The organism is Caldimonas hydrothermalis (assembly GCF_056746695.1).
The window spans coordinates 115,344-226,078 of record NZ_JBWQXA010000005.1; the positions used below are offsets into that span (position 1 = coordinate 115,344).

Annotated in this window: 109 protein-coding genes and 5 tRNA genes (2 of these 114 cut by a window edge); 72 read left to right on the forward strand and 42 right to left on the reverse strand. The window is 67.4% G+C overall.

Annotated features, from left to right (window positions below; translation table 11 throughout):
- The 8 genes in view from AC1ECW_RS08485 to rng are tightly spaced (at most 24 nt apart) and all read left to right on the forward strand, a layout consistent with a single transcriptional unit that may run on beyond the window.
- On the forward strand, positions 1-564 hold the 3' portion of the coding sequence (locus tag AC1ECW_RS08485; protein ID WP_409705111.1) for a YebC/PmpR family DNA-binding transcriptional regulator. 162 nt of this gene lie to the left of the window's left edge; the window shows 564 of its 726 coding nt (coding positions 163-726); its start codon lies off the left edge, out of view; it ends in the stop codon at positions 562-564.
- Between the two features lie 24 nt (positions 565-588).
- Complete coding sequence (purD, locus tag AC1ECW_RS08490; RefSeq protein ID WP_481201623.1) at positions 589-1,872, forward strand: phosphoribosylamine--glycine ligase; 1,284 nt, start codon at positions 589-591, stop codon at positions 1,870-1,872.
- Between the two features lie 5 nt (positions 1,873-1,877).
- A complete protein-coding gene (gene hemF / locus AC1ECW_RS08495; RefSeq protein ID WP_409705117.1) occupies positions 1,878-2,786 on the forward strand; it encodes an oxygen-dependent coproporphyrinogen oxidase in 909 nt (302 codons plus the stop codon).
- 5 nt (positions 2,787-2,791) lie between these two features.
- A complete protein-coding gene (nadD, locus tag AC1ECW_RS08500) occupies positions 2,792-3,391 on the forward strand; it encodes a nicotinate-nucleotide adenylyltransferase (RefSeq protein ID WP_481201624.1) in 600 nt (199 codons plus the stop codon).
- Between the two features lie 23 nt (positions 3,392-3,414).
- Positions 3,415-4,140, forward strand: a complete 726-nt coding sequence (gene rsfS / locus AC1ECW_RS08505) for a ribosome silencing factor (RefSeq protein ID WP_481201625.1) — start codon at positions 3,415-3,417, stop codon at positions 4,138-4,140.
- Positions 4,137-4,604 carry a 23S rRNA (pseudouridine(1915)-N(3))-methyltransferase RlmH gene (gene rlmH / locus AC1ECW_RS08510; RefSeq protein ID WP_409705126.1) on the forward strand — a complete coding sequence of 156 codons (468 nt, stop codon included), beginning with the start codon at positions 4,137-4,139 and terminating at the stop codon, positions 4,602-4,604. Before rsfS ends, rlmH begins: the two co-directional genes overlap by 4 nt.
- 14 nt (positions 4,605-4,618) lie before the next feature.
- Entirely contained in the window at positions 4,619-5,224 is a 606-nt protein-coding gene (locus tag AC1ECW_RS08515; RefSeq protein ID WP_409705129.1) for a Maf family protein, read from the forward strand.
- A 21-nt stretch (positions 5,225-5,245) separates the two neighbouring features.
- A complete protein-coding gene (gene rng / locus AC1ECW_RS08520; protein WP_409705132.1) occupies positions 5,246-6,712 on the forward strand; it encodes a ribonuclease G in 1,467 nt (488 codons plus the stop codon).
- Between the two features lie 6 nt (positions 6,713-6,718).
- On the opposite strand, the gene AC1ECW_RS08525 is transcribed toward rng, so the two are convergent.
- Positions 6,719-7,306: a peroxidase-related enzyme gene (locus tag AC1ECW_RS08525; protein WP_409705135.1), complete on the reverse strand. Its 588-nt coding sequence runs from the start codon at positions 7,304-7,306 to the stop codon at positions 6,719-6,721.
- A 262-nt stretch (positions 7,307-7,568) separates the two neighbouring features.
- Here AC1ECW_RS08525 and tolB point away from each other — a divergent pair, with 262 nt between their 5' ends.
- From tolB to AC1ECW_RS08560, 7 genes are all read left to right on the forward strand, one after another.
- Positions 7,569-8,843, forward strand: coding sequence for a Tol-Pal system beta propeller repeat protein TolB (gene tolB / locus AC1ECW_RS08530; RefSeq protein ID WP_409705137.1), 1,275 nt, complete (start codon positions 7,569-7,571; stop codon positions 8,841-8,843).
- Positions 8,844-8,955: 112 nt separating this feature from the next.
- Positions 8,956-9,492: a peptidoglycan-associated lipoprotein Pal gene (gene pal, locus AC1ECW_RS08535; protein ID WP_409705140.1), complete on the forward strand. Its 537-nt coding sequence runs from the start codon at positions 8,956-8,958 to the stop codon at positions 9,490-9,492.
- Between the two features lie 8 nt (positions 9,493-9,500).
- Positions 9,501-10,310, forward strand: coding sequence for a tol-pal system protein YbgF (gene ybgF / locus AC1ECW_RS08540; RefSeq protein ID WP_409705143.1), 810 nt, complete (start codon positions 9,501-9,503; stop codon positions 10,308-10,310).
- Positions 10,311-10,416: 106 nt separating this feature from the next.
- On the forward strand, positions 10,417-11,532 hold the full coding sequence (locus AC1ECW_RS08545) for a YeeE/YedE family protein (RefSeq protein WP_409705146.1): 1,116 nt from the start codon (positions 10,417-10,419) through the stop codon (positions 11,530-11,532).
- Between the two features lie 3 nt (positions 11,533-11,535).
- Positions 11,536-12,333 (forward strand): tRNA threonylcarbamoyladenosine dehydratase, encoded by a 798-nt coding sequence (locus tag AC1ECW_RS08550; RefSeq protein ID WP_409705149.1) that lies wholly within the window; start codon positions 11,536-11,538, stop codon positions 12,331-12,333.
- A gap of 38 nt (positions 12,334-12,371) precedes the next feature.
- A tRNA-Lys gene (locus tag AC1ECW_RS08555) sits at positions 12,372-12,447 on the forward strand.
- Between the two features lie 40 nt (positions 12,448-12,487).
- Positions 12,488-12,563, forward strand: a tRNA-Lys gene (locus AC1ECW_RS08560).
- 90 nt (positions 12,564-12,653) lie between these two features.
- On the opposite strand, the gene AC1ECW_RS08565 is transcribed toward AC1ECW_RS08560, so the two are convergent.
- The 7 genes from AC1ECW_RS08565 to AC1ECW_RS08595 all read right to left on the reverse strand — a co-directional run bounded on the left by AC1ECW_RS08565 (position 12,654) and on the right by AC1ECW_RS08595 (position 19,173).
- Positions 12,654-13,538, reverse strand: coding sequence for a sugar phosphate isomerase/epimerase family protein (locus tag AC1ECW_RS08565; protein WP_409705152.1), 885 nt, complete (start codon positions 13,536-13,538; stop codon positions 12,654-12,656).
- A gap of 8 nt (positions 13,539-13,546) precedes the next feature.
- Positions 13,547-14,449, reverse strand: coding sequence for a VOC family protein (locus tag AC1ECW_RS08570; protein ID WP_409705155.1), 903 nt, complete (start codon positions 14,447-14,449; stop codon positions 13,547-13,549).
- Between the two features lie 12 nt (positions 14,450-14,461).
- Complete coding sequence (locus AC1ECW_RS08575) at positions 14,462-15,355, reverse strand: shikimate dehydrogenase (protein ID WP_481201680.1); 894 nt, start codon at positions 15,353-15,355, stop codon at positions 14,462-14,464.
- A 34-nt stretch (positions 15,356-15,389) separates the two neighbouring features.
- Positions 15,390-16,403: a TRAP transporter substrate-binding protein gene (locus AC1ECW_RS08580; protein WP_409710727.1), complete on the reverse strand. Its 1,014-nt coding sequence runs from the start codon at positions 16,401-16,403 to the stop codon at positions 15,390-15,392.
- A 40-nt stretch (positions 16,404-16,443) separates the two neighbouring features.
- Positions 16,444-17,724 (reverse strand): TRAP transporter large permease subunit, encoded by a 1,281-nt coding sequence (locus tag AC1ECW_RS08585; RefSeq protein WP_481201626.1) that lies wholly within the window; start codon positions 17,722-17,724, stop codon positions 16,444-16,446.
- A gap of 12 nt (positions 17,725-17,736) precedes the next feature.
- Positions 17,737-18,309 (reverse strand): TRAP transporter small permease, encoded by a 573-nt coding sequence (locus tag AC1ECW_RS08590; RefSeq protein ID WP_409709396.1) that lies wholly within the window; start codon positions 18,307-18,309, stop codon positions 17,737-17,739.
- A gap of 180 nt (positions 18,310-18,489) precedes the next feature.
- Positions 18,490-19,173 carry a TetR/AcrR family transcriptional regulator gene (locus tag AC1ECW_RS08595; protein WP_409709399.1) on the reverse strand — a complete coding sequence of 228 codons (684 nt, stop codon included), beginning with the start codon at positions 19,171-19,173 and terminating at the stop codon, positions 18,490-18,492.
- Positions 19,174-19,326: 153 nt separating this feature from the next.
- Between AC1ECW_RS08595 and AC1ECW_RS08600 the strand changes: the two genes are divergently transcribed.
- Both AC1ECW_RS08600 and AC1ECW_RS08605 read left to right on the forward strand, forming a co-directional pair.
- A complete protein-coding gene (locus AC1ECW_RS08600) occupies positions 19,327-19,902 on the forward strand; it encodes a hypothetical protein (RefSeq protein ID WP_409709402.1) in 576 nt (191 codons plus the stop codon).
- Complete coding sequence (locus tag AC1ECW_RS08605) at positions 19,881-20,246, forward strand: ArsC family reductase (RefSeq protein WP_409709406.1); 366 nt, start codon at positions 19,881-19,883, stop codon at positions 20,244-20,246. Before AC1ECW_RS08600 ends, AC1ECW_RS08605 begins: the two co-directional genes overlap by 22 nt.
- Positions 20,247-20,303: 57 nt before the next feature.
- Here AC1ECW_RS08605 and acnA read toward each other — a convergent pair whose 3' ends face one another.
- From acnA to AC1ECW_RS08630, 5 genes are all read right to left on the reverse strand, one after another.
- On the reverse strand, positions 20,304-23,036 hold the full coding sequence (gene acnA / locus AC1ECW_RS08610) for an aconitate hydratase AcnA (RefSeq protein ID WP_481201627.1): 2,733 nt from the start codon (positions 23,034-23,036) through the stop codon (positions 20,304-20,306).
- Positions 23,037-23,218: 182 nt separating this feature from the next.
- The gene (gene acnB / locus AC1ECW_RS08615; protein WP_409708757.1) at positions 23,219-25,822 is read right to left on the reverse strand and encodes a bifunctional aconitate hydratase 2/2-methylisocitrate dehydratase; all 2,604 of its coding nucleotides are present in this window, start codon (positions 25,820-25,822) and stop codon (positions 23,219-23,221) included.
- Between the two features lie 213 nt (positions 25,823-26,035).
- Positions 26,036-26,518 (reverse strand): hypothetical protein, encoded by a 483-nt coding sequence (locus AC1ECW_RS08620; protein ID WP_409708754.1) that lies wholly within the window; start codon positions 26,516-26,518, stop codon positions 26,036-26,038.
- A 114-nt stretch (positions 26,519-26,632) separates the two neighbouring features.
- Positions 26,633-27,697 (reverse strand): HpcH/HpaI aldolase/citrate lyase family protein, encoded by a 1,065-nt coding sequence (locus AC1ECW_RS08625; RefSeq protein ID WP_481201628.1) that lies wholly within the window; start codon positions 27,695-27,697, stop codon positions 26,633-26,635.
- 105 nt (positions 27,698-27,802) lie between these two features.
- A complete protein-coding gene (locus AC1ECW_RS08630; RefSeq protein WP_409708748.1) occupies positions 27,803-28,789 on the reverse strand; it encodes a malate dehydrogenase in 987 nt (328 codons plus the stop codon).
- Between the two features lie 149 nt (positions 28,790-28,938).
- Between AC1ECW_RS08630 and AC1ECW_RS08635 the strand changes: the two genes are divergently transcribed.
- The 27 genes from AC1ECW_RS08635 to AC1ECW_RS08765 all read left to right on the forward strand — a co-directional run bounded on the left by AC1ECW_RS08635 (position 28,939) and on the right by AC1ECW_RS08765 (position 54,098).
- Complete coding sequence (locus tag AC1ECW_RS08635; RefSeq protein WP_481201629.1) at positions 28,939-29,709, forward strand: GntR family transcriptional regulator; 771 nt, start codon at positions 28,939-28,941, stop codon at positions 29,707-29,709.
- 87 nt (positions 29,710-29,796) lie between these two features.
- Positions 29,797-30,225, forward strand: coding sequence for a succinate dehydrogenase, cytochrome b556 subunit (gene sdhC, locus AC1ECW_RS08640; RefSeq protein ID WP_409707181.1), 429 nt, complete (start codon positions 29,797-29,799; stop codon positions 30,223-30,225).
- A gap of 38 nt (positions 30,226-30,263) precedes the next feature.
- Positions 30,264-30,626: a succinate dehydrogenase, hydrophobic membrane anchor protein gene (sdhD, locus tag AC1ECW_RS08645; protein ID WP_409707184.1), complete on the forward strand. Its 363-nt coding sequence runs from the start codon at positions 30,264-30,266 to the stop codon at positions 30,624-30,626.
- On the forward strand, positions 30,627-32,426 hold the full coding sequence (sdhA, locus tag AC1ECW_RS08650; RefSeq protein ID WP_481201630.1) for a succinate dehydrogenase flavoprotein subunit: 1,800 nt from the start codon (positions 30,627-30,629) through the stop codon (positions 32,424-32,426).
- A gap of 22 nt (positions 32,427-32,448) precedes the next feature.
- Entirely contained in the window at positions 32,449-33,153 is a 705-nt protein-coding gene (locus AC1ECW_RS08655) for a succinate dehydrogenase iron-sulfur subunit (RefSeq protein WP_409707189.1), read from the forward strand.
- 37 nt (positions 33,154-33,190) lie between these two features.
- A complete protein-coding gene (locus AC1ECW_RS08660; RefSeq protein WP_409663385.1) occupies positions 33,191-33,460 on the forward strand; it encodes an FAD assembly factor SdhE in 270 nt (89 codons plus the stop codon).
- A 29-nt stretch (positions 33,461-33,489) separates the two neighbouring features.
- Positions 33,490-34,803, forward strand: a complete 1,314-nt coding sequence (locus AC1ECW_RS08665; RefSeq protein WP_481201631.1) for a citrate synthase — start codon at positions 33,490-33,492, stop codon at positions 34,801-34,803.
- Between the two features lie 120 nt (positions 34,804-34,923).
- Positions 34,924-36,333, forward strand: a complete 1,410-nt coding sequence (gene leuC / locus AC1ECW_RS08670; protein WP_409707195.1) for a 3-isopropylmalate dehydratase large subunit — start codon at positions 34,924-34,926, stop codon at positions 36,331-36,333.
- A 14-nt stretch (positions 36,334-36,347) separates the two neighbouring features.
- Positions 36,348-36,479, forward strand: a complete 132-nt coding sequence (locus tag AC1ECW_RS08675; protein WP_409707197.1) for an entericidin A/B family lipoprotein — start codon at positions 36,348-36,350, stop codon at positions 36,477-36,479.
- A gap of 4 nt (positions 36,480-36,483) precedes the next feature.
- The gene (leuD, locus tag AC1ECW_RS08680) at positions 36,484-37,134 is read left to right on the forward strand and encodes a 3-isopropylmalate dehydratase small subunit (RefSeq protein ID WP_409707200.1); all 651 of its coding nucleotides are present in this window, start codon (positions 36,484-36,486) and stop codon (positions 37,132-37,134) included.
- A 35-nt stretch (positions 37,135-37,169) separates the two neighbouring features.
- A complete protein-coding gene (gene leuB, locus AC1ECW_RS08685) occupies positions 37,170-38,249 on the forward strand; it encodes a 3-isopropylmalate dehydrogenase (RefSeq protein ID WP_409707203.1) in 1,080 nt (359 codons plus the stop codon).
- 89 nt (positions 38,250-38,338) lie between these two features.
- Positions 38,339-39,472, forward strand: a complete 1,134-nt coding sequence (asd, locus tag AC1ECW_RS08690) for an aspartate-semialdehyde dehydrogenase (protein WP_409707206.1) — start codon at positions 38,339-38,341, stop codon at positions 39,470-39,472.
- A gap of 207 nt (positions 39,473-39,679) precedes the next feature.
- Positions 39,680-42,280 carry a motility hub landmark protein FimV gene (locus AC1ECW_RS08695; RefSeq protein ID WP_481201632.1) on the forward strand — a complete coding sequence of 867 codons (2,601 nt, stop codon included), beginning with the start codon at positions 39,680-39,682 and terminating at the stop codon, positions 42,278-42,280.
- A gap of 94 nt (positions 42,281-42,374) precedes the next feature.
- A complete protein-coding gene (gene truA / locus AC1ECW_RS08700) occupies positions 42,375-43,184 on the forward strand; it encodes a tRNA pseudouridine(38-40) synthase TruA (protein ID WP_481201633.1) in 810 nt (269 codons plus the stop codon).
- Positions 43,181-43,837: a phosphoribosylanthranilate isomerase gene (locus AC1ECW_RS08705; protein ID WP_409708165.1), complete on the forward strand. Its 657-nt coding sequence runs from the start codon at positions 43,181-43,183 to the stop codon at positions 43,835-43,837. Before truA ends, AC1ECW_RS08705 begins: the two co-directional genes overlap by 4 nt.
- An 18-nt stretch (positions 43,838-43,855) precedes the next feature.
- The gene (trpB, locus tag AC1ECW_RS08710) at positions 43,856-45,124 is read left to right on the forward strand and encodes a tryptophan synthase subunit beta (protein ID WP_481201634.1); all 1,269 of its coding nucleotides are present in this window, start codon (positions 43,856-43,858) and stop codon (positions 45,122-45,124) included.
- On the forward strand, positions 45,121-45,948 hold the full coding sequence (gene trpA, locus AC1ECW_RS08715) for a tryptophan synthase subunit alpha (RefSeq protein WP_481201635.1): 828 nt from the start codon (positions 45,121-45,123) through the stop codon (positions 45,946-45,948). Before trpB ends, trpA begins: the two co-directional genes overlap by 4 nt.
- Entirely contained in the window at positions 45,945-46,817 is an 873-nt protein-coding gene (gene accD / locus AC1ECW_RS08720) for an acetyl-CoA carboxylase, carboxyltransferase subunit beta (RefSeq protein WP_409708173.1), read from the forward strand. The genes trpA and accD overlap by 4 nt, the downstream gene beginning before the upstream one ends.
- A gap of 109 nt (positions 46,818-46,926) precedes the next feature.
- A complete protein-coding gene (folC, locus tag AC1ECW_RS08725; RefSeq protein ID WP_481201636.1) occupies positions 46,927-48,228 on the forward strand; it encodes a bifunctional tetrahydrofolate synthase/dihydrofolate synthase in 1,302 nt (433 codons plus the stop codon).
- Positions 48,229-48,287: 59 nt separating this feature from the next.
- Positions 48,288-49,022 carry an SPOR domain-containing protein gene (locus AC1ECW_RS08730; protein WP_481201637.1) on the forward strand — a complete coding sequence of 245 codons (735 nt, stop codon included), beginning with the start codon at positions 48,288-48,290 and terminating at the stop codon, positions 49,020-49,022.
- 3 nt (positions 49,023-49,025) lie between these two features.
- Positions 49,026-49,526: a CvpA family protein gene (locus AC1ECW_RS08735; protein WP_409705211.1), complete on the forward strand. Its 501-nt coding sequence runs from the start codon at positions 49,026-49,028 to the stop codon at positions 49,524-49,526.
- A 19-nt stretch (positions 49,527-49,545) separates the two neighbouring features.
- A complete protein-coding gene (gene purF / locus AC1ECW_RS08740) occupies positions 49,546-51,063 on the forward strand; it encodes an amidophosphoribosyltransferase (protein ID WP_481201638.1) in 1,518 nt (505 codons plus the stop codon).
- A gap of 10 nt (positions 51,064-51,073) precedes the next feature.
- A complete protein-coding gene (locus AC1ECW_RS08745) occupies positions 51,074-52,318 on the forward strand; it encodes an O-succinylhomoserine sulfhydrylase (RefSeq protein ID WP_481201639.1) in 1,245 nt (414 codons plus the stop codon).
- Positions 52,315-53,703 carry a glutamate--tRNA ligase gene (gene gltX, locus AC1ECW_RS08750; protein ID WP_481201640.1) on the forward strand — a complete coding sequence of 463 codons (1,389 nt, stop codon included), beginning with the start codon at positions 52,315-52,317 and terminating at the stop codon, positions 53,701-53,703. The genes AC1ECW_RS08745 and gltX overlap by 4 nt, the downstream gene beginning before the upstream one ends.
- A gap of 80 nt (positions 53,704-53,783) precedes the next feature.
- Positions 53,784-53,859, forward strand: a tRNA-Ala gene (locus AC1ECW_RS08755).
- A 38-nt stretch (positions 53,860-53,897) separates the two neighbouring features.
- Positions 53,898-53,973: transfer RNA gene (locus AC1ECW_RS08760), tRNA-Glu, on the forward strand.
- A gap of 48 nt (positions 53,974-54,021) precedes the next feature.
- Positions 54,022-54,098: transfer RNA gene (locus AC1ECW_RS08765), tRNA-Asp, on the forward strand.
- Between the two features lie 78 nt (positions 54,099-54,176).
- Here AC1ECW_RS08765 and AC1ECW_RS08770 read toward each other — a convergent pair.
- The 5 genes from AC1ECW_RS08770 to AC1ECW_RS08790 form a co-directional block, all read right to left on the reverse strand.
- Positions 54,177-54,350: a hypothetical protein gene (locus tag AC1ECW_RS08770; protein ID WP_481201641.1), complete on the reverse strand. Its 174-nt coding sequence runs from the start codon at positions 54,348-54,350 to the stop codon at positions 54,177-54,179.
- Complete coding sequence (locus AC1ECW_RS08775) at positions 54,347-54,781, reverse strand: carboxymuconolactone decarboxylase family protein (RefSeq protein ID WP_481201642.1); 435 nt, start codon at positions 54,779-54,781, stop codon at positions 54,347-54,349. Before AC1ECW_RS08775 ends, AC1ECW_RS08770 begins: the two co-directional genes overlap by 4 nt.
- Before the next feature lie 20 nt (positions 54,782-54,801).
- Complete coding sequence (locus AC1ECW_RS08780) at positions 54,802-55,098, reverse strand: hypothetical protein (protein ID WP_481201643.1); 297 nt, start codon at positions 55,096-55,098, stop codon at positions 54,802-54,804.
- Between the two features lie 61 nt (positions 55,099-55,159).
- Positions 55,160-55,657 (reverse strand): methylated-DNA--[protein]-cysteine S-methyltransferase, encoded by a 498-nt coding sequence (locus AC1ECW_RS08785; protein WP_481201644.1) that lies wholly within the window; start codon positions 55,655-55,657, stop codon positions 55,160-55,162.
- Positions 55,654-57,216 (reverse strand): DNA-3-methyladenine glycosylase 2 family protein, encoded by a 1,563-nt coding sequence (locus AC1ECW_RS08790; protein ID WP_481201645.1) that lies wholly within the window; start codon positions 57,214-57,216, stop codon positions 55,654-55,656. Before AC1ECW_RS08790 ends, AC1ECW_RS08785 begins: the two co-directional genes overlap by 4 nt.
- 117 nt (positions 57,217-57,333) lie before the next feature.
- On the opposite strand from AC1ECW_RS08790, the gene AC1ECW_RS08795 reads away from it, so the two are divergent.
- The gene (locus tag AC1ECW_RS08795; RefSeq protein WP_481201646.1) at positions 57,334-58,725 is read left to right on the forward strand and encodes a phosphomannomutase/phosphoglucomutase; all 1,392 of its coding nucleotides are present in this window, start codon (positions 57,334-57,336) and stop codon (positions 58,723-58,725) included.
- Between the two features lie 56 nt (positions 58,726-58,781).
- A complete protein-coding gene (locus AC1ECW_RS08800; protein ID WP_481201681.1) occupies positions 58,782-60,065 on the forward strand; it encodes a 3-deoxy-D-manno-octulosonic acid transferase in 1,284 nt (427 codons plus the stop codon).
- Here AC1ECW_RS08800 and AC1ECW_RS08805 read toward each other — a convergent pair.
- From AC1ECW_RS08805 to AC1ECW_RS08825, 5 genes are read right to left on the reverse strand one after another with little or no spacing between them, the layout of a single operon-like run.
- Positions 60,043-61,401 carry a TolC family outer membrane protein gene (locus tag AC1ECW_RS08805; RefSeq protein WP_481201647.1) on the reverse strand — a complete coding sequence of 453 codons (1,359 nt, stop codon included), beginning with the start codon at positions 61,399-61,401 and terminating at the stop codon, positions 60,043-60,045. The genes AC1ECW_RS08800 and AC1ECW_RS08805 overlap by 23 nt on opposite strands.
- Positions 61,402-61,426: 25 nt before the next feature.
- Positions 61,427-62,092 carry a protein-L-isoaspartate O-methyltransferase family protein gene (locus AC1ECW_RS08810; protein WP_409703859.1) on the reverse strand — a complete coding sequence of 222 codons (666 nt, stop codon included), beginning with the start codon at positions 62,090-62,092 and terminating at the stop codon, positions 61,427-61,429.
- A 42-nt stretch (positions 62,093-62,134) separates the two neighbouring features.
- On the reverse strand, positions 62,135-65,326 hold the full coding sequence (locus AC1ECW_RS08815) for an efflux RND transporter permease subunit (protein ID WP_481201648.1): 3,192 nt from the start codon (positions 65,324-65,326) through the stop codon (positions 62,135-62,137).
- A 13-nt stretch (positions 65,327-65,339) separates the two neighbouring features.
- Positions 65,340-66,491 carry an efflux RND transporter periplasmic adaptor subunit gene (locus AC1ECW_RS08820; protein ID WP_409703863.1) on the reverse strand — a complete coding sequence of 384 codons (1,152 nt, stop codon included), beginning with the start codon at positions 66,489-66,491 and terminating at the stop codon, positions 65,340-65,342.
- A gap of 14 nt (positions 66,492-66,505) precedes the next feature.
- The gene (locus AC1ECW_RS08825; protein WP_409703865.1) at positions 66,506-67,174 is read right to left on the reverse strand and encodes a TetR/AcrR family transcriptional regulator; all 669 of its coding nucleotides are present in this window, start codon (positions 67,172-67,174) and stop codon (positions 66,506-66,508) included.
- Positions 67,175-67,321: 147 nt separating this feature from the next.
- Between AC1ECW_RS08825 and AC1ECW_RS08830 the strand changes: the two genes are divergently transcribed.
- The gene (locus AC1ECW_RS08830; protein WP_481201649.1) at positions 67,322-68,155 is read left to right on the forward strand and encodes an undecaprenyl-diphosphate phosphatase; all 834 of its coding nucleotides are present in this window, start codon (positions 67,322-67,324) and stop codon (positions 68,153-68,155) included.
- Between the two features lie 23 nt (positions 68,156-68,178).
- Here AC1ECW_RS08830 and trmB read toward each other — a convergent pair whose 3' ends face one another.
- The 3 genes from trmB to AC1ECW_RS08845 all read right to left on the reverse strand — a co-directional run bounded on the left by trmB (position 68,179) and on the right by AC1ECW_RS08845 (position 70,660).
- The gene (gene trmB, locus AC1ECW_RS08835) at positions 68,179-68,901 is read right to left on the reverse strand and encodes a tRNA (guanosine(46)-N7)-methyltransferase TrmB (protein ID WP_409703869.1); all 723 of its coding nucleotides are present in this window, start codon (positions 68,899-68,901) and stop codon (positions 68,179-68,181) included.
- Positions 68,902-68,932: 31 nt separating this feature from the next.
- Entirely contained in the window at positions 68,933-69,601 is a 669-nt protein-coding gene (locus AC1ECW_RS08840; RefSeq protein WP_409703871.1) for a response regulator, read from the reverse strand.
- 78 nt (positions 69,602-69,679) lie between these two features.
- Positions 69,680-70,660, reverse strand: a complete 981-nt coding sequence (locus tag AC1ECW_RS08845; RefSeq protein WP_409703873.1) for an NADPH:quinone oxidoreductase family protein — start codon at positions 70,658-70,660, stop codon at positions 69,680-69,682.
- Between the two features lie 95 nt (positions 70,661-70,755).
- Here AC1ECW_RS08845 and surE point away from each other — a divergent pair, with 95 nt between their 5' ends.
- The 5 genes from surE to rlmD are packed head-to-tail and all read left to right on the forward strand — an operon-like array spanning position 70,756 to position 75,673.
- Positions 70,756-71,508 (forward strand): 5'/3'-nucleotidase SurE, encoded by a 753-nt coding sequence (gene surE / locus AC1ECW_RS08850; RefSeq protein WP_409703875.1) that lies wholly within the window; start codon positions 70,756-70,758, stop codon positions 71,506-71,508.
- A complete protein-coding gene (locus AC1ECW_RS08855) occupies positions 71,505-72,305 on the forward strand; it encodes a protein-L-isoaspartate(D-aspartate) O-methyltransferase (protein ID WP_409703877.1) in 801 nt (266 codons plus the stop codon). The genes surE and AC1ECW_RS08855 overlap by 4 nt, the downstream gene beginning before the upstream one ends.
- Before the next feature lie 18 nt (positions 72,306-72,323).
- On the forward strand, positions 72,324-73,238 hold the full coding sequence (locus AC1ECW_RS08860; protein WP_481201650.1) for a peptidoglycan DD-metalloendopeptidase family protein: 915 nt from the start codon (positions 72,324-72,326) through the stop codon (positions 73,236-73,238).
- 29 nt (positions 73,239-73,267) lie between these two features.
- Positions 73,268-74,278, forward strand: coding sequence for an RNA polymerase sigma factor RpoS (rpoS, locus tag AC1ECW_RS08865; protein ID WP_481201651.1), 1,011 nt, complete (start codon positions 73,268-73,270; stop codon positions 74,276-74,278).
- A gap of 39 nt (positions 74,279-74,317) precedes the next feature.
- The gene (gene rlmD / locus AC1ECW_RS08870; RefSeq protein ID WP_481201652.1) at positions 74,318-75,673 is read left to right on the forward strand and encodes a 23S rRNA (uracil(1939)-C(5))-methyltransferase RlmD; all 1,356 of its coding nucleotides are present in this window, start codon (positions 74,318-74,320) and stop codon (positions 75,671-75,673) included.
- Positions 75,674-75,776: 103 nt separating this feature from the next.
- On the opposite strand, the gene AC1ECW_RS08875 is transcribed toward rlmD, so the two are convergent.
- Positions 75,777-76,469 (reverse strand): Bax inhibitor-1/YccA family protein, encoded by a 693-nt coding sequence (locus tag AC1ECW_RS08875; RefSeq protein WP_481201653.1) that lies wholly within the window; start codon positions 76,467-76,469, stop codon positions 75,777-75,779.
- A gap of 167 nt (positions 76,470-76,636) precedes the next feature.
- Here AC1ECW_RS08875 and AC1ECW_RS08880 point away from each other — a divergent pair, with 167 nt between their 5' ends.
- On the forward strand, positions 76,637-77,044 hold the full coding sequence (locus AC1ECW_RS08880; protein WP_409703887.1) for a GlcG/HbpS family heme-binding protein: 408 nt from the start codon (positions 76,637-76,639) through the stop codon (positions 77,042-77,044).
- Between the two features lie 91 nt (positions 77,045-77,135).
- Here AC1ECW_RS08880 and hemP read toward each other — a convergent pair whose 3' ends face one another.
- Positions 77,136-77,294 (reverse strand): hemin uptake protein HemP, encoded by a 159-nt coding sequence (gene hemP, locus AC1ECW_RS08885; RefSeq protein WP_409703889.1) that lies wholly within the window; start codon positions 77,292-77,294, stop codon positions 77,136-77,138.
- Between the two features lie 199 nt (positions 77,295-77,493).
- A complete protein-coding gene (locus AC1ECW_RS08890) occupies positions 77,494-77,712 on the reverse strand; it encodes a (2Fe-2S)-binding protein (RefSeq protein ID WP_409703891.1) in 219 nt (72 codons plus the stop codon).
- Between the two features lie 306 nt (positions 77,713-78,018).
- Between AC1ECW_RS08890 and AC1ECW_RS08895 the strand changes: the two genes are divergently transcribed.
- Positions 78,019-78,747, forward strand: a complete 729-nt coding sequence (locus tag AC1ECW_RS08895) for a protein-S-isoprenylcysteine O-methyltransferase (RefSeq protein ID WP_481201654.1) — start codon at positions 78,019-78,021, stop codon at positions 78,745-78,747.
- 1 nt (position 78,748) lies between these two features.
- Here AC1ECW_RS08895 and bfr read toward each other — a convergent pair whose 3' ends face one another.
- Complete coding sequence (gene bfr, locus AC1ECW_RS08900; RefSeq protein ID WP_409703895.1) at positions 78,749-79,225, reverse strand: bacterioferritin; 477 nt, start codon at positions 79,223-79,225, stop codon at positions 78,749-78,751.
- 222 nt (positions 79,226-79,447) lie between these two features.
- On the opposite strand from bfr, the gene AC1ECW_RS08905 reads away from it, so the two are divergent.
- From AC1ECW_RS08905 to AC1ECW_RS08925, 5 genes are all read left to right on the forward strand, one after another.
- Positions 79,448-79,792: a hypothetical protein gene (locus AC1ECW_RS08905; protein WP_481201655.1), complete on the forward strand. Its 345-nt coding sequence runs from the start codon at positions 79,448-79,450 to the stop codon at positions 79,790-79,792.
- Between the two features lie 161 nt (positions 79,793-79,953).
- Positions 79,954-81,111 carry a glutamine-hydrolyzing carbamoyl-phosphate synthase small subunit gene (gene carA, locus AC1ECW_RS08910; RefSeq protein ID WP_481201656.1) on the forward strand — a complete coding sequence of 386 codons (1,158 nt, stop codon included), beginning with the start codon at positions 79,954-79,956 and terminating at the stop codon, positions 81,109-81,111.
- A complete protein-coding gene (carB, locus tag AC1ECW_RS08915; RefSeq protein ID WP_409703901.1) occupies positions 81,104-84,358 on the forward strand; it encodes a carbamoyl-phosphate synthase large subunit in 3,255 nt (1,084 codons plus the stop codon). The genes carA and carB overlap by 8 nt, the downstream gene beginning before the upstream one ends.
- 141 nt (positions 84,359-84,499) lie before the next feature.
- Positions 84,500-84,976, forward strand: a complete 477-nt coding sequence (greA, locus tag AC1ECW_RS08920; RefSeq protein WP_409703903.1) for a transcription elongation factor GreA — start codon at positions 84,500-84,502, stop codon at positions 84,974-84,976.
- A gap of 14 nt (positions 84,977-84,990) precedes the next feature.
- Positions 84,991-85,425 (forward strand): DUF4149 domain-containing protein, encoded by a 435-nt coding sequence (locus AC1ECW_RS08925; protein ID WP_409703905.1) that lies wholly within the window; start codon positions 84,991-84,993, stop codon positions 85,423-85,425.
- Between the two features lie 24 nt (positions 85,426-85,449).
- Here AC1ECW_RS08925 and AC1ECW_RS08930 read toward each other — a convergent pair whose 3' ends face one another.
- Entirely contained in the window at positions 85,450-85,926 is a 477-nt protein-coding gene (locus AC1ECW_RS08930) for a YhbY family RNA-binding protein (RefSeq protein WP_481201657.1), read from the reverse strand.
- A 20-nt stretch (positions 85,927-85,946) separates the two neighbouring features.
- On the opposite strand from AC1ECW_RS08930, the gene AC1ECW_RS08935 reads away from it, so the two are divergent.
- The 4 genes from AC1ECW_RS08935 (at position 85,947) to glmM (ending at position 91,074) form a co-directional block, all read left to right on the forward strand.
- Positions 85,947-86,630 carry an RlmE family RNA methyltransferase gene (locus AC1ECW_RS08935; protein WP_409659848.1) on the forward strand — a complete coding sequence of 228 codons (684 nt, stop codon included), beginning with the start codon at positions 85,947-85,949 and terminating at the stop codon, positions 86,628-86,630.
- Between the two features lie 187 nt (positions 86,631-86,817).
- The gene (ftsH, locus tag AC1ECW_RS08940) at positions 86,818-88,728 is read left to right on the forward strand and encodes an ATP-dependent zinc metalloprotease FtsH (protein WP_481201658.1); all 1,911 of its coding nucleotides are present in this window, start codon (positions 86,818-86,820) and stop codon (positions 88,726-88,728) included.
- 69 nt (positions 88,729-88,797) lie between these two features.
- Positions 88,798-89,655: a dihydropteroate synthase gene (folP, locus tag AC1ECW_RS08945; protein WP_481201659.1), complete on the forward strand. Its 858-nt coding sequence runs from the start codon at positions 88,798-88,800 to the stop codon at positions 89,653-89,655.
- Between the two features lie 69 nt (positions 89,656-89,724).
- A complete protein-coding gene (gene glmM, locus AC1ECW_RS08950; RefSeq protein ID WP_481201660.1) occupies positions 89,725-91,074 on the forward strand; it encodes a phosphoglucosamine mutase in 1,350 nt (449 codons plus the stop codon).
- A 16-nt stretch (positions 91,075-91,090) separates the two neighbouring features.
- Here glmM and AC1ECW_RS08955 read toward each other — a convergent pair whose 3' ends face one another.
- The 8 genes from AC1ECW_RS08955 to AC1ECW_RS08990 all read right to left on the reverse strand — a co-directional run bounded on the left by AC1ECW_RS08955 (position 91,091) and on the right by AC1ECW_RS08990 (position 99,792).
- Positions 91,091-91,924: an OmpA family protein gene (locus tag AC1ECW_RS08955; RefSeq protein WP_409708251.1), complete on the reverse strand. Its 834-nt coding sequence runs from the start codon at positions 91,922-91,924 to the stop codon at positions 91,091-91,093.
- Between the two features lie 10 nt (positions 91,925-91,934).
- Positions 91,935-92,924, reverse strand: a complete 990-nt coding sequence (tagF, locus tag AC1ECW_RS08960) for a type VI secretion system-associated protein TagF (RefSeq protein ID WP_481201661.1) — start codon at positions 92,922-92,924, stop codon at positions 91,935-91,937.
- Positions 92,921-96,673: a type VI secretion system membrane subunit TssM gene (tssM, locus tag AC1ECW_RS08965; RefSeq protein WP_481201662.1), complete on the reverse strand. Its 3,753-nt coding sequence runs from the start codon at positions 96,671-96,673 to the stop codon at positions 92,921-92,923. The genes tagF and tssM overlap by 4 nt, the downstream gene beginning before the upstream one ends.
- A gap of 17 nt (positions 96,674-96,690) precedes the next feature.
- Positions 96,691-97,998, reverse strand: coding sequence for a hypothetical protein (locus tag AC1ECW_RS08970; RefSeq protein WP_481201663.1), 1,308 nt, complete (start codon positions 97,996-97,998; stop codon positions 96,691-96,693).
- Between the two features lie 22 nt (positions 97,999-98,020).
- Positions 98,021-98,191, reverse strand: coding sequence for a PAAR domain-containing protein (locus AC1ECW_RS08975; protein WP_481201682.1), 171 nt, complete (start codon positions 98,189-98,191; stop codon positions 98,021-98,023).
- Complete coding sequence (locus AC1ECW_RS08980; protein WP_481201683.1) at positions 98,136-98,351, reverse strand: hypothetical protein; 216 nt, start codon at positions 98,349-98,351, stop codon at positions 98,136-98,138. Before AC1ECW_RS08980 ends, AC1ECW_RS08975 begins: the two co-directional genes overlap by 56 nt.
- Before the next feature lie 227 nt (positions 98,352-98,578).
- Complete coding sequence (locus tag AC1ECW_RS08985) at positions 98,579-98,878, reverse strand: PAAR domain-containing protein (protein WP_481201664.1); 300 nt, start codon at positions 98,876-98,878, stop codon at positions 98,579-98,581.
- Between the two features lie 68 nt (positions 98,879-98,946).
- Positions 98,947-99,792 (reverse strand): M15 family metallopeptidase, encoded by an 846-nt coding sequence (locus tag AC1ECW_RS08990; protein WP_409707560.1) that lies wholly within the window; start codon positions 99,790-99,792, stop codon positions 98,947-98,949.
- Positions 99,793-99,908: 116 nt separating this feature from the next.
- Between AC1ECW_RS08990 and AC1ECW_RS08995 the strand changes: the two genes are divergently transcribed.
- On the forward strand, positions 99,909-100,742 hold the full coding sequence (locus AC1ECW_RS08995; RefSeq protein ID WP_481201665.1) for a hypothetical protein: 834 nt from the start codon (positions 99,909-99,911) through the stop codon (positions 100,740-100,742).
- Between the two features lie 4 nt (positions 100,743-100,746).
- Here the strand turns inward: AC1ECW_RS08995 and icmH are convergent, their stop codons facing one another.
- The 3 genes from icmH to tssJ are packed head-to-tail and all read right to left on the reverse strand — an operon-like array spanning position 100,747 to position 103,539.
- Positions 100,747-101,529 (reverse strand): type IVB secretion system protein IcmH/DotU, encoded by a 783-nt coding sequence (gene icmH / locus AC1ECW_RS09000; RefSeq protein WP_481201666.1) that lies wholly within the window; start codon positions 101,527-101,529, stop codon positions 100,747-100,749.
- Positions 101,526-102,878, reverse strand: a complete 1,353-nt coding sequence (tssK, locus tag AC1ECW_RS09005) for a type VI secretion system baseplate subunit TssK (protein ID WP_409707551.1) — start codon at positions 102,876-102,878, stop codon at positions 101,526-101,528. Before tssK ends, icmH begins: the two co-directional genes overlap by 4 nt.
- A 25-nt stretch (positions 102,879-102,903) precedes the next feature.
- Positions 102,904-103,539: a type VI secretion system lipoprotein TssJ gene (gene tssJ, locus AC1ECW_RS09010; protein WP_481201667.1), complete on the reverse strand. Its 636-nt coding sequence runs from the start codon at positions 103,537-103,539 to the stop codon at positions 102,904-102,906.
- 276 nt (positions 103,540-103,815) lie between these two features.
- Between tssJ and AC1ECW_RS09015 the strand changes: the two genes are divergently transcribed.
- From AC1ECW_RS09015 to tssH, 8 genes are all read left to right on the forward strand, one after another.
- Positions 103,816-104,460 carry a tetratricopeptide repeat protein gene (locus AC1ECW_RS09015; RefSeq protein WP_481201668.1) on the forward strand — a complete coding sequence of 215 codons (645 nt, stop codon included), beginning with the start codon at positions 103,816-103,818 and terminating at the stop codon, positions 104,458-104,460.
- A 30-nt stretch (positions 104,461-104,490) separates the two neighbouring features.
- Positions 104,491-105,006, forward strand: coding sequence for a type VI secretion system contractile sheath small subunit (gene tssB, locus AC1ECW_RS09020; protein ID WP_409708152.1), 516 nt, complete (start codon positions 104,491-104,493; stop codon positions 105,004-105,006).
- A gap of 4 nt (positions 105,007-105,010) precedes the next feature.
- Positions 105,011-106,495, forward strand: coding sequence for a type VI secretion system contractile sheath large subunit (gene tssC / locus AC1ECW_RS09025; protein WP_481201669.1), 1,485 nt, complete (start codon positions 105,011-105,013; stop codon positions 106,493-106,495).
- A gap of 39 nt (positions 106,496-106,534) precedes the next feature.
- Positions 106,535-107,074 carry an Hcp family type VI secretion system effector gene (locus AC1ECW_RS09030; protein ID WP_409708147.1) on the forward strand — a complete coding sequence of 180 codons (540 nt, stop codon included), beginning with the start codon at positions 106,535-106,537 and terminating at the stop codon, positions 107,072-107,074.
- An 83-nt stretch (positions 107,075-107,157) separates the two neighbouring features.
- Positions 107,158-107,649 (forward strand): type VI secretion system baseplate subunit TssE, encoded by a 492-nt coding sequence (gene tssE, locus AC1ECW_RS09035; protein ID WP_409708144.1) that lies wholly within the window; start codon positions 107,158-107,160, stop codon positions 107,647-107,649.
- Positions 107,650-107,651: 2 nt separating this feature from the next.
- Positions 107,652-109,526, forward strand: coding sequence for a type VI secretion system baseplate subunit TssF (gene tssF / locus AC1ECW_RS09040; protein WP_409708141.1), 1,875 nt, complete (start codon positions 107,652-107,654; stop codon positions 109,524-109,526).
- Positions 109,490-110,560 carry a type VI secretion system baseplate subunit TssG gene (gene tssG / locus AC1ECW_RS09045; RefSeq protein ID WP_481201670.1) on the forward strand — a complete coding sequence of 357 codons (1,071 nt, stop codon included), beginning with the start codon at positions 109,490-109,492 and terminating at the stop codon, positions 110,558-110,560. Before tssF ends, tssG begins: the two co-directional genes overlap by 37 nt.
- A gap of 25 nt (positions 110,561-110,585) precedes the next feature.
- A protein-coding gene (tssH, locus tag AC1ECW_RS09050) for a type VI secretion system ATPase TssH (RefSeq protein ID WP_481201671.1) crosses the window boundary here: on the forward strand, positions 110,586-110,735 show its start. Its footprint extends 2,568 nt past the window's final position; only the first 150 of its 2,718 coding nucleotides appear in the window; it begins with the start codon at positions 110,586-110,588; its stop codon lies off the right edge, out of view.

The following is a 110,735-nucleotide window of genomic DNA, read 5'->3' on the forward strand; positions in this document are numbered from 1 at the left end:
AAGGCCAAGGCGGCGAACATGCCTGCCGACACGATCAAGCGCAACATCGACAAGGCCACCGGCAACCTCGAGGGCGTGCAATACGAGGAGATCCGCTACGAGGGCTATGGCATCGGCGGTGCGGCGGTCATCGTCGATTGCATGACCGACAACCGCGTGCGCACGGTGGCCGAGGTACGGCACGCCTTCAGCAAGCATGGCGGCAACCTGGGCACCGAAGGGTCGGTGGCCTTCCAGTTCAAGCATTGCGGCCAGTTCGTGTTCGCCCCCGGCACCAGCGAGGACAAGGTGATGGAAGTGGCCCTGGAAGCCGGCGCCGAGGACGTGCTCACCGATGACGACGGCAGCATCGAGGTGCTGTGCGCACCGGCCGACTTCGAGGCCGTCCAGCAGGCTCTGCAGGCCGCCGGGCTGCAGGCTGAGGTCGCCGAGGTCACGATGCGGGCCGAGAACACCGTCGCCCTGCAAGGCGAAGACGCCGCGCGCATGCGCAAGCTGCTGGACGTGCTCGAGGATCTCGACGACGTCCAGGAGGTTTACCACAACGCCGAGATCAACGACTGATCCCGGACCACACGGACAACCCGAATGAAAGTTCTCGTCATCGGCGCCGGCGGCCGCGAGCATGCCCTGGCCTGGAAGCTGGCCCAGTCGGCGCGCGTGCAGACCGTCTATGTGGCCCCGGGCAATGGCGGCACGGCGCTGGACAAGCGCTTGCGCAACGTGCCGGTCACCGACATCGCCGCGCTGGCCGACTTTGCCCAGTCCGAGAAGATCGCCCTGACGGTGGTCGGCCCCGAGGCCCCCTTGGCGGCCGGGGTGGTCGATGCCTTCCGCGCGCGCGGCCTGCGCATCTTCGGCCCCACGCAGGCGGCCGCCCAGCTCGAAAGCTCCAAGGCCTTCGCCAAGGATTTCATGAAGCGCCACGGCATCCCCACGGCGGCGTACGAGACCTTCAGCGACCCGGCGGCAGCCCATGCCTATGTGGACCGCCTGGGCGCGCCCATCGTGATCAAGGCCGATGGGCTGGCTGCCGGCAAGGGGGTGGTCGTGGCCATGACCCTGGCCGAGGCCCATGAGGCGGTGGATTGGATGCTGCTCGACAACAGGCTCGGCGTGCAGCACAACGCCGGCGGAGCCCGTGTCGTGATCGAGGAGTTCCTGCAAGGCGAGGAAGCCAGCTTCATCGTGCTGTGCGACGGCAGGAACGTGCTGCCCCTGGCCACCAGCCAGGACCACAAGCGCCTGCTCGATGCCGATGCCGGCCCCAACACCGGCGGTATGGGCGCGTACTCGCCCGCCCCGGTGGTCACGCCCAATGTGCATGCCCGCGTGATGCAAGAGATCATCGGGCCCACCATCGCCGGCATGGCCAGGGACGGCATCCCCTTCACCGGGTTTTTGTACGCGGGCCTGATGATCGATGCCGAGGGGCGCGCCAGGACGCTGGAGTTCAACTGCCGCATGGGCGACCCGGAGACCCAGCCCATCATGATGCGCCTGCGCAGCGACCTGCTGGAGGTGCTGCTGGCGGCCACCGACGGCACGCTCGACAAGGTCGAACTCGATTGGGACCGGCGTGTCGCCCTGGGCGTGGTGATGGCTGCCCACGGCTATCCGCTGAACCCGCGCAAAGGCGATGCCGTCGAGGGGCTGCCGCCCGAGGCTCCCGACGCCATGGTCTTCCATGCTGGCACCACGGTGGATGCCGACGGCCGGGTGCGGACCTCCGGTGGCCGGGTGCTGTGCGTCACGGCGCTGGGCGATTCCGTCAAGGCGGCCCAGCAGCGGGCCTATGAGGCCTTGCGGGGCATCCGCTTCGACGGGATGCAATATCGCAGCGACATCGGCTTTCGGGCCATCAGGCGGTGAGCGGGATGGACATCGCGGCCGTACGCCGATACCTGCTGGCATTGCAGGACCGCATCGTCACGGCTCTGGAGGCGGCCGACGGCCAGGCCTTCGTGCGCGACGCCTGGACGCGCCCTCCCGGCGAGCGTCTGCAGGGTGATGGCCTGACACGCCTGGTGGAGGAGGGCGGTCTCTTCGAGCGTGGAGGCTGCAACTTCTCACACGTGCGCGGCCCGCACTTGCCCCCTTCGGCGACGCAGCACCGCCCCGAGCTCACCGGTGCTGCGTTCGAGGCCCTGGGCGTGTCCCTGGTGCTGCACCCGCACAACCCCTATGTGCCGACCGTGCACATGAACGTGCGCATGCTCGCGGCCCTGCCCGAAGGAGCCGAGCCCGTCACCTGGTTCGGTGGTGGCATGGATCTGACGCCCTACTACGGCTTCGAGGAGGACGCGGTGCATTTCCACCGCACCTGCCGCGAGGCCCTGGCCCCCTTCGGCGACGACAAGTACCCGCGCTTCAAGCGCTGGTGCGACGACTACTTCTTTCTGAAACACCGCAACGAGCCGCGCGGCATCGGCGGCATCTTCTACGACGACTTCAACGAAGGCGGTTTCGACGCCGGCTTTGCGATCACGCGGGCCGTGGGCGACGCCTTTCTGGGCGCCTACCTGCCCATCGTCGAGCGACGCCGGGGCCTGCCCTACGGCCAGCGGGAGCGTGACTTCCAGGCCTACCGCCGCGGGCGCTATGTCGAGTTCAACCTGGTCTGGGACCGGGGCACCCACTTCGGCCTGCAGTCGGGCGGGCGCACCGAGTCCATCTTGATGTCGATGCCGCCGCTGGCGCAATGGCGCTATCGCTGGGCACCCGAACCGGGCACGCCCGAGGCGCGCCTGTACAGCGATTTCCTCGTGCCGCGCGACTGGGCCTGAACACCATGGACGCCCGGCGCGTGGGGCTCTTCGGCGGCAGTTTCGATCCCGTGCACAATGGGCACGTGGCGCTGGCCCGCCTGGCGCTCGCCCACCTGGCGCTGGACCGGGTGGTGTGGATCCCCGTGGGCCATCCCTGGCAAAAGGCCCGCCGGCTCGCACCGGCCGATCACCGCTTGGCCATGGTGCGCGCGGCAGTGGCCGACGAACCGCGCTTCTTGGTGGACGACTGCGAGATCCGCCGTCCGGGTCCGAGCTACACCCTGGAGACCGTGCACGAGCTGCGCGCGCGCTGGCCCGGGGTGCAAGAGTGGTTCCTCCTGCTGGGGGAGGACCAGTACGCCGGCCTGCCCACCTGGCATGGCTGGCAGGACCTGGTGCAGTGCGTCACGCTGGCCGTGGCGGCACGTGATGCCCGCGTGCCGGTGCCCACCGGGGCGCTGCGAGCGGTGCCCCACCGCCTCGAGGTCCTGCCCCTGCCGGCCTGGCCCGTCTCCTCGACCCTGGTGCGGCAACGCCTGGCGGCAGGCCAGGATGTGGACGCCCTGGTCCCCCCCGCGGTGGCACGCTATATTGCTTGCCATCGCCTCTATCTCACCGACTGACACGCCGAACCGCCACCTCCTCAATGGACATCCGCAAACTGCAACGCGCCATCGTCGATGGCCTGGAAGACGTCAAGGCCCAGGACATCGTGGTCTTCAACACCGAACATCTCTCGCCGCTCTTCGAGCGGGTGATCGTGGCCTCGGGCACCTCCAACCGCCAGACCAAGGCCCTGGCCGCCAGTGTGCGCGAGGAGGTCAAGAAGCAGGGTTTCCCCGTGATGCGCACCGAGGGTGAAGACAATGGCGAGTGGATCATCGTCGACTGCGGGGCGGCCGTGGCCCACATCATGCAGCCGGCCATCCGCCAGTACTACAACCTCGAGGAGATCTGGGGTGACAAGCCCGTGAGGCTCAAGCTTGGCGGGACCAAGGCCCTGCCCAAGGCCAGCGAACCCGAGGGGCCGGCGCCGGCCGGGAAGGCGGCTGCCGCGAAGAAGGCCCCCGCAGCGAAGAAGGCGCCCGCTGCGAAGAAGGCGCCCGCTGCGAAGAAGGCGCCCGCTGCGAAGAAAGTGCCCGCCAAGAAGGTCGCCGAGAAGACGGCGGCCAAGACCGTGGCGAAGGCCCCGGCGGCCAAGAAGGCGGCCGGCAGGACGACACGCACCAGCGGCACCGTCTCACGCAGCACGCCGGCCCGCTCCAGCCCGGGCCAGCCGGCCGCCCCCCGGACGGCGGCCAAGAAGGTCGTCACGAAGACCGCGGCCGCCAAGGCGCCCGCGAAGAAGGTGGCCCCGCGCAGGAAGGCATGAAGCTCGTCGTCGTCGCGGTCGGCCAGCGCATGCCGGGCTGGGCCGAGACGGCGTATGAGGACTACGCCCGGCGCTTCCCGCCCGAGCTGCGTCTGGAGCTCAAGGCCGTCAAGACCGAACCCCGCGGCTCCAGGACGGTCCAGACCCTGCTGGCCGCCGAGCGATCGCGCATCGAGGCGGCCTGCCCCAGGGGCGCGCGCACCGTGGCGCTCGACGAGCGCGGCGACCGGCTCACCACCCAGCAACTGTGCGCACGCCTGAAGGCCTGGATGCACGACGGCCGCGATGTGGCCCTGCTGATCGGCGGGCCCGACGGGCTGGACCCGGCCCTGCGCGACGCCGCCGACGAGCGCATCCGGCTGTCCGATCTGACCTTGCCGCATGCCATGGTGCGCGTGCTGCTGGCCGAACAGCTCTACCGCGCCTGGTCGCTGATGGTGGGTCACCCGTACCATCGGGAATGAGCATCGATCCCCGCATGAAAGCCGACTTCATCTACCTGGCTTCTCAGAGCCCCCGCCGCCGCCAGTTGCTCGACCAGATCGGCGTGCCCCACGAACTCCTGCTGCCCGACGCGGACGAGGACGCCGAGGCCCTCGAAGCCGTGCGTGCGGGGGAGTCTGCGCTCGACTACGTGCAGCGTGTCACCCGTGCCAAGCTCGAGGCCGCACTCGCGCGCCTGGCGCGCCGCGCCTTGCCTGCCGCGCCGGTGCTGTGCGCCGACACCACGGTGGCCCTGGGGCGGCGCATCCTGGGCAAGCCGGCCGACGCCGCGCAGGCGCGTGAGATGCTGATGGCCCTGTCCGGACACGAGCACCGGGTGCTGACGGCCGTGGCCGTGGGGCTGGGACACCGGCGCGAACTGCTGCTCAATGTCTCGCGTGTGCGCTTCATGCCCCTGGCGCCCGATCAGATCGACCACTACGTGGCCAGCGGCGAACCCGTGGGCAAGGCCGGGGCCTACGCCATCCAGAGCCGCGCAGCCTTGTGGATCGACCGCATCGTCGGCAGCTACTCCAGTATCATGGGGCTGCCCCTGCACGAGACCGGCCTGCTGCTGCAGCGCTTCGGCGTGCGTTTCTGACGTGAACGGCTCGAGCGCTGCATGCAAGACATCCTGATCAACTGGTCCCCTCAGGAAACCCGTGTGGCCATCGTCGAGAACGGGGCTGTGCAGGAGCTGCACATCGAACGCACGCTCGAGCGCGGCCTGGTGGGCAACATCTACACCGGCAAGGTCGCCCGCGTGCTGCCGGGCATGCAGTCGGCCTTCATCGACATCGGTCTGGAGCGCGCCGCCTTCTTGCACGTGGGCGACCTGGTCCATCGCAACGGCAACGGCGACGGTCAAGCTTCCACACCGATCGAGAAGCTGGTTTACGAAGGCCAGAGCCTCACGGTGCAGGTGATCAAGGACCCGATCGGCACCAAGGGCGCACGCCTGTCGGCGCAGATCAGCATCGCTGGCCGGCTGCTGGTGTACCTGCCCCACGACGACCACATCGGCATCTCGCAGAAGATCGGCTCGCCGGAGCTGCGCGAGCAGTTGCGCGCGCGCATGGCCCGGCTGGTTGGTCAACCCCAGGACGGCGGCGGTGGGGGATTCATCCTGCGCACCAACGCGGAAGACGCCACCGACGAGGAGCTGGCGGCCGACATCGCCTATCTGCGCAAGACCTGGAGCGGCGTGCGCGAGCGCTCGTTCAAGAGCCCGCCCGGGACCTTGCTCTACGAGGACCTCAACCTCGCGCAGCGGGTGTTGCGCGATCTCGCCGGCGAGGACACCCAGTCCATCCGCATCGATTCGCGCATGCAGTTCGAGGCCTTGCAGGCCTTCGGCCGCGAGTTCACGCCCGGGGCGGTGCACAAGCTCGAGCACTATCCGGGCGAACGGCCCATCTTCGACCTCTACAACATCGACCAGGAGATCGAGCGCGCACTGGCGCGGCGCGTGGATCTCAAGTCCGGTGGCTACCTCATCATCGACCAGACCGAGGCTTTGACGACCATCGATGTCAACACCGGCGGCTATGTCGGCGCGCGCAATTTCGACGACACCATCTTCAAGACCAACCTCGAGGCGGCCCAGGCCATTGCGCGGCAACTGCGCCTGCGCAATCTGGGCGGCATCATCATCATCGACTTCATCGACATGGTGCGCGAGGAGCACCAGGAGGCGGTGCTCGCCGAACTGCGGCGCCAGCTCGCGCGAGACCGTGTCAAGATGACGGTGAGCGGGTTCACGCAACTGGGCCTGGTCGAGATGACGCGCAAGCGCACCCGCGAATCGCTGGCCCACATGCTGTGCGAGCCCTGTCCCACCTGCCAGGGCAAGGGCTCGGTCAAGACGCCGCGCAGCGTGTGCTACGACATCTTGCGCGAGATCCTGCGCGAGGCGCGCCAGTTCAATCCCAAGGAGTTCCGCGTGGTGGCCAGTGCAGCCGTGGTCGAAATGCTGCTGGACGAGGAAAGCCAGCACTTGGCCGGCCTGAGCGACTTCATCGGCAAGCCCATCTCGCTGCGCACCGAGCCCACGCTGTCGCCCGAGCAGTACGACATCGTGCTGCTGTGAGTGGCCTCACCCCTTGCTTCGAGGCACCCGCCCCATCAGGTAGAACTCATCATTGGGCCTCAGGCTGATCAGGTTGGCCATGCGGTTGGACAGACCGAACAGCGCGGTGATCGCGCCGATGTCCCAGATGTCCTCGTCCGAGAAGCCATGGGCGTGCAGCGCCGCGAAGTCGGCCTCGACCACCTCGTGCGAACGCAGGCAGACCTTGAGGGCAAAGTCCAGCATGGCCTGCTGGCGCGGGCTCAGGTCGGCCTTGCGGTGGTTCACCGCGACCTGGTCGGCCAGCAGGGGCTGCTTCTCGTACACACGCAGGATGGCACCGTGAGCGACTACGCAGTACAGACAGCGGTTCGCGCCGCTCGTGGCCACCACGATTATCTCTTTCTCGCCCTTGGAGAGCCCCGACTCGCGCAGCATCAGCGCGTCGTGGTAGGCGAGGAAGGCTCGGCATTCGTCGGGACGGTGCGCCAGCGCCAGGAAGACGTTGGGCACGAACCCGGCCTTGTCCTGGACTTCCAGAAAGCGTTGGCGCAGGTCCTCGGGCACGTCGACGAGTTCGGGCACGGGGTAGCGGCTGATCGGGGCAAGGGCCATGATGGGGCAGGGATGCGGGGACACAGCGCCATTATCGGGAGCGCCCGGACGCAGTCTCCCCCGGGTCTGCCCGGGGCCTTCGTTGGGAACTGTTGCATCTGCACGCGCGCGGCAGCGCCCGCACAGGCGACAATAACAGGTTGGCGCCGATGGAACCTGTCGGCACAGACAGGTTCACACGCCAGGAGGGTGCGCGGCCGCCGGCGGCCTGCGTGGTCGACGGCCGGGTGTGCGCCGAAACAGCAGAAGTCCAAGGAGTTCGATGACGATGTGGTCCCGACGTTCCTTCATGGCCGTGCCGGCCGCCGTGGCGGCCTGGCCGGCCATGGCGCAGTTCCGGGTCGACATTTCAGGCGTGGGCGCCACCCAGTTCCCCATTGCGGTCGTGGCCTTCGACGGCGAGGCCGGACGCACGCAGCAGGTCTCGGCCATCGTGCGGGCCGACCTGGAGCGTTCCGGCCAGTTCCGCATGGTGCCCACCGACGGGGCGGTGCTCAATGAGCGCGCGATGCCGGTGATGACCGCATGGCGCACCCGTGGGGCCGATGCCCTCGTGGCCGGCAGCATCACCCGGCTGGCCGACGGCCGCGTCGACGTGCGCTTCAAGCTCTGGGACGCCGTGCGAGGACAGGACCTCGGCGGCGAGGCCCATGCCGTGGCCGATGCCGACCTGCGCCTGGCGGCCCACCGCATTGCCGACTATGTCTACGAGAAGCTCACTGGCGAGCGCGGCGTCTTCGCCACCCGCATCGCCTACGTGACCCAGGCCGCACAGCGTTACACGCTGTGGGTAGCCGATTCCGACGGCGAGGGCGCCCAGGTGGCGCTGTCCAGTGCCGAACCCATCATCTCCCCGGTCTGGTCGCCCGACGGCCGCGAGCTCGCCTACGTCTCCTTCGAGACGCGCAAGCCCGTGGTCTACACCCAGGAGGTGGCCTCAGGCCAGCGGCGCGCCATTGCCAGCTTCAAGGGGTCGAACAGCGCACCGGCCTGGTCGCCCGACGGCCAACAGGTCGCCGTCGTGCTCACGCGCGATGGCCTGTCCCAGATCTACACCGTCCAGCGCGGTGGTAACAATCTGCGCCGGCTCACCACCAGTGCCGGGATCGACACCGAGCCGGTCTACACGCCCGACGGGCGCCAGATCTATTTCGTCAGCGACCGTGGAGGCAGTCCGCAGATCTACCGCATGGCGGCCTCGGGCGGCGCAGCCGAGCGCGTGACCTTCGGCGGCAGCTACAACATCAGCCCCGCGATCAGCCCGGATGGCCGCTGGATGGCCTACATCACCCGCGACGGCAATGCCTTCCGGCTGCAACTGATGGAGCTGGCCTCGGGCACCGTGACCGCCCTGACCACCACGGCGCACGACGAGAGCCCGAGTTTTGCGCCCAACAGCCGGCTCATCGTCTATGCCACGCGCCAGAACGGCCGCAACGTGCTGATGACCACCACGCTGGACGGCCGCATCAAGGCCACCTTGCTGTCCAACCGGGGGGACGTGCGCGAGCCCGCCTGGGGGCCCTACGGACGATGACCCCGTTCCCATCACGCTTCCGTGTCAGCCTGGCGAGCCGGTGCTGCGTTGACGACACCGGCACCTGCGGGGTGCTTTTGTGCTTCTGATGTCATTCCAAGGAGAAAAGTCCATGAATCTGCGTTCCCTGGCCAAGTTCAGCGGCACCGTGCTGCTGTCGGTCGTTCTGGCCGCCTGCGGCTCCAATGTCAAGCTCGATGAAACGCCGGTGGAATCGCGCACGGCCACCCCGGTGGCCGGCGGCACCGGTCAGGCCCAGTCCCAGGTCTCGACGGTCACGGCCCCCGGCGGCTCGGGCAGCCAGCTCGACGCGGCCAGCCAACTGGCCCGCGTGATCTACTTCGACTTCGACAGCTACGTGCTCAAGGAGGAGTTCCGTCCCACCGTGGCCGCCTATGCCCGCCTGCTCACCGCCGATCCGAACCGCCGTCTGATGATCGAGGGCCACACTGACGAGCGCGGCGGCAGCGAGTACAACCTGGCCCTGGGTCAGAAGCGCGCCGAGGCCGTGCGCCGCGCGCTCGAACTGCTGGGCGTGCGTGAATCGCAGCTCGAGGCCGTGAGCTATGGCAAGGAGCGCCCCGCCGTGGCCGGCTCCAACGAGGAAGCCTGGGCGAAGAACCGCCGGGCCGAACTGATCCTGCGCTGAGAACCCTGATGTCGAACTCCCTGAGCCGATGCCTTCGGGCGGCGCGGTGGCCGCGCCTGGCGCCCCTGGGGGCCACCATGGTCGTGGCCACGGCCCTGTTCGTTCCCACCGGGGCGCAGGCCCTGTTCGGTGACGATGAGGCGCGTCGGGCCATCCTCGATCTGCGCCAGCGCTTTGACCAGGCTGCTGAGGCCCAGCGGGCTGAGCAGGCGCGTTCGGCCGAGCAGTTCGACCAGTTGCGCCGCAGTCTGCTGGAGCTGAACACCCAACTCGAGCTGATGCGCGGGGAGATCGCCCGCCTGCGCGGCCGCAACGAGGAACTCGCGCGCGAGATCGCCGAACTGCAGCGGCGCCAGACCGACCTCGCGCAAGGCATCGACGAGCGCATCCGCCAGGTCGAGCCGCAGCGCACGGTGGTCGATGGCAAGGAGATCCTCGTCCGGCCGGACGAGCGGCGCGACTACGAGGCGGCGCTGGACATCTTCCGAAAAGGGGACTTCAACAACGCAGCGGCGGCCTTCACGTCCTTCCAGCGCCGCTACCCGGGCAGCGGCTACACCGAGTCGGTGCTCTATTGGCTGGGCAACGCCCATTACGGTCGGCGCGACTACAAAGAGGCCCTGGCCGCTTTCCGTCAGCTCGTCACCACGGCCCCGGAGCACCCTCGGGCCCCCGAGGCCTGGCTGTCGATCGCGATGTGCCAGATCGAACTCAAGGACCGTCCTGGCGCCCGCCGCACGCTGGAAGACCTGATCAAGAACCACCCGCAGTCCGAGGCGGCACGCGAGGCCCGCGAGCGCCTGGCCGCCCTCAAGTAGCGCAGCCGGCCTGGGCCCCGGGGGCCTTCAGCCTCGGGCTTGCGCCCGGGGGCGTTCCCGTAGTGGACCCCCGGCTTGCGCCGGGGGCGTGCCTACAATCCGGCCCATGCAAGACATCGACCTGTCCTTCCTCACAAGCCAGGTGCTGTGGGCCGCCTTCGCACTTGCGGCGATCTTCGGTGCCATCGCACAACGCACCCATTTTTGCACCATGGGGGCGGTGTCGGACATCGTCACGATGGGCGACTGGACGCGCATGCGCATGTGGGTCATGGCCATGGGGGTGGCCATCATCGGATTCAATGCCATGGTCGGCCTGGGTTGGGTGTCGGCGGCCGACACGCTTTATGCCGGGCCACGCCTGATCTGGCTGTCAGCCCTGGTCGGTGGGCTGCTCTTTGGCTTCGGCATGGTGCTGGCCTCGGGCTGCGGCAGCAAGACGCTGGTGCGCATCGGCGCGGGCAACCTCAAATCGCTGGTGGTCTTCTTCGTGCTCGGGCTGGCGGCCTTCGCGACCTTGCGCGGCATCACCGGCGTGCTGCGGGTGAACACCGTCGATGCGGTGCATCTCGAACTGCCCGCCGGCCAGGATCTGCCCAGCCTGGTGAGCAGCCTCACCGGATGGGGCCTGCCGGCGTCGGCCTGGAGTCTCGGCCTGCTCGTGGGCGGGGCCTGTCTGGCCTGGGCCTGGGCGCGGCCCGAGGGCCGCAGCGGCAACACCCTGCTGGCCGGGCTGGGCATCGGCGCGGTCATCGTCGGGGTGTGGTGGGTGTCCGGACGGCTGGGTTTCGTGGCCGAACATCCGGACACCCTGGAGGCCGCCTTCCTGGCCACCAACTCGCGGCGCATGGAGTCGCTCAGTTTCGTCGCCCCCTATGCCTACGTGCTGGACTGGCTGATCTATTTCAGCGACACCAGCAAGACGCTCACGCTGGGCATCGTCACCTGTGCCGGCGTGGTGGCCGGTTCGGCCGTTCAGGCGCTGGCCAGCGGCACCTTCCGCTGGGAGGGCTTCCGCGATGCCGAGGACACGGCCAATCACCTGGTGGGCGCGGGGCTGATGGGCGTGGGCGGCGTCACGGCGATGGGGTGCACGATCGGCCAGGGCTTGTCGGGGATCTCGACGCTCTCGCTGGGCAGCTTCCTCGCGCTGGCCGGGATCCTGGGCGGTGCAGTGCTGGCCTTCAAGTACCAGACGTGGCGCCTGGAGCGCAGGGCCTGAGGCATGGGGCAGGTCGCATCCTGGGTGGACGGGTCTACCGACAGTCTCGGCCCCGATCTCGAGCGCCGCTTCGGCGGCCTGAGCCGTTTGTACGGCCAGGCGGGCTATCGACGCATCCGTGCCGCGAGGGTGGCGGTGGTGGGCGTGGGCGGTGTGGGCTCCTGGGCGGCCGAGGCCCTGGCCCGCAGCGGTGTGGGCGAACTGGTGCTCGTCGACCTCGACCATGTGGCCGAGTCGAATATCAACCGCCAGATCCAGGCCATCGATGCCACCTTGGGTCAGGCCAAGGTGTTGGCCCTGCGCGAGCGCATCGCCGGCATCCACCCGGCGTGCCAGGTGCATGCGGTCGAGGCGTTCGTCGAGCCGGGCAACTGGCCTGCGCTGCTGGATGGGCGCGCCATCGATGCCCTGATCGACTGCTGTGACCAGGTGCGTGCCAAGCAGGCCCTGGCGCAATGGGCGCTGGCACAGCGCAAGCTCGCGCATGTCTGCGTGGGGGCGGCGGGGGGCAAGCGCCATGCGCACCGGGTCGATCTGGCCGATCTCGCCGAGGTCACCCATGATCCCTTGCTTGCCTCCCTGCGCCAGCGGCTGCGCAAGGAAGGCCGGGTGCCGCGCCAGGGGCGCATCGGGGTGGCCTGCGTGTACTCGCGCGAGCCCGTCGCGCGGCCCGATGCGGCCTGCGCCACCGATGGCAGCCTGAACTGCCATGGCTACGGTTCCGTGGTGTCGGTCACGGCCACCTTCGGACTCGTGGCGGCGGGGGCCGTGCTCGACCGGCTGGCCACCGACGCGACTTGATACACCTACCGATTCATGTCTATAATCAAAGGCTTTCCGGGTCGTTAGCTCAGTCGGTAGAGCAGCGGACTTTTAATCCGTTGGTCGCAGGTTCGAATCCTGCACGACCCACCACTTGGCTTTGATGACTTTGTTGAGGTCCGGTGGGGTGCTCGGGCTCTTAGCTCAGTTGGTAGAGCAGCGGACTCTTAATCCGTAGGTCGTAGGTTCGAATCCTACAGGGCCCACCAAGATATCAGGGCCGGCAGATCGTTCATCTGCCGGCCCTTTGCCTTTGCGGGCCCCAATGGTGTGGGCCCTTTGCTTCAGACTCGCACGGGTCAGACCGCGCCGCGCAGGCGCAGCCGATTGGGCACGGGCGTGGAGCGGCGCAGCACGTCCTCGGCGAGCCAGACGGCCGAGCGGCGTGCGCGCTGTGCCACGATGGGCAGGGGCAGTTGCTGGTAGTCGTCGTTGAAGACCTCGAAGCTGTAGTCGCCTCGATAGCCCAGGCGGTCCAGGCGCACGACGATCTCGGCCAGTGCGTCGGTGTGCACGCCTTCTCCGGGGAACACCCGGAAGTGCCGCGCGGTGGTCATGCGCTCTTCGAAACTGCGCACCTCGTTCCACAAGAAGTCGGAAAGCTGCACCAGGAAGATCTTGCGCGCATCGATCTCGTCGAGTGCGTCGAGCGCAGTCTTCGCCGCCAGGAGGTGGTAGGAGTCGATGGCCAGCCCCAGGTTGGCACGGTCGGCCCGGCACACCACATCCCAGGCCGTGGTGTACTCGTTGATGTGGCGCCCCCAGGACAGGCCTTCGTAGGCCACCTTGATGCCCAGCGGCACGGCCAGCGTGGCCAGCTTACGCAGGTCGCGCGCCAGATCGTCGGGGTCGGCGCTGGCGTGCTGTGAGGTGGATGAGCACGCCAGCAGTACCTTCGCGCCCAGCGCGTGGCACATCTCGAGCATGCCTTTGGCAATGTCGACCTTGTAGTCGTGCAGGTGACCCGACAAGCCCTCGAAGTCGCGCAAGACCTGAAAGCCCGTCACGCGCAACCCACTGGCCCGAACCTCCTGCACGGCCGCGCGCCAGCCCTCGGGATGGCCGACCAGATCGCGTGCCGACAGCATGATCTGACCGAAGCCGGCTTCGCGCACGGCACGCAACTTGGCGCGCAGGTCGCCGGCCAGGGTGATGGTGTCCATCCCGAAGTCGTCGATGTGCATGGTGGGCCTCATGGGGCGGGGAGCGGGTGGTGCACGAGTTCGAAGGCCACGCTGCCCAGCAGCGTCTGCGTCAGGGCGCCACGGTCCTCGGTGTGCACGCCGCTGGATTCGACGAAGGCCATGCCGCGGCGCGTGAGTTCGCGCACGGCTTGGCGCACGTCGGGGGTGCCGAAGGCCACACGGTGCAGGGTCTCGTCCGGATCGGCCTCCACCGCATCCAGCTCGGGCTCGATGAGCTGCAGGTAGAACTGTCCACAGGGGCTGGCCAGCACACGCCCGCGGGGGAGGATGCCGAAGCGGGTCTCGTCGGGCAGTGCGGTAAAGCCAAAGAGCTCGCCATAGAACTCGGTCCAGTCGTCCAGCCGGTCCAGGCCGACGTACTGCACCACACCGAACCAGTGCAGGCCGGCCACGGCGGGCGGATGGCGGTCCACCGTGGGGATCGGCACGAAGTCGACGTCGTAGATCGAGAACTCGCGGTAGCGATCGACGAAATACAGCCGACTGTGGCCCACGCCATGCAAGGCCGGGATGTGCAGCTCCATGGGCTGGGGCTGCGCGGGCACGGGCCAGCCGCCGCGCTCGATCGCACGGCGCCAGGCTGCGCCGGCATCGCGCACGCGCAGCGCGATGGCCGCGATCTCGGGGGCATCGCCCGGTTGCACGGCCTCGGGCAACCCTTCGGCGTGGGCATTGATGACGATGTTCATCGAGCCCTGGCGATACAGCAGCACCTCGCGCGAGCGGTGCCGCGCGATGGGCCGGAAGCCCATGGTCTCGAGCACCTGCCCCAGGGCCTGAGGCCGGCGCGTGGCGAATTCGATGAACTCGATGCCGTCCAGCCCCAGCGGGTTGGGCGGCTCGTCGATGGCTTCGCGGTTGCGAGGGTTCGAACTGGCCGATGCCATCATGCCGATCTCCTTTCAGTCACCGCAACGTTGCGCCACGAGATGCCGGAAGTGCGCTTCCATGCGCTGCGCGTCGGGCGTCAGGCCGGTGAAGAGCTCGAAGGCGCCCACGGCCTGGCCGATGGCCATCCCCCCGCCGTCCACGGTGGGGCAGCCGATGCGTCGGGCCGCTTTGAGCAACTCCGTCTCGAGCGGGAAGTAGACGACCTCGGCCACCCACAGCGTGGGCCGCAGGAGTTCGACCGGCAGCGGCAGGCCGGGCAGCTTGTCCATGCCGGTGGGGGTGGCATGCACGAGACCGCTGGCCCGCTGCAAGGCGTGTGCGATGTCGGAGTCGGCGCGGGTGCGGCCGGCGCCGTGAAGGGCGTTGAGTGCGTCGGCCAGCGCCTGGGCGCGCGCGGGCTCACGGTCCACCAGCACCAGCCGCGTCGCGCCCAGGCGCAAGACCGTGTGAGCGATGGCGGCGCCTGCCCCACCGGTGCCCAGCACCACCACCTCGGACAGGTCTGCGGCCGGCAGCGCGCGGCGAAAGCCCCAGGCCCAGCCGGTGCCATCGGTGTTGTGGCCCACCAACCGGCCGTTGCGGCACACGACGGTGTTCACGGCTCCCATCGCACGGGCCTCGTCCGACAGCTCGTCCAGCAGCGGGATCACGGCCTGCTTGCACGGGTAGGTGATGTTCAGGCCCGCAAAGCCCATGGTGCGCACCGCCTGGATGAGCCCGGGCAGGGCCTCGACACCCGAGCCCGTGCGGTCCAGGTCGATGAGCTGGTAGTGCAGCCGAAGGCCATGGTGGCGGGCTTCCTCCTCGTGCATGGCCGGTGTCAGCGAACGCTGGATGCCCGCGCCGATGAGGCCGACGAGCACCTTGCGATCGCCGGCACCGGCCGTGCGCACGGGAGCCTCCACGAGGGTGTGGACCGCGGTCACGACGATCCTCTCCTTACCTGCGCACCTTGGCCAGCTCGGCGTTGAGCGCGGCCACGGTGTCGGCGCCCACGCTCTGGGTGTGCTTGTCGATGACGGGCTTGACCTTCTCGCGAAAGCGCGCCAACTCCGCCGCGGACAGCTCGGTGACCTGCATACCAGCCTTGCGAAGGTTTTCCAGCGCCACGCTGGCCTGCTGGCGCGACAGTTCACGCTGGAAGCGCGTGGCCTCGGCGGCGGCCTCATTGAAGATGCGCCGTTCGTCGGCGCTCAGGCTGTCCCACAGGCGCTTGCTCACCAGCAGGGCCTGGGGGTTGTACACATGGCGGGTGAGCGTCAGATACTTCTGAACCTCATGGAACTTCGAGGCGTAGATGGTCGTCTCCGGGTTCTCCTGCCCGTCGATGGCCTTCTGTTCGAGCGCGGTGTAGACCTCGGGGAAGGGCATGGGTGTGGCGTTCGCCCCCAACGCGTTGAACAAGTCGATGTAGATCGGCGACTGGATCACGCGGATTTTCAGCCCGGCGATGTCCTCGACCTTGGCCACCGGACGGCGGTTGTTGGTGAGGTTGCGAAAGCCCAGATCCCAATAGCCCAGCCCGATGAGGTTCTTTTCCTCCAGCTTGGCCAGCAGGCTCTTGCCGAAGGGCCCGTCGGTTACGGCGTCGGCCTCCTGCGGCGAGGCGAAGAGGAAGGGGAAGTCGAAAACCGCGAATTCCTTCACCTGGGCCGTGAGGATGCCGGCATTGAGCACCGTCATCTCGACCGTGCCGCCCTGCAGGGCCGACACCGTCTGCAGGTCACCGCCCAGCGTGCCGCCGGGGAACAGACGCACGGTGATCTTGCGACCGGACTTCTGGGCCACCAAGTCGGCGAACTTTTGCGCCCCTTCGGCCTGCGGATGGCCCTTCTGGTTCTGGAAGGCGAACTTGATGGTGCGCTCCTTGACGTCTTGGGCCAGCGTGGCGGTCATGGGTATCAGGGTGGCCAGGCTCAGGCACAGTGCGCGGGTCAGGGTCTTGAATGTCATGGGTGTCTCCTTTGGGGGATGGGGGAGGGAAGGGGCGGCATCAGCCGCCGAACCAGCGGGCCGGGACGGTGACGATCGACGGGAACAGCACCAGCAGGAAGAGCACGGCGGTCTGCGCGGCCATGAAGGGCAGCACGCCGCGGGTGACCTCGTCGAGCTTCATGCGGCCCACGCCGGACACCACGTTGAGCACCGTGCCCACCGGTGGCGTGAGCAGGCCGATGGCATTGACGATGATGAACAGCACCCCGAAATACACCGGGTCGATGCCTGCGGCCTTCACCACCGGCATCAGCACCGGTGTGAGGATCAGGATGGTGGGCGTCATGTCCATGGCCGTGCCCACCACCAGCACGAGCACCAGGATGGCCACCATGAGCAAGGTGGGGCGATCGATGAAAGGTTCCAGCAGGTCGATGACCATCGACGGCAGGTCTGCCACGGTGATCAGCCAGGCGCTGACCATCGCTGCGGCCACCAGGAACATGATCACGGCGCTGGTGCGCGCGGCCGCGACGAAGATCGGGTAGAGCTGGCGCAGCGACAGCTCGCGATAGATCACCGTCGAGACAAACAGCGCATAGGCCGCCGCCACCACGGCCGCTTCGGTGGGCGTGAACACCCCCAGGCGCAAGCCCACCAGAATGATGACCGGCAGCATCAGGGCCCACAGCGATTCGCGCAGCGCCACGCGAATCTCGCGGGCCGATTTGCGAGGCGGCGGCACGATGCTGTCTTTGCGCACCAGCCACCACCAGGTGCACCACAGCGCCGCGCCCAGCAGCAGGCCCGGCACGATGCCGGCCATGAAGAGCTTGGCGATGGACACGTTGGCCGCCACGCCGAAGATCACGAAGCCGATGCTGGGCGGGATGACCGGGCCGATGATGCCGGCCGAGGCGATCAGGCCGCCCGAGGTGGCTTTGTCGTGTCCGGCCTTGACCATCATCGGCAGCAGCAAGGCCGTGAGCGCGGCAGCATCGGCCACCGCCGAGCCCGACAACGCCGCCATCAGGCAGGCGGCCATCACCGCCACATAGCCCAGGCCGCCCTTGACATGGCCCACCAGGGCCAGGGCCAGGTTGACGATGCGCTGCGACAGGCCGCCGACGTTCATGATCTCGCCGGCCAGCATGAAGAAGGGAACGGCCAGCAGCGGAAAGCTGTCGGCGCCGTTGATGAGGTTTTGCGCGAGGATCTGCGCGTCGAAGAGGTCGAGGTGCCACATCATCGCCACCCCGCTGACCAGCAGGGCAAAGGCGATGGGCACGCCCAGCGCCATGGCGCCGAGCAGCGACAGGAGGAAGACGGCCACGGTCATCGAAGAGCTCCTTCAGCGCGCCCGGGAGGTGGTACCCGCACCGCGAGGATCGGCTGTGTGCAGGCGCTGGTGTTGAGCGAGGTCCTCGGACTCCGCCACCTGCACCAGGTCGGCATCGGTGAGCCGGCCGCGCAAGGCTTTGAGGAGATCGAGCACCAGCAGCACGGCGGCAGAGATGGCGAACACCACGCCAGGGGCGTAGAACCAGCCCATCGACAGGCCGGAGACGGGGGCTTGCACGTCCCAGTTGATGCGCAGTTGCTGCCAGCTCCCCTCGAAGACCAGCCAGCAGATGGCAAGCATCAGCCCATGGCCCAGCACCAGGCAGGCTTTCTTGCCGGAGCGCGGGAGCAGGGCCACGACGATGTCGGTGCCCAGGTGGCCCTTGTCCTTCAGCGCGACGATCGCGCCCAAGAAGGTCACCCACACAAACAGCCAGCGTGACAGTTCCTCAGACACCGTGATGCCGGAGTTGAAGGCGTAACGCAGCACCACGTTGCCGAACACGAGCAACACCATCGCGGCCAGGAAGGCGGCGATCAGGCCGTCGAGCACACGGCAGTAGCGATCGATGAGTCGGTTCACCCGCGGTTCTCCTGTGAGGCCCGGCCTGCCACGCAGCGCACCGGGCCGGGAGCCGCCGCCCGACCGGGCAGGAGTCGGGCGCCAGTCATGATCGAATAATGTACGAACTGGTTAGTTTTTCATTAGGGACTTACCCGCAATCCTCGCCCCCTTGGCGAGCAGGCGGTCGCCATGGCCTGCCTATTTGCGGACGTAGCGGACGATGAGGTCAACGATGCTGGCGCGCCGGGCGGCCAGGGCCTCGGGCGAGGCCATGTCGCGTTTGAAGATCAGCGAAAAGGTGTGCCGGTTGGACACGTTGAAGAAGCACAGCGCGCTGATCGACATGTGCAGATCCACCGGGTCGAGGTCGTCGCGGAAGACCCCGGCCGCGCAGCCGCGCTCGTAGACCGTGCGCACGGCATCGATGGCTGGCACGTTGAGCTGCTGGATCGTCTGGGACTGCGCCAGGAATTCGCCGCGGTGGATGTTTTCATTCATCACCAGCCGGATGAAGTCGGGGTTGGCGTTTTGATAGTCGAAAGTGAAGGCCACCAGGGTGCGCAAGGCCTCCTCGGGGGGCAGGTCTTCCAGGTGCAGTTCGCTCTCGATGTGGCGGATGCGGCGGTAGGCCTCCTCCAGCACGGCGATGTACAGGCCTTCCTTGCTGCCGAAGTAGTAGTAGATCATCCGCTTGCTGGTGCGCGTGAGTTCGGCGATCTCGTCGATGCGCGCGCCGGTCAGTCCCTTGGCCGCAAACTCCCGGGTGGCCACCTCCAGGATGTCCTGCATGGTGCGCTCCGGGTCGTTCGTACGGGGGCCGGCGGCCGGCTTGCGCGCCGGCCTCGACGAGGCCGAAGCGGGTGCACGGACCATTTCGTTCACTGGGGCGCGAGAAGGCATGGGCGATGGGCGCAGACGGAGGAGTCATGATTATCGTCGGCGTCGACGCATCGGCACGGGCCGGAACCGTCGTGTGGCACGGCCGTCCAACGAAAGCCCGTGTCTGCCCGCCCTTCAACCCACTGGATGTGCATGATGAAGCTTCCTCCCGTTCCTGCCGCCGGGGCGCGGCGCGCGGCCGCCGGCCTGGGGCTGGCGCTGGTCGGGGTGCTGGTCGGCTGTGCGTCGGGCTACGATCCCGGCCCGCTGGGCCCCGGCGCCAGCGAGGCCGAGCTGCGCGCCCGCATGGGGGCACCCACCGGCGAGCATCTCGGTCCCGATGGCCTGCGCCGGCTGGAATACGCCCGCGGATCCTACGGCCGGCACACCTACATGATCGACCTCGACGCCCAGGGGCGTGTGAGTCGATGGACCCAGGTCCTGGCCGAGCCGCATTTCAACGCGCTGCCCACCGGCATCACCCGCGCCGAGCTGCTGTACCGGCTGGGTCGCCCCTCGGAGGAACGACGCATCCCGCGCCGCAACGAGATCGTCTGGTCTTACCGCTACGAATCGCCCTTTTGCCAATGGTTCCAGGTGAGTCTGGACGTCTCCACGCAGCGGGTCACGGAAACCGGGTATGGTGTCGATCCCTTGTGTGATGTGGCTGACGAAGAGGCCCGCTTGTTCCTGCGCAGCGGCGCGTCGGCATGGACCCTGACCGGACGATGATCAAGCTCTACGGCATTGCCAACTGCGACACCGTGAAGAAGGCACGGCGCTGGCTCGATGAGCACGGCGTGGCCTACCAGTTCCATGACTTCAAGAAGCTGGGGGTTCCCGAGGACCGGCTGGAGCATTGGCTGGCCGCCGTCGGCGCCGAGCGCCTGCTGAACCGCCAGGGCACGACCTGGCGCCGCCTCGACGCCGCAGCCCAGGCGCGGGCGCTCGATGCGGCAGGCGCCCGCGCGCTGATGCTCGCGCAGCCCAGCGTGATCAGGCGACCCGTCGTCGAAGCCGGCGCGCGCGTGCTGGTGGGCTTCGACGAATCAGCCTACGCCAGTCTCACGCGCTGACGCGCGCGATGCGGCGTCCACGGCCGGGGCGGGCCGGCCTGCGGCGTGGCCCGGGGCTCAGGCTGCGAGCAACTGCCGCAGCACGTAAGGCAGGATGCCTCCGTGCTGGTAGTACTCCACCTCGATCGGGGTGTCGATACGAAGCCGCACCGCCACCTCCTGGCGGCTGCCGTCGGCGCGCTGGATCACCAGGGTCACATCGGCCTGGGGCCTGAGCTCGCCACCGATGATGATGTCGATCAGCTCGTCGCCCTGGAGACCCAGGCTCTCCCACGAATCGCTGCCCTTGAACTGCAACGGCAGCACGCCCATGCCGACCAGGTTGGAGCGGTGGATGCGCTCGAAGCTGCGGGCCACCACGGCCCGGATGCCCAGCAACTGCGTGCCCTTGGCGGCCCAGTCCCGGCTCGAGCCGGTGCCGTACTCCTCGCCGGCGAAGATCACCGTGGGCGTGCCCTGGGCAAGGTACTTCATCGCGGCGTCATAGATGAACATCTTCTCGCCGCTGGGCTGGAAGAGGGTGAGCCCGCCTTCCTCGCGTGAGCCGTCAGGCAGCGGCGGGATCATCAGGTTCTTGATGCGCACGTTGGCGAAGGTGCCGCGCATCATCACCTCGTGATGGCCCCGGCGCGAGCCATAGCTGTTGAAGTCGGCCTTGAGCACGCCGTGTTCCTTCAGCCACTGCCCGGCAGGTGAGCTTTCCTTGATCGAGCCGGCCGGCGAGATGTGATCGGTGGTGATCGAGTCGCCGAACAGGGCCATGATGCGTGCGCCCTTCACTGAGGCATCGCTGGCCCGGGGCGTCAGCGTGAAGTCGCGGAAGAAGGGGGGTTCGGCGATGTAGGTGGACTTCGGCCAGTCGTAGACATCGCCTTTGGCGCCTTCGATCTGGTTCCACAGCTTACCGGGCTTGGCCCGAACCTTCTCGTAGTTCTCCTTGAACGCCTTGCGGTCCATCGCGAACTTCATCAGCGCGTAGACCTCGTCGCTGCTGGGCCAGATGTCACCGAGGTAGACATCGCGCCCGCCTTTGCCCTGGCCCACCGGCTGGGTCATCAGGTCGCGTGTGACATTGCCGGCGATCGCATAGGCCACCACCAGCGGGGGCGAGGCCAGGAAGTTGGCCTTCAGGTTGGGGTGGATGCGGGCCTCGAAGTTGCGGTTGCCCGAGAGCACGGCCGCGCACACCAGGTCATTGCGGGTGATGACCTCGTTGATCTCGGGGGCCAGGTCGCCGGCATTGCCGATGCAGGTGGTGCAGCCATAGGCGGCCACGTGGAAGCCCAGCTTTTCCAGGTAAGGCAGCAAGCCGGCCTTTTCGAGGTACTCGGTGACGATGCGCGACCCCGGGGCCAGCGAGGTCTTGATGTGCGGCGCCACCTTCAGGCCGGCTTGCACCGCCTTTTTGGCCAGCAGGCCCGCAGCCAGCAGCACACCCGGGTTGGAGGTGTTGGTGCACGACGTGATCGCGGCGATCAGCACGTCGCCGTTGCGGATCTGCAACCCGTTGGTCGTGGTGTAGACCTGGCCGAGCTTGTCGGCCGGCTGGTTGAAGCCATTGGCCTCGATGGGCTTGCTGAAGAGTTCGGTGAACTTGGCCGACAACTGGCCGATCTCGATGCGGTCTTGCGGGCGCTTGGGGCCGGCCAGGCTGGGGGCGACCGTGCCCAGATCGAGCCTGACGACCTTGGAGTACGTGATGTCGCCACCGGCGAAGTCCTGCGTGCCCGGGACGCCGAAGAGCTTCTGGGCCCGGAAGTAGGCCTCGAAGGCTTCGATCTCGGACTTGGTGCGGCCGGTGCCACGGAAGTACTCGATGGTCTTGTCGTCGACGGGGAAGAAGCCCATCGTGGCCCCGTACTCCGGTGCCATGTTCGCGATGGTGGCCCGGTCAGGCACCGACAGGCTGCGCGTGCCCTCACCGAAGAACTCGACGAACTTGCCCACCACCTTCTCACGGCGCAGGATCTCGGTGACCGTGAGCACCAGGTCGGTGGCGGTGACGCCCTCGCGCAACCGGCCGGTCAGCTCGAAGCCCACCACGTCGGGCGTGAGGAAATAGACCGGCTGGCCGAGCATGCCGGCCTCGGCCTCGATGCCGCCCACGCCCCAGCCCACCACGCCGATGCCGTTGATCATCGTCGTGTGGCTGTCGGTGCCCACCAGGGTGTCGGGGTAGTACACCCCCTGGGCCGTCCTGTGCACGCCGCGGGCCAGGTATTCCAGGTTCACCTGGTGCACGATCCCGAAGCCCGGAGGCACCACGCCAAAGGTTTCGAAGGCCTGCATGCCCCACTTCATGAACTGGTAGCGCTCGCGGTTGCGCTGGAACTCCAGCTTCATGTTCAGGTCCAGGGCCTGCTTGTTGCCGTAGTGGTCGATCATCACCGAGTGGTCGACCACCAGATCCACCGGCACCAGCGGTTCGATGGTCTTGGGGTTTCGGCCCATCTTGGCGGCCACCGAACGCATCGCGGCCAGGTCGGCCAGCAGCGGCACGCCGGTGAAGTCCTGCAGCACCACGCGGGCCACGACGAAGGGGATCTCGTCGACCCGTTCGCCGTTGGGCGCCCACCGGGCCAGTTGCTCCACGTGCTCGGGCGTGACCTTCTTGCCGTCGCAGTTGCGCAGCACCGACTCCAGCACGAGGCGCAGCGACACCGGCAGCCGGTTGACTTTCGGGAACTGCCGGGCCAGCTCGGGCAGCGAAAAGTACTGGCCGGACTTGCCGGAAGCCGTCTTGAAAGACTTCAGGGTCTTGGCAAAGGCATGGGCGGGGGCTTGGGCCATGAAAGACTCCGTGAGGCGTGAGGTTGGTCGTTGTGGGAGGGGGCGACAACACCATTGTGGCCGCACGGCATGACGTTAGGGCGCGCGGGGGCTTGCGGTCAAGCGCCGCCGCGCAAAGCCGCCCGCCGACGGCAAAAGAAAACGGCCCCGCAGGGCCGTTCAGACCAGCGCCGGGCAGCCGCTCAGACCGCCACCGCCTTGGCCGTCTGCGCATACTCCTCGATCTGGTCGAAGTTCATGTAGCGGTACACGCTGGCGGCGTCTTTGTTGATGATGCCCATCTCGGCATGGTATTCGGCCACCGTCGGGATGCGCCCCAGCTTGGAGCAGATCGCGGCGAGTTCGGCCGAGCCCAGGAAGACATTGGTGTTCTTGCCCAGGCGGTTGGGGAAGTTGCGGGTCGAGGTGGACATCACCGTGGCGCCCTCGCGCACCTGGGCCTGGTTGCCCATGCACAGCGAGCAGCCGGGCATCTCGGTGCGTGCACCGGCGGTGCCGAAGGCGGCATAGTGGCCCTCCTTGATCAGCTCGTTCTGGTCCATCTTGGTGGGCGGGGCGACCCACAGCTTCACCGGGATGTCACGCTGGCCGCCCAGCAGCTTGGCCGCGGCCCGGAAGTGGCCGATGTTGGTCATGCACGAGCCGATGAAGGCCTCGTCGATCTTGGTGCCGGCCACCTCGGACAGGAACTTGGCGTCGTCCGGGTCGTTGGGGCAGCAGACGATGGGCTCTTTGATCTCGTTCAGGTCGATCTCGATCACGGCCGCGTACTCGGCATCGGCGTCGGCCTCCAGCAGTTCGGGCTTGGCCAGCCAGGCCTCGACGGCCTTGATGCGGCGCTCCAGCGTGCGGCGGTCCTGGTAGCCGTCGGCGATCATGTTCTTCATCAGCACGATGTTCGACTGCAGGTACTCGATGATCGGCTCTTTGTTGAGCTTGATCGTGCAGCCGGCCGCCGAACGCTCGGCTGAGGCGTCCGACAGCTCGAAGGCCTGTTCCACCTTGAGGTCGGGCAGTCCTTCGATCTCCAGGATGCGGCCGGAGAAGATGTTCTTCTTGCCCTTCTTCTCCACCGTCAGCAGGCCCTGCTTGATCGCGTACAGCGGGATCGCATGCACCAGGTCGCGCAGGGTGACGCCGGGCTGCATCTGGCCCTTGAAACGCACCAGCACCGACTCGGGCATGTCCAGCGGCATCACACCGGTGGCCGCGGCGAAGGCCACCAGGCCCGAGCCGGCCGGGAAGGAGATGCCGATGGGGAAGCGCGTGTGCGAATCACCGCCTGTGCCCACGGTGTCGGGCAGCAGCAGGCGGTTGAGCCAGGAGTGGATCACGCCATCGCCCGGCCGCAGCGAGACGCCGCCGCGGTTGCTGATGAAGGCGGGCAGTTCGCGGTGCATCTTCACGTCCACCGCCTTGGGGTAAGCGGCGGTGTGGCAGAACGACTGCATCACCAGGTCGGCCGAGAAACCCAGGCAGGCCAGGTCCTTGAGCTCGTCGCGGGTCATGGGGCCGGTGGTGTCCTGGCTGCCCACCGTGGTCATCTTGGGCTCGCAGTAGGTGCCCGGGCGGATGCCTTGCTGTTTACCATTGACCACCGGCAGGCCACAGGCGCGGCCCACCATCTTCTGCGCCAGCGTGTAGCCTTTGCCGGTGTCCACCGGCGCCTTGGGCAGGCGAAACAGCGTGGAGGCGGGCAGCCCCAGAAACTCGCGTGCCTTGCCGGTCAGCGAGCGGCCGATGATCAGGTTGATGCGGCCGCCGGCACGCACCTCGTCGAGCAGCACCTCGCTCTTGAGCTGGAAGGTGGCGACGAGCTTGCCGTCTTTCTCGATCTTGCCCTCATAGGGGTAGATGTCGATCACATCGCCCATCTCCAGGTTGGAGACATCCACCTCGATGGGCAGCGAGCCGGAATCTTCCTGCGTGTTGAAGAAGATCGGGGCGATCTTGCCGCCCAGGGTCACGCCACCGAAGCGCTTGTTGGGCACATAGGGGATGTCCTCGCCGGTATGCCAGATCACGCTGTTGGTGGCCGACTTGCGGCTCGACCCGGTGCCCACGACATCGCCCACGTAGGCCACCAGATGGCCCTTCTTCTTCAGGTCCTCGATGAACCGGATCGGGCCGCGCTTGCCGTCCTCCTCGGGCCGGAAGGCCGCGTCGGGGCGGGTGTTCTTGAGCATCGCCAGGGCGTGCAGCGGGATGTCCGGACGGCTCCAGGCGTCGGGGGCGGGGGAGAGGTCGTCGGTGTTGGTCTCTCCCGGCACTTTGAACACCGTGACGGTGATTTTGCGGGCCACCTCCGGGCGGCTGGTGAACCATTCGGCGTCGGCCCAGGACTGGATGACCTCGCGGGCCTTGGCATTGCCGCTGCGTGCCTTCTCGGCCACATCGTGGAAGGCATCGAACATCAGCAGCGTCTTCTTCAGGCCGTCGGCAGCCACCCCGGCGACTTCGGGGTCGTCGAGCAGGTCGATCAAGGGCTTGACGTTGTAGCCGCCGACCATCGTGCCCAGCAGTTCGGTGGCCTTGGCCCGGCTGATCAGGCCCACCGAGAGGTCGCCATGGGCGACGGCCGCCAGAAAGCTGGCCTTGACCTTGGCGGCATCGTCCACGCCGGGCGGCACGCGATGCGTGAGCAGCTCCAGCAGGAAGGCCTCCTCGCCGGCCGGCGGCGCCTTGATCAGCTCGATCAGCTCGGCGGTTTGCTGGGCCGACAAGGGCAGGGGCGGGATGCCAAGCGCAGCGCGCTCGGCGACGTGGTCGCGGTAGGTTTTCAGCATGGGCACTCCGGAGGGATCGGCCGGCCCGACGGGACCGGACGGCTCTCCTATTTTATGTCTTATATAAGACTTCCGCCAGAGATTGGGCTGTGTCTGAAAGCAGAAAAGCCACCGGGACGGTGGCTTTTGTCGAGTGGCCGCCGCGGATCCGGCTTGGCCGCTCCGCCAGCGGCGCCCCCTGGAGGGGGCGGCCGAAGGCCGTAGGCGTGGGCCTCAGTTCGCGGCGATGCCGATGCTCTCGCGCTTGTGGGTGGCCATGGCTTCGCGGTGTTTGGGGTGCACGCAGTTGTCCGCTACGCGGTAGCCCAGCGCCGTGTTCATCAGCATGGACTTGTCGGCGATCTGCAGGTACAGCGCTTGGCCCCGCACGTCTTCCATGCGCAGCGCGCCGGTGGACGAGAGCACAGGCTTGACGACCCACGTCTTGCTGGCCAGGGTGACGTTGAAATAGCCCGGGTGGTCCGGATGCGGCGTCACGGTGACGTGCTGGCCGAATTCGCAGTCGCTGCGGCCCACGTAGACCCGGGTGGCAGCCTCGATCTGCTCAGGCGTGGCGGCGGCCAGTTGCATGGGGGCGGCGGCCGGGCCGGCCTTGGCGTTCTTCTTCGCCGAAGGCGACGATTGGGCCATCACGGCCCCGGAGACGGCCAGGGCCAGCGCCCCCACCAGGCCGATCGCGATACGTTGGAAGCTCATGAAACTCTCCTGCTCCAAGATGGGACAGCCTCGATTGTGGGGCGGTGCATTTAGTAACACGATGAATTTGCACGGTGCGCCCGGGCCAATCTGAGACATTTTGCTGCTTCCATCTCAGTCTGTAGGCGGGGTCTCGGTATTTTTCGGGGAAACCCGGAAGAACGCATCGCGGGCTGCGTCGGGCAGGGGGCGGCCAGTGCGTTCGGCGCGTTCCAGCAGATACCAGTAGTAGCGGTAGCTCGCCCGGTCGTGCAAGGTGTCCACGCCGCGCGTGCGATGCCGGATCGGGCCCCACTGAGCAGCCTGGGCGGCCAGCAGGATTTCGCAGGCCTCTTCGATCTCGCCCGCGTCCGGCGCAAAGGCCTCGACGATGGGCACGATCTGATCGGGGTGGATGCTCCACATGCGCGTGTAGCCCAGCTCGTTGGCGGCGCGGCGGGCGGCCCGGCTCAGGGCTTCACGGTCGCGAAACTCGGTGACGACGCAATGCGAGGGCACCTTGGCATGACGATGGCAGGCCGCCGCGATCTCCAGCTTGGCGCGCAGCACGAGCGGATGGGTGAACTGGCCGGTCACGCTCATGCCGGCCGCACCGATCGCGCCGCGGTGGGCCGAAACGAAATCCATCAGGCCGAAGGAGAGCGATTGCACGCGCGGGTGGGCCGCGATGCGATCGACCTCGTGCAAGGCGCCGTGGGTCTCGATCAGCACATGCACCGGCACCCGATGCGACAGCCCCAGGCTGCGCGCGATCGCATCGATGCGATCGATGGCCTGCGCAACGTCGCGGGCATCGCGCGGCTTGGGCAGCATCAGGTAGGCCAGGCGCGCTGCGCAGCGCGACAGCAGCAGGTCGACCTCGGCCTCGAAGGTCGGGTGATCCACGGGATGCACCCGGGCGCCGACACGGCCCCAGCGGTTGGCCGGGCTGTTCACCAGCTCGGCAATGAGCGCCGCATGCTCCAGCTCGCCGCCCACCGGCGCGCCGTCCTCGGCATCCAGCGTGGCGTCGAAGAGGGCCCGGCCGTGGGCCTCGCCCAGCTCGGCCTGGAGTGCCAGGCTCTTGCGCATGCGCGCTTCCACGCCGGCATAGTGGTCGCACACCGGCAGCTCGGGTGCTTGCTCACCAACATCCAGCAGGGCCTGGCGGGGGTGCAGGGCAGACGCGGCAGAGGTCATCGCGGGCTCCGGAAGCGGGACAGGGCAAGCAAGCAAAAGGGCCGGCACCTGCCGGCGCCGGCCCTCGGTATCAGGGCGCGACCACGGGGTGGCGCCTGGCGGACCTTACAGCAGGTGCTTGACGCCGTCCTGCTCGGCCAGCAGTTCGGCCAGGGTCTTGTCGATGCATTCCTGCGAGAAGGCGTCGATCGGCAGACCTTCGACGATCTTGTAGTCACCACCCTCGCAGGTGACCGGGAAGCCGAACATCACATCTTTCGGGATACCGTATTCCCCGTTGGACGGCACGCCCATCGTGACCCACTCGCCGTTCGTGCCCAGGGCCCAGTCGCGCATGTGGTCGATGGCGGCATTGGCGGCCGAGGCGGCCGACGATAGGCCGCGTGCCTCGATGATGGCCGCGCCACGCTTGCCCACCGTGGGCAGGAAGACGTCCTTGTTCCACACGGGGTCGTTGATCATTTCCTTCACCGAAGCGCCGTCGATCGTGGCGAAACGGTAGTCGGCATACATCGTGGGCGAGTGGTTGCCCCACACGCACAGCTTCTTGATCGAGGCCACGGGTTTGCCGGTCTTGGCGGCGATCTGGCTGAGCGCGCGGTTGTGGTCCAGGCGCAGCATGGCGGTGAAGTTGCGGCGCGGCAGGTCAGGGGCCGACTTCATCGCGATGTAGGCATTGGTGTTGGCCGGATTGCCCACCACCAGCACCTTGACGTTGCGCGAGGCCGATTCGTTCAGCGCCTTGCCCTGGGCCGTGAAGATCTGGGCGTTGGCGGCCAGCAGGTCGGCGCGCTCCATGCCGGGGCCGCGCGGACGCGCGCCCACCAGCAAGGCGTAGTCGGTGTCCTTGAACGCTGCCTTGGCGTCGCTGTGGGCCTCCATGCCGGCCAGCAGCGGGAAGGCGCAGTCCTCGAGCTCCATCATCACGCCCTTGAGCGCCTTCTGGGCCTTCTCGTCGGGGATTTCCAGCAGTTGCAGGATGACCGGCTGGTCCTTGCCCAGCATCTCGCCGGAGGCGATACGGAACAGCAGCGCGTAGCCGATCTGGCCGGCGGCGCCGGTGACGGCGACGCGAACGGGTTTCTTGCTCATGGTTGGCTCCAGGGGGAAGGGGAGGGTTGTGTGACCGCCCCGAAGTTTAGGCCAAAGTGGGGCGGGAAACCACGAGGTTTGTCATCTTATGTCTTATATAAGACATCTGTCCCTAGACTTCGTGCGGGCGATATGTTGCAATCCCGTCCATGGCACAGCAGCCCCCCCAGAGCGCGACCGATCCCGCCTCGTCCGACGCGGCGGGGCCGGCCTTCAGCCCGCTCTACCAACAGATCAAGGCGCTGATCACGCGCAGCCTACAAGGCGGCGAGTGGCGCCCGGGTGAGGCCATCCCGAGCGAGGTCGAGCTGGCGGCACGCTTTCGCGTCAGTCAGGGCACGGTACGCAAGGCCATCGACGAGCTGGCGGCCGAAAACCTGCTGGTTCGCCGCCAGGGCAAGGGCACCTTTGTGGCCACCCACGCCGAGGAGCGCGTGCAGTACCGCTTTCTGCGCCTCACGCCCGACGAGCCGGGCGGTGCCCCGTTCGAGCGCCGCGTGATCGACTGCCGCCGTCTGCGCGCCCCGGCCGAGGTGGCGCGTGCCCTGGAGCTCAAGTCCGGCGATGCGGCCCTGCAGATCCGCCGCCTGCTCAGCGCGCGGGGGGCGCCGGTGGTGCTCGACGATATCTGGCTCAACGGTCAGCTCTTCAAGGGGCTGACGGCCGAACGCCTGGGCGAGTATCGCGGGCCCATGTACGCGCTGTTCGAGACGGAATTCGGCGTGCGCATGATCCGCGCCGAAGAGAAGTTGCGTGCGGTGGCCGCCGACGAGGCCTGCGCCGCCTTGCTCCAGGTCGAACTCGGCTATCCCCTGCTCAGCGTGGAGCGATTGTCCCTGACGTATGGTGACCGCCCGGTGGAGTTCCGCCGGGGGCTATACAACACCGCCACCCACTATTACCGCAACGAGCTGCAATGACGGTGCGTTGCTCGCAATGTCGGCGATCCGGTGCTGTTGCGTTGCAATAAAATCAACCAGTTTCACATCTGTTACACAAGGTTGGGTATGCCTGAGATCGCCAAAGAAAGACCGGTCTACCGAAACATCCATGTCACGGAGATCATCAAGTACCGGCTGCCTGCGGCCGGCATCGTGTCCATCCTGCACCGCATCAGCGGCGCGCTGATGTTCCTGCTGATGCCGCTGGTCATTTGGATGTTCGACACCAGCGTGAGCTCGCAGGTCTCCTTCGATCGCTTCGCCAGTGCCTTTCAGGTGGGCCTGGGTATCGTGCCCGGCTGGCTGCTCAAGCTGATCGTGCTGGCGTTGATCTGGGCCTACCTGCACCATTTCATCGCCGGCATCCGCCACCTCTGGATGGACGTCTACCACACCGTCTCGAAGGAACAGGGCCGCAGCTCCGCCATCTTCACGCTGGCGTCGAGCCTGCTGCTGACGGTGGTGCTCGGTGCCAAGCTCTTCGGCCTGTACTGAGCCGGGGCGATACAGAACAACAGGAACGGAATCCCGCGATGAGCAAGAACTACGGATCCAAGCGCCTGGTGGTCGGGGCGCATTACGGTTTTCGCGACTGGCTGGCCCAGCGCGTCACGGCGGCGCTGATGGCGCTGTTCACCCTCGTCCTGCTCGTGCAGGTCCTGATGCCCGGAGAGCTGGGCTATGACCGCTGGGCTGGCATCTTCTCGAGCCAGTGGATGAAGGTGCTGACCTTCACCGTGATCATCTCGCTGCTCTACCACGCGTGGGTGGGTATGCGCGACATCTGGATGGACTACGTGAAGCCCGTGGGCATCAAGCTCGTGCTGCAGGTGTTCACGATCGTGTGGCTGGTCGGCTGCGCCGGCTGGGCGATCCAGGTGTTGTGGAGGCTGTAAATGCAAATCGGAACTTCTCTGCCCAAGCGCAAGTTTGACGTCGTCATCGTCGGAGCCGGCGGCTCCGGCATGCGGGCTTCCCTGCAGCTCGCGTTGGCCGGCCTGAACGTGGCCGTGCTGTCCAAGGTCTTCCCGACCCGTTCCCACACCGTGGCGGCCCAGGGCGGCATCGGCGCCTCGCTGGGCAACATGTCGGAAGACAACTGGCATTTCCATTTTTACGATACCGTCAAGGGCTCGGACTGGCTGGGTGACCAGGACGCCATCGAGTTCATGTGCCGTGAGGCCCCCAAGGTCGTGTACGAACTCGAACACTTCGGCATGCCCTTCGACCGCAACCCGGACGGCACGATCTACCAGCGCCCCTTCGGCGGCCACACGGCCAACTACGGCGAGAAGCCGGTCCAGCGCGCCTGTGCCGCGGCCGACCGCACCGGCCACGCCATGCTGCACACGCTGTACCAGCAGAACGTCAAGGCCCGCACGCAGTTCTTCGTCGAATGGATGGCGCTGGACCTGATCCGTGACGCGGATGGCGACGTCGTGGGCGTGACGGCGCTCGAGATGGAAACCGGCGACGTGCACATCCTCGAAGCCAAGACCGTGCTGCTGGCCACCGGCGGCGCCGGGCGCATCTATGCGGCCTCCACGAACGCCTTCATCAACACCGGCGATGGCCTGGGCATGGCCGCGCGCGCCGGCATCCCGCTCGAAGACATGGAGTTCTGGCAGTTCCACCCCACCGGCGTGGCCGGCGCGGGCGTGCTGCTGACCGAGGGTTGCCGCGGCGAAGGCGCGATCTTGCGCAACTGCAACGGCGAGCGCTTCATGGAGCGCTATGCGCCCACCCTGAAGGATCTCGCCCCGCGCGACTTCGTCTCGCGCTGCATGGACCAGGAGATCAAGGAAGGCCGCGGCTGCGGTCCCAACAAGGACTATGTGGTCCTCGACATGACCCACCTGGGTGCCGAGACCATCATGAAGCGTCTGCCCTCGGTCTACGAGATCGGCCACAACTTCGCCAACGTCGACATCACCAAGGAGCCGATCCCCGTGGTGCCCACCATCCACTACCAGATGGGAGGCATCCCGACCAACATCCATGGGCAGGTGGTCGTTCCCAAGAACGGGAACCCCAACAGCGTGGTGCCGGGTCTGTATGCGGTGGGTGAGTGCTCCTGCGTGAGCGTGCACGGCGCCAACCGCCTGGGCACCAACTCGCTGCTCGACCTGTTGGTTTTCGGCCGTGCGGCCGGCAACCACATCGTCGAGACCCTCAAAAAGGAGCCCAAGGCCCACAAGCCCCTGCCCCAGGATGCGGCCGACCGCTCGCTGGCGCGCCTGGCGCGCCTGGAGGCCAGCACCTCGGGCGAGTACGCCCAAGACGTGGCCAACGACATCCGCAAGACCATGCAGCAGCACGCTGGCGTGTTCCGCACGCAGGCCAGCATGGACGAGGGCGTGCGCAAGATTGCCGAGATCGCCGAGCGCGTGAAGGCGATCGCACTGAAGGACAAGTCCAAGGTGTTCAACACCGCCCGCATCGAGGCGCTGGAGGTCGAGAACCTGATCGAGGCCGCGCAGGCGACGATCGTGTCGGCGGCAGCCCGCAAGGAAAGCCGCGGTGCCCACACGGTGAACGACTACGGTGATACGCCGGAGTTCCCCAACGGCCGCAACGACCGCGACTGGTTGAAGCACACGTTGTGGTACAGCGAGGGTAACCGTCTCGAGTACAAGCCGGTGAATCTCAAGCCGCTGACCGTCGATTCCATCGAACCCAAGGTCCGTTCCTTCTGAAGTCTGCGCCCGGAGTACCCCCATGACCCTGCGAACCTTCCAGATCTATCGCTACGACCCGGACAAGGACGCCAAGCCCTACATGCAGACCCTGCAGGTGGAGCTCGACGGCTCCGAGCGCATGCTGCTGGACGCTCTCGTCAAGCTCAAGGCCGTCGATCCCACACTGTCCTTCCGCCGGTCCTGCCGCGAGGGCGTGTGCGGCTCGGACGCGATGAACATCAACGGCAAGAACGGCCTGGCTTGCCTGACGAACATGCGCACGCTGCCCGAGGTGGTGGTGCTCAAGCCGCTGCCGGGTTTGCCGGTGGTGCGCGACCTCATTGTCGACATGACGCAGTTCTTCAAGCAATACCACTCGATCAAGCCGTATCTCGTCAACGACACGCCGCCGCCCGAGAAGGAGCGCCTGCAGTCGCCCGAGGAGCGTGACGAGCTCAACGGCCTGTACGAATGCATCCTGTGCGCGAGCTGCTCCACGAGCTGCCCGAGCTTCTGGTGGAATCCGGACAAGTTCGTCGGCCCGGCCGGCCTGCTGCAGGCCTACCGATTCATCGCCGACAGCCGCGATCAGGCCACGAGCGAGCGTCTCGACAACCTCGAGGATCCGTACCGCCTGTTCCGCTGCCACACCATCATGAACTGTGTGGACGTCTGCCCCAAGAGCCTGAACCCCACGAAGGCCATCGGGAAGATCAAGGAGCTGATGGTGCGCCGCGCCGTCTGAGGCGCTCGCGTGCCGTGATAAGGTCCCTGCAAGCTGCATGATGGACACTGCACTCGACGAACGCTCGCTGAGCAAGCTGCGCTGGCGCTGCCGGCGTGGCCTGCTCGAGAACGACCTGTTCATCGAGCGCTTCTTCGCACGCCACGGGTCGACGATCACGGTGCGCCAGGCCGAGGGGCTGCAGGCCCTGATGGAGCTGGCCGACAACGACCTGCTGGATCTGCTGCTGGCCCGCAAGGAGCCGCAGGGCGAACTCGATCGCGCCGAGGTGCGCGAAGTGCTGGCCCTGCTGCGTCGGCGCGGATGACGTTTTTTGGATAGCCTCAAGGAAGAGCCATGACACCGTCTGATGTGAAAGCCACCCTGTCGTTCTCGGACGGCAGCCCCTCGATGGAGCTCCCCATCTACAAGGGCACGATCGGCCCGGACGTGATCGACATCCGCAAGCTCTACGCGCAGACGGGCAAGTTCACCTACGACCCCGGCTTCCTGTCTACTGCCTCGTGCAATTCGTCGATCACCTACATTGACGGCGACAAGGGCGAGCTGCTCTACCGCGGCTACCCGATCGAGCAACTGGCCGAGCACTGCGACTTCCTCGACACCTGCTACCTGCTGCTGTACGGGGAGTTGCCCAACGCCGCCCAGAAGAAGGACTTCGACTCGCGCGTGACCAACCACACGATGGTCAACGAGCAGATGCAGTTCTTCCTGCGTGGTTTCCGCCGCGATGCCCATCCGATGGCCGTGCTCACCGGCCTGGTGGGCGGCATGTCGGCCTTCTATCACGACAGCACCGACATCAACAACCCGCAGCACCGCGAGATCTCGGCGATCCGTCTGATCGCCAAGATGCCCACGCTGGTGGCCATGGCCTACAAGTACTCCATCGGCCAGCCCTACATCTACCCGAAAAACTCGCTGTCGTACACCGCGAACTTCCTGCGCATGATGTTCGCGACGCCCTGCGAGGAATACGAGCCCAACGACGTGCTGGTGCGTGCCCTGGACCGCATCTTCATCCTGCACGCCGACCACGAGCAGAACGCCTCCACCTCCACGGTGCGCCTGTGCGGGTCTTCGGGCACCAACCCGTTTGCTGCGATCGCCGCCGGCGTGGCCTGTCTGTGGGGTCCGGCCCACGGCGGGGCCAACGAGGCTTGCCTGAACATGCTGGAGGACATCCAGAAGATGGGCGGCGTGGCCAAGATCGGCGAGTTCATCGCCAAGGTCAAGGACAAGAACTCGGGCGTGCGCCTGATGGGCTTCGGCCACCGCGTCTACAAGAACTACGACCCGCGTGCCAAGCTGATGCGCGAGACCTGCCACGAGGTGCTGGGCGAGCTCGGCCTGGGCAACGACCCGCTGTTCAAGCTCGCCATGGAGCTCGAGAAGATCGCGCTGGAAGACGAATACTTCGTGGCCCGCAAGCTCTACCCGAACGTCGACTTCTACTCGGGCATCGTCCAGCGCGCCATCGGCATTCCGGTGAGCCTGTTCACGGCCATTTTCGCGCTGGCCCGCACGGTGGGCTGGATCGCCCAGCTCAACGAGATGATCAGCGACCCGGAGTACAAGATCGGCCGTCCGCGCCAGCTCTTCGTTGGCTCGCCCAAGCGTGACGTGAAACCCCTAGCCCAACGGGGCTGACACAGGGGCTGGGCCGCCCCTGGCGGTCTGAGTGGATCCCGATCTCCCGACCCCGGCCCCGCGCCGGGGTTTTTGCTTGCAAAAGCTTAAAATCATTGGCTTCCCACCCACGAGGCTGCCATGGGCCGCACGTTGTACGACAAGATCTGGGACGAGCATGTCGTCCACACCGAGGAAGATGGCACGGCCATCCTCTACATCGACCGCCACCTGCTGCATGAGGTGACGAGCCCGCAGGCCTTCGAGGGGCTGGAGGTGGCCGGTCGCAAGGTCTGGCGCCTGTCGGCCAACCTGGCGGTGAGTGATCACAACGTGCCCACGACCGACCGCAGCCAGGGCATTGCCGACCCGATTTCTCGCCTGCAGGTCGAGACGCTGGACCGCAACTGCGACCGGCTGGGCATCACGCAGTTCAAGATGAACGACAAGCGCCAGGGCATCGTGCACGTGATCGGCCCGGAGCAGGGCGCCACGCTGCCGGGCATGACGGTGGTCTGCGGCGACTCCCATACTTCCACCCACGGGGCCTTCGGCGCACTGGCCCACGGCATCGGCACCAGCGAGGTCGAGCACGTGCTGGCCACCCAGACGCTGCTGGCCAAGAAGGCCAAGAACATGCTGATCAAGGTGGAAGGGCAGCTTCCCAGGGGCTGTAGCGCCAAGGACATCGTGCTGGCCGTCATCGGCCGCATCGGCACGGCCGGCGGCACCGGCTACACGATCGAATTCGCCGGCAGTGCGATTCGCGCGCTCAGCATGGAGGGCCGCATGACGGTGTGCAACATGGCCATCGAGGCCGGCGCGCGTGCCGGCCTGGTGGCGGTGGACGACACCACGATCCAGTACGTCAAAGGGCGCCCGTATTCGCCCACGGGCGTGGAGTGGGATCAGGCCGTGGCCTACTGGCGCACCCTGCATTCGGACCCGGACGCGCACTGGGATGCGGTGGTCGAGCTCGACGCCAGCCAAATCCGCCCGCAGGTGACCTGGGGCACCTCGCCCGAGATGGTCGTCTCGATCGACGACTGCGTGCCCGACCCCGAGCGGGAAAAAGATGCCGTCAGACGCAGCGCGATGGAGCGGGCTCTGCAGTACATGGCCCTCGAGCCGAACAAGCCGGTGTCGGACATCCGCGTCGACAAAGTCTTCATCGGCTCGTGCACCAACTCGCGCATCGAAGACCTGCGCGAGGCGGCGGCCGTCGTGCGCCGCCTCGGGGGCAAGGTGGCGGCCAACGTGAAGCTGGCGATGGTCGTGCCCGGCTCGGGCCTGGTGAAGGAACAAGCCGAGCGCGAGGGCCTGGATCAGGTCTTCAAGGCGGCTGGCTTCGAATGGCGTGAGCCGGGCTGCTCGATGTGCTTGGCGATGAATGCCGACCGTCTTGAACCGGGTGAGCGCTGCGCCTCCACGTCCAACCGCAACTTCGAGGGGCGGCAGGGTGCCGGCGGGCGCACCCACCTGGTCAGCCCGGCGATGGCTGCGGCGGCGGCCATCGAGGGCCACTTCGTCGATGTGCGCCGCATTGCCTGAGGGGAGACCGAGCCATGAGACATCTGTGGATCATGCTGATGGTGACGGCTTTCGGATTGGCCGGCTGCAACACCATCGAAGGGCTGGGCAAGGATGTCCAGAAGGTCGGCGAGAAGATGGAAGAGGCGGCCAGCCGCAAGAAGTGATCTCATGAAGCCCTTTACCGTTCACAAAGGCGTGGTGGCGCCCATCGATCGTGAGAACGTCGATACTGACGCCATCATCCCCAAGCAGTTCTTGAAGTCGATCAAGCGCACGGGCTTTGGTCCGAACCTGTTCGACGAATGGCGCTACCTCGACCGCGGCGAGCCGGGGCAGGATCCGGCCACGCGCAAACCGAACCCGGACTTCGTGCTGAACCAGCCGCGCTACCAGGGCGCGTCAGTGCTGCTTGCCCGCAAGAACTTCGGCTGCGGCTCCAGCCGCGAGCACGCCCCCTGGGCGATCGAGCAATACGGCTTTCGCGCGTTGATCGCGCCGAGCTTTGCCGACATCTTCTTCAACAACTGCTTCAAGAACGGGCTGCTGCCCATCGTGTTGCCCGAGCACGAGGTGGCCCGGCTGTTCGACGAGGTGTATGCCTTCGTCGGCTATGAGCTCACGATCGATCTGCCTCGGCAGGTGGTGCTCAAGCCCGACGGCACCGAACTGGCCTTCGAGGTGCAGGCCTTTCGCAAGTACTGCCTGCTCAACGGCTTCGACGACATCGGCCTGACCCTGCGGCACGCCGACAAAATCAAGGCCTTCGAGGCCGAACGCCTGGCGCGCAAGCCCTGGCTCAACCACCGGCTGGTCGGCTGAGGCTGGCCACGGGTCTCAAGAACACAAGGACGACCATGAAGATCGCAGTCCTGCCGGGTGACGGCATCGGCACCGAAATCGTGGCCGAGGCCGTCAAGGTGCTTGGCTCGCTCGACCTGCACTTCGAGATGGAGCAGGCCCTGGTGGGCGGCGCCGCCTACGAGGCGCACGGCCATCCGCTGCCCGAACCCACCCTGGCGCTGGCGCAGCAGGCCGACGCCGTGCTTTTCGGTGCCGTGGGCGACTGGAAGTACGACAAGCTCGAGCGTGCGCTGCGTCCCGAGCAGGCTATCCTGGGTCTGCGCAAGCACCTGCAGCTCTTTGCCAACTTCCGCCCCGCGATCTGCTACGAGCAGCTCACCCACGCCTCCAGCCTCAAGCCCGAGCTGGTGGCCGGGCTGGACATCCTCATCATCCGCGAACTCACCGGCGACATCTACTTCGGCCAGCCCCGCGGCCGCCGGGCATCGGCCGACGGTGCCTTCCAGGGGGCGCCGGAGGCCTTCGACACGATGCGCTACAGCCGCCCCGAGATCGAGCGCATCGCCCATGTGGCCTTCCAGGCCGCCCGCAAGCGTGGCAGGAAGGTCACCAGTGTCGACAAGGCCAATGTGCTGGAGACCTTCCAGTTCTGGAAGGATGTGGTCACCGAGGTGCATGCGCAGTACCCGGACGTGGAACTCGAGCACATGTACGTCGACAACGCTGCGATGCAGTTGGTGAAGGCGCCGAAGAAATTCGACGTGATCGTCACCGGCAACATGTTCGGCGACATCCTGTCCGACGAGGCCGCGATGTTGACGGGCTCGATCGGCATGCTGCCCTCGGCCTCTCTCAACGACCGCGGGCAGGGCCTGTACGAACCCAGCCACGGCTCGGCGCCCGACATTGCGGGGCGGGGTGTGGCCAATCCGCTGGCCACCATCCTGAGTGCGGCGATGATGCTGCGCTTCAGCCTGAACCAGGCCGAGGCGGCCGACCGCATCGAACGCGCCGTGCAGGAGGTGCTGGCCCAAGGCCTGCGCACGGCCGACATTTTCAGCGAAGGCACCACCCGCGTGGGCACGAAGGAGATGGGCGACGCTGTGGTCGCCCGACTGAAAGCGCAGGGCTGAGCCCCCAAGTCCGGCCCCGGGCGCCGGCATTCGGGGAATCCGGTGGAACGAATCCACATCCTCTTGGCAACTTCTGGCGATAGACAACGATGGCAACGACTTTGGTAGGTTTGGTGGGCTGGCGTGGCATGGTCGGTTCGGTGCTCATGGATCGCATGCGCGCCGAAGGTGATTTCGACCTGATCGAACCCCTGTTCTTCAGCACCAGCAATGCGGGCGGTGCCGCCCCGGACATGGCAAAGAACGAGACGACGCTGAGGGACGCCTTCGACATCGAGGCGCTCAAGCGTTGCGACATCATCCTGACGGCCCAGGGCGGCGACTACACCTCCGAGGTCTTCCCCAAGCTGCGCGCCGCCGGCTGGAAAGGCCACTGGATCGATGCGGCCTCGACGCTGCGCATGAAGGACGATGCCGTCATCATTCTCGACCCGGTGAACCTGCCGGTGATCAAGAATGCGCTGGCCAAAGGCGGGCGCAACTGGATCGGGGGCAACTGCACCGTGAGCTGCATGCTCATGGGGGTGGGTGCGCTGTACAAGGCCGGGTTGGTCGAGTGGATGAGCACGATGACCTACCAGGCTGCCTCGGGCGGGGGGGCGCAGCACATGCGCGAGCTGCTCACGCAATTTGGCACACTCAACGCCGAAGTGCGCGCCCTGCTGGACGACCCCAAAAGTGCCATTCTCGAGATCGACCGGCGCATCATCGCCAAGCAGCGCAGCCTGTCGGCCGAGGAGGTGGCCCACTTCGGCGTGCCCCTGGGCGGCTCACTGATCCCCTGGATCGACAAGGACCTGGGCAACGGGGTGAGCCGTGAGGAATGGAAAGGCGGGGCCGAGACCAACAAGATCCTGGGCATCGGCGAAGGCTTCGGTACGCCGGCGATTCCCGTGGACGGCTTTTGCGTGCGCATCGGCGCGATGCGCTGCCACAGCCAGGCCCTGACCTTCAAGCTGAAGAAGGATGTGCCACTGGCCGACATCGAGGCGATGATTGCCGCTGACAATGCCTGGGTGAAAGTGGTGCCCAACACCCGCGAGGACACCCTGCGCGACCTCACCCCGGTGGCCGTCACCGGCACGCTGACCATCCCGGTGGGGCGTCTGCGCAAGCTGGCCATGGGGCCCGATTACCTCGGTGCCTTCACGATCGGCGATCAGCTCCTCTGGGGGGCTGCTGAACCGCTGCGCCGCATGCTGCGCATCATCATCGAACAATAAAGAGTCTCAGGGGTGTGGCGTGCGGCCCACAGTTCGTGCAATGTTTCCGGCTATCGGGGCTGGCGCGAATGTCAGCCATTGCATGAGCTTGTCATCGTATCTGCTTGATGCTATTGTGATTTCTGTCTTTCCTGCGGAAAATTCATAAATATCGATGACTCTGCAGGCCTGCTTGCGCGCTGGCGGCTTGTTTCATTGGGAGACGCCTTGAAACCATCTTCACGTTCCCTAGGGCGTTTCGCTCTGTCCGGGGTGGCTGCGGCCGCCATGTTTCTGGCGGCCGGTCCGGCCGCGGCGTTGGGTCTGGGCCGAGTGACGGTCCAGTCTGCGCTCGGCGAGGCACTGCGGGCGGAAATCGACATCACCAGCCTCACGCCGGAGGAGGCGGCCAACCTGCAGGCTCGCGTCGCGGCGCCCGATGCCTACCGGGCCGCCGGAGTCGAGTACAACGCCGTCCTCACCGGCACACGCGTCACCCTCGAGCGCCGGCCCGACGGTCGGCCCTACCTGCGGGTCTTCAGCGACCGTGCGGTCCAGGAGCCCTTCGTCGACGTGATCCTCGAGCTGTCCTGGACGTCGGGCCGGCTGGTGCGCGAGTACACCTTGCTGCTCGACCCGCCATCGTCCACGCGCCGGGCGGCCACGCCGGCTACCGCACCGATCATCGGTGCGACGCCGCCTGCGCCGCTGAGTCCTCCGGCAGCGACGCCACCGGCTACCGCAGCCCGTCCGGCGGCAGCGGCACGTCCGGCCGCAGCCGCACCTGCGCCCGCCCCGGCGCCGTCTGCTGCGCCGCAAGCCGCGACCGGCACGGCAGACCCAGACGACGAATACCGCGTGCGCCGCGGCGACACCTTGTATGGCATTGCCACGCGCGTCCAGCGTCCCGGCGTCTCGCTCGACCAGATGCTCGTGGCCCTGTTCCAGGCCAACCCTCAGGCTTTCGCCGGCGAGAACATGAACCGCCTGCGCGCGGGGGCCGTGCTGTCGGTCCCCGGGGCCGAGCAGGCGCTCAGCGTCTCACCTGGCGAGGCCCGCAGGATCATCCAGGCGCAAAGCGCCGATTTCAACGCCTATCGTCAGCGGCTGGCCGCCGCGACCCGGCAGACGGCCACCGAAGAGCCCACCCGCCAGGCGTCCGGACGGGTGGAAGCCGAGGTGCAGGACCGTCGTCAGGCTGCTGATGCGTCTGCGGACCGGCTGACGCTGAGCAAGGGTGCCGTGGCTGCGGCCCCCGGTGCCGCCTCGGCCGAGGATCGCATCGCCCAGCAGCGCCAGCAGCAGGAGGCGGCCCAGCGCGTGGCGGAGCTGTCGCGCAACGTCGAGGAACTCAAGCGCATCGCGCCGGCCGGCGCCCCGGCGGCACCTGCACCGGCGCCGGCGCCGGCGCCGGCGGCCTCGCCTGCGGCCGGCGTGAGTGTGCCCGTGGCGGCGGCTCCGGTGGCGTCAGCGTCCGCGCCGGTGGCGGCCTCGGTCGCCCAGCCCGAAGCCCCGGCCAGTGTGGCGTCCGACACTGCCGGCGTGGCGGCGGCGGCCGCCTCGGAGCCGGCCGCGGCCCAGGCTCCGGCGCCGGTCCCCGCACCGCCCCCTGCACCGGCCCCGGGGCCCACGCCGGCCCCGGCCGAGCCCAGCCTGATCGACGACCTGCTGGCCAATCCGCTCACGCTGCCTCTGGCCGGCGGCTTGGTGGCCCTGCTCGTGGGCCTGGGCGTCTACCGTCTGCGCTCGCGGACCAAGAAGGACAGCGGGGAGACCTCCTTCCTCGAAAGCCGCCTGCAGCCTGACTCCTTCTTCGGCGCCAGTGGCGGCCAGCGAGTGGACACCAAGGATGCCACCGGGGCGCCTTCGTCGCTGAGTTATTCGCTCAGCCAGCTCGATGCCATCGGCGACGTCGACCCGGTGGCCGAGGCCGATGTCTACCTGGCCTACGGCCGTGACCTGCAGGCCGAGGAGATCCTCAAGGAAGCCATGCGTGCCAACCCTGAGCGCCTGGCCATCCGCACCAAGCTGCTCGAGGTCTATGCCAAGCGTCGCGACGCCAAGGGCTTCGAACTGCTGGCCACCCAGTTGTATGGCTTGACCGGCGGCCAGGGCGAGGACTGGGCCCGCGCCCAGGAACTGGGCCGCCAGATCGACCCTGACAACGCGCTGTACCAACCGGGCGGCGCGCCACCGGATGCCGTCAAGCTGCCCGAAGGGGGCTATGAGCCGCTGGGGGCGAGCACGATGCCCCAGTCGGTGATGCCCACGCCGTCGACCTATGCCGAGGCGTCCAAGGCCCAGGCCAATGTCGATCTCGATCTGGACCTGCCCTTGGGCGACGAACCCGCGCCCAGCAGTTTCAATTCCGAGTCGACCCAGCCGCTGGCTGCCGTTGCGGCCGTGTCTGAGCGGGCCCAGGCCGGATCCCCAGATCCCGAAGTCCCGCCTGCCCGGGAGGTTGCATCCGAGATGGACATGGCCTTCGAGCTGCCGGAACTGCCCGAGGTGGCGCCCGCCCAGCCCGCCGCCCGCGCCGATGCACCCAATTCGCGCTCGATGGATTTCGACCTGGGTGAGTTGTCGCTCGACCTGGGCCCGACCCCATCGCCCGAGACGGGCCCTGGGGCCGCTGACGAACTGGCCGGGCTGGATCTTGGCGACGGAGAGACCTCCGGCGATCCGATGGAGCGCAAGCTGGAGCTGGCCGAGGAGTTCCGCCAGATCGGTGACCGCGAAGGGGCTCGCGAACTCCTGCAGGAGGTCGTGTCCAAGTCCAGTGGGGCGCTCAAGGCCAAGGCCCAGAGCATGCTCGCTGAACTGGCCTGAACACAGCATGCCCGTCACGGGCCAGGGGGCGCGGGTCGCCACCTGGCCCGTTGCCTTTCCGAGACCCTGAGCAACCGACCTGGGAACGCTTGCCGTGAGGATCGCACTGGGTGTCAGCTACCGAGGCACGGCCTACCTGGGCTGGCAGAGTCAACCCGGCGGGCGCGCGGTGCAGGACCACCTCGAGCAGGCGCTGACGCGCTTTGCCGATGCCCCGGTGCGGGTGGTCTGTGCCGGGCGGACCGACGCCGGCGTGCACGGACTCAACCAGGTCGTCCACTTCGACACCGATCGCCGGCGCGAGCCCTTTTCCTGGGTGCGCGGCACCAACACTTTTCTGCCCCACGACATCGCCGTGCAGTGGTGCTGCCCCGTCCCGGACGACTTCCACGCCCGCAACAGCGCGCGGTCGCGCCGCTATGCCTACGTGCTGCGCGAATCGCCAGTGCGCCCGGCCCTGGACTGCGGCCTGGTGGGCTGGGTCTTCCGTCCGCTGGACGCACAGGCGATGCGCCGTGCTGCCGCCCACCTGCTGGGCCGGCACGACTTCAGTGCCTTTCGATCGTCGGAGTGTCAGGCCCGCAGTCCGGTCAAACATCTCACCGAGCTCTCGATTGAGCGGCATGGGGCCTACTGGCGCTTCGAATTCGAGGCCGATGCCTTCTTGCACCACATGGTGCGCAACCTGATGGGATGCCTGATCGCGGTGGGCGCCGGGACCCGCGAGCCGGACTGGGTGGCACGGGTGCTGGCCGGCCGTGACCGCACGTTGGCTGCCCCCACCTTTGCGCCGGATGGCCTGTACTTCCTCGGGCCCCGCTACGATGCGCATCTGGGGCTGCCGGTGCACACGGCGGCCCATGACTGGCTGCCCGGTCCGGCGGCTACGGAGGGTCCGAGATGACCATGCCTGCCCAACGCACCCGCATCAAGATCTGTGGTCTCACGCGCCAGGCCGATGTCGAGGCGGCGGTGGCCGCCGGGGCCGACGCCATCGGCCTGGTGTTCTATGACCGCAGCCCGCGCCATGTCAGCCTGGAGCAGGCCGTGACGCTGGTGCGCCGGCTGCCACCGTTCGTCACGCCGGTGGGCTTGTTCGTGAACGCGGCGGCCGACGAGGTACGCCGGGCCTGCGAGGCCATTCCGCAACTGGTGCTGCAGTTCCATGGTGACGAAACACCGCAGGACTGCGAGGCTGCCGGCCGACCCTATCTGCGCGCCGCCCGCATGGCGCCCGGCTTCGATTTGCTACACTTCGCGCAGCGTTTTGCCACCGCCCAGGCCGTGCTGCTGGATGCGCACGTCGAAGGTTACGGTGGCGGTGGAAAGGTCTTCGATTGGTCACTCATTCCCCCCGGCGTGCCCTGTCCGGTCGTTTTGTCTGGTGGGTTGAATCCTGCAAACGTGACCGATGGGGTGCTTCAGGTCCGGCCCTGGGCCGTTGACGTGAGTTCCGGCGTCGAATCCGCCAAGGGCATCAAGGATGCCGCGGCGATGCGCCGGTTCTGCGAGGCGGTTCGCGAAGCCGATGCGCGTATCGCAGCCGCCATCGCCTGACCCCGTTCACCTGAAGCCATGTTGAACTACCAGCAACCCGATGCCCGGGGGCATTTTGGCCCGTATGGCGGCTCTTTCGTCGCCGAAACCCTCACCCATGCCCTGGACGAACTCAAGGCGGCCTACGAGCGCTACCGCCACGACCCCGAGTTCCAGGCCGAATTCCGCAGTGAACTGGCCCATTTCGTCGGCCGTCCGAGCCCTGTCTACCACGCCGCGCGCCTGAGCCGCGAGCTGGGCGGGGCGCAGATCTACCTCAAGCGCGAGGACCTCAACCACACCGGCGCCCACAAGGTGAACAACACCATCGGGCAGGCCCTGCTGGCGCGTCGCATGGGCAAGCCGCGTGTGATCGCCGAGACGGGCGCGGGCCAGCATGGCGTGGCCACCGCGACGATTTGCGCGCGCTATGGCATGGAGTGCGTGGTCTACATGGGCAGCGAGGACGTGAAGCGCCAGTCGCCCAATGTCTACCGCATGCACCTGCTGGGCGCGACCGTGGTGCCGGTGGAAAGCGGTTCGCGCACCCTGAAGGATGCGCTCAACGAAGCCCTGCGCGACTGGGTCACCCACGTGGAGAACACCTTCTACATCATCGGCACGGTGGCCGGCCCCGCGCCTTACCCTGCGATGGTGCGCGACTTCCAGAGCGTGATCGGCGAGGAATGCCTCGTGCAGATGCCCGAGATGACGGGCCGCCAGCCCGATGCCGTGATCGCCTGCGTGGGCGGCGGCAGCAATGCCATGGGCATCTTCTACCCCTACATCCCGCACGAGTCGGTGCGCCTGATCGGCGTCGAGGCGGCCGGGGAGGGGCTGGACACCGGCAAGCATGCGGCGTCGCTGAGTGCCGGCTCGCCGGGCGTGCTGCACGGCAACCGCACCTACCTGCTGCAAGACGACAACGGGCAGATCATCGAGACCCACTCGATCTCGGCCGGCCTGGATTATCCGGGCGTGGGCCCCGAGCATGCCTACCTGAAGGACATCGGCCGCGCCGAGTACGTGGGCGTGACCGACAAGGAGGCGCTCGACGCCTTTCACCGCCTGTGTCGCACCGAGGGCATCATTCCGGCGCTGGAATCCAGCCACGCGGTGGCCTATGCGATGCAACTGGCCCCTACGATGCGCCCGGACCAGACCTTGCTCGTGAATCTGTCGGGCCGTGGCGACAAGGACATCGGCACGGTGGCCGACCTCTCGGGCGCCGAGTTCTATTGCCGTCCGTCCTGCCGGGGCCAGAGCGTCAAGGGTGGCGACGCCCAGGCGATGAAGGGGCCGAAATGAGCCGCATCGCTGCCACCTTCGCCCGCCTGCGCGAGCAGGGCCGCAAGGCCCTCATCCCCTACGTCACCGCCGGCGACCCCTATGCCGACGTCACACCCGAGCTGATGCTGGCCCTGGCCGACGCCGGGGCCGACGTGATCGAACTGGGCGTCCCGTTTTCCGACCCGATGGCCGACGGCCCGGTGATCCAGAAGGCTGCCGAGCGGGCCCTGGCCCGCGGGATCGGCCTGCCCCAGGTGTTCGACCAGGTCCGGGCCTTCCGTGTGAGCAACACGACCACCCCGGTGGTCTTGATGGGCTATGCCAACCCGATCGAACGCTATGACCAGCGCCACGGCGAAGGGGCCTTCGTGCAGGCTGCGCGTGAGGCTGGTGTCGATGGCGTGCTGGTGGTCGACTACCCGCCCGAGGAATGCGAGGCTTTTGCCGCCACGCTGAAATCCCAGGGCCTGGACCCGATCTTCCTGCTGGCCCCGACCTCCACCGCCGAGCGCATGCAGCAGGTCGGGCGGGTCGCCAGCGGCTACGTGTACTATGTGTCCCTGAAAGGCGTGACCGGTGCCGGGCACCTGGACACGGCGGCGGTGGCGCAGATGCTGCCCCGTATCCGCGAGCATGTCTCGGTGCCGGTGGGCGTGGGGTTTGGCATCCGCGATGCCGACACTGCCCGGGCCGTGGCGGCCGTCTCCGATGCGGTGGTGATTGGCTCGCGCCTCGTGCAATTGCTGGAAGAACAGCCGCGCGACCGCGTGGTGGCGGCCGGGTGCGAGTTCATCGCGCAGATCCGTGCCGCCCTTGACAGCCTGGAAGGAGTTCATCGATGAGTTGGCTTGAAAAACTGCTGCCCCCGAAAATCCAGCAGACCGACCCGGCCGAGCGCCGTTCGGTGCCGGAAGGGCTGTGGATCAAGTGCCCGTCGTGCGAAACGGTGCTGTACAAGACCGACCTGGAGCACAACCACTACGTCTGCCCCAAGTGCGCGCACCATCACCGCATCAACGCGCGCGCACGGCTGGACAAATTCCTCGACGCCGAGGGCCGCTACGAGATCGGCCAGGAGGTCATCCCGGTCGATGCACTGAAGTTCCGCGACAGCAAGAAATACCCCGACCGCCTGAAGGATGCGCTGGAGACCACAGGCGAGACCGACGCGCTCGTCGTGATGGGCGGTGCCGTGCTGAGCATGCCTGTGGTGGCCGCCTGTTTCGAATTCGACTTCATGGGCGGCTCTATGGGCTCGGTGGTGGGTGAGCGCTTCGTGCGTGGCGTCGAGACCGCGCTGGAACAAAAGACACCGTTCATCTGCTTCACCGCCACCGGAGGGGCACGCATGCAGGAAGGCCTGCTCAGCCTGATGCAGATGGCCAAGACCAATGCGGCGCTCACCCGCCTGGCCAAGGCCAAGCTGCCCTACATCAGTGTGCTGACCGACCCGACCATGGGCGGCGTGTCGGCCAGCTTCGCCTTCGTGGGCGACGTGGTGATTGCCGAGCCCAAGGCTCTGATCGGCTTTGCCGGCCCGCGGGTCATCGAGAACACCGTGCGCGAGAAGCTGCCCGAGGGCTTCCAGCGCTCAGAGTTCCTGATGCAGAAGGGGGCGCTGGACATGATCGTCGACCGGCGCGAGCTGCGGCCCACGGTGGCCCGCCTGCTGGCCATGCTGCAGCGCCAGCCGGCCGACGCGGTGGCCTGATCGTTTCTATCCGCGCTTGCGGGACCGGCTTCGCGCCGGCCCTTGGCGGTGCCCCCCCGCATTGACACCGAGGCCGTCCCGGCGACCGCCGGCGGCTTACCATCGCCCCATGAGTTCTCCCAAAACCCTGGCCGACTGGCTGGCGCACTGCGAGCGCCTGCACCCCAGCACGATCGATCTCACGCTCGAGCGGGTCCAGGCCGTGGCTGCCCGACTGGACCTGCACTTCGACTGCCCGGTGGTGACGGTCGCCGGCACCAATGGCAAGGGCTCCACCTGCGCCATGCTGGAGGCCATCGCGCTGCAAGCGGGCTACCGCACTGGCGTCTACACCTCGCCCCATCTCGTGCATTTCGAGGAGCGCTGCCGCATCCGCGGCGAGGTGGTGGCCGCCGAGGCCCTGCTGCCGCATTTCGAGGCGGTGGAAGCCGCCCGCGAAGGGCAGGGCTTGACCTACTTCGAGTTCACCACCCTGGCGATCCTGCGGCTTCTGTCACAGTCGGGGCTGGACCTGGTGGTGCTCGAAGTGGGCCTGGGCGGGCGCCTGGACGCGGTCAACGTGATCGATGCCGACTGTGCCGTCATCACCAGCATCGACCTGGACCACATGGACTACCTGGGGCCCGACCGCGAGAGTATCGGGCGCGAGAAGGCGGGCATCATGCGCGCCGGGCGCCCGGTGGTCGTCAGCGACCCGATGCCGCCGCACAGCGTGATCGAGCGGGCCCAGGCGCTGGGCGCCGACCTGCACCTGTTCGGGCGGGACTTCCGCTACAGCGGCGACCGCCAGCAATGGAACTGGTCGGGCCGGCACCGTCGCTACAACGCGATGGCCTACCCGGCGCTGCGAGGCGCCAACCAGTTGCTCAACGCCTCCGGGGTGCTGGCGGCCTTCGAGACGCTGCACGAGCGCCTGCCCATCAATGCCCAGGCCGTGCGCAATGGCCTGGCGATGGTGGAGCTGCCCGGGCGCTTCCAGATCGTGCCCGGCCAGCCCACGCTGGTGCTGGATGTGGCCCACAACCCGCACGCGGTGGCCACGCTGGCCGAGAACCTCGACCAGATGGGCTTCTTCCCACGCACGCACGCCGTGTTCGGTGCGATGGCCGACAAAGACGTGAACGCCATTCTGCGGCGCATGCACGTGCTGGTCGATGCCTGGTACTTCACCGACCTGCCCACGGGCCGGGCCCTTCCGGGCGCCGACCTGCTGCGCCGCTGGCACACCCTGCCGGCGCGCACGCCGGTGCAGGCCGTCGCGTCGGTGCATGCCACGCCGCTTCAGGCCTTGCAGTGCGCGCTGTCCGCGGCGGACCCGGCTGATAGAATCGTGGTCTTCGGGTCCTTCTTCACCGTCGGGGGCGTGTTGCAGGGCGGCCTGCCCCGCCTGTCGGCCCGGCACCTGGGCTGAGGCGGCCTGGACGGCCGGCGGGCCGGCTGCAAGGCCGGCGTTCCCACATTCCGAGACGCATGGGTCTGCTCTCCTTCTTCAAGCGTGTCGCAGCCTCGGGCGAGGCCCCTGCGGCGTCGTCCCGCCCGGACGACACGGTCGAACAAGCCCGGACCCGGGCCCGGCATCGCCTCATCGGGGCCGTGGTGCTGGTGGGGGTGGCCGTGATCGGCTTCCCGATGCTGTTCGAGACCGAGCCGCGCCCGGTTCCCACCGACTTGCCGATCGAGATTCCGGCCAAGGAGACCCCCAGGGTCCGCGCGCCGGCCCCCTTGCCTGCGCCGGCTGCCTCCGCGGCGCGGGCCCCGGAACCAGCGATGATCGAGGAGCGCGCGGCCGATGCCGGCCGCGAGGTGCCGGCTCCCGAGCCTTCCGTCGCGGCTGCCCCGGCGTCAGCCCCGCCCGCGGCGCCGCGCACGGCCCCCGCGCCGAGCCCGGCACCGGCCCGCGACAAGGCCGAGGCCGAGGCCGCCAGGGCCCGGGCCCTGCTCGAAGGCCGTCCATCCGCACAGGCCGAGGAGGCGGCGGCACGCTACGTGGTGCAGGTGGGCGCCTACAGCGAGACGGCCAGTGCCCGCGAGGTGCGTGCCAAGGTCGAGAAGCTCGGATTCAAGACCTACACACAGGTGGTCGACACGGCGGCGGGGCAGCGCATCCGCGTGCGGGTGGGCCCGTTTGCCTCACGGGACAAGGCCCAGCAGGCGGCCGATAGGCTCAAGGCCGCCGGCCTGCCCGGGGCAGTGCTCACGCTGTAAGCCATGGACGCCATCGGCTGGGTCGACATCGCCCTCGTCACGCTGCTGCTGGTATCGGTGGTGCTGGGCCTCGTGCGTGGCTTGGTCTTCGAGGTGCTGGCCCTGGCCGGATGGGTGGTGGCCTTCTTTGCTGCGCAGTGGATCACGCCGCAGTGGAGCACGGCCGTGCCCATCGGCACCCCCGGGTCGATGGTGAACCACGTCAGCACCTTTGCGATCGTCTTCGTGGCCACGCTGTTCGTTTGGGGCTTGCTGGCCTGGCTGGTCAAGAAGCTGGTCCATGCCAGTGCGCTCAGCCTGCTTGACCGGCTCATGGGGGCCGCCTTCGGCCTGGTGCGTGGCGTGCTGATCGCCCTGGTGGTTACCCTGCTCGTGACCTGGACGCCACTGGCGCGCAGCGAACCCTGGCGTGCATCGCATGGGGCGGCGCTGCTGCAGCAGATGCTCCAAGGTCTCAAGCCCCTCATGCCCCGCGAGCTGGCCGACCGGCTCGCGCCCCGTTGAATTGTCTGGAAGGTAAACCATGTGCGGCATCGTGGGCGTCATCTCGAAGGCGCCGGTCAACCAGCTCATCTACGACGCGCTGCTGTTGCTTCAGCACCGCGGCCAGGACGCGGCGGGCATCGTCACGGCGATGGACACCAAGTTTTTCATGCACAAGGCGCGTGGCATGGTGCGCGATGTCTTCCGCACCCGCAACATGCGCGCGCTGCCCGGCAGCGTCGGGTTGGGCCAGGTGCGCTACCCCACGGCCGGCAACGCCTACAGCGAAGAAGAAGCGCAACCCTTTTACGTGAATGCGCCTTTCGGCCTGGTGCTCGTGCACAACGGCAACCTCACCAATGCCCATGCGCTGCGCAAGGAGCTCTTTGCGATCGACCGGCGCCACCTCAACACCGAGAGCGACTCCGAAGTGCTGCTCAACGTGCTGGCCCATGAGCTGGAGCTGGCCGCGCGCGACCTGCCCCTCACGCCGGAGGAGGTCTTCAAGGCCGTGCGCGGCGTACACAAGCGCATCAAGGGTTCGTATGCGGTGGTCTGCCTGATCGCCGGCTATGGTCTGCTGGCCTTCCGTGACCCTTACGGCATCCGCCCGCTGTGCTACGGTCAGGCCGATCTGCCCGAGGGCCCCGAGGTGATAGTGGCCAGCGAGTCCGTGGCGCTGGAAGGCACGGGCCACCGCTTCATCCGCGACGTGGCGCCGGGCGAGGCGATCTTCATCGACCTGGACGGCCGAGTACACGCGCAGCAATGCGCCGAGCATCCCAGTCTGAACCCCTGCGTCTTCGAGTTCGTCTATCTGGCCCGTCCGGACTCCGTCATCGACGGCATTTCGGTCTACCAAGCCCGGCTCAACATGGGTGAGACGCTCGCCCAGCGAGTCATCTCGACCATGCCGCCCAGCGAGATCGACGTGGTGATCCCGATTCCGGAATCCAGCCGACCGTCGGCGATGCAACTGGCACAGAAGATCGGCAAGCCCTACCGAGAAGGTTTCGTGAAGAACCGCTACGTGGGGCGTACCTTCATCATGCCGGGGCAGGCCGTGCGCCGCAAATCCGTGCGCCAGAAGCTCAATGCAATGCCTCAGGAGTTCAAGGGGCGCAACGTGCTGCTGGTGGACGACTCCATCGTGCGTGGCAACACCTCGCGCGAGATCGTGCAGATGGCGCGCGAGGCCGGAGCGCGCAGGGTCTACATGGCCTCGGCAGCACCGCCGGTGCGCTATCCCAATGTCTACGGCATCGACATGCCCACCAAGAGCGAGCTGATCGCGCATGGCCGCAGCATCGAGGAGATCCGCGAATTCATCGGCGCCGACGCGCTGATCTACCAGGACGTGGCGGCCATGAAGAAGGCCGTGGGCTCGCTCAACACCGGCATCGACGGCCTGGAAGCCTCGTGTTTCGACGGCCACTACATCACCGGCGACGTGAGTGCCGAGGACTTCGCCGCCATCGAGACCCAGCGCACCTCGCAAGGCGAGGAAGAGGAACCCGGCCGTACCCGCCTGGCGCTGCAAAGCGCGGGCGAGGCCTGAAGGAGGGGTGATGAGCGACAAGCCCGGCATCCCCCGCGTGGACCTGCCCGCCGATGCCCGCCTGGACACCCTGGCGGTGCGTGAGGGCCTGCCCGCCACGCCCTGGGGGGAGAACTCCGAGGCGCTCTTCCTCACCAGCAGCTTCGTGCACCCGGACGCCGCCACCGCGGCCGCGCGTTTCGCCAACGAGGAAGAGGCCTTCGTCTATACCCGCTTCACCAACCCCACCACGATGATGATGGAGCGGCGTCTGGCGGCCCTGGAAGGGGCGCAGGCCTGCATCGCCACCTCCAGCGGCATGGCGGCCATCCTGTTGCTCGTGATGGGCCTGCTCAAGGCGGGCGACCACATCATCTGCTCGCAAAGCGTCTTCGGCTCGACCATCAAGCTGCTGGGCGGCGAGATGGCCAAGTTCGGTGTCGAGACCACCTTCGTCTCGCAGACCGACGTGACCCAGTGGCGTGCGGCGCTCAAGCCCAACACGAAGCTGCTGTTTGCCGAGACGCCCACGAACCCGCTCACCGAGGCCTGCGACATCGCCGCGCTGGCCGAGATCGCCCACGGTGCCGGCGCCTGGCTGGCCGTGGACAATTGCTTCTGTTCGCCGGCCCTGCAGCAGCCCATCCAGTGGGGTGCCGACTTCGTCATCCACTCCGGCACCAAGTACCTCGATGGCCAGGGCCGCGTGATCGCCGGGGCCGTGTGCGGACCCCAGGCCGAGATCGAGGGCAGGCTCGTACCCTTGATGCGCAGCGCCGGCATGTGCCTGTCGCCCTTCAACGCATGGGTGGTGCTCAAGGGGCTGGAGACGCTGTCCATCCGCATGAAGGCGCAGAGCGAGCGGGCCCTGGCGCTGGCGCAATGGCTGGAGACGCACCCGCAGGTCGAGCGCGTCTACTATCCCGGCCTGGCCTCGCATCCGCAGCACGAGCTGGCGATGCGCCAGCAGAACGGGCTGGGCGGGGCGGTGCTGTCCTTCATCGTGAAAGGCCAAGCCCAGGGCGGGCCCGAACGGGCACGCCGCAACGCCTTTCACGTGATCGACAGCACCCGCATCTGCTCGATCACCGCCAACCTCGGCGACACCAAGACCACCATCACCCATCCGTCCAGCACCTCGCACGGACGCCTGAGCGAAGACCAGCGCCTGGCGGCCGGCATCACCCAGGGCCTGATCCGCGTGGCTGTGGGCCTGGACGATGTCGAAGACCTGAAGGCCGACCTGCTGCGCGGCCTGGACACTCTGACCGCATGACCCAAGTCCGCACCCGCTTCGCCCCGTCCCCGACGGGCTTCATCCACCTGGGCAACATCCGCTCGGCACTCTACCCCTGGGCCTTCGCGCGGGCCAACCAAGGTGTGTTCATCCTGCGCATCGAGGACACCGATCTCGAGCGCTCCTCCCAGGCTGCTGTCGATGTCATTCTCGAAGGGATGAAATGGCTGGGTCTGGACCCGGACGAAGGTCCGTACTTCCAGATGCAGCGCATGGACCGTTACAAGGCCGTGATCTCGCAGATGCTGGAACAGGGCCTGGCCTACCGCTGCTACATGACCCCGGCCGAGCTGGACGCGCTGCGCGAGCGCCAGATGGCCGCCAAGCAAAAACCCCGCTACGACGGCACCTGGCGCCCCGAGCCCGGCAAGACTCTGCCGCCCGTGCCCGAGGGGGTGCAACCGGTGATCCGGTTCAAGAACCCCATCGGTGGAGCCGTGGTGTGGGACGACAAGGTCAAGGGCCGCATCTCGATCAGCAACGACGAGCTCGACGACCTGGTGATCGCCCGGCCCGACGGGACGCCGACCTACAACTTCTGCGTGGTGGTGGACGACATCGACATGGGCATCACCCATGTCATCCGTGGCGACGACCATGTGAACAACACGCCGCGCCAGATCAACATCTTCCGTGCGCTCGGCCAGGAGCCGCCGGTCTATGCCCATCTGCCCACCGTGCTGAACGAGCAGGGCGAGAAGATGAGCAAACGCAACGGCGCCAAGCCCGTGACGCAGTACCGCGACGAAGGCTACCTGCCCGACGCGATGATCAACTACCTCGCGCGCCTGGGCTGGAGCCATGGCGACGACGAGATCTTCACGCGCGAACAGTTCCTGCAGTGGTTCGACCTCGACCACCTGGGCAAGAGTGCCGGCCAGTTCGACGAGGCCAAGCTGCGCTGGGTGAATGCGCAGCACCTCAAGATGACCGAGGACGTGAAACTCGTGCCGCTGGTGCGTGAGCAGCTCGCGCGCCTGGGCTTGCATGCCGGCGATGATGCGGCCCTGGCCCGCATGTGCGGGCTCTTCAAGGACCGTTGCAGCACCACGGTGGAACTGGCGCAGTGGCTGGCGATGTACTTTGCGCCGGTGCAACCCGCTCCCGGAGACCTGGCCGCCCACGTGACCGAGGCCGTGAAGCCCGCGCTGCAAACCCTGCGCGACAAGCTCACCACGGTGGCGTGGGAGAAGGCGGCCCTCCAACAGGCCATCAAGGACAGCATCGCCGCCCATGGCCTGAAGATGCCGCAACTGGCCATTCCCGTGCGCGTGCTGGTGTGCGGCCGGACCCAGACACCGTCGATCGATGCGGTGCTCGAACTCTTCGATCGTGAGACCGTGCTCGAGCGCTTGCACATCTGAGAATTTTCGTTATATACTTTCGGTCTCGCTTGAACGGCGCGACGCAAACAGAAATCAGCAATGGTTTCTGGCACCTCGATGGGGGTATAGCTCAGCTGGGAGAGCGCTTGCATGGCATGCAAGAGGTCAGCGGTTCGATCCCGCTTACCTCCACCAACTCTGGTGGCGCGCGGTTCAAGTCGGCGAAGATTTCAGTCCCCTTCGTCTAGAGGCCTAGGACACGACCCTTTCACGGTTGTAACAGGGGTTCGAATCCCCTAGGGGACGCCAAGTTTGGCGGTGCTTGTCGCAGCAATGCGAGAAACCCGCTACCGACGCGGAGTGGTAGTTCAGTCGGTTAGAATACCGGCCTGTCACGCCGGGGGTCGCGGGTTCGAGTCCCGTCCACTCCGCCAATTTCTTTCACGGGCTGATTCTTCGGAATCAGCCCGTTTCGTTTTTTGAATCTGGGTCCGTCGGTCTCATCGACGGGCTCATCGCTCGTCCCATTCGTCCCAATCCTTGCGCGTTGTCTGCAGGGCTTGCTGCCGTTGAGCCGATCGGCTCTTGCGATGCGCCCCCGCCTTGCGCTGCTGTGCCGGCGCCACCAGCGGGTTGCGGGGCTTGGGGGCGGGGATGTGCAGCTTGCGCTTGCGCTGCGAGGTCATGGCTTCGCCGTGGACTGCACCTGGTCGATCACCGTCTTGGCGGCACGGAAGCCTTCGATGGCAGCGGGAAAGCCGCAGTAGAGGGCCGAGTGCAGCAGCATCTCCTTCAGTTCCTCGACCGTGACGCCGTTGTTCAGCGCACCGCGCACGTGGCCTTCGAGTTCCTGGCGCTTGCCCAGGGCCACGAGCATGGCCACGGTGATCATGCTGCGCGTCTTCGGGTCCAGGCCGGGGCGGGGCCACACGGTGCCCCAGGCCAGCGAGGTGACGAGTTGCTGCAACTCGGCGTGGAAGTCGTCGGCATTGGCAAAGGCACGCTCGACGAAGTCAGGGCCCATCACGCGTTGGCGCATGGCCAGGCCGTCGCGAAAGGCATCGCGGCTGAGGTTGAGCGTGAGGTCGGCGGTGCTGGGGTCGGGGATGTGGCTCATGGTGCAAGGAAATCGGCGGCTCAGGGCGCCGATTCTCGCTCAGACCCTGAGGGCCCGACCTGGGGCTTTCCGCGCGGGATCAGGCTGGTGACGAGGGCGGTGCCCACCAGGACGCAGCCGGCCAGCATGGCCGACGTGACGGCTTCGTCCAGGAAGCCCCAGCCCCGCAGCACCGCAAAGGCCGGGATCAGGATGGTCATGGTGATGGGATGGGTGGGCCCCACGCGGCCCATCAGTCGGAAGTAGAAGCAGAGGATATAGGCCAGGCCCGTGCACACCAGGGCCACCGGGCCGAAGGGGCCGGCGGCCAAGCGCATGAAGAGGAAGAACGCGCCCCAGAGGCGGCCAGGAGGACGAGTTCGGTGAGATCGCGGGGCTTCATGCGGCCAGCACCCGTTCGAGGCGAAGCAGCGCGACCTTGCGTTCCAGGCCGCCGGCGTAGCCGATGAGGCGGCCGTCGCTGCCCACGATGCGGTGGCAGGGCACGAGGATGGACACCGGATTGCGTCCCACGGCCGCGCCCACGGCGCGCACGGCCTGCGGGCGGCCGATGCGTTCGGCCAGGCTGCGGTAGCTGAGCGTGTGCCCCTGGGGCACCTTCAGCAAGGCCCGCCAGACCTCGCGCTGGAAAGCAGTGCCATGCAGGTCCAGGGGCAGGTCACAGCGCAAGGTGCCGTTGCGCCAGTAGTCGGCCAGGATGGCTTCGACCGCTTGCAGCAATGGGTCGTCGTCACGCAGCGGCGCGTCCAGGGCCTCCGGGGTGTCCTTCTGACCTTCGGCGAACCACAGGCCGGCCAGGCCGGCGTCGGTGCGTGCCGCCCAGATCGTGCCGAGGGGGGAAGGCCAGAGGCGCTGCGCGGTGTAGGGGATGTTCACGGCGATGGTTGTGCAATGGGGTGGATGCGTCGATCTGTCCGTGCAGACGATAGCGGCGGCGAAGGGGCCTGGGCCGGGTCGAGCCAGGCCCATAGCCGGATCACGGCATAGGCCCGCCAGGGGCGCCAGGCCTCGGCCAGTTGCTCGGCTTCGCGTACCGAGCACGGGCGCCCCAGCTGCTGCGACAGGGCCTTGAGCACGGCCACGTCGCCAGGCGGGAAGGCGTCGGGCCAGCCCAGTGCGCGCATCGCGATGTAGTGGGCCGTCCACGGCCCAACACCGGGCAGGGCTTGCAGGGCCTGCACGGCGGCGGGGACCGGGTGGGGTGCGCCCCCGAGGGTCGGGGCCCGCAGCAGCGGGCTCAGCGTGGGCCAGGCCCGGGCCAGCGCACCGATCGCTACGGCCCGTTGGCGCACCAGGCCCAGGCGGCCCAGGGCCTCAGGTGCTGCCTCGGCCAGGCGCTCGGGCCGGGGAAAGCAGCGCCGCACCTCGGGCCAGGGACTCTCGAGGGTCTCGCCGTAGGCGTCGACCAGCCGGGTGGCCAGTGTGCGCGCAGCGGCCACCGTGACCTGCTGCCCCAGCACGGCACGCACGGCCAGCTCGAAGGGATCGAGCGCGCCGGGCAGGCGCATGCCGGGGTGGGGGAGGTCCTTCAGGCGGGCATCGACCTGCTCGGGTAGGGCGTCGAGGTCGAGCCAGCGGCGCACGGCCGGCAGCAAGGTGCTGCTGGCAGCCACCAGCGCAGGTGAGAGTTGAAGCTCGACCCGGGCGCGAGGCACATCGAAGCGCACGGCCAGCCAGCCGCTGAGCCAGCGGCCGACCTGGGTGGGGTGGGGCCATTGCAGGCTGCGGCGCCAGCCCCCGGGTGCCGGCGCTTCGACACCGGGAAGGGCCCGCTGCGCCAGGAAGGCCCACAGTGCGGCCAGGTCGTGAGGCGGCCGGTAGGCCAGGCGCAGCACCGGCCCTTGGGGTTCGGGGGCCGCCAGGCGCTGGCGCCGCAGCTCGGTGGGCTGCAGGCGGTAGTGGTCGGCGAAGGTGGCGTGGAAGCGCCGCAGGCTGCCGAAACCGCTGGCCAGGGCCACGTCGGTCACTGGAAGGTCGGTGTCGGTGAGCAGCTGCTTGGCCAGCAGCAGGCGGCGGGTCTGCAGATACTGCAGCGGGGTGACCCCATGCTCGGCCTGGAAGATGCGGCGCAGGTGACGGTCACTGATGCCCAGGCTTTGGGCCAGCCGGGACACGGGGGCCCCGTCAGGCAGGCCAGCCTGGGCGTCGAGCCAGGCAGCGGCCTGGCGGGCCAAGGTGCGCGAGGCATCCATCACCGTCCAGGCCAGGCGCTGGCCCGGTGCCACTTCCGGCCGGCATTTCAGGCAGGGACGGAAGCGCGCCGCCTCGGCCTGGGCTGCGCTTTCGAAAAAGCGGCAGTTGCGCTGCAGCGGCGTGCGCACGCGGCAGACCGGGCGACAGTAGATGCCCGTGGATGTCACGCCCACGAACAGGCAACCATCGAAGCGCGCATCGCGCGATTGCAAGGCGGCGTAGGCGGCATCGTGATCCAGCATGCGGCCATTATCGGCGTGTGAGGCGGCCGGGCTCGCCGTTTCCGGACATCTCGTCGAAGGCCCCGCCGGCGCTCCCTACAATGGACGCTTCGATCAGACCGCAGCGAAGGAACTCCCGTGCAGCCAGCCGCATCGATCTTCAAGGCTTATGACATCCGTGGCATCGTCGGGACCACCCTGGACGAGACTGTGGCCGAGCACCTGGGCCGGGCCTTTGGCACGGAGGCGCGAGCGATCGGCGAAAAGGCGGTGGCGGTGGGCCGTGACGGGCGCGTGTCGGGCCCGTTGCTGTCGGCAGCGCTGATCCGGGGGCTGCGTTCCACGGGCGTCGATGTCATCGACCTGGGCGCTGTGACCACGCCGATGAGCTACTACGTGGCCGCCACGCGCGGCGACCAGGGCTGCCATTCCAGCATCCAGGTGACGGGCAGCCACAACCCGAAGGACTACAACGGCTTCAAGATGGTGCTGGCCGGGCGCGCCATTTACGGCGACGAGATCCAGGGCCTGCGCCGCCGCATGGAGGCCGAGGACTACGTGCAAGGCGAGGGCGCGCTGCAGAGGCTGGACGTGCTGCCCGAGTACACCCGGCGCATCGCGGGCGACGTGACGCTGGCCCGTCCGATGAAGATCGTCGTCGATTCCGGCAACGGCATCCCGGGCGCTTCGGCGCCGGGCATCCTGCGCGCCCTGGGCTGCGAGGTGATCGAGCTCTATTCCGAGGTGGACGGCGACTTCCCCAATCATCACCCCGATCCGTCCAAGCCCGAGAACTTGGCCGACCTGATCGCCGCCGTGCGCGAGCATGGGGCTGAGCTGGGCCTGGCGTTCGACGGCGACGGCGACCGCCTGGGGGTGGTCACGCGCGACGGCCACAACATCTACCCTGACCGCCAGATGATGCTCTTCGCGCGCGACATCCTGCAGCGCAACCCCGGCGCGACCATCATCTACGACGTCAAGTGCAGCCAGCGCCTGGCACAGGTGATCCGCGAGGCCGGCGGCGTGCCGATGATGTGGAAGACCGGCCATTCGCTCGTCAAGGCCAAGCTGCGTGAAACCGGTGCACCCTTTGCCGGCGAGATGAGCGGACACGTCTTCTTCAAAGAACGCTGGTACGGCTTCGATGACGCCACCTACACGGCAGCACGGCTGCTGGAGATCCTGAGCCGCCATGAGGACCCGAGCGCCGTGCTCGATGCACTGCCCACCAGCCACAGCACGCCCGAGCTCAACATTGCCTGTGCCGAGGGTGAGCACCATCGCCTGATCGAGCAATTGCGCAAGACGGCCCGCTTCGAGGGCGCGCGCGAGGTGGTCGACATCGACGGCTTGCGCGCCGAGTACGACGATGGCTTCGGCCTGGTGCGGGCTTCCAATACCACGCCGGTGCTGGTGCTGCGCTTCGAGGGCCACACGCCCGAAGCCCTGGATCGCATCCGCGAGCAGTTCCTGGCTGCGGTGCGCCATGTGAAGCCCGATGCCCGCATCGGCGGGGCAGCGCATTGACCGAACCGGCGCTTCGCTGCTCCGAACGCTGGGCCCGGCAGGCCTATGCGGCAGCGATGTGGCTGCTGCAGCCGCTGTATCTGGCCCGGCTGTGGTGGCGCGCCCGCCATGAGCCGCTCTATCGACACCGGCTGGCCGAGCGCTTCGGCTGGTACGACGGCCCGCCGGTGTCTGCGGGGGCGGTGTGGCTGCATGCGGTCTCCCTGGGTGAGACGCGGGCGGCCGCGGGGCTGGTCCAGGCCCTGAGGGCGGCTCGCCCGGGGCTGCGCCTGCTGCTCACCCATGGCACGGCTACCGGACGCGAGGCCGGGCAGGCCCTGCTGCAGCCGGGCGACCGCCAAGTCTGGCTGCCGTACGACACGCCCGGCGCGGTCGCGCGTTTTCTGGCCCATCATCGCCCCGCCCTGGGTCTGTTGATGGAGACCGAGATCTGGCCCAACCTCCAGCAAGCCGCTGCCCGCTTGGGCGTGCCAATGGTGCTGGTCAATGCCCGCCTGAGCGAACGCAGCCTGCGGCGCGGCCATCGTCTGGGCGCCCTGATGCGACCGGCGGCACGCAGCCTGCGGCTCGCGCTGGCGCAGACCGAGGACGACGCCGTGCGCCTGCGCGAGGCTGGTGTCGTGCGGGTCGAGGTTTGCGGGAATCTGAAGTTCGATATGGCGCCACAACCCTCGTTGCTGGCCCTGGGACGTGCCTGGCGCTCGGCCTGGGAAGCGGGCTCACCGCGGCCGGTGGTCCTGGCGGCCAGCACGCGCGAGGGCGAGGAGGCTGCCTTGCTGCATGCCTGGCAGGCCTTGCCATGGCCGCGGCCGCTGCTGCTGCTGGTGCCGCGGCATCCGCAGCGCTTCAGGGAGGTGGCGGCCTTGGTGGAGTCGGCCGGACTGGGCCTCGTGCGGCGCTCGCAGTGGGGCACGGCGATGCCCGAGGCGGCGGTCGGCCGGGCCGACGTGTGCCTGGGCGACAGCCTGGGAGAGATGCCGGCGTACTATGCCGCGGCCGACGTGGCGCTGCTGGGCGGCAGCTTCGAGCCGCTGGGAGGGCAGAACCTGATCGAGGCTGCCGCCTGCGGCTGCCCCCTCGTGATGGGGCCTCACACTTTCAACTTCTCCGAGGCGGCCGAACTGGCCCTGCAGGCGGGAGCGGCCTGCCGTGTCGAGACCCTGGCACAGGGCGTTCCCAGGGCGGCGGCCCTGGCGATTTCCGGCGCACAGCGAGATGCGATGGCGGTGCGGGCCAGCCGCTTTGCCGCCGCGCATCGAGGTGCCGCCAAGCGCATGGCCGAGCGCGTGCTCGACCTGCTGCCGCCTGCGATGCCGCTCAGCGCGCCAGCAGACCGTTGATGGCCCCCAGATCCTCGGGGGAGAGCACGCCAGCGGCCTGGCGCAGCCGCAGGCTGCCCACCAGCACGTCGTAGCGTGCACGGGCCAGGTCCCGTTGGGTCGAGAAGAGCTGGGTCTGGGCGTTGAGCACGTCCAGGTTGACCCGCACACCGACGCGGTAGCCCGTCTGTGTGGCCTCCAGTGCCAGCTTGGAGGAGGCTTCCGCCGCTTCCAGCGCCCGCACCTGGGCCTGCAGCGACTGCACGCCCAGGTAGGCCTGGCGGGTGCCCAGCGAGGCGCTGCGCCGTGCCGCCTCCAGGTCGTTGCGGGACTTTTCCTCCAGCGAAAGCGTCTCCTTCACGCGGTTCTGGACTGCAAAGCCTGCGAACAGCGGCAGGTTGAGCTGCACGCCCACGCTGGCGGTGCTGCTGTTGCCGGCGGTGCGCTGGGCTTCAAAGAGCGAGCCGCTGTTGCGATTGCGCGCCAGCGTGCCCACCAGGTCCACCGTGGGCAGATGCCCGGCGCGAGCCTTGTCGGTCTCCAGCCGGGCGATCTCGTAGGCCAGGGCCGCCCGCCGGACGTTGGGTGATTCCAGCGCAAGCGCCACCCAGGCTTCGGGGTCGGCCGGGGTCAGCGTGGGCAGGGCAACCGGCGTGGCCAGCGGCTGCGGCGTGACGCCGCTGCGGCCCACGAGCTGGTCCAGCGCAAGCTGGCGGGTACGCAGCTCGTTTTCGGCCGCCAGTTCCTGGGCGCCAGCCAGGTCGAAGCGGGCCTGGGCTTCACGGGTGTCGGTGATCGTGGCCGTGCCGACCTCGAAGTTGCGTCGCGCCGAGGCCAGTTGCTCGGCGATCGCCGTCTTGTTGGCCCGCGCGGTGTTGAGGGCGTCCTGAGCCGCCAGCACGTTGAAATAGGCCTGGGCCACCCGCACGATCAGGTCCTGTTCCGCATTGGCCAGCTCGGCGCGCGAGATCTCCAGCGCTTTGTCGGCCTGGTCGATGCTCACCCCATTGCTGCGGTTGAACAGAGGCTGGCGTGCCTGCAGAGCGAGCTGATGGGCCGTGCCCGAGAGATCCGGGCCCTGGGGCGGATCGCTCTCGGTGCGCGTGCTCGACGCTCCCACGCCCACGGTGGGCAGCCGCAGCGCACCGGCCTGCGCAGCGCGGAACTCGGCCGATTCGGCCTGGGCGCGGGCCGCCAGGTAGGTGGCATCGTATTGCCGGGCGGCCTCGTACACCTCCACCAGGCTCTGGGCACCGGCCCCCATGGTCCACAGCAGGCTCAGCCCGAGCACGAACGGGCGCAGTCGGGACAGGCGGCGTGCCGTGGCGGCGGCCACGCAGGTCGGGCGCAGGGGCATGGAGGGTCCTTGTCGTTGCGGAGGGTCAGAAGCTGAACCGGGAGGGCTCGTCGAAGCCTTGCAGGCGCGGGGCCACGGTGTCGAAGATCTCGACGCTGTGGAACTCGTGTTCACCGGTGCGGGTGACGATGACCGCGCGCATCACCGGTTCCTGGCCGACGATGGCGGCGAGCCGTCCGCCGATCTTGAGCTGCGACAGCAGTTGTTGCGGCACCTGGGCCACCGAACCCGAAGCCAGGATGGCATCGAAGGGCCCCTCGGCCAGCGTGAGCTTGGAGCCGTCGGCATGGCGCACTTCGGCATTGTGGATGGCGGCGCGGCGCAGGTTGTCGGCCGCCATGCGGGCCAGTTCGGGATGGATCTCCAGCGTCAGCACGCGCTGGGCCTTGTGAGCCAGCAAGGCGGCCATGTGGCCCGAGCCGGCGCCAATCTCCAGCACCTTCTCGTGCTTGCCGATCGCCAGCTCCTGCAGCAGCCGGGCCTCGACCTTGGGCTGCAGCATGCACATGCCCCGGGCGCCGCCCTCCAGCAGAGGGATTTCCATGTCGACGAAGGCCAGGGACCGGTATGCCGCAGGCACGAAGTCCTCGCGGCGCACCACCGACAGCAGTGACAGCACCGACGGATCCAGCACCTCCCAGGGGCGGATCTGCTGCTCGATCATGTTGAAGCGGGCTTGTTCGATGTTCATGGACGGGTCCTTGCCGGGACGATGCTGGGGAAGATCCGGATTTTATTTCGGCACCGCAGAGGCGTCCGCCCCGGCGGGCAGGCTGGGCCGGCCGAGCTTGCGCCGGATCCAGGCGGCCAGGTCGTCGAGGTAGCAGTAGATGACCGGCACGACGACCAGCGTCAGCAATGAGGAGGTGACCACGCCGCCGATGACCGCCTGGCCCATCGGTGCGCGCTGCTCGGCTCCTTCGGACAGGGCGAAGGCCAACGGCACCATCCCGAAGACCATGGCCAGCGTGGTCATCAGGATGGGGCGCAGGCGCACGCGCGCGGCCATCATCAGGGCGTCTTCGCGGCCGAGCGGGCGGCCGTCCAGCCCCTCGGCGCCATGGCCCTCGCGGGCCCGGTTGGCGAAGTCCACCAGCAGGATCGCGTTCTTGGTCACCAGGCCCATCAGCATGATCACGCCGATGATCGAGAACATGTTCAGCGTCGAGCCGAACACCAGCAAGATGAGCACCACGCCGATGAGCGTGAGCGGCAGCGAGGACATCAGCGCGATGGGCTGCACGAAGCTCTTGAACTGCGAGGCCAGGATCATGTAGATGAAGATCACGGCCAGTCCCAGCGCCGACAGCGCGTAGGCGAACGATTCCTGCATGTCGCGCGTGGAGCCGCCGAAGCTGATCCGGTAGCCTGCCGGCAGCGAGAGACCCTCGATGGCGCGGCGGATGTCGGCCGACACCTCGCCCAGTGAGCGTCCCGACACGTTCGCGGTGATCTCGACCTCGCGGCGCAGGTCGCGCCGGTTGATCTGGCTCGCTCCGACCGAGGGCACGAGATCGGCCACCTGCGACAACCGCACGATGCGTGCGCTGCCGTCGGCGTTCTGGCCCACGGCCAGGCCCAGGGCCGCCAGATCCTCGGCCTGCTGACGCGCCTGTGGCGCCAGTCGCACCTTCACGTCGTAGCTCTCGTCGTCCTCGGCACGCCAGTTGCCCACCGTCTGGCCGGCCACCAGGGCCCGCAAGCTGGCGGTGATCGCCCCCACGCTCAGGCCCAGGTCGGAGGCGGCCTCCCGGTGCACCTGCACATCCACCGTGGGCTTGTTGGGCTTCATGCTGGTGTCCAGGTCCACCAGGCCGGGGATGGTGCGCAGGCGTTCGAGCAGAGCTTGCGTTTGGCGCTGCAGCTCTTGCAGGTCATTGCCCTGCAGCGACAGTGAGATGGGCTTTTGCCCGCCGACCGCGTCGAGCAGCCCCACCTGGGTGACGGTGATGCCGGGCACTGCCGCCAGACGCTCGCGCAGCGGGATCGACATCTGATCGACATTGCGTTCGCGCTGATCGCGCTCGACCAGCTTTACGTAGAGGCTGGCCTGGTTCTTGTCGGGGGCCGATCCGGTGTTGATCGTGGCCACCGTGTAGCGCACCTCGGGGAACTCGCGCAAGATGGCATCGACCTGCCGCACCTTGGCCTCGGTGGCCTCCAGCGAAGAGCCTGCGGGCGTGTAGAAGCTCACATTGGTTTCACCGAAGTCGGCCCTGGGCACGAACTCGGTGCCCAGCAGCGGCACCAGGGCGAAGCTCGCCACCAGGCTGGCGACGGCGATGCCCATCGTGGCAGCCTTGTGCCGCAGCGACCAGGCCAGGATGTGCTGGTAGGCCTCACCCAGACCGTGGGAGAAACGATCCACCGCTCCCGTCAGCCGGCCCAGCGTGCGGTCGTACAGGCTCTTGCGCCCATCGCTGCGGGGCATCACCGCCGGGTCGTGCCACACGCTGGAGAGCATCGGGTCGAGCGTGAAACTCACGAACATCGAGATCATCACGGCCGCGACCATCGTGATGCCGAACTCGTGGAAGAACTTGCCGATGATGCCGCCCATGAAGCCGATGGGCAGGAACACGGCCACGATGGACAAGGTGGTGGCCAGCACGGCCAGGCCGATCTCGTTGGTGCCGTCCAGCGCCGCCTCCCGCGGGCCCTTGCCCATCTGCATGTGGCGCACGATGTTCTCGCGCACGACGATGGCGTCGTCGATCAGCAGACCCACGCAAAGGCTCAGCGCCATCAGCGTGACCATGTTGATCGAGAAGCCGAAGGCATGCATCACGCCGAAGGTGCCGATCAGCGCGATGGGCAGCGTCAGGCCGGTGATGACGGTGGAGCGCCAGGAATTCAGAAAGAGGAAGACGATGGCCACCGTGAGCACCGCGCCCTCGATCAGCGTCTGGCGCACGTTCTTCACCGCCACTCGGATGGGCCGCGAGCTGTCGCTGACGACCTCCAGGGCCATGCCCCGGGGCAGCTCGCCGCGCAGCTCCTCCACCACGCGGTTCAGTCCGTCGACCACCTCGATGGTGTTCTGCCCCTGGGCCTTGAGCACGGTGAGCGCCAGGGTGCGCTGCCCGTTGTACAGCGCCAGCGTCTCGATCTCCTGCGGGCCGTCGACGATCTCGGCCACCTGGCCCAAGGTCACCGGCACGCTGCCGCCAGGGCCGCGCCGTGCCACGATGATCCGGGCGAAGTCCTCGGGGCGCTGGATGCGGGCATGGATCTGGACCACGCGCTCGGACTCACGCGAGCGCAGGGCGCCGACGGGCAGGTCGCGGTTCTCGGTGCGCACGGCATTGACGACCTGCTCCACCGTGACTCCCAGCGCCTCCATCGCCTGAGGTCGCAGGTAGACATTGATCTCGCGGCGGACCTCCCCCACCAGCGAGACCGAGCCCACTCCCGGCACGTTCTCCAGGCGTTTCTTGAGCGTCTGGTCGGCGTAGGTGCTCAGCTCCAGCGCGTTGCGCGAGCCGTCCGGCGAGGTCAGGGCGAGGATGTAGACCGGCCGGCCCGAAGGGTCGAAGCGCAGTACCCGCGGTTCCTCGACCTCGTCGCGCAGGGAAGGGCGCAGGATCGAGATTTTTTCGCGCACGTCGTCGGCGGCACGGCGGTCGTCCACGTCGAGGTTGAACTCGATGATCACCACCGAGCGGCTGTCATAGGAGCGCGAGTACAGCTTCTTGATGCCGGCGATCGAGTTGACGGCCTCCTCGACCTTGCGCGTCACCTCGGTCTCGACGATCTCGGGTGAGGCGCCGGGATAGTCGACCTGGACCACCACGATGGGGAACTCGATATCGGGGAACTGGTCGACCTTGAGCCGCTGGTATGAGAACAGGCCCAGCACGACGAAGGCCAGCATGACCATCGTGGCCATCACCGGGTTGCCGATCGAGACGCGGGTGAACCACATGCGGGTCGGCGCCTCAGCGTTGCGGGGCTGGCGCCGCGGCGGTCACCCGTGCGCGCACGCCGTTGCGCACAGCACCGACCGAGCCGGCCAGCACGCGCTCGCCCTCGGCCAGGCCGGCACGGATCTCCACGATCGGCTCGCCGGTGGCAGACTGCCCCGACTCGCCGACGACCACCTCGCGCAGCTCGATCCGGTCGTCGCGCAGCACCAACACATAGGGCCGTGCCTGGTCACGGCGCAGCACCGATTCGGGCACGGCCAGCGCCTGTCGACGCATGAGTTCGATCTGGCCGGTGGCAAACAGGCCCTGTCGCAGGGCGGGATGGGCCTGCACGGCCAGGTAGACCGGCACCGCGCGGGTGCCGGGTTGGGTGCTGGGGTTGATGCGCACCACCGTGGCGTCCAGGGTCTCGTCGAGGCCGTCCACACGCAGGAGAGCGTGCGCACCCGGGCTCAGCCCGACGACCTCCTCCGCGCGCACGGCGGCTTCCAGCTCCAGGCGCGAGAGGTCGACGATCTCGACGATGCGGGCATCCACGCCGACACGCTCGCCCGGCTGGACGGCACGCACCGACACCTGGCCGGCGATCGGCGCACGCAGCACCGTGTCGTCCAGCGCCTTGCGCGCCAGATCCACGCCGGCCTGCGCCTGCTGCACGGCGGCTCGGGCTGCGGCTGCGTTCGAGATCGATGTCTCCAGCGCATAGCGCGAGATGAAGCCCTGGTCCACCAGCGCACGGTTGTTCGCCAGCGTGCGTTCGGCGATCTCGGCCTGGGCCAGCGCGGACGCGGCCTGTTCCTGTGCCTGTCGCAGGCGGGCGGCGTACTCGGTGGGATCGATCCGCCCCAGGATTTGGCCGGCACGCACCGCCTCGCCCTCGCGCACCGTCAGCTCGCGCAACTCGCCGGCGACCTTGGCCTTGACCTGGGCGGTCCGCACCGCCTTGAGTCCTCCGGATATCGCCACGCTGCGGCTCAGTTCACGGCGTTGCACCTCCACCAGGTCGGATGGCGCCAGCTCCACCAGCGACACGGCGGCCGAGGCGGGGGCCGTCTGCGCGAGCGACTGGCGCGCCTTGACCGCGCGGATCACGCCCAGGACCAGGCCGAGCAGCAGCAGGCCCAAGATCAGCCAGGGCAGAGTGCGTCGAATGAAGCGGTTCATCGAAAGGTGCCGGATCAAGACGACGTCCCGGTGCGGCACAGGCCGTGCAGCATCAGGTCGATGTGGTTGAGGATGAAGGCCCGCGGATCCTGCGTGGCCATGTCACCGGAGCAGGCACCGACGGAATGCTTGTGCAGGCACAGCATGAGCATCGGGAAGATCAGCGCGTGGACCGTGTCCTCCAGCGGCACCGGACGGAACTCGCCGCGATCGATGCCACGTTGCAGCAGGGCCTTGAGCAACCGTCGTCCCGGCTCGATCACCTCGGCGGCATAAAACTGAGCAAACTCCGGGAAGTTGCGCACCTCGGTGATGATGAGCTTGAAGATGCCCGAGGCCTGTGTCTCCCCGACCCGCTCCCACCAGCTCATCGCCAGCACACGCAGCAACTCGTCGGTCGGGCCGGGGAACTGCGCCGCCAGGTCGCCGCCTTGCGCGATCGTCAGCGACAGGTTGTGGCGGATCACGGCCTTGAGCAGCTCCTCCTTGCTGGGGAAGTAGAGGTAGACGGTGCCTTTGGACACACCCGCGCGGCTGGCGACATCTTCCATCTTGCTGGCCGCAAAGCCCCGCTCGACGAAGACCTCGAGGGCCGCGTCCAGGAGCTCCTGGGGGCGGGCTTCCTTGCGGCGCTTGCGGGTCGGCTCGGCAGGGGGGCGGACCGCGGGGGTGGATGTGGGCATGGCGAAATACTGACTCTCGAGTCAGTAATGTAGCCCCCCGGCGCAGGTGGGTCAAGCCGGCGGCGTCGCGCTGACTGTCCGTGCGTCCGCCCGACACCGCTATGATGCCGGGCTGTCCGATGGAGGGTTCAAGGGAAGGGGTCGGTCTTGGAGTTCGAGCTGCTGTGGAAGGCCGCCCTGATGGGCCTCGTCGAAGGACTCACGGAGTTCCTGCCCATTTCCTCCACCGGTCATCTCATCCTTGCCGGATCGCTGCTGGGTTGGACCGGCGAGAAGGTCAAGGTCTTCGAGGTTGCGATCCAGGTTGGCGCGATCCTGGCCGTGTTGTCGGTCTATGCCGTCAAGCTGCGCGAGGTGGCCCTGGGCCTGCCCCGGGGCGAGCCGAGCGCACGCCGGTTCGTCGTGAACATGCTGCTGGGTTTTGCGCCAGCCGCGACGATGGGGGTGCTCTTTGCCGACCTCATCAAGGGGGTGCTGTTCAACCCGATCGTCGTGGCCCTGGGCTTCATCGTGGGCGGGTTCGTCATCCTGTGGGCCGAGCGCTGGCAGCGCGACGGCCGGCACGTGCGCATCCATGAGGCCGACGAGGTGGGCTGGCGCGATGCTCTCCAGGTCGGGCTGGTGCAGTGCCTGGCGCTCATCCCCGGCACCAGCCGCTCCGGGGCCACGATCATCGGCGGCATGCTGCTGGGCCTGTCGCGCAAGGCGGCCACGGAGTTCAGCTTCTTCCTCGCCATCCCGATGATCGTGGGAGCTGCCGTCTACGACCTCGCACGTCACCGGCATCTGCTGTCGGCCTCCGATCTGCCCTGGTTCGCGGTGGGGCTGGCGGTGGCGTGGCTGTCGGCCTGGCTGTGCGTGCGCTGGCTGCTGCACTTCGTCGCACGTCACAGCTTCGTGGTCTTTGCCTGGTACCGAATCGCCTTCGGCCTGCTCGTGCTGGGTACCGCCTGGGCCGGCTGGGTGGACTGGCGGGCCTGAGCGGCGCAGGGGCAGGGGCGCTGTCAGAGGCGCGTGAACACCAGGTCCCATACGCCATGTCCCAGGCGCAGGCCGCGTTGCTCGAACTTGGTCAGCGGGCGGTAGCTTGGGCGAGCGGCGTAGCCGGCGGCGGTGTTGCGCAAGGCCGGTTCGGCGCACAGGACCTCCAGCATCTGCTCGGCATAGGGCTGCCAGTCGGTGGCGCAATGCACATAGCCGCCGGCGGCCAGCCGCGAGGCCAGCAGGGCCACCAGCGGCGGTTGGATGAGCCGGCGCTTGTGATGGCGTTTCTTGTGCCAGGGGTCGGGGAAAAAGACATGCACGCCGGCCAGGCTGCTCGGGGCGATCATGTGCCGCAGCACGTCCACGGCGTCGTGCTGGACGATGCGTACATTGCTCAGCCCTCGCTCGCCGATGCGCTTGAGCAGCGCGCCCACGCCGGGCTCGTGCACCTCGCAGCCGAGGAAGTTCGTGTCGGGCAGGGTTTGGGCGATCTGGGCCGTGGCCTCGCCCATGCCGAAGCCGATTTCCAGCACGGTCGGCGCGTCCCGTCCGAACGTGGCGGCCAGGTCCAGCGGTTCGGGCCGGTAAGGCAGCAAAAAGCGGGGCCCCCAGGTTGCGAAGGCGCGGGCCTGGGCCTCGGTGGTGCGTCCGCCGCGCTTGACGTAGCTGCGCACCCCGCGACGCAGGACCGGTGGGGCGTCGTCGGCGATTTCGGGCGGAGGGCAGGGGCTGGAGGCATTCATCGGGCCGGCATTCTAAGGGCCGGGCCCGGGCTCAGGCGGTGCCGGCCCTCGGCTGGGTGCTGAGCTTGAGCTTGCGGTAGATCGACTTGACGTGGTCGTTCACCGAGAACCAGCGGATGCCCAGCAACCCGGCGATCTCCTTGACCGTGAACCCCTTGCTGAGATAGGTGAGCACCTCATTCTCGCGCGGCGTCAGGCGTTCGCCCTCGGGCACTGGCTGGGCGACGTCCAGCGGGGTGCGGCCGGAATCCCCGAACTGGGAACTGCTGAAGCCGGTTTCGCGGAAGTGCGTGAGCAGCCGCCGCGCGATCGCCGGTGACAGCGGCGGCTGGCCGCGCACGATGCGCTGCAGTTCCTCCACCAGCACCTCGAAGCGGTCTTCCTTGAGGAGATAACCATCAGCGCCATGCTGCAGGGCAGGGAAGAGGTGCTCGTCATCCGCATAGAGCGTGGTCACCACCTTGAGGGCCGGATGCTCGGCGATCTCGCCCAGCAGGTCCAGGCCGCTGCCGTCGGGCAGCTCGAGGTTGAGCAGCACCAGGCCAACCTGTGCCCCCTCCTGCGACAGGACACGGCGCGCGCCGTGCAGGTCGCCTGCCTCGCGGATGTCCAGCGGATCGCTGAAGCTGTCGCGCACCACCCGGGCCAGGAAGCCCCGGGTCATCGGGTTGTCTTCGACGATCAGCACAGGGATGGCCATGGCGCGCGCAAACGAGGCGAAAGGACGGGCGCCATGGTAGCCCAGGCCGCGGCCGGGCCCCACCCTCGGAATGGAGGGTCAGGCCGGGTTGGTCAGCACGAGCTTGCCCCGCACCTGCCTTGAGGCCATCAGCTCGAAGGCGCGGGGCAGTTCGGTCATGGCCAACTGGTGCTCGATCACGGGGCGGATCCTGCCCTGCGCATACCAGGCGGCCAGCTCGGCCAGCGCCCGGGCGTTGCGCTCGGGCTCGCGGCGCGCAAACTCACCCCAGAACACGCCCACGATGGACGCCCCCTTCAGCAGCGCCAGGTTCAGCGGCAGCGACGGGATGGTCCCTTGCGCAAAGCCGATCACCAGGTAGCGTCCGCGCCAGCCGATGGAGCGGAAGACCGGTTCGGCCAGGTCACCCCCCACCGGGTCGTAGACCACGTCGGGCCCTTGGCCCCCGGTCAGGGCCTTGATTTCCTCGCGCAGGTTGGCGGTGCCGTAGTTGATCGTGGCGTCGGCGCCGATCTCGCGGCACAGCGCGCATTTTTCGTCGGACGACGCCGCTGCGATCACGCGGGCACCCGCAGCCTTGGCGATCTGGATGGCTGCCGTACCTACGCCCCCGGCGGCGCCCAGCACCAGCACCGTCTCGCCGGGTCGCAGCGCGGCGCGGTCCATCAGGGCGTGGTGGCTGGTGCCGTAGGTGCACAGGAAGGCAGCGGCATCGGGGAAGCTGAAGCCCGACGGCAGCGGCAGGATCAGAGAAGCCGGCACCGTGGCATGGGTGCCGAAGCCGCCCAGCCCGCCAAAGGCGGCCACGGCATCGCCGGGCTTCAGGTGCGTCACGCCCTCACCCACGGCGTCCACCACGCCGGAAAACTCCGACCCCGGCACGAAAGGCAGGGGCGGCTTCATCTGGTACTTGTTCTGCACGATCAGCAGGTCCGGGAAGTTCAGGCTGGCCGCGCGGATGGCCACCCGCACCTCCCCCTTCTTCGGCTCGGGCGTGGGCACTTCCTTCCAGGTGAGGGCCTGCGGGCCGATGGGGTTGTCGCAGATCCAGGCATGCATGTCGTGTCTCCTTCGATGAACCGGGGCGCGGCCATCATAAGCACGTCCGCGCGCCGGTCGCGTCACCGAGGCGACGTGTCCCTACAATCCTTGCCATGCGCATCCTGATTGCCAACGACGATGGCTATCTCGCCCCCGGCCTGCAGGCTCTGGTCGAGGCCTGCCGGGACCTGGGCGAGGTCGACGTGGTCGCGCCCGAGCAGAACGCCAGCGCCACGTCGAATGCTCTGACGATCCACCGCCCGCTGAGTGTGTTCACGTCCTCCCAGGGCTATCACGTGGTCAACGGCACCCCCTCGGACTGCGTGCACGTCGCGCTCACTGGCATCCTTGCGCACCGGCCGGACCTGGTCGTCTCGGGCATCAACAACGGGGCGAACTTGGGCGAGGACACGCTGTACTCCGGCACCGTGGCCGCGGCGATGGAAGGCTATCTGTTCGGCATCCCGGCCATCGCCTTCTCCCTGGTCGACAAGGGTTGGCATCACCTCGGCACGGCCGCCCGCGTGGCCCGAGAGCTGGTGCAGCAGGCCCTGACGCGCCCGCTGACTCCGGGGCCTTATCTGCTGAGCGTGAACATTCCCAACCGCCCCTACGAAGCGCTCACGGGCCGCGAGATCTGCCGTCTCGGGCGGCGCCATGCCAGTGCGGGTGTGATCCGGCAGGCCAACCCCCGCGGTGAGCCGATCTACTGGATCGGTCCGGCCGGCGATGCGCGCGAGGCTGGCGAAGGCACAGATTTCCATGCCATTGCACAAGGTCGAGTCTCGATCACGCCCTTGCAGTTTGATCTGACAGACCACGCGGCGGCGCCGGCGTGGCGCCGGTGGCTGGCGGAGGGCGGATGAGGCGGGCACGCCATTTCCCGCTCAGCCTGGACCGGCTGACCCGTGACAAGGCCCCCGCGCCCCGTGCGGCCGACGGTCTGCTGCGCCCCCAAGGGCCCGTGCAGGCCGCGGCGCAAGACCAGCGCCGCCAGGCGACCCCGGCAGGGCTGGGCCTGGACTCCGACCTGGTGCGCCGTCGCATGGTCGAACGCCTGCGGGCCCAGGGTGTGCGCGACGAGCACGTGCTGGCGGCCATGCTGCAGGTGCCGCGCCACCGGTTCGTCGATTCGGCCCTGGCCAACCAGGCCTACGAGGACACCAGCCTGCCAATCGGGCTGCAGCAGACCATCTCCAAGCCCTCGGTGGTGGCGCGCATGATCGAGCTGATGTCCGGCGGGCGAGCGCCGGCGGCCCTCGGCCGGGTGCTCGAGATTGGCACCGGCTGCGGCTACCAGGCGGCGGTGCTGAGCCTGGTGGCGCGTCAGGTCGTTTCGGTGGAGCGCTTGCGGCCCCTGCATGACAAGGCCCGTGAACTTCTGGCCCCCTTGAGGCGTCACAACTTGCGCTTGGTGTATGGTGACGGGATGCTCGGGCATGCCCCGAACGCCCCCTACGACGGCATCATCGCTGCCGCCGGGGGGGCGCACCTGCCTCAGGCCTGGCTCGACCAACTGGCCCCGGGCGGACGTCTGGTCGCCCCGATGGTCACGCCTTCAGGCGGCCAGATCCTCGTGCTGATCGAGCATCGCGACGGGCGCTACGTGCGCACCGAGCACGAGGCCGTCCACTTTGTCCCCTTAAAATCAGGCACGACCTGAGCACTCGAAAAGGAAGTCATGAGTTTCCGTCCCGCAGGCCGTTCGTGGAGGTTCCTGAGCGTGTGCGTGGGGGTGGCGCTGCTGCTGTCCGCCTGCGCCTCGCCCCGGCATCGAGCCCCGGTCGAGGAGCGCAATCTCACAGGGTCTGTCGGCGCGGTGACGGCCTCCAACAGCAATGCCGGGCCCGCCGCGCCTGCGGCTCACCCCAACGCCGGCCAGCCGGGCTACTACACCGTCAAGCCCGGCGACACCCTGATCCGCGTGGGCCTGGAGACCGGCCAGAGCTGGCGCGACATCATGCAATGGAACAACCTCGAGAACCCCAACGTTCTCGAGGTCGGCCAGGTGCTGCGCGTGGTGCCGCCGGCGGCCGATGCCACGGTCGCCGCCCCCAAGCCCATCAGCGTCGCACGGGTCGAGTCGCGTCCGCTCGATGCGCGTGCCCCGGCCCCCGCCGGATCGGCCCCGGCCAGCGCGACGCCGCCGGCAGCGGCCCCGGCCCCCGCCACTCCGGCGCAGCCGCCCACCGCGGCACCGGCGGCGCCGGGCCAGGCACGCGAGGTGGACGACATCCACTGGACCTGGCCGGCCGCCGGCTCGGTCATCGCCGGCTTCGACGAGGCACGCAACAAGGGCCTGGGCATCGCCGGCAAACCCGGTGACCCGATCTTTGCCGCCGCCGACGGCAAAGTGGTCTATGCCGGCTCGGGCCTTCGTGGCTACGGCAACCTCGTGATCGTCAAGCACAGCAACAGCTACCTCACGGCCTATGCCCACAATCAGGCCCTGCTCGTCAAGGAGGACCAGACCGTGCGGCGCGGTCAGAAGATCGCCGAGATGGGCTCCACCGATGCCGACCGGGTGAAGCTCCACTTCGAGATCCGCAAGGAAGGCAAGCCGGTCGACCCGGCTCGCTATTTGCCGCCACGCTGAAGACGCGCCACGGCCGCCGGAGAGCCCCCATGACCAGGAAGCGTGTCGAACCCAACGGACATGCCGAACCTGGGCGCGAGGGGCAGGCCGCGGCGGACGGGGAGGACGCACCGATCGTTCCTGAGCTGGCCGACGAGGTCTTGCCGCTGGCCGAAGGCCCCACCGATCGCGAGTTCGATGCCGGCGAGCCCGAGGTGGGCAACACCTTGCAGACCTACCTGCGCGAGATCCGCCGCACCCCGCTGCTGACCCCGGAGGAGGAGTTCGCCACCGCCACCCGGGCCCGCGAAGGCGATTTCCAGGCCCGACAAGCGATGATCGAGCACAACCTGCGCCTGGTGGTGAGCATCGCGAAGAACTACCTGGGGCGCGGCCTGCCGATGACGGACCTGATCGAAGAGGGCAACCTCGGACTGATGCACGCCATCGGCAAGTTCGAGCCGGAGCGGGGATTTCGCTTTTCCACCTATGCGTCGTGGTGGATCCGCCAGAGCATCGAGCGCGCGATCATGCACCAGGCCCGCCTGGTGCGCTTGCCGGTGCACGTGGTGCGTGACCTCAACCAGGTGCTCAAGGCGCGCCGCCAGATCGAGTCGCGCCAGGATCGGCTGGCCGACGGCGATCGCCCCGCCCGGGTGGAGGACGTCGCCGCGCTGCTGGGCCGGCCCGTGCAGGAAGTGGCCGAGCTGCTGAAGTTCGCCGAGACCCCGACCTCGCTCGATGCCCCGCTGGAACGCGATGCGTCGGAGTCGATGATCGACATGGTTGCCGACGAGCAGGCCACCGACCCGATGGGCCTGGCGCTGCACAACGAGGTCGAGCAGTTGCTCGAAACCTGGCTGGAGGATCTGAGCGAGCGTGAACGCGAGGTGCTGGCCGGCCGTTACGGGTTGCGCGACCGCGAGCCCGAGACCCTGGAAGTGCTGGCCGAGCGTCTGGGCCTCACACGTGAGCGCATCCGGCAGATCCAGCAGGAGGCGCTGGTCAAGCTCAAGCGCCGCATGATCCGACAGGGCGTGGACCGCGACTCCATCTTCTGACGGCCCGGCCCGGGCGGCGGCCGCGGGATAATCCGGGCCATGAGTGAAGTCAATGAATGGCTGCGCATCGAGTCGCTCGATCTCGAGGCGCAGGGCGTGGCGCACGATGCGCAGGGCAAGGTGGTGTTCGTCGAAGGTGCCTTGCCGGGTGAGGAGGTGCAGGTCCAGGTCCTGCGCCGCAAGAACCAGTGGGAACAGGCCACCGTCACGGCTTGGCGACGCCAGAGTTCCCAGCGCGTGAAGCCGCGCTGCCCCCATTTCGGCACCTGCGGAGGCTGCAAGATGCAGCACTTCCATGTGGCAGCCCAGGTGGCCGTCAAACAGCGGGTGCTGGAGGACAACCTGTGGCACCTGGGCAAGGTGCGGCCGCAACAGGTGCTGCGGCCGATTGAAGGCCCCTCCTGGGGCTACCGCTACCGGGCCCGCCTGTCGGTGCGTCATGTGCCCAAGAAGGGAGGGGTGCTCGTGGGCTTCCATGAGCGCAAGTCCAGCTACGTGGCCGACATGCGCCAGTGCGAGATCCTGCCGCCGCACGTCAGCGCCCTGCTGATCCCGCTGCGCGAACTGATTGCCGGGATGCGGGCCCGCGACCGTCTGCCGCAGATCGAGGTCGCCGTGGGCGATGCGGCGCAGCACACCGTCACCGCGCTGGTGCTACGCCATCTCGAACCCCTGGACGCGCATGACCTGGCCCGGCTGCGGGACTTCGCGCATGTGCATGGCGTCCAGTGGTGGTTGCAACCCAAGGGGCCCGACAGCGTCCATCTGCTGGACCCCGCCGACAGGCCCCTGGCTTACCGACTGCCGGAGTTCGGTGTCGACATGCCGTTTCGGCCCACCGACTTCACCCAGGTCAACCACCACATCAACCGCGTGCTGGTGGGCCGGGCGGTGCGCCTGCTGGACGTCCAGCCGCATGAGCGGGTCATCGACTGGTTCTGCGGCCTGGGCAATTTCACGCTGCCGCTGGCACGCCATGCACGCGAGGTGCTCGGCATCGAAGGCAGCGAAACCCTGGTGCAGCGCTCGCGCGAGAACGCGGTCCACAACGGCCTGGACGGGCGCGTCCGCTTCGAGGCGCGCAATCTGTTCGAACTCGAGGTGACCGATCTCCCACGCTACGGGTCGGCGCAGAAGTGGCTGGTCGATCCCCCCCGGGAAGGCGCGTTCGCGCTGAGCAAGGCCCTGGCCGACTGGCACCAGCGCCCGCAGACGGCACCGGACTTTCAACCTCCCCGGCGCATCGTGTACGTCTCGTGCAACCCCGCCACGCTGGCCCGCGATGCCGGGCTGCTGGTGCATCAGGCCGGCTACCGCTGTACCAGCGCCGGCGTGGTCAACATGTTCCCCCACACCGCCCACGTCGAGAGCCTGGCGGTGTTCGAGCGGGACTGACCGCGCACCTCCACGAAGCACACCCCGGAAAAGCCGACGGGGCCGCAAGAGGCCCCGTCGTCGTGTTGCTCACACACCGCGCCCCACGGGCGCGGCCGGTCTGTCACTCGCGTTCGCCGCCCAGCACGCCCAACAGGGCCAGCAGGTTCTGGAACACCATGTAGACGTTGATGTAGATGGACAGCGTGGCCGTCACGTAGTTGGTTTCGCCGCCATCGACGATGCGCTTGAGGTCATACAGCAGGTAGGCCGAGAACAGTAGCACCGCGATCGACGAGATCGTGAGCATCAGCGCAGGCATCTGCAGCCAGATGTTGGCCACGCTCGCCACAATGAGCAGGACCAGGCCGACCATCAGCCACTTGCCCATGCCCGACAGGTCGCGCTTGATCGTCGTGGCCAGGCTCGCCATGCCGAAGAACACCAAGGCAGTGCCGCCAAAGGCGGTCATGATCAACTGGGCCCCATTGGACAGGCCCAGCACCGCACCGATCAGGCGCGACAGCATCAGGCCCATGAAGAAGGTGAAGCCCAGCAGCAAGGCCACGCCCACGCCGGAGTTCTTGAACTTCTCGATCGCGAAGAAGAAGCCGAAGGCCACGGCCAGGAAGACCAGCAAGCCGACGAAGGGGCTGCCGGCGAAGAAGCTGAAACCGGTCGCCACGCCGATCCACGCCCCCAGCACCGTGGGGACCATCGACAGCGCAAGCAGCCAGTAGGTGTTGCGCAACACGCGGTTGCGCTGTTCGACCAGGACGGTCGAGCCGGTGTAGGCGGCATGCAGGCTTTCGTTCATCGAGCAGCTCCTCTCTGGGTCCAGGGGGTCACAGCGCACCGCGCGGGTGCGCCTGTCTTGGGACCGTCCCGAACGATTCTAGTTCCCTGCTGGGAGCAGCCCCGACTCTGGGGTAGGCTTGCGCCTGGGCGGTCGCGGACCGCTGGACTGACTCCCAAGGACCATCCATGCAACAGAAGTACCAACTGACGCTCGAGGACGTGAAGAAGATCGCACAGGCCGCCGAGGCCGAGGCCCTGGCCCATCAGTGGGCGGTGTCGATCGCCATCGTGGACGACGGCGGGCACCTGCTGTGGCTGCAGCGCCTGGATGGCGCAGCGCCGATCTCGGCCCACATTGCGCCGGCCAAGGCCCACACAGCCGCGCTCGGGCGGCGCGAGAGCAAGGTGTACGAGGACATCATCAACCAGGGGCGCACCTCGTTCCTGAGCGCCCCCACCCTGCACGGCCTGCTCGAGGGGGGTGTGCCCATCATGGTGGAAGGGCAGTGCGTCGGGGCTGTGGGGGTGAGCGGCGTGAAGTCCATCGAGGACGCCCAGGTCGCCCGGGCCGGCATCGCTGCTCTGATGGGCTGACACGAGGCGCCCGGCGGACGATGCCGGGCGTTGCCGCACCGGCACGTCGCCCGCATCGGGGCCGCATTGGAGCCCGACGTAGGGCAGGCACCTATTTGGTCAGGATGAGTTTGCCGAACTTGGTGGCACGCAGTTGATAGAGCGCGCCGTTGTGCTCGATCTGGACCGACTTGCGCCCCTGGAGCAGGCGGCTGCTGGGCAAAGTGACCTCCTGGCCCGGGGCCTCGGGCTCCTGAGGAGGGCAGGGCATGCGTGCGGTCGACGGGCGAGGCAGACTCAGGGTCGGTTTCATCTCACGGGCCTTTGTTCTTGGACTGTCATCCTGCACTGCAAAGCGGGGTGAACGGGCGGAGGCAGCGAAGGTTCCAGAGATTCAGCAGGAAAGGGCCCACCAGGCGGCTGCGACCACGACGAGCAGGCTCAGCAACCAGTCCATGGGGGCAGAGCGCTCACGCCAGGGCCAAGGCGGGCGCCATCACCGCAGCGCCTGCGCCGTGGGCGGGGCGGGACTGCACGGTGTGCAGCACCGACTGGGCGCAGTCGGCGCAGCGGCCACAGCAGGTGGCCACGCCGAGTTCCATCTGCAGGTCTTCGAAGGACCCGCAGCCTCGATGCACAGCATGCTGGATGTCGCGGTCGGAAACCCGTCGGCACACACAGACGATCATCGGAGCCCTCGGCTTGGTTGGAATGGAACTCAGTATAAATAAGAATGATTCGCACTACAAGACAGCACTGACGCCGGGGACTTCAGGCCCCGCCGGCTTTCATTTGGTTGCGAATCCGGCTTGCCGGCCCCCCCTCTGGGGGAGGCGGCGGGCGGGGCGCTGCCGCGATACTGCGCGGGTCGATGCGCGCCGGGCGGTGCTGCATCCTGACCTGCCACCTGGTGCCATGCCCTCGTTCCACTTGCTCGCCGTCGTGTCGTTCATCCGTTCATGCCCCCGCGACCGGGCGGTCCTGGAGTTCTGTTCATGAAGCCCGTCGAGGCGGCCGCGGCGCGGCAGCGGGCGAATGCGACCGCCGGGGTCTACGGAGCCCGCCTGCGCTTTTGGTTTCCGGTGATCCTGTTCGTGCTGGTGCTGGTGGCCTATTTCTGGCGACGGGGCGAGGCCTGGCGCTGGCATGAGCTGGCCTGGGCCGTGGCCGCCTTGGCCCAGGCGGCTATCCGCTGGCCGCACGTGCAGGCCAATCGGGCCAACCGGGTGAGGATGCATTGGGTGGACCGGCGCGAGCAGTGGCTGATGTTCCTCGTGTTCCTCGGGCTGCTGTGCCTGCCCATGCTGGCGCTGGCCACGCCGTGGTTCGATGCGCTGAGCTATGGGCTGCCCCCCTGGGTGCCCTGGGTCGGCGCCGTGATGATGGGGATCTCGCTGCTCTATTTCCATCGGGCGCACGTCGACCTGGGCCGGCACTGGTCGCCCTCGCTGGAGGTGCACGAGGAGCACCGGCTGGTCACGCAAGGGGTGTACGCCAGGGTGCGTCACCCGATGTACGCGTCGATCTGGCTGTTTGCCCTGGCGCAGCCCCTGTTGGTGCACAACTGGTTGGCCGGGGTCTTCGGTGTGGTGGCCTTCGCTGCGCTGTATGTGCTGCGTGTCGGCCGGGAGGAGGCGCTGATGCTCGAGGCCTTCGGCGACGACTACCGGGCCTACATGTCACGCACCGGCCGGCTGTGGCCGGCGCGGCGCAGGCGCCCGTGAGTCAGGAGGTCTCACCCATCTGGGACTGCAGGTAGTTCTGCAACCCCACTTTGTCGACCAGCTCGATCTGGGTTTCGAGGAAGTCGATGTGCTCCTCGGTGTCATCCAGGATGTCCTGCAGCAGATCGCGTGAGACGTAGTCGCGCACGGTTTCGCAGTGAGCGATGGCGTCCTTGATCGTGCCTTGCGCGGCCTGCTCGAGCTTCAAGTCGCAGTGAAGGATCTCCACGACATTCTCCCCCACGAGCAGTTTGCCCAGATCTTGCAGATTGGGCAGGCCGTCGAGCGTGAGGATGCGGTCCATCAGGCGGTCGGCGTGCTTCATCTCGCCGATCGACTCCTCGTATTCCTTCTTCGCCAGCCGGTTCAGGCCCCAGTGCTTGAGCACCCGGTAGTGCAGGAAGTACTGGTTGATGGCCGTCAGCTCATTCTTGAGCTGTGCATTGAGGAACTCGATGACCTTGGCATCGCCTTTCATGGGCACTCCTTTTGTTATTGATCGTGGGCCGGACGTGCGCCCGGGCTTCCATTGTGAAGCCATCGCAGGTCTGCCCCCAAGTTCCGCACGATGCCCCTCGTTGCGCATCCGGGCTGCTTGTGCGTGCGACTAGCGTTCGCATTCTCATCCGCGTCGATCGGATGAGTTTGCAAACGAGAATCGTTCGCATTAAGATGGTCGCATCGATTGACCGGAGAGCGCATGAAGCCCAATGCCCCGACCCATCCCCCCGCACAGGACGAGGAGCACGAGTTGCCGTGCGCCGAGGGGCTGCTGGCCGCCAGCCTGGCCCTGATGACCGGCTACGCCGATCCGGCGGCCTGCCCCGGCCACCGGCCGCTGCTGGCACGCAAGATCAGCGACAACCTGGCGGCGCTTTGCGAGCACCCCTTGCTCAACCCGAACTTCAGGACGGTGCTGTGGGGCTTGTGCCAGCGCTGGCAGGAGCGCTGCGAGGCCGATGCGCGGCAGGGGGCAGGGCCGGTGACCCAGGTTGCTGGCGAGGGACGGCTGCCCTGGATGAAGGCGCCGGCCACCTTGCAATAGCGATGCTCCACCCAGGGCGGTGCGGGGCAAGAGGCCGGGCAGGCTATAATTGACAGGTTTACCTGCAACCACCCCCCGCCCTCGCGAAACCTCCTGCCGTTTCCTCACCGGACGCCTGCTGGACGGGCAGCGCTGGGCGCGCACAACACCGGAGAACCCCCGTGCTGCCGCAACTGCCCCAAGCTCTTTTAGCACTCGCAGACGGCACGGTCTTTCGTGGCACCTCGATCGGCTGCGCCGGTCACACGGTCGGTGAAGTGGTGTTCAACACCGCCCTCACCGGCTACCAGGAAATCCTCACCGACCCCAGCTACTGCCGGCAGATCGTCACGCTGACGTATCCGCACATCGGCAATGTCGGGGTCAACGACGAGGATGTCGAGGCGTCGAAAGTCCATGCCGCCGGCCTCATCATCAAGGACCTGCCGGTCCTGGAGTCCAACTTCCGCAAGACCCGCACGCTGTCGCAGTACCTGGCCGACGAAGGCACGGTGGCCATCGCCGACATCGACACGCGCCGTCTCACCCGCATCCTGCGTACCTCGGGCGCCCAGAACGGCTGCATCCTGGCGCTGCCGGCCGGGCAGGCACTCACACAGGCTCACGTCGAGGAGGCCATCGCCAAGGCCAAGGCGGCGCCCAGCATGGCGGGCCTCGACCTTGCCAAGGTCGTGAGTGCCACGCAGCGCTACGAATGGACCCAGACGGCATGGCGTCTGGGCCGCGGCTACGGCACGCAGGCCGCGCCGCGCTGGCACGTGGTGGCCTACGACTTTGGCGTGAAGTACAACATCCTGCGCATGCTGGCCGAGCGCGGCTGCAGGGTCACGGTCGTGCCTGCACAGACGCCGGCCGGTGAGGTGCTGGCCCTGAACCCGGACGGCATCTTCCTGTCCAACGGCCCCGGCGACCCGCAGCCCTGCGACTACGCGATCGCAGCCGCGCGTGAACTGATCGACACCGGCCTCCCCACCTTCGGCATCTGCCTGGGGCACCAGATCATGGCCCTGGCCTCGGGGGCGCGCACCTTCAAGATGAAGTTCGGCCACCACGGGGCCAACCACCCCGTGAAGGACCTCGACAGCGGGCGCGTGAGCATCACCAGCCAGAACCACGGCTTTGCCGTGGACGAAAAGACCTTGCCGGCCAACCTGCGCCCCACCCACGTGAGTCTGTTCGACGGCACGCTGCAGGGCCTGGCCCGCACCGACAGACCCGCTTTCTGCTTCCAGGGCCACCCGGAAGCCTCTCCCGGACCCCATGACATCGGCTATCTCTTCGACCGGTTTGTGTCGCTGATGGAGAACAAGAATGCCTAAGCGCACAGACATCCAGAGCATCCTCATCATCGGCGCCGGCCCGATCATCATCGGCCAGGCCTGCGAGTTCGACTACTCCGGCGCCCAGGCCTGCAAGGCGCTGCGGCAGGAGGGCTACAAGGTCATCCTGGTCAACAGCAACCCGGCGACCATCATGACCGACCCGGACATGGCCGATGTGACCTACATCGAGCCCATCACCTGGCAGGTGGTCGAGCGCATCATTGCCAAGGAGCGTCCGGATGCCATCTTGCCCACCATGGGGGGGCAGACCGCGCTGAACTGCGCGCTCGACCTGCACCGCCATGGCGTGCTGGCCAAGTACGGCGTGGAGATGATCGGCGCCAACGAGCACGCGATCGAGAAGGCCGAGGACCGGCTGAAGTTCAAGGACGCGATGACCAAGATCGGCCTGGACTCCGCCAAGTCGGGCATCGCCCATTCGATGGAAGAGGCCTGGGCGGTGCAAAAGCGCATCCAGGCCGAGATCGGGGGCTCGGGTTTCCCGATGGTGATCCGCCCGAGCTTCACGCTGGGGGGCACGGGTGGCGGCATCGCCTACAACCCTGAAGAATTCGAGGAGATCTGCAAACGCGGTCTGGACCTGTCGCCCACCAACGAGCTGCTCATCGAGGAGTCGCTGATCGGCTGGAAGGAATACGAGATGGAAGTCGTGCGCGACCGCGCCGACAACTGCATCATCGTGTGCTCGATCGAGAACCTCGACCCGATGGGCATCCACACTGGCGATTCCATCACCGTGGCGCCGGCGCAGACGCTCACCGACAAGGAATACCAGCTGATGCGCAACGCGTCGATCGCCATCCTGCGCGAAATCGGCGTGGACACGGGCGGCTCGAACGTGCAGTTCGCCATCCATCCCGACAGCGGCCGCATGATCGTGATCGAGATGAACCCGCGCGTGTCGCGCTCATCGGCTCTGGCGTCCAAGGCCACGGGCTTCCCGATTGCCAAGGTGGCGGCCAAGCTGGCGGTGGGCTACACGCTGGACGAACTGCGCAACGAGATCACCGGAGGGGCCACGCCTGCGAGCTTCGAGCCCAGCATCGACTACGTGGTCACCAAGATCCCGCGCTTTGCCTTCGAGAAGTTCCGCGAGGCCGATGCCCATCTGACCACCCAGATGAAGTCGGTGGGCGAGGTCATGGCCATGGGCCGCACCTTCCAGGAAAGCTTCCAGAAGGCGCTGCGCGGCCTGGAGACTGGCATCGACGGCCTCACCGAACGCAGCACCGACCGCGAGGAGATCGTGCAGGAGATCGGCGAGCCCGGCCCCGAGCGCATCCTTTATGTTGCCGACGCCTTCCGCATCGGCATGAGTCTGGCCGAGGTGCATGAGGAGACGGCCATCGACCCATGGTTTCTTGCGCAGATCGAGGAGCTCGTCCGCATCGAGGCCCGATTGGCCGGCCGCACCTTGCCCAGCCTGTCGGCCGAGGAGCTGCGCTTTCTCAAGCGCAAGGGCTTTTCGGACAAGCGATTGGCCAAGTTGCTCGGTACCGATCAGCATGCGGTACGCCAGGCCCGGCATGCCCTGGGCATCCGCCCGGTTTACAAGCGCGTGGACACCTGCGCGGCGGAGTTTGCCACCCAGACGGCTTACATGTACTCCACCTACGACGAGGAGTGCGAGGCCGAGCCCACGAACAAGAAAAAGATCATGGTGCTGGGCGGCGGGCCCAACCGGATCGGCCAGGGCATCGAGTTTGACTACTGCTGCGTCCATGCGGCGCTGGCGATGCGCGAGGATGGCTACGAGACCATCATGGTCAACTGCAATCCCGAGACCGTCTCGACCGACTACGACACCTCCGACCGCCTCTACTTCGAGCCGGTGACGCTGGAGGACGTGCTGGAGATCGTCGAGAAGGAACAGCCCGTCGGCGTGATCGTGCAGTACGGCGGCCAGACCCCGCTGAAGCTCGCGCTCGACCTCGAAGCCAATGGTGTGCCTATCATCGGCACCAGCCCCGACAGCATCGACATCGCCGAAGACCGCGAGCGCTTCCAGCAACTGCTGCACACCCTGGGGCTCAAACAGCCACCCAACCGCACGGCCCGCACCGAGGAGCAGGCCCTGCAGATGGCCCGGGAGATCGGCTATCCGCTGGTGGTGCGCCCGAGCTACGTGCTGGGCGGCCGCGCGATGGAGATCGTGCACGGCGACAAGGACCTGGAGCGCTACATGCGCGAGGCGGTGCGCGTGAGCGAGAAGTCGCCCGTGCTGCTCGACCGCTTCCTCGACGACGCCATCGAGGTCGATGTGGACTGCGTCGCCGACGGCGAGTCGGTGATGATCGGCGGCATCATGGAGCACATCGAGCAGGCGGGCGTGCACTCGGGCGACTCGGCCTGCTCGCTGCCGCCTTACACGCTGCCGGCCAGCCTGCAGGACGAGTTGCGCCGGCAGACCACCCTGATGGCCCAGGCTCTCAAGGTGGTTGGGTTGATGAACGTGCAGTTCGCCATCCAGGGCGAGGGCGACGCCGCCACCGTCTACGTGCTGGAGGTCAACCCGCGCGCCTCGCGCACTGTGCCCTACGTGTCCAAGGCCACCGGCCAGCCGCTGGCCAAGATCGCCGCGCGCTGCATGGCCGGGCGCAAGCTCAAGGACCAGCAGGGCCTGGGCGGGCGTGCGCCCCATGAGGTGATTCCGCCCTACTACTCGGTGAAAGAAGCGGTCTTCCCCTTCAACAAGTTCCCCGGTGTCGACCCGGTGCTGGGCCCCGAGATGCGCTCCACCGGCGAGGTGATGGGCGTGGGCAAGACCTTCGGCGAAGCCATGCTCAAGAGCCAGCTCGCGGCCGGCTCGCGCCTGCCCGCTTCAGGCACCGTGTGCCTGACGGTGAAGGACGCCGACAAGGCGCGGGCGGTGGAGGTGGCGCGCCAGTTGCATGCTCTGGGCTTCCAGCTCGTGGCCACGAGGGGGACGGGCGCGGCGATCGCCGCCGCCGGCATCCCGGTGCGGGTGGTCAACAAGGTCAAGGACGGCCGGCCTCACATCGCCGACATGATCAAGGCTGGCGAGATCCAGCTCGTGTTCACCACCGTGGACGAAACCCGCACGGCGATCGCGGATTCGCGCTACATCCGCACCGCGGCCCTGGCCAACCGTGTGACCTACTACACGACCATGGCCGGTTGCGAGGCGGCCGTGGAGGCCATGAAGCACCAGGCGGATCTGGTCGTCTATTCCGTGCAAGAATTGCACAAGACGCTACACTGAGCTTCCATTTCCGAACCCCAGGCCGCCGCCGACCGTCCCGTGCAGGACCCGGCGGCGGCTGATTTTTGGCTGACCTGCGCCCTGTCCCCGGACGGTCACCGGCGGGGCAGGACGCCATGACGATGTGAGAGAGAAGACCGTATGGCCACCATTCCGCTGACCAAGCGTGGCGCCGAGAAGCTCAAGGCCGAACTCGCGCGCCTGAAATCCGTGGAGCGCCCGGCCGTGATCCATGCGATCGCGGAGGCCCGCGCGCAAGGCGACCTGTCCGAGAACGCCGAGTATGACGCGGCCAAGGACAAGCAGGGCTTCATCGAAGGCCGCATTCAGGAGATCGAAGGCAAGTTGGCCGTGGCCCAGATCATCGATCCGGCGGCGCTCGATGCCGGCGGGCGGGTGGTTTTCGGCTCGACGGTCGACCTGGAGGAAGAGGAATCCGGCGATGCCGTGACCTACCAGATCGTTGGTGATGACGAGGCCGATCTCAAACAGGGCCTGATTTCGATCAGCTCGCCCATCGCGCGCGCACTGATTGGTAAAGAGGCCGGCGACGTGGCCGAGGTGCAGGCCCCCGGCGGCATCAAGCGCTACGAGATCGTCGAGGTCCGCTACATCTGAACCGGGGACGGGCCATGCTGCGACGCTGGATGGCCTGGGTCGCTGGCCTGTGGGCTGGGGGGGTGCTGACCCTCGGTGCCGTGGCCGCACCCTCGGCGTTTGCCGTGCTCGAGCGCGCCCAGGCGGGGCGCTTCGTGGCCCGGGTGTTCGCGATCGAGGCCCACGCCGGCCTGGCGTTGGCGGTGCTGCTGATCCTGCTGGCGCGCCGCCAGGCCGTGCAGCAGGACGGTTCGCGTTTCAGCCTGGAGCTGGGGCTGGCGCTGGGGGCCCTGTTCTGCACGGTGGCGGGCTACTTTGCGGTGCAGCCGATGATGGCAGCGGCGCGCTTGGGGCAGGGCGCGTGGTCGTTTGCGGCCCTGCACGGGGTGTCCTTGGCCTTCTTCGCCCTCAAGGGGATCGTGCTGCTGGCCCTGGCGTGGCGTGCCACCGCATCGGCGGCGCGCCATTGACGGGGCTGCTGCAGAAGCGGTTGCTCAGGACTCGAGGGCGCGTTTCTTGCGGCTCACGGTGCGCTCCTTGGCGCGCTTGACCGTACCGCCTTTCGTCAGGCGCTGGTTGCCCAGCACCGTGAGCTTCTTCACCTCGGGCCGCTGGCCCCCCCGCTTGGAGTACTTGATCACCTTGACCACTTTGGGGCCGGGCTTGCGATCTTCATCTACCGGTTTGGCCTTGGGCGGGATCGGGCGCCACAGCACCAGCAGCTTGCCGATGTGCTGGACGGGCGCGGCCCCCAGCCGGTCACTGAGCTGGGCGAGCATGTCCTCGCGGGCTTGGCGGTCATCGGAGAAGACGCGCACCTTGATCAGGCCATGGGCCTTGAGGGCGGCGTCGGCTTCCTTCAGGACGGCCTCGGTGAGACCCTCGGCGCCGATCAGGACGACGGGGTCGAGATGATGGGCCTCGGAGCGCTTTTCCTTGCGCTGGGCCGCAGAGAGTGTGATCGCAGGCATCCGCCTATTATCGTCGGGTCATGAAAATCAAGACCAAGAGCAAGAAAGTCAACCGGGCGTGGCTGCACGACCACCTCACCGATCCCTATGTGAAGCTGGCCCAGAAGGAGGGCTACCGCTCGCGCGCCGCCTACAAGCTCAAGGAGATCGACGAAACCCTGGGCCTGATCCGGCCGGGCCAGCTCGTGGTCGACCTGGGGGCGGCACCAGGGGCCTGGAGTCAGTACGTGCGCCGGCGTTTCGCGCCCCGGGATGCTGTCGGTGGGGGCGCCGCCGCCGGCGCGCTCGACGGGCAGATCATTGCACTGGATCTCCTCGAGATGGAGCCCATCGAGGGGGTGCGCTTCATCCGCGGCGATTTCCGCGAGGAAGCCGTCCTGGCCGAGCTCGAATCGGCCGTGGCTGGCCGGCCGGTGGATGTCGTGATCTCCGACATGGCGCCCAATCTGTCGGGCATTGCATCGTCAGACGCAGCGCGCATCGCCCACTTGGTCGAATTGGCCGTGGAGTTCGCTTGCGCGCATCTGCACCAAAGTGGTGCGCTCGTCTGCAAGGTTTTCCACGGCAGCGGCTACAGCCAGCTTGTCGAGCTTTTCAAGCGGCACTTCCGTGTCGTCAAGCCGATCAAGCCCAAGGCCTCGCGCGACAAGTCGGCCGAAACCTTCCTGGTGGGTGTGGGTCTCAAGCAAGTGAAGCGGCCGTAACGGCGCTGTCCTGAACGCTATCTCGGCGATAGCGTGTAAGGTCTCGCGCCGATGCGCCCCATGCGTCAAACTCGGGTCATAAACGGGGTCACATGAGAAAGGGCGTGCTGCCCGCCTCGACTAGAATGACCCAAGGTTGATTTGTCAACAGGCAATTTGTGCTGTTCGTGTCGGAGAAGGAGCCGCGGTGAACAATCAATGGTTCTCGAAGGTGGCTGTATGGCTGGTGATCGCACTCGTGCTGTTCACCGTCTTCAAGCAGTTTGATCGCACCGCGGTCACCACCGGGCAGATCGCTTACTCCGACTTTCTGGAGGAGGTGCGCAACAAGCGCATCAAGAGCGTCACCTTGCAGGAAGGTTCGGGTGGAGGCACCGAGATCATCGCCATCACGAATGATGATCGGCGCATCCGCACGACGGCCACCTACCTCGACCGTGGCCTGGTGGGTGATCTCATCAACAACAACGTCCGCTTCGACGTGAAGCCGCGCGAGGAACCCTCGCTGCTGATGAGCATCCTCATCTCCTGGGGGCCGATGTTGCTGCTGATCGGCGTGTGGATCTACTTCATGCGTCAGATGCAAGGGGGTGGCAAGGGCGGGGCGTTCAGCTTCGGCAAGTCGCGCGCGCGCATGCTCGACGAGTCGAACAACTCGGTTACCTTCGCCGATGTGGCCGGCTGTGACGAGGCCAAGGAAGAGGTCAAGGAGCTGGTCGACTTCCTGAAAGACCCGCAGAAGTTCCAGAAGCTCGGCGGCCGCATTCCGCGTGGCGTGCTGATGGTCGGGCCTCCGGGCACCGGCAAGACGCTGCTGGCCAAGTCCATCGCCGGCGAGGCCAAGGTGCCCTTCTTCTCGATCTCCGGCTCGGACTTCGTTGAGATGTTCGTTGGCGTGGGCGCGGCCCGCGTGCGCGACATGTTCGAGCAGGCGAAGAAGAACGCGCCTTGCATCATCTTCATCGACGAGATCGACGCCGTGGGCCGTCATCGCGGCGCGGGTCTGGGTGGCGGCAACGACGAGCGCGAGCAGACGCTCAATCAGATGCTCGTCGAGATGGACGGCTTCGAGACCAATCTGGGCGTGATCGTGATCGCCGCGACGAACCGGCCCGACATCCTCGACCCGGCCCTGCTGCGCCCGGGCCGTTTCGACCGCCAGGTCTATGTGACCCTGCCGGACGTGCGCGGCCGCGAGCAGATCCTCAACGTGCACATGCGCAAGGTGCCCATTGGCACGGATGTCAAGCCCGACATCCTGGCCCGTGGCACGCCCGGCTTCTCCGGGGCCGACTTGGCCAACCTCGTGAACGAGGCTGCCCTGTTCGCCGCGCGCCGCAATGCCCGTGTGGTCGAGATGCAGGACTTTGAAAAGGCCAAGGACAAGATCCTGATGGGTCCCGAGCGCAAGTCCATGGTCATGCCCGAGGAAGAGCGCCGCAACACGGCCTACCACGAAGCCGGCCATGCCCTGGTGGCGCGGCTGCTGCCCAAGACCGACCCGGTCCACAAGGTCACGATCATCCCGCGTGGTCGCGCGCTGGGCGTGACGATGCAACTGCCCGAGGGTGACCGCTACAGCATGGACAAGGAGCGTATGCTCAACACCATCGCGGTGCTGTTCGGCGGGCGCATTGCCGAGGAGGTCTTCATGAACCAGATGACCACCGGCGCCAGCAACGACTTCGAACGGGCCACGCAGATCGCCCGCGACATGGTCACCCGCTATGGGATGACCGACGAGCTGGGCCCGATGGTCTACGCCGAGAACGAGGGCGAGGTTTTCCTGGGTCGCTCGATCACCAAACAGGTGAACGTCTCCGAAGAGACCATGCAAAAGGTCGACAAGGAGATCCGCAAGATCATCGACGAGCAGTACGCCATTGCCCGCCGGCTGATCGAGGAGAACAAGGACAAGATGCATGCGATGGCCAAGGCCCTGCTGGAGTGGGAGACCATCGACGCCGAACAGATCGACGACATCATGGCGGGCAAGCCGCCGCGCCCGCCGAAGGACTGGACGCCCAGCAGCGGCGGCAAAGGCAGCGGCGGACCGACACCGCCGGTCAACACCGACCAGGCGCCGGCCGCGGCCTGACGGCGAATCCGTCGCGTCCGGCAGCCACACCCAACGGGGCTTCGGCCCCGTTGTCACTTTCCGAACCCCATGCACTACTGGCAAACGTCGCGCTACGACATCGACCTGAGCCGTCCCCGCGTGATGGGGATCGTCAACATCACGCCCGACTCCTTTTCCGATGGTGGCCGGCATGCCGACACCCGGTCCGCACTGGCCCATTGCGAGCGGTTGCTGCGCGAGGGGGCAGACATCCTCGACCTGGGCGGCGAGTCGAGCCGTCCGGGCGCCCAGGCTCTGCCGCTGCAGGAGGAACTGGACCGCGTGCGGCCCGTGCTGCGCGAGGCCGTGCGCCTGGGGGTCCCCATCTCGGTCGATACCTACAAGCCCGAGGTGATGCGCATGGCCCTGGATGCAGGGGCGGACATCGTGAACGACATCTTCGCACTGCGCAGCCCCGCGGCGGCAGAGGTCATCGCGGCGCATCCTCGCTGCGGGGTGTGCCTGATGCATATGCAAGGCGAACCCAAATCCATGCAGGCGGCACCGCACTATGAGGATGTGGCGGCCGAGGTGCGCTGCTTCCTGGAGGAGAGGGCGCAGGCTTTGCGGGAACGCGGTGTCGCGGCAGCGCGCATCGTCCTTGATCCCGGCTACGGGTTCGGCAAGTCGGTCGAGCACAATTTCGAACTGCTGCGGCGACAGCCGGAGCTGCTCGCGCCGGGTTATCCGCTGCTGGCGGGGTGGTCCCGCAAGTCCTCGCTCGGTGCGGTCACCGGGCGGGATGTGGCCGATCGCCTGGCAGCCAGTGTGGCTGCGGCCCTGGCTGCCGTGGAGCGCGGCGCCCGCATCGTGCGCGTGCACGACGTGGCCGCGACCGTCGATGCGCTGAAGGTCTGGGCCCATGCTGGACTGCCGTCCTGGCAGGCCTGTCCGGCCCCAGAATGAACGCATCATTGGCGCCGTCGTGGTGCGCACCGGACCCTGGTCCACTCGATCGAAAGAAACGACAGACAGATGAGTCAACGACAGTATTTCGGGACCGACGGCATCCGTGGCGCGGTCGGCAGCTTTCCCATCACGCCGGACTTCGTCCTGCGTCTGGGCCATGCGGTGGGACGCGTGCTGCGGCGCGCCCACCAGGGCGCGGGCCGACCCACGGTGCTGATCGGCAAGGACACGCGTATCTCGGGCTACATGCTGGAGTCGGCGTTGGAGGCAGGCTTCTCGTCGGCCGGCGTAGATGTGCTGCTCAGCGGCCCGCTGCCCACGCCGGGGGTGGCCTACCTGACCCGGGCCCTGCGGCTGGACCTCGGGGTGGTCATCAGCGCCTCGCACAATCCCTATGGTGACAACGGCATCAAATTCTTTTCAGCCCAGGGCGAGAAGCTGCCGGACGCATGGGAGCTGGCCGTCGAGGCCCTGCTCGAGGAGCCGCCACAGTGGGTGGATTCCGCTTCGCTGGGCAAGGCACGGCGTCTCGACGATGCCCAGGGGCGCTACATCGAGTTCTGCAAGGCCACCTTCAGTGCCGAGCTGTCCCTCAAGGGCCTGCGGATCGTGGTCGACGCTGCCCATGGTGCGGCCTACCAGGTTGCCCCCGCCGTGCTGCACGAGCTGGGAGCTGAAGTCGTGGCGATCGGATGCAGTCCCGACGGCTACAACATCAATGCCGGGTTTGGGGCCACCGCACCGCAGGCCCTGGTCGATGCGGTGCGCCAGCATGGCGCGCATTACGGTGTGGCGCTCGATGGGGATGCCGACCGACTGCTGCTGGTGGATGGCAATGGGCGTCTCTACAACGGCGACGAGCTGCTGTACGTGATGGTTGCCGACCGGCTACGCCTGGGGCAGACCGTGCCCGGCGTGGTCGGCACGCTGATGACCAATCTTGGGGTGGAGCAGGCCCTGGCGCGGCGCGGCGTGCCGCTGGTGCGCGCCAAGGTTGGCGACCGTTACGTCCTGGAGGAACTGGTGGCGCGGGGCTGGCTGCTTGGCGGCGAGGGCTCGGGCCACCTGCTGGCGCTGGACCGGCACACCACGGGTGACGGCATGGTGAGTGCGTTGCAGGTGCTGCAGGCGACGATGCGTTCGGGCCTGGGGCTGGCCGAGCTGCTGGCCGATGTGACGCTGTTTCCCCAGACCCTGATCAACGTCCGCCTGCAGCCCGGCCAGGACTGGCGGCGCAATGATCGCCTGGCTTCCGAGCAGGCCGCCGTGACCCGGGAACTGGGCGAGGCCGGCCGCATCTTGATTCGGGCATCGGGCACCGAACCTTTGCTGCGCGTGATGGTGGAAGCCCGCGACGGCGCCGTGGCGCAAGCCTGCGCCGAGCGGCTGGCCGCCGCGGCGCAGGCGCCGGCGTGAGCGTTGCGCGCGACGGCTACTGGCTGATCCGGAACTCGATGCGACGGTTGCGGGCCCGCCCCTCGGGGGTCTCGTTGCTGGCCACCGGGCGCGCAGAACCCATGCCGGAGATGGCCAGGCGCTGGGCCTCGATGCCCCGGGCCTGGAGGTAGCTGCGAACGGCGTCGGCCCGGGCCAGCGACAGGGCCAGGTTGGCATCCGGGGCTCCGAGGGCATCGGTGTGGCCGATGATCTCGATGCGCCGGGCCGACAGGCGCATCAGGGTCGGCAGCATCTGATCGAGCACCGCCCGTCCCGCGGGCGTGAGCACGGAGCTGCCGGGTTCGAACTCGACGATGCGGTTGGCCAGCGCATGGTCGAGCAGGGTCTGTTCCCCCGTGCCTACGCGCAGGGCGCTGCGCACGGTGTAGGTCGGGTTCAGCCGCGTGGCCACGGCGCTGACCACCTGCTGGCGCTGGGCCTCGTTGGGCACCTCGCCTTGCAGGTCGACCTGCGTGCCGCGCACCGTGAGTTGGCCTCGGCTCACCTGACGGATCTCCGGGCCCAGGATGTTCTGCACGTGCTGGGACCACTGCGGCGGGGCGACCACGCTGCCGATGGCAATCTGATCGACGACGCGGTGCGCGCCGTACAGCTCGTGCAGCCGTTGCAGGACGAGCGCACGCGTGGCCTCGTCCGGGACGGTGCCGGTCACGAGCACCTGGTCGGGAGTGGGCTCGTTGCGGCCGCCGGCCGCGGCAAGGCCACTGCCGAGCAGCAGCGCGGCCGTCAGGGCGTGGAGCCACCCAGGGCGTCGATGGCGGGTGTGCAGGCTTTGCGGGAGGGCAAAGCGGGGGCGGAAGGGCATCATCGGCGTCTCCTCACAGGCCCAGGAAGGCCTCGCGGAAGGTCTGGCTGGCCTGGGCCAGCGAAAGCGTGGGATTGCGCAGATAGCTCGACAGTTTTTTGACTGCGTAGTCAGTCTCGACGAAGCGCTCTACCCAGGACGGGGATGAGAACTCGATGTTGTCCTGGGGGCTTGCCTGCGGGGCCAGCACGGAGCGCAGGCTGCGCGGGCAGGCCCCGTTGAATCCGATGACCAGCAGTCCGCGGCCTCGATGCCGCGTGGTGAAGATGCCCAACTCCAGGCCGCTGCGCCGCAGGAATCCGGCCACCAGGTCGAGCCAGAACGAAGCCACGAAGGGACGGTACAGCGGGTCGTTGGGCAAGGGCAGTTGCAGGCCCCGTTCGAGCCTAGGCGTCGGCTGGCCCAGCAGCGGCCGCAGCAGCAGGCCCAGGGCCAGCAGCGTTTGGCGCAAGGGCAGGGCCTGGCCGGCCTCCTCGAGCAGGGACTCCAGTGCTCCCAGCGTCTGGGTCTGTAGGAAGTCCCGGAAATGCGTCGCACCGGGGGGCACCAAGCCCTCGAGCTGCTGCTCGGCGCGCGCCAGCACGTCCTGGGTTTGCGCAGCGTTCTCGCAGGCCAGTGCGAGTTGTGCCGTGTGTTCCATCTGGGGCCACAGGCGTGACAGCCCCAGGGGGCTCAGTCCCAGGAAGCCGGCGGGCTCAGGCACACCGAAGGACGCCGCAGCGATGAAGGGATAGCGGCGGCCTGAGGCGTCCTGGCTGGGGACGAGGTGGCCGGCCAGTCCGACGGGACTGCGTGGGCCCAGAAATGCGAACTGGGTGGCCGGCGCTTCGTCATAGACCTGCTTCCAGCAGGGGTCCTGCGCCAGCAGTTCCAACGTGCGTGACATCCAGCGATCCAGGGTCTGGACGAGCGACGTGCTGGCAGTGCCGTTGCGCACGAAATCGCCGTGGGAGGGGAGCTTGCCGAAGCACACCAGCTTCGCGGTGGAGGCGGACAGGCTCATCGAGACCCTCCCGCAGAGACAGTGGAGGCGGGGCGTACGGAAGGGGCGCCGGCCACCGTGCGGGGCAACGGGACGCCGCCCAGTCCTGCGTGCCCGGTGGACGACTCGCCGGAAGATCCGGGCATGGCGACGATGCGCAGGTGTATGGCCACGGCGTGCCCGCCAGCAGACCATCGCAGTTCATGGGTTTGGGCATCGATGCGGCGGCGCTGGGCACTGTGGATCATGCGCTCCAGACCGAAGCGGCCGGGCTCGTGCACGAAGTCAATGCTGCGACCGTCGAAACTCACCCCGTGCAGGCGCACGCCGAGCGTGGGCTGAGGGCCGGGCCAGACGAAATGCGACCAGGCGGCTGCGGCATTGCGGTAGCGCATCACCTGGCCGTCGATTTCCAGGCTGTACTCGGTCAGCCCCGGGGCGGGCTGGGGCAGGATCTGAAACAGCGTCTGCTCTGTGCCGGCCGGGGCCGTGGCATGGCCCCCGAGCGGCGCCACCCAGGTGGCAAAGCGGGCCGTGAATTCAGGATGGAGCCGGATGGACAGGTCGGCCCAGGTGCGCGGTGCCAGGCTGTCCCCGCGCCGGATCACCAGCGGGCCGAGGGCCTTGTCCGCGAACCGGGCGATCGCCCCCTCGGGGCCGAAGATCTTGGCGATGTCCGCAGCCGAGGCTTCGACACGGGCGTCGGGCTTGAACGGGTAGCGGTCTGCCAGTGTGGATTCGTAAGGGCCGTGCACCTGGGCGAGCCAGATGCGGTTGATCTCTTCCTCTGCACCCGGGATGAGCGCTTCATAGGCCTGCATCAGGGGCCGCACGAGCAAGGGGCGCAGACTGGCGCGCGCACTGTCGCTCAGGCCGTTGAGCATCTGCTCGTCGACGAGCTTGAGCAGCTCGGCGATCTCGGACTGCCCTTCGAGCGTCTGCTGCAGGAGCTGCACGCTGCCCGGACCGGCTTCGCCCTGGGTGTGGATGCGGTTGAAGCGGGTGCGCAGACGGGACAGGCCGTCCAGGTAGGCCCCCATGAGACTGCCACCGTCGTCGCGCGCGCTCAGCAGGCGGCTCACGCCCGCAAACTCCTGACTCACCTGCCCCGTGAGGGTCCGCTGGGCGCTGGCCGGGTCGTCGGTGCGCACTTGCACATTCACCTGGGGCGGTGCTTGACGCAACACCACCTGGCGGAACCATGCACCGAAGCCGCGGCTTGCGCCGGTCACATCCGTGGCGGTCACAGGCCGGTCCCAGGCCGTCTCCTCGTGCACGACAGCCATCAGTCGTCCCAGCGGTGAGGTTGCCGGGTCACCCAAGCGGTTCATCCGGCTGACGGCCTGCTCGAAGCTGCCGAAGGGCTGGACACTCACGCCATGGAGGAAGCGGTGCCACTGGGCGATGTACTCGGACTTGTAGGCATCGGTCAGTGCCTTCTGGATCTGCTCGGGGCTGCCATCGAGGGTGAGATCGTCCTGTACGGTGGTTTTGAGCACCCAGTCGTCAGCCTGCAGGGCCTTGTGGGCGGCATCACGGATGGCGCCTTGCACATATTCACGCCATGCCTGGCGGGTGAAGGCTCCCGATACGGCGTGGCTGCCCGACAGCAGGTCGGGGTCGGACTCGCCAATGGCGCGTGCCACTGTCATCGGCGCAAAGCGGGTGGCTGCGCGGGCCTTGATCTCGGCATAAACCCGCTCTCGGGCGGGCATGCCGCGCACCACAGTGCGCAGCACCCGGCGGCTTTCGTCCACCAGGGCCAGATTGTTCGCGACCTGGGGAAACTCGGGGTCGTGGACCTGGGCTGTGGTGTAGGCGATCAGCGATTCCGCCACCACCAGCATGCGTTCGCGAGGCATCGCACCGCGGTTGACTTCGAGCCAGCCACGCCAGAAGCGGGTGATCTGGTCGCTCAGGTGTCCGGGCTCCGCACGACGCCGGTCCGCCAGCATCAGGTAGGTCTTCAGAGCGTTGTAGGCGTCGGTGACGCTCGTGGCCGATGCGGCGCTGTAGGGTGAGCCCTGTGCGGCCGCCGAAGGGGGCGTCGTCGCCGAAGTCACTGGTTCGGCGCCGTCTTGCAGTTGGCCTTCGTTCTCCTTCACGGCGGCCAGATAGGCCTCGATGCTTTGCGCCACCGGCTTGAGCATGACCTCGCGCACACCGTGGAAGTATTCCCGCCGCAGCACGTCCTCGAGCTGGCGTCCCTGGTGCAGGCCGAAGGACAGGGCCCAGGGGCGCTCGCGACGGATCGCCTGGACCTGGGTCAGTCGATCCTGCAGGATCATGAGCGCTTCCAGGCGTGACGACAGATCGGGCGACGATGTCTGCAGACGGGTGACATGCTCGAGGTCGGTACGAACGTTGGCAACCCACTGGCGGTTGTTCGCGTAGGACCAGGTCCACAGACCCAGGCACAGGCCCAGTGATGCCAGACCCACCAGCACCGTGGCCTGGCGCCAGCGGCGCCGGGGTTGCGTGAGGTGCTGGCGCACCAGGTGGCGGTCGGCAAAGATGACCCGGGTGAACAGATCCTTCAGGAAGAAGCCGGCATGCGAGTAGACGCTGGCCGTGGTGCCGGGCTGCAGGCTCAGACCGAAGCGACGTGCGACGCGTTCGCTGGACCGGCTGGTGGATTCGCCCTCCTGGACGGCGCTGGTGAAGTAGAAGCCGCGGAAGCTCGGGCGGTACTGGTAGGGGTTGTCCTCGAACAAGGTCGCGATGAAGGTGGACAGCGCCGGCTTGAGGCCTGCGAACTCCAGCGGGAAGCTCAGGACGCCCGGCGGCAGCTTCTCGCCTCGCTGCATGGACATGCGGGCCACCGACGCGGCTTTGAGCCCTTCGTAGAGTTCGTCGAAATGACGTTCGAACAGCCCGAGGGCATCGGCACGCCCCTGCTCGTCGTAGGGCAGGGTGGCGCCCCAGACCCGCTCGCGCTCACCACGGTCGCGGTCCTCGAAGAACTCGACGAACCCGCTGATGAGGTCGGCCTTGGTGAACATGACATAGACCGGGGCAATGACCTCGAGTGTGTCGGTGAGCTCTTGCATGCGCTGGCGCAACTGCTTGGCCAAACGGATGTTGGCCTCCGGCCGCTGGGCCGCCAGCTCGGCCACGCTGACCGCGATCACGATGCCGTTGATCGGTGCCTTGGGGCGATACTTCTTCAGCAGACCGAGAAAACCCAGCCATTCGTCCCGGTCCTCGTCCTGCACGCTGTAGCGGCCGGCGGTGTCGATCAGAATGCCTTCGGAGGTGAAGAACCAGTCGCAATTGCGGGTGCCCCCGATGCCCTGGATGATGTTTCCGGCATCGTCAGAGAAGGGGAAGCGCAACCCGGACTTGACGATCGCCGAGCTCTTGCCGGCCGCCGGATTGCCGATGACCATGTACCAAGGCAGTTCGTAGAGGGCGGCTCGCCCCGAGGTCTGCCCGAGCCTGGAGCGCTGGAGCGTGCGGATCGCCTGCCGCATGCGCTCGCGCAGGACAGCCACCTCTTCGCGACGGTGACGTTGCGCGTCCAGCCGCGAAACCTCGGCGTGCTGGGCATCCAGGGCCTGCTCGAGTTCTTTCGCTGCCCGCCGGGCCTTGTGGCGCTGCAAGGCCCAGCGGACGAGCATCACCAGCGTGACGATGGCGAGCACGCCCAGGGCCCAGCTCACGGGCAGATCGAAAGTCCAGGTTCCGATGCTCACGAAACCCACCAGCGCCAACCAGCCCATCGCGCGCAGGGTGAGGGGGTGCGAGAAGAAGTTCAACAGGCTTTGCATGGATCGGCAGGCAGGAGTCAATGCGAGGCTGCACGGGCAGGGGAGGGGGTGGCCGGGCGCATCGGCGTCAGGAGGACCGTTGCCGGTTGTCGGCCGGTCAGCAGGAGCAGGGCCGCAGCCCCGTCCTGATGCGCGGCATGGCTGCCCAGAGCCAGTGCCACCAGCGGTCCGGCGCACCCCAGATCGCCGCACGCGAGCCCGATGCGGCACAGGCGTTCGCCCACATCGAGCTGTGGCAGCAGTTCGACGGTGGCATCGAGCACCTGGCGGGCCTCGGGCCCCGTCAGCCCGACGTCACTGAGGACCCGGCCGACCACCGTGGCCTCGCAGGCCGTGTCCAGGACTTGAGCCGCGAGATCCCGCAGCGAGCATTCCGAAGGGGAGGCCGAGGAGGGAAGGCCGGGCCAGCTCACACGTGCCAGGACACCCTCCTGCGGCAAGGTTTCGTCGGGAAGCTGCGGCTCGACCAGCAGGGCCGCCGCGGCTTCGCCGGGGAGGGCTGCGCTGGCGGTCTGCTGGGGGTCGATGAGCGAGTCACAGGCCAGGACCAGGGTCGCGCGAGACTCGCATGGGGGCGTGTCGGGCCCGAGCGTCCGCAGGCACAGCCGATCGAGCGAGGCGCCGAGCCCAGCCGGACCGACGAGGCGGATGGTCACGGGGCCGGCATCCGGGGGCAGGCGTGCCGTCAGGTCGTTCATCAGCCAGTCGTGGGCCCTCCGGCGTTCTTCTTCGTTCCAGTGGTCCGGCACGGTCCAATGCACCTCGAGCCCACCATGGCAGGGCAGAGCTTGCACAGCGGCTTGCAGGCCATCGAGCGCGTCGGCCTGCAGGGCCAGAGCCCGCACCAGCCCGGGACGCCCGGCGGCGGCATCTGAGGTCGAGGCCGTCAATGCGGCGGTCACCCGGGACACGTCGAGGGTGGAACAGCGGGCGCTCAGACGGGGCAGCCCCTGGTCGTCAAGCCAGTCCGTATCTGGCTCCGGCATCGACGGTTGAGGGCCGAGTGCCTGCAGCACGGCCTCGGGATCGTGTCCGCACCGGGTGGCAACGGCGGCGCCGCGCACCAGCAGCACCGGCCGCGCGGGTGGGGTGGCAACGGCTCCTTCGCCAGACGCGATGGCCGGAGCCGGCGTGCTTGCGGAGTGATCCTCGCGAGCGCCCGCACGGAAGGCTAGCAGCGCCACGCCGGCGAGCAAGGCCAACACGATGAGGGACCACCAGCGATCGTCCATCCCATCCGGCACGGACGGCCGTTCCACGAAGACCCACAGCGCGGCCGCCATGAGGCCGAGCAGGGCCACACCAAGCCAGAGGTTTTTGCGCATTGAGCAACTCCCGCGGGGACGGTCAGGCGTCGGTGCTGAGGGACTGGCTGGCGACCAAGGTGGCGCCGCAGGCCGTGAGATCGCCATGGCCGGCCACCGGCTTGCCGTCGGTCAGCATGGGGGATCGCCCGTCAAGATCACTGTCGTGCGTCATATTGCGTTGGCGTGCTCGACTCGATGCTGCTGCGCTCATACTGGCCAAGAGCTTCAAGTACACGTTGGTGATGGCGATATCTCGCGAGCAGTGTGGCGAGCTGCCGGTCGGTGCCTGCGCAGGCTTGGTTCGTCATTTCGATTCGATCGTTGTCGGATTCGGGGTCCCCGGAAAACTCGCCTCGCAAGTGGTCGCTCATGTCCGTCCAAGCTATGGCCACCGCGCTGCCAGTGCCAGACGATGCCGCTCCACGGAACAGACGTGGCCAGCGGCATCCAGAGGAGGAATCTGGGGTGTTCCGATCTGGTTCGATCCGTTGTCTCCCTGGTGCCTGTTCAAGGCATCCGATGCCAGCGTGTGGAGCCGACGTACGTCTTGCTCGGCCCCAGGCTCCGGAGGAGACACGGGAGCGGCACTGCTGCCTGTTCATGGGGCGGATGTGTCTCCGCCCCCGCCTGGGCCGACAGTGCTGAGGCTTTGGCTCGCGATCAGCGTTGCCCCACAGGCGCACTTGTCGCCATGGCGAGCCACCGGCTTGCCGTCGATCAGCATCGTGGGATCCCCGGTGACAATCGTGGTGAGGCGGCCGTGGCCCTTGCGGGGGCAGGTGACCCGGTCTCCGACGCGTGCGATGCGCCGGCCGTGGGTGTCGGTGGATGCCGAGGCTTCGACGACAGTGCCGCCGTGGCTGGTCCTGTCGCCCAGGACGATGAACGGACGTGACATGTGCACTCCCTGCACTTGGATGATTTCGTTGTGGCCTGAAGTCTAGCGATACAAGTTCCTGCAACCTGTTACTGTTGGTGTCGCCGGCCGAGGTGGATGGAGCGGAGTTCCACGTGACCGTAGTCGCGCATCTTCCAGCGCCCTCCCCAGGTCAGGCCCACCGATTCGGCGAGTTCTCCATACAGGCGGTAGCCTTCGAGGGCCCAGGGGTCCTGCTCTGAGAGCACCAGCACGCCATCGCGCAGGAAGGCGCTGTCGGCCGCCAGGCCATGCTGGTGGTAGCTTGCCCCGGGCCCGGCCTGCGTGACGTGAGATCCCAGCGCCAGCAACTCTGCCTGCCGTTGCGGGCTTCGATACCCCTCGATCAGCACCATCTCGTAGCCATGGCGCTCGCGCATCAGTCGGTACACGAGCAGCAGGCGCTGGCGGAAGTCCTCGTCGAGAAGCGACCAGTCACGGCTGGCATGCGTGAGTCGAGGTCGGACCGCTTCGACTTCCGCCGTGGCGAACACCTCCGGTGGCAAAGAGGGTGGGGGAGCCAGCTTTTCGCCCTGCAGCAGCCAGGCAATCTGGTCGTTCCTTGCCGGCCCATGGGACACGCCGAGCTCTGCCACGCGGCGGCCGTCGTGCAGCCACCAGGCCAACATTGGCGGGACGATGAGCACGGCCATGACCCCCGGTACACGCAGCCAATGTCTGTGCATCCCGGAGAGCCAGGTCGGCTCCGCTCGCGGCGTCATGCGCTGCGCACGGCCGGGTCGTCGCCCCGGCGCATGCCCCCGATGTCGCCCCGCTTGCAGCAGATCACGGCTGAGACGACGAGCCCATGGGAGCGGGCCGCTGCGCAGCTCCGGCAAGGCCCACCAACTCAGGAGCAGGCTGGCGGCAATCACGCAGACGAGGATCCAGCCCATCGTGTTCTCACGATGTAACGAGGTTTTGCGAGGCGCCACAAATCACGCCGGCCTTTCTAGAATCCGCCGCGCGCGGTCCCGGCTTGACGTCTGATGGACTGCCACAGGGAGGATCCATGCACAAGATTTCGCCGGACTCACCAGGGCAAGAGACCATCCCCAGCCTCTTGGCTCCTCGCGATGCGGTCTGCGACTCTTCGGTCGATGCCACCGGGCAAGGAGAGGGCATCCTGACGGTGGTCAGCCACGGCCATGCTGGCTCGCGATCGCAGCGGACGTGGCGCCGGCGCGTGGCGCCGGTCGTGGCGCTTGTGCTGGTCAGTGTGCTGGCGTGGTGGGTCTGGCCCCTGGGGGCCGACAGCACACCCGCGCGCGAGGAGGTGTCCTTGGCCCAGGGGCGGCCACCACAGCATGCCCCGACCGGGCCGGTACCGTCGCTGCAGGACGACCGCACACCAGCCTCCACCGCCCCTACGTCGTCGGCCGCACGCATCGAGCTTGCCGAGGAGGAACCCGCCACGCACAGCCCTCCCGTCGAGGTGCAGGCTGCAGGGCCCGTCGCCGGCATGCCGTCATCGGCAGCCCAATCACCGGTCTCCGGGGCCAAGCGCGAGGTGCTGCGGGCCGGGCGGCCGCCCAGTGAACCGGTTCGCCGCCCCGTGGCCCGCACCGCCGATCCGGACGTGGAAGTGATCGAGGTGCTGATGTCGCGGGCTGCACCCGAGCCGACGATCCCACGCCAAGCCTCGGCAGGACAACGCCCCGTGGTGGCAGCCTCCAACCGCGATGTCGTGCTGGTGCAGGCGGGCGTTCCAACGGCCGAGCTGGTACAGCGCTGCCTGACGCTGGGTTGGCTGGAAGGGCAGTTGTGCCGTGCTCGCGTGTGTGCGGCACGGCACGACGATGAGACAGCCTGTCCACGCCAGGCCACTGCCTTGGGCAGCCCTTGAGTCTTCACGGCAGTGTGATCGTCAGGTGTGCCGCCTGTGGAGGCAGCTGGATGAGCTGTTGGTAGGCCGCAAGATCGGCCTGGGTGGACCGGTCGAGCATGGTGCGAATCCCGGCGAAAGCCAGCAGGCCCAGGCAGGCGAAGCCGGCGGCCAGGATCCATGGGGGGATCATCGTGTGCAGCACATGCTGAACGCGGTCGGGCGGTGCCCAATGCGGGGCGAAGCCCATCTTGCGGCCCTTCAGATGGGAAATCTCGTCGCTCAGGCGGGCGGTCAGATAGCCCAGCTTCTCCTGCCCTTCGAGCAGGTACTTGCCCTGGAAGCCCAGCAGCAGGCACATATGAAAGACCTCCAGTGCGGCCAGGCGTGCGGCACCCTGCTGACGCAGGCGTTCGAGATGGAGGAAGAAGTTCTCCCCCGCGAGCTGGTCCCCGAAGAACTGCAGTTGCAGGGGCTGGCGCTCCCAATCCTCGCGCACCTTGAGACCCGAGGTCAGGATCGTTTCGTCGACCAGGGCGCAAAAAGCGTACTTGGCGAGGTGGACATCTTCCGCGCTGGCGTCGAGCTGGACAGAGTTGCGTTCGAATTCGGCGAGGTAGTCTCGCAAGTTTTCTCGCAGTGACGAAGCGTCGACCGGACCATGCCTGTTCTTCAGCAGGAAGATCATGTAGAAGCCCTCATAGAGCAGGTCGACGAGCTTGCCCGCCTGGGTGGGCGGGACGGGCTGCGACTCTGATGTGGGCATCAGCTCGGTGTCCGCGAAAAGAGTGGGGGTCTGCGTGCTCATGGATTCACGGCGATCAGTTCGAGGCGCAGGTCCGGCCAACCCTGGGGCGTGTACAGAGCGATGGCCTGGGCCTGCAGCATGCGTTCGTAGAGAGGGCCGCGCGCCTCCAGCGAGAAGTAGTGCATACCAGGGCGAATGGGTACGGCAGCCGGCACCTGCTGGGCATGGATGAGCCGCACACCGGGCATGGCCGACAGCACGAGCTTCTCCACGTCGTCAGGTGCGCCGATCTTCAAGCGCAGCGGCGCGGTCTCGATGAGTTCGGAGCCCGGCAGTGCCGCCGATAGCCCGAGGAAGAATGCCGTCGAGGCCTGGATCTGTTCGCTGTCCAGGCGGCCGACATGGAATGACGGTTTGCTCTCGTGCAGGGCAATGGCGAAGTAGCGTGTCGAGATCACGGCTTCGAGCATTTCGCGCACGATGTGATCCATCCTGGCGAAGCAGCTGCCCGGGTCCTGATGGTCATAGGCAGGCAGGTCGGTCAGCGTGAAAGACTTGGAGAAGGTCATCAGGGCTCCGGCCAGCTGGAGCAATCCTTGGTACAGGCGCTCGGGATGCAGGCCGGGGTGGCGGGCGAGATGGGACAGGGAGGCATGGGCCGTGCTGACCGTGTGAAGCAACCAGAACGAGGCCACGTCTCCGGATCGGAACTCGATGATGTTCTTCGACGGCTCGCGATGCAGGCCGATCAGCGCATCGGCCTTGGCCTGCAGTGCATCGAGCAGCCGGCGCAGCAGCATCTGCAGCGCCGGGGTGGACTCGATCGCCACCGATGGCGGGATGTAGCGCCGGTCTACTTCGAAGCCGCCGGTCCCTTTGCGTCGCAGGCGCAGCAGCGGCAGGCTCACGGTGTCCTCGCGCAAATCGTGACTGCCACGCAGGCGCGCCGCTTTGCGCAGGACCACCACTTCGGCCGGGACAGCATCCGTGAACCAGTCGCTGGCTTCCGCGTCACCATCCTGCCGGTACCGCAATTCGAGGCCCTCGTCTTCTTCGGTGCGGGCATGGTTGGTCCCCATCCGACGCATCGGAGCGACGCACAGGTGGAACGTGAACTCGGACTGTTGGAGATCCAGATCGGTCAGCGACAGGGCCGGCGGAAGCAGGTCGTCTCGGGGGGCATCGTAGAGATCACCGTCAGGCAGCACGGCTCGAAGCTCCAGCAATTGCAGCAGGCCGGTTTGCAAGGCGTCTTCGTCGATGCGCAAGTGCCTCACGCCCCAGGCGTAGGGGTGCAGCACTTGCGCGACTTGCGCCAGCCGCCACTCGTGGTAGGCGTCTTGCCGCTGAAAGTGCTGGGGTCTGAGGAAGAGGCCCTCACCCCAGAGGATCTTGGAGGATGGAATCACGTTGGTGGGTCCGGGTTACAAGAAGTCATCCGCCCGGGCAGCGGGCGGGCGCAGGGGGAATCGAAGCCGATGGCGGGCCGATGGGCCGACCGATCGCGACGCTGAGACTGCAGGCATGCAGACCGAGCGACAGGCCTGTCTTGGCCGCGTGCCCGGTCTCGAAAGCCAGGCGCCAACCCTGAGCCGGTGGACGATGAAAGAGAGCCACGATGCCGAGGTGGGTCGCGTCTGGCGGGAGGATCTCGTGCCACTCGCGGTGTTGACCAGGCAGCATCTGAACGTCGCGGGCTTCGATCAGGTCTTCTCCCAGCACCTCGCGTTCGCGGGCAGGTGAGGTGAAGGTTTCATGCGGTGCGGACAGAAACGCCTGGACTCCCTTGAGCTTGTACACGCGCGCCACCAGTGACAGCGAACGGCCCTGGTCATCCACATTGAGCGACTCGCTGGCTTGCATCCGCACGGGAATGCGCACTGTCTGGGCAGCGATGGGCGGGGCCGGGTCTTTCGGGGCCAGGCCGACCAGACGCAGCGCACCACTCGTGAGCGCACCGGCCGCATCGACCGCCTTGCCGGCACTCGCGCAACCGACGACGCCCACCAGTGCTCCGAGGGTCAGCAAACGGGCGAGCAAGGTGAACGCCGACAGTGCGCGGTGCCGCATGGCTTTCTTCCCTGAGACGATGCTTGTTGTGATGAGAAGCGGCCGTAGTCTAGGCAAGACCGTTGCGACCGCATTCACCTGTTCGGGGGGATAAGGTGACCGACTGTTTCAACGAGTAATTCTGTGTAACGGCGGCCTCGAAGCCCTAGCTTCATCCGGCCGAGCTGCGATTTAATCCGCAGCCATTCAAGCGACACAAGAGCGCGAGGCCTGCACCAATCTGCAGGAAGGGCGCCGGTCGGAACGATCAGCAACAACAGGTGAGGGGTCTTCTCGATGGACCTAAAAGCAGTCAAAGGGGCGCTGTGGCGCGTCTGGGCGGCAGCCGCCGCAATGGGTTTGGCCGCTTGTGCCGGTCTTCCTCAGACCGAAGACAAGCTGCCCCGGGTGGATCTGCCGCAGGCGCTGACTCAGGCTCGGTCGGCGCAGGAAGCCGGTGATGTGACCAAGGCGGCTGAACTGCTCGAGCAAGCGGCTCGTGCTCATCCTGGTGCAAAGGAGCCTTGGCTCCAGCAGGCTCAGATGCATCTGGAGGCCCGGCGCTATGGCCAGGCCATCGTGGCAGCGCAGGAGGTTCTTCAGCGCGATGTGGGCGACATCACGGCCCACAGCATCATGGCGGTTGCCGGTTTGCGAGCTTCTGCCTTGGCATTGGGGCACCTGCGGCAAGGCAACGCCGTGCAGGGCAGCACCCGCGAGGAAGCCCAGACGTTGACCCAGACGATCCGCGAGGCCATCGGCGAGACCGTGCTCGTGGCGCCAGAACCCGTTCAGGCGCCTCCCGCACGCCCTGCGGGGCCGGTCCGCCGTCGGGAGGCCCATTCCGCTTCGGCTCCGGCACGGCCCCTCCGTCCGGTCGAACCTCCCGTGGCCCGGCCGGCGACGACCGGATCGCGCAATCCCTTCAGTGCTCTCCAGTGAGCGTCCTCCGTCCTCTCCGCAGGAAATCCCATGGCCAAGAAAGACAGTGTGCAAAAGCGTCTCGAGAAGGTGCGTCCGCCCCGGGTGCAGTTGACCTATGACGTCGAGATCGGCGACGCCATCGAACAGAAGGAACTGCCATTCGTGGTGGGCGTGCTGGGCGATTTCGTCGGCAAGCCCTCCGAACAGACGCCCCCACCTCGCCTGAAGGATCGCAAATTCGTCAACATCGATCTCGACAACTTCGATGCGGTCATGGCAGGCATGGCCCCACAAGCGTCCTTCCGGGTACGCAATCTCCTCAGCGAGGAAGGTGGGGAGTTTGCCGTCAACCTTCAGTTCAACCAGATCGACGACTTCCGTCCGGAAGCGGTGGTGCAGCAGGTTGAACCGTTGCGCCGGCTGCTCGAGGCGCGCACCCGTTTGGCCGACCTGCGCAACAAGCTGGCGGGCAACGAGAAGCTGGAGGATCTGCTGGACGAGGTGCTGCGCAACACGGAGCAGCTTGAACGCCTGGGCCGGGAAGCCCAAACCACGAAGGAGTGATGCCATGAGTGCCCAAGCCCTCGCGCAAGCGCCCCAACCCGAGCTGGCACCCCATTCGCTGCTCGACCGCATCGTCGAGCAAAGCCGGGTGGCCAAGTCGCCGACCGAGCACCAACGTGCCCGGGACATCATCTCCGAGCTGGTGCGCGAAGTCCTGCAGGGGACCGTGGTTCTCTCCGAGAACCTGTCAGCCACCCTCGATGCGCGGGTGGCCGAGATCGATCAGCTCATCTCCGCCCAGTTGAGTGAGGTGATGCATGCCCCAGAGTTTCAACGGCTCGAATCGTCCTGGCGTGGCCTGCACTACCTGTGCAAGCACACCTCGACCGGGGCGATGATGAAGATCAAGGTCATGCACGCGACGAAAAAGGAGCTCGTGCGGGACTTCAACACGGCCATCGACTTCGACCAGAGCACTCTTTTCAAGAAGGTGTACGAAGAGGAGTTTGGAACCTTCGGGGGGGCTCCCTTCGGCGCCTTGATCGGTGACTACGAAATCGGTCGCCAGCCCGAGGACATGTATTTCATCGAGCAGATGTCCCACGTGGCGGCGGCGGCTCACGCTCCATTCATCTCGGCAGCGTCGCCGGAGCTGTTTGGTCTGGAGGACTTCACCGACCTGGGCAAGCCGCGCGACCTGGCCAAGGTGTTCGACACCGTCGAATATGCCAAATGGAAATCCTTCCGTGATTCAGAGGATTCCCGCTATGTCGGACTGACGCTGCCCCGCTTCCTTGGGCGTCTGCCCTACAACCCGAAAGACGGCACGACGGTCGAGGGATTCAACTTCGTGGAGTCGGTCGACGGCAGCCATCACGACCGCTACCTCTGGGTCAACACCGCTTATGCCTTTGCGGCGCGGCTGACGGCTGCTTTCGAGAGCTACGGCTGGTGCGCCGCCATTCGGGGCGTGGAAGGTGGCGGTCTTGTGGAGGATCTGCCGACGCACACCTTCAAGACTGACGACGGGGAGATTGCGCTGAAATGCCCGACGGAGATCTCGATCACCGACCGTCGCGAGAAGGAGCTCAGCGACCTGGGGTTCATCCCCTTGGTGCACTGCAAGCACACTGACTACGCGGCGTTCTTCGGTGCGCAGTCGGTTCAAAAGCCGCGCAAGTACGACCTGGATGCCGCCAACGCGAATGCGGTGCTCTCCGCGCAGCTCCAGTACATGTTCGCGGTGTGCCGAATTGCGCACTACATGAAGGCGATGATGCGCGACAAGATCGGCAGCTTTGCCTCGGCGTCCAACGTGGAGGACTATCTCAATCGTTGGATCTCTCAGTACGTCACGTCCGATGACGCCGCATCGCAGGAGACGAAGGCACAGTTCCCTTTGCGGGAAGCCTCGGTGCAGGTGTCCGAAGTTCCAGGCCGCCCGGGTGTTTACAGGGCGGTCTCCTTCGTTCGTCCCCATTTCCAACTGGACGAACTTTCCGTGTCCTTGCGCCTTGTGGCGGAACTGCCTCAGGGTGGCAAGGGCTGATTCTCAACGCTCCAACCGTTTCAGTGGAGGACTCTTTTCATGGCGAAAGACATCTACGTCGAGTTCAAGGGAAGCGACATCAAAGGTGATTCCCGGGACAGCAAGCACAAAGACACCGTCGAGGTCTACACCTGGAGCCACGTGGTGCGCCAGCCCAAGTCTGCGACGGCATCCACGGCCGGTGGGCACACGGCTGAGCGCTGCGAACATGGTGAGATGATTTTCACCAAGGACATCGACGGTGCCACGCCCAAGCTGCTTCAGGCCTGTTCGGCAGGCACCATCATCAGCGATGTCGTTGTCTACTTCTATCGGGCTCATGGTGGCAAGAACAATGTGGGCAGCCCGTCTGGCACGCAAAGCCGCCACCAGTACCTGAAGATCGAACTGAAGAACGTCATCGTCTCCTCGGTGGCCCCGACGGTGAACGGCGAGGGTGTCCCCTCCGAGACCTTCACTCTGAAGTATTCGGCGGTGCGCTGGACGTACGACGAGCTCAACATCACGGGTGACAAGTCCGGCAAGGTCAACATCACTGGCGCTTGGGACCTTGCCAAGAACGTTCCCAACTTCAGCTGAGCCCAGACCGTCCCTCACAGAGGAAAGGCGGCTCGTCCGCCTTTCTTTCTGATGGCTGGGATGGCTTCTCGATCCTCTCCCGCATGCAGCGCTACCGCCCCTCCCTCCTGGATTGCCTGCTCGACGACGGCGCTGGCGTGGTCAGCCCTCACGCCTTGCCACAGATGTCGCTGGAGCAGATCAAGGATTGCGTCGCACGCGATCTCGAGGCCTTGCTCAACACCCGTTGTGCTCTGGCGCCACAGGACTTCGACGGGTGGCCGATGAGCGCCCGTTCCTTGCTCTCCTACGGCATGGTGGACTTCAGCAGCCTGAGCCTGGCCAGCCCGGATGACCGGCGACGCATCTGCCAGTCCATCGAATCCGCCATTGGGATCCACGAGCCAAGGCTCAGCGCGGTGCAGGTGACACTGGATACAGGAGCGGCAGCGGCGCAGAAGCTGCATTTCTCCATCCGGGCGTGGCTGCTCGTGGAGCGCTCTAGAGAGCCTGTCAGCTTCGATGCCGTCGTGAACCAGGCAACGCAACACTACCGCGTGCGCTGCTCAGGTGCAGATCGGTCCCTGGGAGGCTGAAGATGGAAGACCTGTTGCCCTACTACGAGCGGGAACTGGCTTTTCTTCGCAACCAATCCCGGGAGTTCGCGCAGCGCTATCCAAAGATCGCGTCCCGTCTTCAACTGAGCGGCGAGTCCTCCGAGGACCCGCATGTGGAACGGCTGATCGAATCGTTCGCGTTCCTGGCGGCCCGGATTCACAAGCGCGTCGAAGACGATTTCCCGCTCTTCACGGAATCCCTGCTGGAGGTCCTCTATCCGCACTACCTCAGGCCGTTTCCGTCGTGTTCCGTGGCGCAGTTCCGCCTGGGCTCTGCGGCCACCCAACTGAACGACGTCGTTCGCGTTCCTCGCGGTGAGTTGCTGCGCAGCCGTCCATTGCGCGGGGTGGCATGCCAGTTTCGAACGGCCTACGACGTCGAACTGGCGCCGGTGAGACTGGCCCACGTGAATTTCCGGATGGCACCACCGCCTTTGCCGGGTGGCAGGTGGCCCGATGGCACATCGGCGGTCGTGTCTATACATCTCGAATCCCTCTCGCCACAGTTCTCGCTGGCGGATTGTCAGGGGAAGTCTTTGAGGTTGTACCTCGATGGTGAGCCATCGCTGGTCAGCGTCCTGCGCGAGGCCTTGTGCTCCAGGTCCCTCGGTGTGATGGTGGAGTCCGGGGACGGCCGTCGGACATCGAGCTTGCTGGGCGAGCGGCCCCGTTTGGTCGGGTTCGAGGATCACGAGTCGATCATCGAGCATGACGCAAGATCGCATGCCGCCTATCGGCTGCTCACGGAGTACTTTGCATTTCCGGAGAAATTCAACTTCGTGGACCTGCTGGTGCCGAGCGGCCGGCGGGGAACAGACTCGGACATCGTGCTCAACAGCAACCGCCTGGTCCTGCACGTGCCTCTGAAGGGCATTCGGAGCGATTCCGATGCGGCCCGGCTGCTAGAGGACCTCGACGTGCACCATCTCCAGCTCGGTTGTACGCCGGTAGTCAATCTCTTCCGAACGCCGGCCGACCCCATCCGCGTGACCCATGCCCGCACGATGTATCCCGTGGTGGTCGACGCTCGCCGCGCGTATGCGTACGAGGTGTATGGGGTCCAGCGGGTGTGGTGTGTGCGTCAGTCCGGTCAGGGAGAGTTCGCCCAGGAGTTCAGGCCGTTCTATTCGTTGCGCCACGACGACTTGCTGCGCGACGGTGAGCGCACCCAGCCGCGGGCCTGCTACTGGTATACGCAGCGCGACGAGCGGATGGCGTTGCACAGCCCTGGCTATGAGTTGGAGCTCGGGCTCGTCGATGCGGACTTCCAGCCGGGCCTGGCGGTCAACGAGACCCTGTCACTCGAGGTGTGGGCCACCAATCGCGATCTGCCGACTCAACTGGCCATTGGACAACCAGGAGGAGACCTCTTCGTCGAGGGTGGCGGTGCCGCTCAGGAGATCTGCCTGTTGCGCCGCCCCACCGCTTGTCTGAGGTTTGCACGAGGGCAAGGAGCCCTGTGGCGGCTGATCTCTCACCTGTCGCTCAACCATCTCTCCCTGAGCCAGGGTGGCATCGACGCGCTCAAGGAGATGCTGAGGCTGTACGACCTGCCGCGAAGCGCGGCCAATCAGCGCCAGATCGATGGCCTGGTCGCTGTTGAGCATCAGCCTGCCGTTGCCTGGTTGCCGGGCAAACCCTATGCCACGTTCGTGCGCGGGACGGACATCCGCTTGACAGTCGACGAGTCGAGCTTCGTGGGGGTAGGCCTGCACTTGTTCGCCGAGGTGATCAACCGCTTCGTCGGCCTTTACACACATCTCAACAGCTTCACGCGGCTGCGGCTGGTGTCAGCCCGCACCGGAGAAGAACTTCTGTCATGCTCTCCCCGCAGCGGCGCTCAATCCCTCGTGTGATCGACCGGCTGCTGGCCGAGCCGCATCGACACGAGTTCTTTCAGGCGGTGCGCCTGTTGTCGCGTTGGCTGTCGGCCCGCGAAGGTCTGGGCGAGCAGGACATCCTCGCGCAGCGGCTGCGCTTCCGCAGTTCCCTCTCACTGAGCTTCCCAGCCAGTGAGATCGAGGATCTCCAGGTGGTGAGGCCGACGCGGGAGGGGCAGGCGTGCACCGACCCCGAGCGCATCGAGATCACGGCTGCGTTCATGGGGCTGCTCGGGGTGCACGGCACCTTGCCACTGCATTACACCGAAACTCTCGTTCGCCGGGAGGTCTTCGGGCGTGATGGTGCGGCGCGCGCCTTTCTCGAGATCTTCAATCACCGGGCCCTTGCCTTGTTCTACCAGGCCTGGAAGAAGCATCGCTTGGCACTGGCATACGAGTCGGACCGAGGGCGGGGCTTTCTGCCGCTGGTGCTGTCCCTGGCCGGACTGGGTCAGGCCTCCTTGCGCAACCGTTTGCTGGAGCGGGCAGGCGCGGGGCTGCACGATGAGTCGGTTGCCCACTATGCAGGGGCCTTGCAACGTCGGCAGTTGTCGGCTTCGCAGCTCGAAGCCTGGGTCAGCGCGCATTTTGCGATCCCCGCCCAGGTTGAGCCGTTCGTCGGTCGCTGGGTTCGACTGCCGGCATCGGCCTGCAGTGCGCTGGGCCGCAACGCGGTGCTCGGGCGCAGCGCTGTCGTTGGAGAACGTTTATGGCAGCGCGACCTGCGGGTGAGGTTGCGCCTGGGGCCGCTGGACCGCCGGCGCTACGACCATTTCCTGCCAGGGGCCACCGGTGCGAGGGCCCTGCAGCGCTTGTTGACATTGGCCTACGGGTTGTCCTTGGAGTTCGAAGTCCGCTTGTGCCTGCGACAGCAGGACGTGCAGCCCACGGCTTTGCACTCCGGGGCCGACGGACCCGGTGCACGGCTCGGCTGGACCACGTTCCTGTGCAGCAGGCCGGTGACCCAGGACCGTGACGACCTGGCCTACGACGTGCTGCCTGCGGCGTGACCTTTCCATTCTCTGGGCATCGAACATGTCTGCATCTCTCAAGACCCTGATCACCAAACTCAACGAGCTGACGCGGCAGGCCGCCGAACGAGCCGCCAACCTGTGCATGGCCCATGGTCATCATGAAGTGGACATCGAGCACCTGCTGTTGGCCTTGCTCGAGGAACCACGCAGC

What these genes read in the sequence shown, in the direction of transcription:
- rpoS (WP_481201651.1), top strand. Translation starts at nt 73,268, where the DNA reads ATGACCAGGAAGCGTGTCGAACCCAACGGACATGCCGAACCTGGGCGC.
- rng (WP_409705132.1), top strand. Translation starts at nt 5,246, where the DNA reads ATGCAAGACATCCTGATCAACTGGTCCCCTCAGGAAACCCGTGTGGCC.
- AC1ECW_RS08580 (WP_409710727.1), bottom strand. Translation starts at nt 16,403, where the DNA reads ATGACATTCAAGACCCTGACCCGCGCACTGTGCCTGAGCCTGGCCACC.
- AC1ECW_RS09015 (WP_481201668.1), top strand. Translation starts at nt 103,816, where the DNA reads ATGGACCTAAAAGCAGTCAAAGGGGCGCTGTGGCGCGTCTGGGCGGCA.
- acnA (WP_481201627.1), bottom strand. Translation starts at nt 23,036, where the DNA reads ATGGCCCAAGCCCCCGCCCATGCCTTTGCCAAGACCCTGAAGTCTTTC.
- AC1ECW_RS08770 (WP_481201641.1), bottom strand. Translation starts at nt 54,350, where the DNA reads ATGACCTCGCAGCGCAAGCGCAAGCTGCACATCCCCGCCCCCAAGCCC.
- AC1ECW_RS08875 (WP_481201653.1), bottom strand. Translation starts at nt 76,469, where the DNA reads ATGAACGAAAGCCTGCATGCCGCCTACACCGGCTCGACCGTCCTGGTC.
- tssG (WP_481201670.1), top strand. Translation starts at nt 109,490, where the DNA reads ATGCTCTCCCCGCAGCGGCGCTCAATCCCTCGTGTGATCGACCGGCTG.
- AC1ECW_RS08675 (WP_409707197.1), top strand. Translation starts at nt 36,348, where the DNA reads ATGAGACATCTGTGGATCATGCTGATGGTGACGGCTTTCGGATTGGCC.
- pal (WP_409705140.1), top strand. Translation starts at nt 8,956, where the DNA reads ATGAATCTGCGTTCCCTGGCCAAGTTCAGCGGCACCGTGCTGCTGTCG.
- AC1ECW_RS08545 (WP_409705146.1), top strand. Translation starts at nt 10,417, where the DNA reads ATGCAAGACATCGACCTGTCCTTCCTCACAAGCCAGGTGCTGTGGGCC.
- AC1ECW_RS08745 (WP_481201639.1), top strand. Translation starts at nt 51,074, where the DNA reads ATGAGCGACAAGCCCGGCATCCCCCGCGTGGACCTGCCCGCCGATGCC.
- AC1ECW_RS08990 (WP_409707560.1), bottom strand. Translation starts at nt 99,792, where the DNA reads ATGGGCTGGATCCTCGTCTGCGTGATTGCCGCCAGCCTGCTCCTGAGT.
- AC1ECW_RS08625 (WP_481201628.1), bottom strand. Translation starts at nt 27,697, where the DNA reads ATGACCTCTGCCGCGTCTGCCCTGCACCCCCGCCAGGCCCTGCTGGAT.
- tssB (WP_409708152.1), top strand. Translation starts at nt 104,491, where the DNA reads ATGGCCAAGAAAGACAGTGTGCAAAAGCGTCTCGAGAAGGTGCGTCCG.
- AC1ECW_RS08570 (WP_409705155.1), bottom strand. Translation starts at nt 14,449, where the DNA reads ATGATGGCATCGGCCAGTTCGAACCCTCGCAACCGCGAAGCCATCGAC.
- nadD (WP_481201624.1), top strand. Translation starts at nt 2,792, where the DNA reads ATGGACGCCCGGCGCGTGGGGCTCTTCGGCGGCAGTTTCGATCCCGTG.
- AC1ECW_RS08805 (WP_481201647.1), bottom strand. Translation starts at nt 61,401, where the DNA reads ATGCCCCTGCGCCCGACCTGCGTGGCCGCCGCCACGGCACGCCGCCTG.
- AC1ECW_RS08980 (WP_481201683.1), bottom strand. Translation starts at nt 98,351, where the DNA reads ATGAGCGACCACTTGCGAGGCGAGTTTTCCGGGGACCCCGAATCCGAC.
- AC1ECW_RS08895 (WP_481201654.1), top strand. Translation starts at nt 78,019, where the DNA reads ATGAAGCCCGTCGAGGCGGCCGCGGCGCGGCAGCGGGCGAATGCGACC.
- AC1ECW_RS08995 (WP_481201665.1), top strand. Translation starts at nt 99,909, where the DNA reads ATGCACAAGATTTCGCCGGACTCACCAGGGCAAGAGACCATCCCCAGC.
- AC1ECW_RS08845 (WP_409703873.1), bottom strand. Translation starts at nt 70,660, where the DNA reads ATGCATGCCTGGATCTGCGACAACCCCATCGGCCCGCAGGCCCTCACC.
- tssM (WP_481201662.1), bottom strand. Translation starts at nt 96,673, where the DNA reads ATGCAAAGCCTGTTGAACTTCTTCTCGCACCCCCTCACCCTGCGCGCG.
- AC1ECW_RS08860 (WP_481201650.1), top strand. Translation starts at nt 72,324, where the DNA reads ATGAGTTTCCGTCCCGCAGGCCGTTCGTGGAGGTTCCTGAGCGTGTGC.
- leuD (WP_409707200.1), top strand. Translation starts at nt 36,484, where the DNA reads ATGAAGCCCTTTACCGTTCACAAAGGCGTGGTGGCGCCCATCGATCGT.
- bfr (WP_409703895.1), bottom strand. Translation starts at nt 79,225, where the DNA reads ATGAAAGGCGATGCCAAGGTCATCGAGTTCCTCAATGCACAGCTCAAG.
- acnB (WP_409708757.1), bottom strand. Translation starts at nt 25,822, where the DNA reads ATGCTGAAAACCTACCGCGACCACGTCGCCGAGCGCGCTGCGCTTGGC.
- tagF (WP_481201661.1), bottom strand. Translation starts at nt 92,924, where the DNA reads ATGAGCCTGTCCGCCTCCACCGCGAAGCTGGTGTGCTTCGGCAAGCTC.
- AC1ECW_RS08890 (WP_409703891.1), bottom strand. Translation starts at nt 77,712, where the DNA reads ATGATCGTCTGTGTGTGCCGACGGGTTTCCGACCGCGACATCCAGCAT.
- AC1ECW_RS08585 (WP_481201626.1), bottom strand. Translation starts at nt 17,724, where the DNA reads ATGACCGTGGCCGTCTTCCTCCTGTCGCTGCTCGGCGCCATGGCGCTG.
- asd (WP_409707206.1), top strand. Translation starts at nt 38,339, where the DNA reads ATGGCAACGACTTTGGTAGGTTTGGTGGGCTGGCGTGGCATGGTCGGT.
- AC1ECW_RS08800 (WP_481201681.1), top strand. Translation starts at nt 58,782, where the DNA reads ATGTGGCTGCTGCAGCCGCTGTATCTGGCCCGGCTGTGGTGGCGCGCC.
- AC1ECW_RS08780 (WP_481201643.1), bottom strand. Translation starts at nt 55,098, where the DNA reads ATGCGCTTGGCCGCCGGCCCCTTCGGCCCGGTGGCCCTGGTGTGCACG.
- AC1ECW_RS08815 (WP_481201648.1), bottom strand. Translation starts at nt 65,326, where the DNA reads ATGTGGTTCACCCGCGTCTCGATCGGCAACCCGGTGATGGCCACGATG.
- AC1ECW_RS08775 (WP_481201642.1), bottom strand. Translation starts at nt 54,781, where the DNA reads ATGAGCCACATCCCCGACCCCAGCACCGCCGACCTCACGCTCAACCTC.
- icmH (WP_481201666.1), bottom strand. Translation starts at nt 101,529, where the DNA reads ATGAGCACGCAGACCCCCACTCTTTTCGCGGACACCGAGCTGATGCCC.
- leuB (WP_409707203.1), top strand. Translation starts at nt 37,170, where the DNA reads ATGAAGATCGCAGTCCTGCCGGGTGACGGCATCGGCACCGAAATCGTG.
- rlmD (WP_481201652.1), top strand. Translation starts at nt 74,318, where the DNA reads ATGAGTGAAGTCAATGAATGGCTGCGCATCGAGTCGCTCGATCTCGAG.
- purD (WP_481201623.1), top strand. Translation starts at nt 589, where the DNA reads ATGAAAGTTCTCGTCATCGGCGCCGGCGGCCGCGAGCATGCCCTGGCC.
- AC1ECW_RS08605 (WP_409709406.1), top strand. Translation starts at nt 19,881, where the DNA reads ATGGACCCTGACCGGACGATGATCAAGCTCTACGGCATTGCCAACTGC.
- surE (WP_409703875.1), top strand. Translation starts at nt 70,756, where the DNA reads ATGCGCATCCTGATTGCCAACGACGATGGCTATCTCGCCCCCGGCCTG.
- AC1ECW_RS08655 (WP_409707189.1), top strand. Translation starts at nt 32,449, where the DNA reads ATGACCCTGCGAACCTTCCAGATCTATCGCTACGACCCGGACAAGGAC.
- glmM (WP_481201660.1), top strand. Translation starts at nt 89,725, where the DNA reads ATGAGTCAACGACAGTATTTCGGGACCGACGGCATCCGTGGCGCGGTC.
- AC1ECW_RS08790 (WP_481201645.1), bottom strand. Translation starts at nt 57,216, where the DNA reads ATGCTGGATCACGATGCCGCCTACGCCGCCTTGCAATCGCGCGATGCG.
- AC1ECW_RS08955 (WP_409708251.1), bottom strand. Translation starts at nt 91,924, where the DNA reads ATGATGCCCTTCCGCCCCCGCTTTGCCCTCCCGCAAAGCCTGCACACC.
- AC1ECW_RS08985 (WP_481201664.1), bottom strand. Translation starts at nt 98,878, where the DNA reads ATGTCACGTCCGTTCATCGTCCTGGGCGACAGGACCAGCCACGGCGGC.
- AC1ECW_RS08735 (WP_409705211.1), top strand. Translation starts at nt 49,026, where the DNA reads ATGGACGCCATCGGCTGGGTCGACATCGCCCTCGTCACGCTGCTGCTG.
- AC1ECW_RS08975 (WP_481201682.1), bottom strand. Translation starts at nt 98,191, where the DNA reads ATGAGCGCAGCAGCATCGAGTCGAGCACGCCAACGCAATATGACGCAC.
- AC1ECW_RS08620 (WP_409708754.1), bottom strand. Translation starts at nt 26,518, where the DNA reads ATGAGCTTCCAACGTATCGCGATCGGCCTGGTGGGGGCGCTGGCCCTG.
- AC1ECW_RS08600 (WP_409709402.1), top strand. Translation starts at nt 19,327, where the DNA reads ATGAAGCTTCCTCCCGTTCCTGCCGCCGGGGCGCGGCGCGCGGCCGCC.
- leuC (WP_409707195.1), top strand. Translation starts at nt 34,924, where the DNA reads ATGGGCCGCACGTTGTACGACAAGATCTGGGACGAGCATGTCGTCCAC.
- AC1ECW_RS08970 (WP_481201663.1), bottom strand. Translation starts at nt 97,998, where the DNA reads ATGCGCAAAAACCTCTGGCTTGGTGTGGCCCTGCTCGGCCTCATGGCG.
- AC1ECW_RS08730 (WP_481201637.1), top strand. Translation starts at nt 48,288, where the DNA reads ATGGGTCTGCTCTCCTTCTTCAAGCGTGTCGCAGCCTCGGGCGAGGCC.
- AC1ECW_RS08840 (WP_409703871.1), bottom strand. Translation starts at nt 69,601, where the DNA reads ATGGCCATCCCTGTGCTGATCGTCGAAGACAACCCGATGACCCGGGGC.
- sdhA (WP_481201630.1), top strand. Translation starts at nt 30,627, where the DNA reads ATGCAAATCGGAACTTCTCTGCCCAAGCGCAAGTTTGACGTCGTCATC.
- tssJ (WP_481201667.1), bottom strand. Translation starts at nt 103,539, where the DNA reads ATGCGGCACCGCGCACTGTCGGCGTTCACCTTGCTCGCCCGTTTGCTG.
- AC1ECW_RS08880 (WP_409703887.1), top strand. Translation starts at nt 76,637, where the DNA reads ATGCAACAGAAGTACCAACTGACGCTCGAGGACGTGAAGAAGATCGCA.
- tssC (WP_481201669.1), top strand. Translation starts at nt 105,011, where the DNA reads ATGAGTGCCCAAGCCCTCGCGCAAGCGCCCCAACCCGAGCTGGCACCC.
- trpB (WP_481201634.1), top strand. Translation starts at nt 43,856, where the DNA reads ATGTTGAACTACCAGCAACCCGATGCCCGGGGGCATTTTGGCCCGTAT.
- rlmH (WP_409705126.1), top strand. Translation starts at nt 4,137, where the DNA reads ATGAAGCTCGTCGTCGTCGCGGTCGGCCAGCGCATGCCGGGCTGGGCC.
- folP (WP_481201659.1), top strand. Translation starts at nt 88,798, where the DNA reads ATGCACTACTGGCAAACGTCGCGCTACGACATCGACCTGAGCCGTCCC.
- AC1ECW_RS08660 (WP_409663385.1), top strand. Translation starts at nt 33,191, where the DNA reads ATGATGGACACTGCACTCGACGAACGCTCGCTGAGCAAGCTGCGCTGG.
- AC1ECW_RS08820 (WP_409703863.1), bottom strand. Translation starts at nt 66,491, where the DNA reads ATGAACCGCTTCATTCGACGCACTCTGCCCTGGCTGATCTTGGGCCTG.
- AC1ECW_RS08810 (WP_409703859.1), bottom strand. Translation starts at nt 62,092, where the DNA reads ATGAACATCGAACAAGCCCGCTTCAACATGATCGAGCAGCAGATCCGC.
- AC1ECW_RS08550 (WP_409705149.1), top strand. Translation starts at nt 11,536, where the DNA reads ATGGGGCAGGTCGCATCCTGGGTGGACGGGTCTACCGACAGTCTCGGC.
- AC1ECW_RS08565 (WP_409705152.1), bottom strand. Translation starts at nt 13,538, where the DNA reads ATGCACATCGACGACTTCGGGATGGACACCATCACCCTGGCCGGCGAC.
- folC (WP_481201636.1), top strand. Translation starts at nt 46,927, where the DNA reads ATGAGTTCTCCCAAAACCCTGGCCGACTGGCTGGCGCACTGCGAGCGC.
- tolB (WP_409705137.1), top strand. Translation starts at nt 7,569, where the DNA reads ATGACGATGTGGTCCCGACGTTCCTTCATGGCCGTGCCGGCCGCCGTG.
- AC1ECW_RS08630 (WP_409708748.1), bottom strand. Translation starts at nt 28,789, where the DNA reads ATGAGCAAGAAACCCGTTCGCGTCGCCGTCACCGGCGCCGCCGGCCAG.
- AC1ECW_RS08905 (WP_481201655.1), top strand. Translation starts at nt 79,448, where the DNA reads ATGAAGCCCAATGCCCCGACCCATCCCCCCGCACAGGACGAGGAGCAC.
- AC1ECW_RS08525 (WP_409705135.1), bottom strand. Translation starts at nt 7,306, where the DNA reads ATGGCCCTTGCCCCGATCAGCCGCTACCCCGTGCCCGAACTCGTCGAC.
- accD (WP_409708173.1), top strand. Translation starts at nt 45,945, where the DNA reads ATGAGTTGGCTTGAAAAACTGCTGCCCCCGAAAATCCAGCAGACCGAC.
- trmB (WP_409703869.1), bottom strand. Translation starts at nt 68,901, where the DNA reads ATGAATGCCTCCAGCCCCTGCCCTCCGCCCGAAATCGCCGACGACGCC.
- sdhC (WP_409707181.1), top strand. Translation starts at nt 29,797, where the DNA reads ATGCCTGAGATCGCCAAAGAAAGACCGGTCTACCGAAACATCCATGTC.
- tssF (WP_409708141.1), top strand. Translation starts at nt 107,652, where the DNA reads ATGGAAGACCTGTTGCCCTACTACGAGCGGGAACTGGCTTTTCTTCGC.
- AC1ECW_RS08935 (WP_409659848.1), top strand. Translation starts at nt 85,947, where the DNA reads ATGAAAATCAAGACCAAGAGCAAGAAAGTCAACCGGGCGTGGCTGCAC.
- sdhD (WP_409707184.1), top strand. Translation starts at nt 30,264, where the DNA reads ATGAGCAAGAACTACGGATCCAAGCGCCTGGTGGTCGGGGCGCATTAC.
- AC1ECW_RS08635 (WP_481201629.1), top strand. Translation starts at nt 28,939, where the DNA reads ATGGCACAGCAGCCCCCCCAGAGCGCGACCGATCCCGCCTCGTCCGAC.
- hemP (WP_409703889.1), bottom strand. Translation starts at nt 77,294, where the DNA reads ATGCCCTGCCCTCCTCAGGAGCCCGAGGCCCCGGGCCAGGAGGTCACT.
- greA (WP_409703903.1), top strand. Translation starts at nt 84,500, where the DNA reads ATGGCCACCATTCCGCTGACCAAGCGTGGCGCCGAGAAGCTCAAGGCC.
- AC1ECW_RS08825 (WP_409703865.1), bottom strand. Translation starts at nt 67,174, where the DNA reads ATGCCCACATCCACCCCCGCGGTCCGCCCCCCTGCCGAGCCGACCCGC.
- tssE (WP_409708144.1), top strand. Translation starts at nt 107,158, where the DNA reads ATGCAGCGCTACCGCCCCTCCCTCCTGGATTGCCTGCTCGACGACGGC.
- hemF (WP_409705117.1), top strand. Translation starts at nt 1,878, where the DNA reads ATGGACATCGCGGCCGTACGCCGATACCTGCTGGCATTGCAGGACCGC.
- AC1ECW_RS08515 (WP_409705129.1), top strand. Translation starts at nt 4,619, where the DNA reads ATGAAAGCCGACTTCATCTACCTGGCTTCTCAGAGCCCCCGCCGCCGC.
- AC1ECW_RS08855 (WP_409703877.1), top strand. Translation starts at nt 71,505, where the DNA reads ATGAGGCGGGCACGCCATTTCCCGCTCAGCCTGGACCGGCTGACCCGT.
- AC1ECW_RS08925 (WP_409703905.1), top strand. Translation starts at nt 84,991, where the DNA reads ATGCTGCGACGCTGGATGGCCTGGGTCGCTGGCCTGTGGGCTGGGGGG.
- trpA (WP_481201635.1), top strand. Translation starts at nt 45,121, where the DNA reads ATGAGCCGCATCGCTGCCACCTTCGCCCGCCTGCGCGAGCAGGGCCGC.
- AC1ECW_RS08665 (WP_481201631.1), top strand. Translation starts at nt 33,490, where the DNA reads ATGACACCGTCTGATGTGAAAGCCACCCTGTCGTTCTCGGACGGCAGC.
- AC1ECW_RS08705 (WP_409708165.1), top strand. Translation starts at nt 43,181, where the DNA reads ATGACCATGCCTGCCCAACGCACCCGCATCAAGATCTGTGGTCTCACG.
- AC1ECW_RS09030 (WP_409708147.1), top strand. Translation starts at nt 106,535, where the DNA reads ATGGCGAAAGACATCTACGTCGAGTTCAAGGGAAGCGACATCAAAGGT.
- AC1ECW_RS08930 (WP_481201657.1), bottom strand. Translation starts at nt 85,926, where the DNA reads ATGCCTGCGATCACACTCTCTGCGGCCCAGCGCAAGGAAAAGCGCTCC.
- ybgF (WP_409705143.1), top strand. Translation starts at nt 9,501, where the DNA reads ATGTCGAACTCCCTGAGCCGATGCCTTCGGGCGGCGCGGTGGCCGCGC.
- rsfS (WP_481201625.1), top strand. Translation starts at nt 3,415, where the DNA reads ATGGACATCCGCAAACTGCAACGCGCCATCGTCGATGGCCTGGAAGAC.
- purF (WP_481201638.1), top strand. Translation starts at nt 49,546, where the DNA reads ATGTGCGGCATCGTGGGCGTCATCTCGAAGGCGCCGGTCAACCAGCTC.
- gltX (WP_481201640.1), top strand. Translation starts at nt 52,315, where the DNA reads ATGACCCAAGTCCGCACCCGCTTCGCCCCGTCCCCGACGGGCTTCATC.
- carB (WP_409703901.1), top strand. Translation starts at nt 81,104, where the DNA reads ATGCCTAAGCGCACAGACATCCAGAGCATCCTCATCATCGGCGCCGGC.